89 protein-coding genes (1 of these 89 running past the window's edge) are annotated in these 115,343 nt (G+C 56.7%); 54 read left to right on the top strand and 35 right to left on the bottom strand.

Annotation, left to right across the window (positions count from 1 at the left end; translation table 11 throughout):
* Window positions 1–812 carry the 5' portion of a GH36-type glycosyl hydrolase domain-containing protein gene (locus tag EP166_RS05240; RefSeq protein WP_127555723.1) on the bottom strand. Its footprint begins 1,543 nt before the window's first position, so 812 of the gene's 2,355 nt are visible here — the first part of the coding sequence; the start codon lies at window positions 810–812; its stop codon lies off the left edge, out of view.
* 125 nt (window positions 813–937) lie between these two features.
* On the opposite strand from EP166_RS05240, the gene EP166_RS05235 reads away from it, so the two are divergent.
* The 3 genes from EP166_RS05235 to EP166_RS05225 all read left to right on the top strand — a co-directional run bounded on the left by EP166_RS05235 (window position 938) and on the right by EP166_RS05225 (window position 4,514).
* Window positions 938–1,792 carry an SMP-30/gluconolactonase/LRE family protein gene (locus EP166_RS05235; protein WP_127555722.1) on the top strand — a complete coding sequence of 285 codons (855 nt, stop codon included), beginning with the start codon at window positions 938–940 and terminating at the stop codon, window positions 1,790–1,792.
* A 303-nt stretch (window positions 1,793–2,095) separates the two neighbouring features.
* A complete protein-coding gene (cspE, locus tag EP166_RS05230; RefSeq protein ID WP_028671572.1) occupies window positions 2,096–2,302 on the top strand; it encodes a transcription antiterminator/RNA stability regulator CspE in 207 nt (68 codons plus the stop codon).
* Between the two features lie 391 nt (window positions 2,303–2,693).
* On the top strand, window positions 2,694–4,514 hold the full coding sequence (locus tag EP166_RS05225) for a sensor domain-containing phosphodiesterase (protein ID WP_164743825.1): 1,821 nt from the start codon (window positions 2,694–2,696) through the stop codon (window positions 4,512–4,514).
* Window positions 4,515–4,538: 24 nt separating this feature from the next.
* Here EP166_RS05225 and EP166_RS05220 read toward each other — a convergent pair whose 3' ends face one another.
* Window positions 4,539–5,441, bottom strand: coding sequence for a transglutaminase family protein (locus EP166_RS05220; protein ID WP_127555720.1), 903 nt, complete (start codon window positions 5,439–5,441; stop codon window positions 4,539–4,541).
* Window positions 5,438–8,053 carry a circularly permuted type 2 ATP-grasp protein gene (locus EP166_RS05215; RefSeq protein ID WP_164743824.1) on the bottom strand — a complete coding sequence of 872 codons (2,616 nt, stop codon included), beginning with the start codon at window positions 8,051–8,053 and terminating at the stop codon, window positions 5,438–5,440. The genes EP166_RS05220 and EP166_RS05215 overlap by 4 nt, the downstream gene beginning before the upstream one ends.
* Before the next feature lie 138 nt (window positions 8,054–8,191).
* On the opposite strand from EP166_RS05215, the gene EP166_RS05210 reads away from it, so the two are divergent.
* The 6 genes from EP166_RS05210 to EP166_RS05185 all read left to right on the top strand — a co-directional run bounded on the left by EP166_RS05210 (window position 8,192) and on the right by EP166_RS05185 (window position 18,185).
* On the top strand, window positions 8,192–9,295 hold the full coding sequence (locus EP166_RS05210) for a zinc-binding metallopeptidase family protein (protein WP_127555718.1): 1,104 nt from the start codon (window positions 8,192–8,194) through the stop codon (window positions 9,293–9,295).
* Between the two features lie 59 nt (window positions 9,296–9,354).
* Window positions 9,355–12,723, top strand: a complete 3,369-nt coding sequence (locus tag EP166_RS05205) for a transglutaminase family protein (protein WP_127555717.1) — start codon at window positions 9,355–9,357, stop codon at window positions 12,721–12,723.
* 25 nt (window positions 12,724–12,748) lie between these two features.
* Entirely contained in the window at window positions 12,749–14,200 is a 1,452-nt protein-coding gene (locus tag EP166_RS05200; RefSeq protein ID WP_127555716.1) for a circularly permuted type 2 ATP-grasp protein, read from the top strand.
* 33 nt (window positions 14,201–14,233) lie between these two features.
* On the top strand, window positions 14,234–15,205 hold the full coding sequence (locus EP166_RS05195; RefSeq protein WP_127555715.1) for an alpha-E domain-containing protein: 972 nt from the start codon (window positions 14,234–14,236) through the stop codon (window positions 15,203–15,205).
* 230 nt (window positions 15,206–15,435) lie between these two features.
* The gene (locus EP166_RS05190) at window positions 15,436–16,446 is read left to right on the top strand and encodes an adenosine deaminase (RefSeq protein ID WP_127555714.1); all 1,011 of its coding nucleotides are present in this window, start codon (window positions 15,436–15,438) and stop codon (window positions 16,444–16,446) included.
* 77 nt (window positions 16,447–16,523) lie between these two features.
* Complete coding sequence (locus EP166_RS05185) at window positions 16,524–18,185, top strand: GMC family oxidoreductase (protein WP_127555713.1); 1,662 nt, start codon at window positions 16,524–16,526, stop codon at window positions 18,183–18,185.
* Window positions 18,186–18,190: 5 nt separating this feature from the next.
* Here EP166_RS05185 and EP166_RS05180 read toward each other — a convergent pair whose 3' ends face one another.
* The gene (locus EP166_RS05180; protein WP_127555712.1) at window positions 18,191–20,731 is read right to left on the bottom strand and encodes a mechanosensitive ion channel domain-containing protein; all 2,541 of its coding nucleotides are present in this window, start codon (window positions 20,729–20,731) and stop codon (window positions 18,191–18,193) included.
* Window positions 20,732–20,878: 147 nt separating this feature from the next.
* Between EP166_RS05180 and EP166_RS05175 the strand changes: the two genes are divergently transcribed.
* Window positions 20,879–21,385: a GNAT family N-acetyltransferase gene (locus tag EP166_RS05175; protein ID WP_127555711.1), complete on the top strand. Its 507-nt coding sequence runs from the start codon at window positions 20,879–20,881 to the stop codon at window positions 21,383–21,385.
* Between the two features lie 105 nt (window positions 21,386–21,490).
* Window positions 21,491–21,913 (top strand): GFA family protein, encoded by a 423-nt coding sequence (locus EP166_RS05170; protein ID WP_127555710.1) that lies wholly within the window; start codon window positions 21,491–21,493, stop codon window positions 21,911–21,913.
* Window positions 21,914–22,114: 201 nt separating this feature from the next.
* On the opposite strand, the gene EP166_RS05165 is transcribed toward EP166_RS05170, so the two are convergent.
* Together EP166_RS05165 and EP166_RS05160 are read right to left on the bottom strand one after the other, a co-directional pair.
* Window positions 22,115–24,043: an alpha-amylase family glycosyl hydrolase gene (locus EP166_RS05165; protein WP_127555709.1), complete on the bottom strand. Its 1,929-nt coding sequence runs from the start codon at window positions 24,041–24,043 to the stop codon at window positions 22,115–22,117.
* 103 nt (window positions 24,044–24,146) lie between these two features.
* On the bottom strand, window positions 24,147–25,160 hold the full coding sequence (locus EP166_RS05160) for a LacI family DNA-binding transcriptional regulator (protein ID WP_127555708.1): 1,014 nt from the start codon (window positions 25,158–25,160) through the stop codon (window positions 24,147–24,149).
* A gap of 301 nt (window positions 25,161–25,461) precedes the next feature.
* On the opposite strand from EP166_RS05160, the gene EP166_RS05155 reads away from it, so the two are divergent.
* The 5 genes from EP166_RS05155 (at window position 25,462) to EP166_RS05135 (ending at window position 31,283) form a co-directional block, all read left to right on the top strand.
* The gene (locus EP166_RS05155) at window positions 25,462–26,514 is read left to right on the top strand and encodes a sugar phosphate isomerase/epimerase family protein (protein WP_127555707.1); all 1,053 of its coding nucleotides are present in this window, start codon (window positions 25,462–25,464) and stop codon (window positions 26,512–26,514) included.
* A gap of 28 nt (window positions 26,515–26,542) precedes the next feature.
* Window positions 26,543–27,688, top strand: a complete 1,146-nt coding sequence (locus EP166_RS05150) for a Gfo/Idh/MocA family protein (RefSeq protein WP_127555706.1) — start codon at window positions 26,543–26,545, stop codon at window positions 27,686–27,688.
* On the top strand, window positions 27,685–29,208 hold the full coding sequence (locus EP166_RS05145) for a sugar ABC transporter ATP-binding protein (protein ID WP_127555705.1): 1,524 nt from the start codon (window positions 27,685–27,687) through the stop codon (window positions 29,206–29,208). The genes EP166_RS05150 and EP166_RS05145 overlap by 4 nt, the downstream gene beginning before the upstream one ends.
* Window positions 29,205–30,191 carry an ABC transporter permease gene (locus EP166_RS05140; RefSeq protein WP_127555704.1) on the top strand — a complete coding sequence of 329 codons (987 nt, stop codon included), beginning with the start codon at window positions 29,205–29,207 and terminating at the stop codon, window positions 30,189–30,191. Before EP166_RS05145 ends, EP166_RS05140 begins: the two co-directional genes overlap by 4 nt.
* Window positions 30,192–30,311: 120 nt before the next feature.
* Window positions 30,312–31,283 carry a substrate-binding domain-containing protein gene (locus EP166_RS05135; RefSeq protein ID WP_127555703.1) on the top strand — a complete coding sequence of 324 codons (972 nt, stop codon included), beginning with the start codon at window positions 30,312–30,314 and terminating at the stop codon, window positions 31,281–31,283.
* A gap of 66 nt (window positions 31,284–31,349) precedes the next feature.
* Here the strand turns inward: EP166_RS05135 and EP166_RS05130 are convergent, their stop codons facing one another.
* From EP166_RS05130 to EP166_RS05120, 3 genes are read right to left on the bottom strand one after another with little or no spacing between them, the layout of a single operon-like run.
* On the bottom strand, window positions 31,350–32,390 hold the full coding sequence (locus EP166_RS05130; protein ID WP_127555702.1) for a M20/M25/M40 family metallo-hydrolase: 1,041 nt from the start codon (window positions 32,388–32,390) through the stop codon (window positions 31,350–31,352).
* On the bottom strand, window positions 32,387–33,610 hold the full coding sequence (locus EP166_RS05125) for a M20 family metallo-hydrolase (protein ID WP_127555701.1): 1,224 nt from the start codon (window positions 33,608–33,610) through the stop codon (window positions 32,387–32,389). The genes EP166_RS05130 and EP166_RS05125 overlap by 4 nt, the downstream gene beginning before the upstream one ends.
* A complete protein-coding gene (locus EP166_RS05120; protein WP_127555700.1) occupies window positions 33,610–34,299 on the bottom strand; it encodes a DUF1028 domain-containing protein in 690 nt (229 codons plus the stop codon). The genes EP166_RS05125 and EP166_RS05120 overlap by 1 nt, the downstream gene beginning before the upstream one ends.
* 455 nt (window positions 34,300–34,754) lie before the next feature.
* Between EP166_RS05120 and EP166_RS05115 the strand changes: the two genes are divergently transcribed.
* From EP166_RS05115 to EP166_RS05095, 5 genes are all read left to right on the top strand, one after another.
* The gene (locus EP166_RS05115; RefSeq protein ID WP_127555699.1) at window positions 34,755–36,311 is read left to right on the top strand and encodes an ABC transporter substrate-binding protein; all 1,557 of its coding nucleotides are present in this window, start codon (window positions 34,755–34,757) and stop codon (window positions 36,309–36,311) included.
* Window positions 36,312–36,582: 271 nt separating this feature from the next.
* The gene (locus EP166_RS05110; protein WP_281276750.1) at window positions 36,583–37,542 is read left to right on the top strand and encodes an ABC transporter permease; all 960 of its coding nucleotides are present in this window, start codon (window positions 36,583–36,585) and stop codon (window positions 37,540–37,542) included.
* Complete coding sequence (locus EP166_RS05105; protein ID WP_127555698.1) at window positions 37,539–39,461, top strand: dipeptide/oligopeptide/nickel ABC transporter permease/ATP-binding protein; 1,923 nt, start codon at window positions 37,539–37,541, stop codon at window positions 39,459–39,461. The genes EP166_RS05110 and EP166_RS05105 overlap by 4 nt, the downstream gene beginning before the upstream one ends.
* On the top strand, window positions 39,458–40,456 hold the full coding sequence (locus EP166_RS05100; protein WP_127555697.1) for an ABC transporter ATP-binding protein: 999 nt from the start codon (window positions 39,458–39,460) through the stop codon (window positions 40,454–40,456). The genes EP166_RS05105 and EP166_RS05100 overlap by 4 nt, the downstream gene beginning before the upstream one ends.
* The gene (locus EP166_RS05095; protein WP_220432480.1) at window positions 40,449–41,189 is read left to right on the top strand and encodes a FadR/GntR family transcriptional regulator; all 741 of its coding nucleotides are present in this window, start codon (window positions 40,449–40,451) and stop codon (window positions 41,187–41,189) included. The genes EP166_RS05100 and EP166_RS05095 overlap by 8 nt, the downstream gene beginning before the upstream one ends.
* A gap of 7 nt (window positions 41,190–41,196) precedes the next feature.
* On the opposite strand, the gene EP166_RS05090 is transcribed toward EP166_RS05095, so the two are convergent.
* Window positions 41,197–43,026: a putative bifunctional diguanylate cyclase/phosphodiesterase gene (locus tag EP166_RS05090; RefSeq protein ID WP_127555695.1), complete on the bottom strand. Its 1,830-nt coding sequence runs from the start codon at window positions 43,024–43,026 to the stop codon at window positions 41,197–41,199.
* A gap of 148 nt (window positions 43,027–43,174) precedes the next feature.
* Window positions 43,175–44,530: an ABC1 kinase family protein gene (locus EP166_RS05085; RefSeq protein ID WP_127555694.1), complete on the bottom strand. Its 1,356-nt coding sequence runs from the start codon at window positions 44,528–44,530 to the stop codon at window positions 43,175–43,177.
* 141 nt (window positions 44,531–44,671) lie between these two features.
* On the opposite strand from EP166_RS05085, the gene EP166_RS05080 reads away from it, so the two are divergent.
* Both EP166_RS05080 and EP166_RS05075 read left to right on the top strand, forming a co-directional pair.
* Window positions 44,672–45,652: a nucleoid-associated protein gene (locus tag EP166_RS05080; RefSeq protein WP_164743823.1), complete on the top strand. Its 981-nt coding sequence runs from the start codon at window positions 44,672–44,674 to the stop codon at window positions 45,650–45,652.
* A 113-nt stretch (window positions 45,653–45,765) separates the two neighbouring features.
* On the top strand, window positions 45,766–46,086 hold the full coding sequence (locus EP166_RS05075; protein WP_127555692.1) for a hypothetical protein: 321 nt from the start codon (window positions 45,766–45,768) through the stop codon (window positions 46,084–46,086).
* Window positions 46,087–46,122: 36 nt separating this feature from the next.
* Here EP166_RS05075 and EP166_RS05070 read toward each other — a convergent pair whose 3' ends face one another.
* Window positions 46,123–47,742 carry a GMC family oxidoreductase gene (locus EP166_RS05070; RefSeq protein ID WP_127555691.1) on the bottom strand — a complete coding sequence of 540 codons (1,620 nt, stop codon included), beginning with the start codon at window positions 47,740–47,742 and terminating at the stop codon, window positions 46,123–46,125.
* A gap of 480 nt (window positions 47,743–48,222) precedes the next feature.
* On the opposite strand from EP166_RS05070, the gene EP166_RS05065 reads away from it, so the two are divergent.
* The 5 genes from EP166_RS05065 to EP166_RS05045 all read left to right on the top strand — a co-directional run bounded on the left by EP166_RS05065 (window position 48,223) and on the right by EP166_RS05045 (window position 53,859).
* A complete protein-coding gene (locus EP166_RS05065) occupies window positions 48,223–48,429 on the top strand; it encodes a cold-shock protein (protein WP_028672005.1) in 207 nt (68 codons plus the stop codon).
* Window positions 48,430–49,124: 695 nt separating this feature from the next.
* A complete protein-coding gene (locus tag EP166_RS05060; RefSeq protein ID WP_127555690.1) occupies window positions 49,125–50,225 on the top strand; it encodes an ABC transporter ATP-binding protein in 1,101 nt (366 codons plus the stop codon).
* A 126-nt stretch (window positions 50,226–50,351) separates the two neighbouring features.
* The gene (locus tag EP166_RS05055; protein ID WP_127555689.1) at window positions 50,352–51,461 is read left to right on the top strand and encodes an ABC transporter substrate-binding protein; all 1,110 of its coding nucleotides are present in this window, start codon (window positions 50,352–50,354) and stop codon (window positions 51,459–51,461) included.
* Between the two features lie 243 nt (window positions 51,462–51,704).
* Window positions 51,705–52,994, top strand: coding sequence for an ABC transporter permease (locus EP166_RS05050; RefSeq protein ID WP_246026217.1), 1,290 nt, complete (start codon window positions 51,705–51,707; stop codon window positions 52,992–52,994).
* Between the two features lie 13 nt (window positions 52,995–53,007).
* Window positions 53,008–53,859 (top strand): ABC transporter permease, encoded by an 852-nt coding sequence (locus EP166_RS05045; protein ID WP_127555688.1) that lies wholly within the window; start codon window positions 53,008–53,010, stop codon window positions 53,857–53,859.
* A 90-nt stretch (window positions 53,860–53,949) separates the two neighbouring features.
* Here EP166_RS05045 and EP166_RS05040 read toward each other — a convergent pair whose 3' ends face one another.
* The 6 genes from EP166_RS05040 to ispE form a co-directional block, all read right to left on the bottom strand.
* Window positions 53,950–55,500 carry a methyl-accepting chemotaxis protein gene (locus EP166_RS05040; RefSeq protein WP_127555687.1) on the bottom strand — a complete coding sequence of 517 codons (1,551 nt, stop codon included), beginning with the start codon at window positions 55,498–55,500 and terminating at the stop codon, window positions 53,950–53,952.
* Window positions 55,501–55,780: 280 nt separating this feature from the next.
* Window positions 55,781–56,872: a redox-regulated ATPase YchF gene (gene ychF, locus EP166_RS05035; RefSeq protein ID WP_127555686.1), complete on the bottom strand. Its 1,092-nt coding sequence runs from the start codon at window positions 56,870–56,872 to the stop codon at window positions 55,781–55,783.
* A 26-nt stretch (window positions 56,873–56,898) separates the two neighbouring features.
* Window positions 56,899–57,489: an aminoacyl-tRNA hydrolase gene (pth, locus tag EP166_RS05030; protein ID WP_127555685.1), complete on the bottom strand. Its 591-nt coding sequence runs from the start codon at window positions 57,487–57,489 to the stop codon at window positions 56,899–56,901.
* 116 nt (window positions 57,490–57,605) lie between these two features.
* Window positions 57,606–58,241, bottom strand: a complete 636-nt coding sequence (locus EP166_RS05025; RefSeq protein WP_127555684.1) for a 50S ribosomal protein L25/general stress protein Ctc — start codon at window positions 58,239–58,241, stop codon at window positions 57,606–57,608.
* Between the two features lie 120 nt (window positions 58,242–58,361).
* On the bottom strand, window positions 58,362–59,288 hold the full coding sequence (locus EP166_RS05020) for a ribose-phosphate pyrophosphokinase (protein WP_425470010.1): 927 nt from the start codon (window positions 59,286–59,288) through the stop codon (window positions 58,362–58,364).
* Window positions 59,289–59,381: 93 nt separating this feature from the next.
* On the bottom strand, window positions 59,382–60,245 hold the full coding sequence (gene ispE, locus EP166_RS05015) for a 4-(cytidine 5'-diphospho)-2-C-methyl-D-erythritol kinase (RefSeq protein ID WP_127555682.1): 864 nt from the start codon (window positions 60,243–60,245) through the stop codon (window positions 59,382–59,384).
* Window positions 60,246–60,648: 403 nt separating this feature from the next.
* On the opposite strand from ispE, the gene EP166_RS05010 reads away from it, so the two are divergent.
* The 4 genes from EP166_RS05010 (at window position 60,649) to EP166_RS04995 (ending at window position 67,317) form a co-directional block, all read left to right on the top strand.
* Window positions 60,649–61,629, top strand: coding sequence for a TAXI family TRAP transporter solute-binding subunit (locus EP166_RS05010; protein ID WP_181952702.1), 981 nt, complete (start codon window positions 60,649–60,651; stop codon window positions 61,627–61,629).
* 86 nt (window positions 61,630–61,715) lie between these two features.
* A complete protein-coding gene (locus EP166_RS05005; protein WP_127555681.1) occupies window positions 61,716–63,902 on the top strand; it encodes a TRAP transporter permease in 2,187 nt (728 codons plus the stop codon).
* Window positions 63,903–64,126: 224 nt separating this feature from the next.
* Window positions 64,127–65,950 carry a sensor histidine kinase gene (locus EP166_RS05000; protein WP_127555680.1) on the top strand — a complete coding sequence of 608 codons (1,824 nt, stop codon included), beginning with the start codon at window positions 64,127–64,129 and terminating at the stop codon, window positions 65,948–65,950.
* The gene (locus tag EP166_RS04995; RefSeq protein ID WP_127555679.1) at window positions 65,947–67,317 is read left to right on the top strand and encodes a sigma-54-dependent transcriptional regulator; all 1,371 of its coding nucleotides are present in this window, start codon (window positions 65,947–65,949) and stop codon (window positions 67,315–67,317) included. Before EP166_RS05000 ends, EP166_RS04995 begins: the two co-directional genes overlap by 4 nt.
* A gap of 474 nt (window positions 67,318–67,791) precedes the next feature.
* Here the strand turns inward: EP166_RS04995 and EP166_RS04990 are convergent, their stop codons facing one another.
* Window positions 67,792–70,038: a CHASE2 domain-containing protein gene (locus EP166_RS04990; RefSeq protein WP_127555678.1), complete on the bottom strand. Its 2,247-nt coding sequence runs from the start codon at window positions 70,036–70,038 to the stop codon at window positions 67,792–67,794.
* Between the two features lie 159 nt (window positions 70,039–70,197).
* On the opposite strand from EP166_RS04990, the gene EP166_RS04985 reads away from it, so the two are divergent.
* The 9 genes from EP166_RS04985 to EP166_RS04945 all read left to right on the top strand — a co-directional run bounded on the left by EP166_RS04985 (window position 70,198) and on the right by EP166_RS04945 (window position 78,571).
* Window positions 70,198–70,545: a VanZ family protein gene (locus EP166_RS04985; RefSeq protein ID WP_127555677.1), complete on the top strand. Its 348-nt coding sequence runs from the start codon at window positions 70,198–70,200 to the stop codon at window positions 70,543–70,545.
* 9 nt (window positions 70,546–70,554) lie between these two features.
* The gene (locus EP166_RS04980) at window positions 70,555–71,004 is read left to right on the top strand and encodes a methylglyoxal synthase (protein ID WP_127555676.1); all 450 of its coding nucleotides are present in this window, start codon (window positions 70,555–70,557) and stop codon (window positions 71,002–71,004) included.
* Window positions 71,005–71,043: 39 nt separating this feature from the next.
* Window positions 71,044–71,646, top strand: a complete 603-nt coding sequence (locus tag EP166_RS04975) for a YitT family protein (protein ID WP_127555675.1) — start codon at window positions 71,044–71,046, stop codon at window positions 71,644–71,646.
* 65 nt (window positions 71,647–71,711) lie between these two features.
* Complete coding sequence (locus EP166_RS04970; protein WP_127555674.1) at window positions 71,712–72,734, top strand: LacI family DNA-binding transcriptional regulator; 1,023 nt, start codon at window positions 71,712–71,714, stop codon at window positions 72,732–72,734.
* A gap of 267 nt (window positions 72,735–73,001) precedes the next feature.
* A complete protein-coding gene (locus tag EP166_RS04965; RefSeq protein ID WP_127555673.1) occupies window positions 73,002–74,213 on the top strand; it encodes an extracellular solute-binding protein in 1,212 nt (403 codons plus the stop codon).
* Window positions 74,214–74,295: 82 nt separating this feature from the next.
* Window positions 74,296–75,300 (top strand): carbohydrate ABC transporter permease, encoded by a 1,005-nt coding sequence (locus tag EP166_RS04960; protein ID WP_164743822.1) that lies wholly within the window; start codon window positions 74,296–74,298, stop codon window positions 75,298–75,300.
* Complete coding sequence (locus tag EP166_RS04955; RefSeq protein WP_127555672.1) at window positions 75,300–76,166, top strand: carbohydrate ABC transporter permease; 867 nt, start codon at window positions 75,300–75,302, stop codon at window positions 76,164–76,166. The genes EP166_RS04960 and EP166_RS04955 overlap by 1 nt, the downstream gene beginning before the upstream one ends.
* Window positions 76,167–76,213: 47 nt before the next feature.
* Window positions 76,214–77,548: a GH1 family beta-glucosidase gene (locus EP166_RS04950; RefSeq protein WP_127555671.1), complete on the top strand. Its 1,335-nt coding sequence runs from the start codon at window positions 76,214–76,216 to the stop codon at window positions 77,546–77,548.
* A gap of 177 nt (window positions 77,549–77,725) precedes the next feature.
* Window positions 77,726–78,571: a substrate-binding periplasmic protein gene (locus EP166_RS04945; RefSeq protein WP_127555670.1), complete on the top strand. Its 846-nt coding sequence runs from the start codon at window positions 77,726–77,728 to the stop codon at window positions 78,569–78,571.
* Window positions 78,572–78,577: 6 nt separating this feature from the next.
* Here EP166_RS04945 and EP166_RS04940 read toward each other — a convergent pair whose 3' ends face one another.
* On the bottom strand, window positions 78,578–79,642 hold the full coding sequence (locus EP166_RS04940; RefSeq protein WP_127555669.1) for a Gfo/Idh/MocA family protein: 1,065 nt from the start codon (window positions 79,640–79,642) through the stop codon (window positions 78,578–78,580).
* Window positions 79,643–79,972: 330 nt separating this feature from the next.
* Here EP166_RS04940 and EP166_RS04935 point away from each other — a divergent pair, with 330 nt between their 5' ends.
* The 6 genes from EP166_RS04935 to EP166_RS04915 all read left to right on the top strand — a co-directional run bounded on the left by EP166_RS04935 (window position 79,973) and on the right by EP166_RS04915 (window position 87,088).
* Complete coding sequence (locus tag EP166_RS04935) at window positions 79,973–82,198, top strand: DUF1631 family protein (RefSeq protein ID WP_164743821.1); 2,226 nt, start codon at window positions 79,973–79,975, stop codon at window positions 82,196–82,198.
* Between the two features lie 259 nt (window positions 82,199–82,457).
* Entirely contained in the window at window positions 82,458–82,625 is a 168-nt protein-coding gene (locus tag EP166_RS21105) for a hypothetical protein (RefSeq protein ID WP_164743820.1), read from the top strand.
* A gap of 346 nt (window positions 82,626–82,971) precedes the next feature.
* Window positions 82,972–83,439 carry an Mpo1 family 2-hydroxy fatty acid dioxygenase gene (locus EP166_RS04930; RefSeq protein WP_127555667.1) on the top strand — a complete coding sequence of 156 codons (468 nt, stop codon included), beginning with the start codon at window positions 82,972–82,974 and terminating at the stop codon, window positions 83,437–83,439.
* Between the two features lie 61 nt (window positions 83,440–83,500).
* Window positions 83,501–84,133, top strand: a complete 633-nt coding sequence (locus tag EP166_RS04925) for a class I SAM-dependent methyltransferase (protein ID WP_127555666.1) — start codon at window positions 83,501–83,503, stop codon at window positions 84,131–84,133.
* Between the two features lie 137 nt (window positions 84,134–84,270).
* Window positions 84,271–85,998 carry a hypothetical protein gene (locus tag EP166_RS04920; protein WP_127555665.1) on the top strand — a complete coding sequence of 576 codons (1,728 nt, stop codon included), beginning with the start codon at window positions 84,271–84,273 and terminating at the stop codon, window positions 85,996–85,998.
* 313 nt (window positions 85,999–86,311) lie between these two features.
* On the top strand, window positions 86,312–87,088 hold the full coding sequence (locus tag EP166_RS04915; protein WP_127555664.1) for a TSUP family transporter: 777 nt from the start codon (window positions 86,312–86,314) through the stop codon (window positions 87,086–87,088).
* Here EP166_RS04915 and EP166_RS04910 read toward each other — a convergent pair.
* Window positions 87,072–87,872 (bottom strand): substrate-binding periplasmic protein, encoded by an 801-nt coding sequence (locus EP166_RS04910; RefSeq protein ID WP_127555663.1) that lies wholly within the window; start codon window positions 87,870–87,872, stop codon window positions 87,072–87,074. The genes EP166_RS04915 and EP166_RS04910 overlap by 17 nt on opposite strands.
* Before the next feature lie 530 nt (window positions 87,873–88,402).
* Here EP166_RS04910 and doeB2 point away from each other — a divergent pair.
* From doeB2 to EP166_RS04885, 5 genes are all read left to right on the top strand, one after another.
* The gene (doeB2, locus tag EP166_RS04905; RefSeq protein ID WP_246026216.1) at window positions 88,403–89,590 is read left to right on the top strand and encodes a N(2)-acetyl-L-2,4-diaminobutanoate deacetylase DoeB2; all 1,188 of its coding nucleotides are present in this window, start codon (window positions 88,403–88,405) and stop codon (window positions 89,588–89,590) included.
* 155 nt (window positions 89,591–89,745) lie between these two features.
* Window positions 89,746–91,023: an aspartate aminotransferase family protein gene (locus tag EP166_RS04900; protein ID WP_127555662.1), complete on the top strand. Its 1,278-nt coding sequence runs from the start codon at window positions 89,746–89,748 to the stop codon at window positions 91,021–91,023.
* Complete coding sequence (gene doeA / locus EP166_RS04895; RefSeq protein WP_127555661.1) at window positions 91,020–92,375, top strand: ectoine hydrolase; 1,356 nt, start codon at window positions 91,020–91,022, stop codon at window positions 92,373–92,375. Before EP166_RS04900 ends, doeA begins: the two co-directional genes overlap by 4 nt.
* Window positions 92,376–92,405: 30 nt before the next feature.
* Window positions 92,406–93,779, top strand: a complete 1,374-nt coding sequence (locus EP166_RS04890) for an NAD-dependent succinate-semialdehyde dehydrogenase (protein WP_127555660.1) — start codon at window positions 92,406–92,408, stop codon at window positions 93,777–93,779.
* A gap of 202 nt (window positions 93,780–93,981) precedes the next feature.
* Window positions 93,982–95,115, top strand: a complete 1,134-nt coding sequence (locus EP166_RS04885; protein ID WP_127555659.1) for a hypothetical protein — start codon at window positions 93,982–93,984, stop codon at window positions 95,113–95,115.
* Between the two features lie 2 nt (window positions 95,116–95,117).
* Here the strand turns inward: EP166_RS04885 and EP166_RS04880 are convergent, their stop codons facing one another.
* The 14 genes from EP166_RS04880 to EP166_RS04820 form a co-directional block, all read right to left on the bottom strand.
* The gene (locus EP166_RS04880) at window positions 95,118–97,775 is read right to left on the bottom strand and encodes a nitrate reductase (RefSeq protein WP_127555658.1); all 2,658 of its coding nucleotides are present in this window, start codon (window positions 97,773–97,775) and stop codon (window positions 95,118–95,120) included.
* Window positions 97,772–98,164: a nitrite reductase small subunit NirD gene (gene nirD / locus EP166_RS04875; protein ID WP_127555657.1), complete on the bottom strand. Its 393-nt coding sequence runs from the start codon at window positions 98,162–98,164 to the stop codon at window positions 97,772–97,774. The genes EP166_RS04880 and nirD overlap by 4 nt, the downstream gene beginning before the upstream one ends.
* A 9-nt stretch (window positions 98,165–98,173) precedes the next feature.
* A complete protein-coding gene (gene nirB, locus EP166_RS04870) occupies window positions 98,174–100,732 on the bottom strand; it encodes a nitrite reductase large subunit NirB (RefSeq protein WP_127555656.1) in 2,559 nt (852 codons plus the stop codon).
* Window positions 100,733–100,741: 9 nt separating this feature from the next.
* The gene (locus EP166_RS04865) at window positions 100,742–101,932 is read right to left on the bottom strand and encodes an NAD(P)/FAD-dependent oxidoreductase (protein WP_164743819.1); all 1,191 of its coding nucleotides are present in this window, start codon (window positions 101,930–101,932) and stop codon (window positions 100,742–100,744) included.
* A gap of 301 nt (window positions 101,933–102,233) precedes the next feature.
* Entirely contained in the window at window positions 102,234–102,425 is a 192-nt protein-coding gene (locus tag EP166_RS04860) for a zinc ribbon domain-containing protein (RefSeq protein ID WP_127555654.1), read from the bottom strand.
* A gap of 355 nt (window positions 102,426–102,780) precedes the next feature.
* Window positions 102,781–103,053 carry a DUF1289 domain-containing protein gene (locus EP166_RS04855; RefSeq protein ID WP_127555653.1) on the bottom strand — a complete coding sequence of 91 codons (273 nt, stop codon included), beginning with the start codon at window positions 103,051–103,053 and terminating at the stop codon, window positions 102,781–102,783.
* Between the two features lie 216 nt (window positions 103,054–103,269).
* Window positions 103,270–104,220: a PDC sensor domain-containing protein gene (locus tag EP166_RS04850; protein ID WP_127555652.1), complete on the bottom strand. Its 951-nt coding sequence runs from the start codon at window positions 104,218–104,220 to the stop codon at window positions 103,270–103,272.
* A gap of 290 nt (window positions 104,221–104,510) precedes the next feature.
* Window positions 104,511–105,359, bottom strand: coding sequence for an ABC transporter ATP-binding protein (locus EP166_RS04845; protein WP_127555651.1), 849 nt, complete (start codon window positions 105,357–105,359; stop codon window positions 104,511–104,513).
* A gap of 41 nt (window positions 105,360–105,400) precedes the next feature.
* Entirely contained in the window at window positions 105,401–106,402 is a 1,002-nt protein-coding gene (locus EP166_RS04840; protein WP_127555650.1) for an ABC transporter permease, read from the bottom strand.
* A gap of 68 nt (window positions 106,403–106,470) precedes the next feature.
* Window positions 106,471–107,853: a CmpA/NrtA family ABC transporter substrate-binding protein gene (locus EP166_RS04835; protein WP_127555649.1), complete on the bottom strand. Its 1,383-nt coding sequence runs from the start codon at window positions 107,851–107,853 to the stop codon at window positions 106,471–106,473.
* 461 nt (window positions 107,854–108,314) lie between these two features.
* Entirely contained in the window at window positions 108,315–108,611 is a 297-nt protein-coding gene (locus tag EP166_RS04830; protein WP_127555648.1) for a hypothetical protein, read from the bottom strand.
* A gap of 41 nt (window positions 108,612–108,652) precedes the next feature.
* The gene (locus EP166_RS21100; RefSeq protein ID WP_164743818.1) at window positions 108,653–108,793 is read right to left on the bottom strand and encodes a hypothetical protein; all 141 of its coding nucleotides are present in this window, start codon (window positions 108,791–108,793) and stop codon (window positions 108,653–108,655) included.
* A gap of 146 nt (window positions 108,794–108,939) precedes the next feature.
* Complete coding sequence (locus EP166_RS04825) at window positions 108,940–110,049, bottom strand: CmpA/NrtA family ABC transporter substrate-binding protein (protein WP_127555647.1); 1,110 nt, start codon at window positions 110,047–110,049, stop codon at window positions 108,940–108,942.
* An 81-nt stretch (window positions 110,050–110,130) separates the two neighbouring features.
* On the bottom strand, window positions 110,131–110,697 hold the full coding sequence (locus tag EP166_RS04820) for an ANTAR domain-containing response regulator (RefSeq protein ID WP_127555646.1): 567 nt from the start codon (window positions 110,695–110,697) through the stop codon (window positions 110,131–110,133).
* A gap of 331 nt (window positions 110,698–111,028) precedes the next feature.
* Here EP166_RS04820 and EP166_RS04815 point away from each other — a divergent pair, with 331 nt between their 5' ends.
* Together EP166_RS04815 and putA are read left to right on the top strand one after the other, a co-directional pair.
* Window positions 111,029–111,781, top strand: a complete 753-nt coding sequence (locus tag EP166_RS04815; protein WP_164743817.1) for a helix-turn-helix domain-containing protein — start codon at window positions 111,029–111,031, stop codon at window positions 111,779–111,781.
* Window positions 111,782–111,975: 194 nt separating this feature from the next.
* Window positions 111,976–115,161 (top strand): bifunctional proline dehydrogenase/L-glutamate gamma-semialdehyde dehydrogenase PutA, encoded by a 3,186-nt coding sequence (gene putA, locus EP166_RS04810; protein ID WP_127555644.1) that lies wholly within the window; start codon window positions 111,976–111,978, stop codon window positions 115,159–115,161.
* Window positions 115,162–115,343 lie beyond the last annotated feature (182 nt).

The raw sequence follows: 115,343 nt of genomic DNA, 5'->3' as shown, positions 1-115,343 counted from the left end.
AGAAAACGATACTCCTGCTGGTCTCCCGGTTCGAGCTCAAGCCGGTATTGCAGGGCTGCAACCGGTGATTCATACAGCGCGTCTCCTTTTGACAGCATTGCCTGCTGCACGCCATCCGGCCGGTGCAGCCCACCTTCGCCCTCAAACTGTTCACGCTGGGTCTCAAAGCTCAATGGCGGCTGGTCGTGCAGAAAATAGGTGAGCTCCTGAAAGTCTTTTTGTTTGAAATAATCATCTACTTTCTGATAGGGCGTGACGTACCGCGCAACGATGCCGCCCAGATCTTCGCGGTAGCTGGCTGACTGATTCATCCAGCTCATATAGCCAAAGGGGGTGTAAGGGTAAAAGCTGAGCGTTCGCGTCCGCTCGGATTCGTTGATCAGCTTTACCTGCCACAATTCGACCACGTCGTCTTCGGTCAGGCTTAGGGTCAGTTCAATGGTGATGCCGGAATAGAGAATGCGCCAGCGAATGTCACTCTGACCCACCGAAAACACAAAGCGGTCCGGTGTGGCCCGAACCGGCTCATAGGGCGCGGAAAAGAGGTCGCCACTGTGTTCATCCTTAATGTAGAAGAACCGGCCCGGGTGATGAGCGTAGTAAGGTTGCTCGGGCTGCATGAAGGTTTTGGCTTCTAGGTTCGGCGCATAGATGTACTTGGCCGGTTCCGGCTGCATGAACTGCGCAGTGGCAAAACCCCGGCAGTTCATCTGTATCATCATTTTCGGGTTCCAGAGGAAACCCGCAGCGCGTGGCATGGCGGTGGGGCTGTTTAACTCAAAACGCTGGCCAGCCTCGGTGGCTTTTATCATTGTTATGGCTCCTGGTGCCTGTTCGGTAAGAGCAAGGTAAAGGGTCTGGCTTGTAATGTTACCGGTAACTATTTAAAGTTTACTGAATTGAAACCGGTTACACAAGCCAGAGGAATTCAAGCGATATGTCTGCACCGAGTGTTTTTGACAACCGTTGTTGTCAGTTGGGGGAGGGGCCCTTGTGGCACCCTCGTCGACAACAGCTGTTCTGGTTCGACATCCTGGAAAACCAGCTGCATAGCCGTCAGCGGGGTGAGGCGATAAGCTGGTCGTTTGACGAGGCGGTCTCAGCGGCAGGCTGGGTCAGTGAAACCGAGCTGCTGATTGCCAGCGAGACCTCGCTGTTCAGGTTTGATTTGGATACCGCAGAGCAGGTTCCCGTGTACTCGCTGGAAGCCAATAACCCTGCAACCCGCAGTAATGATGGGCGCGCCGACCCCTGGGGCGGGTTCTGGATCAGTACCATGGGCTGGCACGGGGAAGCAGGGGCAGGCAGCCTCTATCGGTATTACCAGGGTGTACTGAAAAAACTGGTGTCTGATCTGAGCATCCCCAATGCCATCTGTTTCGCGCCAGATGCCTCCTGTGCCTACTGGACCGACACCGCCGAGGGGCAATTATGGCGTCAGCCACTCGACCCGGTTCATGGCTGGCCCTCAGGCGACAAGCAGCGAGTGATCGATTTTGCTGCCCAGGGGCTTAACCCGGACGGCGCCATTGTGGATGCCCGGGGCGATATCTGGAGTGCCCAATGGGGCGCTGGCCGTGTGGTTCGTTACAGCCCGGAGGGCAGAGAACAGCAGGTGGTAACGCTGCCGACCCCACAAACGACCTGTCCAGCTTTGGGCGGGAAAGCGCTGGATACACTCTATGTAACGACGGCTGCCCAAGGGCTGGAGGCGGCAGATGGTTTGGGCGGGCGGGTGTTTCAGTACCCTGTGGGTATTCGTGGGCAGGCTGAGCACCAGGTAAAGCTGTGAGACGGGTAAATTTCACCACGGGATAACGCCAGCAACATTTTTTTGAACGCCCAAAGGTAATCAAATCAAGCAGTTAGAACCAGCGTTCGAAATATTTGCGTTTGGGTGCTGAGAAACCTTTGACATCATCGGTGGAATCTATATCCTTGGTCACAGCTTAAAAAGAAAGACGCAAGATAGTTTAATTGCTCCATGCCGGTTTAGTTTTATTCCTGCCTTGAAGTTCTTAAGTACGTCAGCTCCAATTTTTATGCTAAAAGAGCTCAATTTCGGGCACAATTGTTAATTGATAGGAATACGACTATGTCTACAGTAACTGGCACCGTTAAGTGGTTTAACGAAGCAAAAGGTTTTGGTTTCATCGAGCAGGAAGGCGGCAAAGACGTCTTCGCACACTTCAGTGCTATCACTGGCTCTGGCTTCAAAACCCTGACCGAAGGCCAAAAAGTTGAGTTCACCGTAACTCAAGGCCAGAAAGGTCCTCAGGCTGAGAACATCACCCCTCTGTAAGGGCTGATTGATTCTACGAAAGGCTCTGCTTAGGCAGGGCCTTTTTTGTATGTGTCCGATTTGTTAAGCCGTAGTTCAGGCGGTTTCCCTTACAAACCAAGACTTTACAGTACCTCTGTTTTTAGTGTAAAACCTCGACAAAAGTTCTACACAGCCCATTCCCGCTGCGCTTTGATTTTGACTGGAAGTCTCGTACACTGTTTCAATCATTCGTTTTTAAATCCCCGGTCGGATGAATGTCGGCCGTGAGTCGCCAAAGCCGACCCATTGAGCTAATGTAAGATCACTGTGAAGGCCTGTGTACAGTTGTGACACCCCTTTAACCGTTTTGTAAGAGGTCACCAGTTCGATGCGACGAGAGTCTGACCTATCCTGGAAAACTTTTCTGGAGATGATTTCCAGTCTGTCTGCGCAGTTTGTTGCGACGCCTCATCACAAAGTCGACAAGGTTATTCAGCAGGCGTTGGATCGGGTTGGGCGCTATTTCAATGCTGACAGAAGCTACATCTTTCTGTTTTCAGACGATGCCCGGCTGTGCAGCAATACCCATGAATGGTGTGCCGACGGGGTGACTGAGCAGATCGAGGGTTTGCAGAATCTCGAAGCGGACATCTTTCCGAACTGGCTGCATTCGTTCAACGACGCCAAACCGGTTCATATCCCTCAGGTAAACGACATCCCCTCCGATAGCGTTGAGTACGGTATTCTGGCCCACCAGAGTGTTCAGTCAGCCCTGATGGTACCCATGAACACCAAAGACGGTCTGTTTGGCATGTTTGGGCTCGATCTGGTGCGCACTCACAAATCCTGGAGCGATGACGAAATAGCGGCCATTCGGCTGTTGGCAGGCAATATATGCAGTCTGCTTCAACGCCAGCGTGCCGAGCAAAAAATTGATCGTCTGGCATTTTTCGATACGCTAACCGGGCTAGCCAACCGGTCACTGATTCGCGAACGCATTCGCCAGAGCCTGCGATCCAGCCAGCGCTCATCGCTTTACAATGCGCTGATCATTATTGATCTCGATCGCTTCAAATCGTTGAACGAAGAATACGGACATCATTGCGGTGACGAACTGCTCAGCCAGATGGCGGAGCGATTGCGACGCTTTATTCCGGAAAGCGATTCACTTGCCCGGCTCGGTGATGACGAGTTTGCGGTTCTGGTTGACAGTGTTTCTTCAGAACTGACCGATACACTGAGTCGGGTTAAAAAGCTGTGTGAAACATTGAATGAGGTCTGTACGGAGCCTTATGAGCTTGACGATCAGCGGGTTCATGTCAGCATCAGTTTTGGTATCAGCATTTTCGACGGCGATATTACCGACGTCGAAGTTCCGTTGCGACAATCCGACATAGCCATTCGCCGTGCGAAGGCATCTGGTGGCAATACCATCCGTTTTTATGACAATCACCTCGAAGTTCTGTCCGTCCAGCGGACCAGTCTGCTGCACGATATGAGACAGGCCTTGCTGAATGATCAGTTCGAACTGCATTATCAGGTATTGGTTGACGCCAACCAGAAGCCAGTTGCGTGCGAAGCGCTAGTGCGCTGGAATCACCCGGAGCGGGGGCTGTTGTTGCCCGGCGTTTTCATTCCGTTCGCTGAAGAGAGTGGTCTGATCGTCCGACTTGGTCGCAAGATTCTCAGCCTGGCGTGTGAGCAGTTGCAGATTTGGCAGGATGACCCCGTGCTTGGCCAGCTGCCAATGTCGGTCAACATCAGCATGAAACAATTCAGAGACCCGGGTTTTGCCAGCTTTGTTGCCAGCCTGGTCGACTTTCAACCCCAACTTTGCCGGCAGTTGAAACTCGAAATAACCGAGTCTTTGTTGGCCGTAAACCTCGACGATGTCATCACCACCATGGATAAGCTGGTGGCTCTGGGGCTGACCTTCTCGCTCGACGATTTTGGCACCGGCTATTCTTCGCTATCTTACCTGCGCAGCTTGCCGCTTTCGCAGTTGAAGATTGACCGCAGTTTTGTGCGCGAAGTCGCCGACCAGGCGCAATCAAGAGCCATTGCTCAAACCATTTTGACTCTGGGTACCAACCTCGGTCTTGATGTTGTGGCAGAAGGTGTTGAGACGCCGGAGCAACGCGAAGAACTGGTGTCGATGGGTTGCCGGATCTTTCAGGGCTATCTGTTTGCCAAATCGTTGCCGGCGGCCGAGTTTGAGGCGCTGGTGCGCTCTGATAATATTACCGGGTAAATCGTTCCGCTTAATCACGACCTTTCACCTCTCCAGTGGCAGCACATCCACCTCAACCGTCAGTTCGTGCGCACCGCCGCCATTCATCACACCGCGCAGGGGCGTGACATCGCCGTAGTCCCGGCCCCAGGCCAGAGTAAGGTAACGTTCGCCGGGCAGGCTGCCGTTGGTCGGGTCGATATCGAGCCAGCCCCAGTTTGGAATGAAGACGCTTAACCAGGCGTGACTCGCATCAGCGCCGACCAGCTTTTCCTGCCCCGGCGGGGGAAAGGTTTCCAAATAACCACTGACGTACCGCGCTGCCAGGCCAATTGAGCGCAGGGCGCCAATTGCCAGATGGGCGAAATCCTGACAAACACCTTTGCGGTCTTTCAATACATCGTCCAGGGGCGTGGCCAGCGTGCTGTACTCAGAGTCGTAGCTGAATTCCTGGTTAATTCGTTGGTTCAGGGCCAGCACCGAGTCACACAGGGAACGTTGCGGCGTGAAGCAGTCGAGTGCGAACTGTCTCAGTGAGTCGCTGCGGTGAATAAACGGAGAGTTCAGGGTGAACAGACGTGCCTCCTGGCTATCCAGGTCTATTGCCGTGGCAATGCCACCGCGGCCCTGTGCCAGTTGTTCAACCACGGCTTCCCAGGCGGTGTGAACCTCATCGCCAGCCGGGGTTGGCCGGGGTTGCGTAGTGACTTGGCTGCGTATCGTAACCTCCAGGCTGTCGTGGATGTCTTGAATGGCGAAGTAGACGATGCGGTTGCCAAAGAAATCGAGCCGCTCATGTTGGCGCAGCGGCGTGGGCGATATCGACAGCCGGGTATTCTTGCAGTGCTGGTAGTCGAGGTCTCTGGGCAGCAGGCGCGCCTCGTTGTGGCTGAGCGTCACCGGACTGCTGTAGTCGTAATGCGTAGTGTGGCGCAGCTGGTATTTCATGTATCGGATCCTTGCAGGGTGACCAGTTGTTTTGGTGTCTCGGCATGGCTGAAGTGGCTGTGGGAAACAGCATCCGACAGGGCACACAGCGGTGTGAGTAACTGGTCGAGCAGGGTTTCCAGTGCAGCCTGGGCTTTGGTTGAGTTCTCCAGATCAGTCAGCGTGTCCAGATCGACGAGGTGCAGGTAGCTGGTGGCCTGAATGATCAGACGCGTTTCCTGGCTGCGAAAGGGGGTGGTTTCCGGATGGGGCAGATGTTCGATCTGGGTTTCCAGGCGTTTCAGCATGTAACCCACCGAGCGGGGGTTGGTTTCATCAAACAGCAACAGATCGAGAATGGCAGCCGGGTACAGTTGCGACCGGTAGCGGCGCCGATAAACCGTTAAGTTATCGGTGGTGGCCAATACCGTTTCCCACAGATCGGTACCCGGTTTGCTGGCGCTGATCATCGCCAGTTTCAACAATTCCAGACTGGCAATGCAGCGTTCGGTAATGCGGCCAATGTCCATAAAACGCCAGCCGAAGTGGTGCGGCATGGTCTCGTTGCAGAGCCCGAAGAAGGCCGCCAGCAGAGTGATAATGTCTTCCAGTTTACGCTGGCCGGCGTTGGCGCCCTGGGTATTCGGTAGATCACTGAACGTCTGGTGTAGGGTATTAATGGTGCGCCAGGCATCGTCACCGAGGTGGTCGCGAACGGCACGGCTGTTGCGCAACATGGCGTTAAACATTCTGGGCAAGCCTTCGTCGTCGGCATTCTGAAACAGCCCCAGCAGGCTCTTACGCAATATCATGAATTGCTCGACTGCCGGTGGGTGCTCGCCCCGTGGATCGGTCGCCGGGTCGTGTTCCGGGTCCAGAGCGTCCGGCAGATCCAGTTTCAGCGCGGTATACAAATCGGGCAACAGAGTGTCGGCCAGACGCAACTGACCTTCCTCGACCAGGCTGGTGAGCGATTCCCGCATCAGGCGCGAGCGGTTGTCGAGGCGTTCGCCGTAGCGGCCGATCCAGAACAGGCTCTCGGCTACCCGGCTGGGTAGATCCATACCGTCACGCGTCACTAGAATGGGCCCTTTGGCGCGTTGCAGTAAGCTGACATGAGGTTGGGCGACCGGTGACAATACCCAAATATCCTTGACGATGGTGCTTTCCATCACCGGCGTTCCCGGCTCAGCCACCCAGGCCAGGCCGCCGGGCATGATGCGATGCTGACGGCTTTCCGGGTCGGATGTGCCGTCACCCGGGTCTGCCAGTGCAAAAAACCGCAGACAGACGGGTTGTGGCGTTACCTTGTTGTCTTTCAGGTTATAACTTGGCGATGAGGCGGGTTTTAACGGTTGCTCGGCCACATAGAGATGAGGCGCCTGCCGGATCGACTGGTGCAGGCTTGCCAGGGCGTCGGGCGTCAGTTCAGCGGGTTTGATGGTTTGGGTGACGTCGTTCACGGCCCGTATCCGCCAGACGCTCAGGTCGTTCAGCACGGTACTGAGGTAAGTCGGTTCACCGCACCAGAGCACGTCGCGGCCGGCCAGTTGCAGGGGTTCACCGAGCAGGTACTGACACAAACCCGGTAAAAAGGCGGCCAGTGCGGGGTGTTCCAGAACACCAACCCCCAGACTGTTGGCGATGGCGACTTCTCCACGGCGGGCGGCTTGCATTAAACCGGGCACGCCGAGCAAGGAATCGCCGCGCAGTTCCAGCGGGTCACACCAGGGGTCGGTCACTTGCCGGACGATGACATCGACAGCCTTCAGGCCACCCAGGGTGCGCATCGACACCTGACCGTCGCGCACCACCAAATCACCGCCTTCCACCAGTGAGAAATTCATGTAGTTGGCGAGCCAGGCGTGTTCAAAGTAGCCCGAACTGCCTGGTCCAGGGGTGAACAATACAATATTGGGGTTCTCGCGGCGGTGCGGCGCCAGTTCCGACAAGCAGCGATGGTAAGCCTGCAGAAAGCCAGCCAGGCGGCTCAGGGGCGCATCCCGGTACAGTCGCGACAGGGCGCGCGAGAGAATAATGCGGTTTTCCAGAGAATAGCCGACGCCGGAGGCGGCTTGCGTCCAGTCGCCCAGCACGCGCCATTCGCCGTGCTCGTTGCGCATCACATCCATGCCCTGAAAAATCACCCTGGGGCGCTCATACAGGTTGCCACTGTCTGCGGCCGGGAACAGCCAGCCCGGGTGGGTATAGATCAGTTCGGAGGGGATAATGCCGTCTTTCAGCACTCGCCGCTCGCCGTACAGATCGGCCACCAGGCATTCCAGTAGCCGGGCCCGTTGCTTAAGGCCTTGTTCCAGCATGGTCCAGCTTTGCGGGCTGATCACGTAAGGGATCGGGTCCAGTTGCCAGGAGCGCAGCTTGCGTACCTCATCTTCGTAAACGTTGAAGGTGACGCCGTTTTCATAGAGGAGGTTCTGGGCTTCGAGGGTCCGTTGTTGCAGGCCATCCAACCCCAGTTCATCCAGTTCTTCAACCAGCGGCTGCCAGCGGGCCCTGAACTGGCCTTCGCGGGTGACCAGGTCATCGTACTGAAGCGTCCCCTGCGGTCGTTCGGCCTGGTAATCCGCTAGTAGGTGTTGCAGCAGGGGGCTGTGCGGGACTGAATTGCGCATGATCGGTCTGTGTCCGCTGGACGATGGGTAAGTGGCCGTGACGGGTTTTCGGGCTGTTGCTCCGAAACCGCTTGAGTCTGGCTGGTAAAGGTTATATCTATGGATGATAAACCAACAGCACCCGACTGAGTACATTATATGCAATTGTTCCGGTGCGAATCCTGTGGTCATCGGGTGTACTTCGAAAACACCCAGTGTACCCAGTGTGGCGCCGCTCTGGGGTTCGACCCGGACCGCTTCGACATGGCGGCGATCAGGCCGTTGGGCAATGGTCGCTGGCAGTCGGTGGCGACCGGCACTCAGGGCAGTGGCGTCTATCGTCAGTGCAGTAATTATGCAGTGCAGGGAGTGTGCAACTGGCTGCTGCCGGATGGGTCACCGGAGGATTTTTGCGTCGCCTGTCGTCTTAACCAGACCATCCCAGACCTAAGTATAAGTGCCAATAAAGTGCTCTGGGCCAGGCTGGAAACCGAAAAACGCCGTCTGGTATACAGCCTGCTGAAACTGAACTTGCCATTGACGCCAAAAACCGATGAACAACAGGGGCTGGCGTTTCAGTTTTTGGCCGATACAGCGCCCCGGTTCAATGAAAGTGGCCGGGTGATGACCGGCCATGAAGATGGTGTGATCACCCTGAACATTGCCGAGGCCGATCCGGTTGCGCGCGAAGCCATGCGCAGCCAAATGGCGGAGCCCTATCGCACCATTCTGGGGCATTTTAGGCACGAATCCGGGCATTATTACTGGGACCGATTAGTCTGGAATACGCCCTGGCTCGAGTCGTTCCGACAGTGTTTCGGCGATGAACGACAGGATTACAGCCAGGCACTCGATACCGTGTACAGCCAGGGCGCAATTGCAAACTGGCAGGAGCATCACGTTAGCGCCTATGCCAGTGCCCACCCCTGGGAAGACTGGGCGGAAACCTGGGCCCATTACCTGCACATGGTCGATACCCTGGAAACCGCCTACCAGTTCGGGTTGAGCCTGCAACCCAGGGTGACCGAAAACGCCGAAACGAGTGCGGAACAGGACTTTAATCCCTATTTCGATACGCACATAGATCGTCTGCTGGAGCACTGGTTACCGTTAACCTATGCTCTAAATAGCTTGAACCGAAGCATGGGACATGGCGATTTGTACCCTTTTGTGCTTTCACCCGGTGCAGTGCGCAAGCTCAGCCTGGTGCACGACATCATTCACCGGGCGACGCCACCGCTCACCGCCGATTCAGTGGTTTAGCCAGAGTTAACTGGCGTAGCAATTGCTACGTCAAACTCATACTCTCAAGGATTGGAATCATGACCCTTCGCGTTGCGCTCAAGCACTCCACCCGCTACGCCTTCGACCGGTCCGTCGCGCTCAGCCCGCACCTGATCCGTTTGAAACCAGCGCCGCACTGCCGGACACCCATTGATGCCTATTCGTTAAACGTCAGCGGTGGCCCGCATTTTATTAACTGGCAACAGGACCCGTTCGGCAATCATCTGGCCCGCGTAGTGTTCCCCGACAAAGTCCGATTTCTGCAAGTGGATGTGGAACTGATCGCACCGATGACGGTGATCAACCCCTTCGACTTTTTTCTGGAAGACTACGCCGAAGCGTTTCCGTTTAACTACCCGGCCGCCTTGAAAAAAGAGCTGACCCCTTACCTTGAAGTCACTGAAGACGGCCCTTTGCTGAAACAGTGGCTGAGCAGCGTCAGTCTCGATAAGCGACCGACCGCCGATTTTCTCGTCAGCATCAACCAGCGCCTGCAACAGGACATCGAGTATCTGGTGCGCATGGAACCCGGTGTGCAAGACTCCGATGTAACGCTCGACATCAAACGCGGCTCCTGCCGGGATTCCGCCTGGCTGCTGGTGCAAATCTTCCGGCATCTGGGCCTGGCGGCGCGTTTTGTCTCCGGTTATCTGATCCAGTTGAAAGCCGATCAGCAAGCGCTCGATGGCCCGTCGGGAACCGAGGTCGACTTCACCGACCTGCACGCCTGGACCGAGGTGTTCATTCCCGGTGCCGGCTGGATCGGGCTGGATCCCACCTCGGGGCTGTTTGCCGGCGAAGGGCACATTCCCCTGGCAGCCACCCCGGAACCGACCAGCGCCGCGCCCATCACCGGTGCCAGTGATAAAAGCGAGGTCGAGTTCAACTTTTCAATGAGCGTGACCCGCATTCACGAAGACCCCCGGGTAACGCGGCCCTACAGCGAAGACCAATGGCAGGGCATTCTCGCGCTGGGCGACAAGGTAGATGATCAACTGAACCAGCAGGATTTGCGGCTCACCATGGGCGGCGAACCGACCTTCGTTTCCATCGATGACATGGACGCCCCTGAGTGGACCATTGCTGCTTTGGGCGACGACAAACGCCGCCTGTCGGAAACCCTGCTGCACAAACTGCGTGCTGAATTTGCGCCGGGCAGTCTCGTGCATTACCAGCAGGGCAAATGGTACCCCGGCGAACCCTTACCGCGCTGGGCGCTGGCCTGTTACTGGCGCAAGGATGGCAAAGCTCTCTGGCAAAATGAACAATGGCTGGCGACCTTTAACGAATCAACTGCAACCGAGGGTAAAACCAAGGCCGCACCGGTCAGCATTGCTACGGCCAGAACCTTCGCTGCCCTGGTCGCCAATCGGCTTGGCGTACGTGACCGTTTTCTGGTTCCCGGTTATGAAGACGCCTACCACTATTTGCTGCAGGAAGCGCAGCAACCGACCGATGTGGATTTAAGCAGGGAAGACCTGAAAGACAGAGGCAATCGGCGTCGCCTGGCGGCCTTGCTGCAACGCGGTTTGGATGAAATTACCGGTTTTGTGTTACCCCTTGGGCGTGATGTGCGTCGCGATCGCTGGCAATCCAGCGAGTGGCCACTGCGCCGCGAGGCCCTCTATCTGATTCCGGGCGACTCGCCCATGGGGTTGCGTTTGCCGCTGGACAGCCTGCCCGAAGCCAACCGGGCTGAAGAGCATCAGCCACCCAGTGCCTTTGAATTACGCCAGCCACTGGCTGACATTCATGGCGAAGTGGCGGCGCGTTATACCGCCTGGCAGAAAGACACTGGCACCCCACATCCGGTGAGTGAACAACACCTTGATCAGCCCGCGTTAACGGATGAGGCCGAGGGCATCATTCACACCGCACTCTGTGTGGAACCGAGAGATGGTCAGCTTTTTGTCTTTATGCCACCCGTTGCCCGACTCGAAGACTACATTGACCTGCTGGCCAGCGTTGAACAGACCGCCGCGGAATTGAAGCTGCCGGTCGGCATTGAGGGCTATCCGCCGCCTTCAGACCCGCGCCTGGAAAAATTCATGATTACCCCCGACCCGGGCGTGATTGAAGTCAACATTATGCCGGCCAGCAACTGGCCCGATGTGGTTCGGGTGACCGAAACCATTTATGAAGCCGCCCGGCAGACCCGGTTGGGTGCCGATAAATTCATGCTCGACGGCCGCCACACCGGAACCGGTGGGGGTAATCACGTCACACTTGGCGGCGCCACGCCAACGGATTCGCCGTTCCTGCGCCGGCCCGACTTGCTGGCCAGTATGGTCACTTACTGGCAGCACCACCCGGCACTGTCGTATCTGTTTACCGGCATGTTCATGGGCCCGACCAGTCAGGCGCCGCGCATCGACGAAGCGCGCCATGAAGCGCTGTATGAACTGGAAATTGCTTTTCAGCAAATGCCACCGGGCGAGGTACCGCAGCCCTGGCTGGTGGATCGGCTGTTGCGCAACTTGCTGACCGATATTACCGGCAATACCCACCGCGCTGAGTTCTGCATCGATAAACTCTACTCGCCGGACAGTGCCACCGGACGCCTGGGTCTGGTCGAATTGCGCGGCTTTGAAATGCCGCCGCATGCACGCATGAGTGTGATGCAGCAGTTGCTGATCCGGGCGCTGGTCGCCCGGTTCGCCGCCGACCCTTACCGCAAACCGCTGGTGCGCTGGGGGACAGCGCTGCACGACCGGTGGCTGTTGCCGCATTATTTGTGGGCCGACATGCTCGATATTCTCACCGACTTGCGCGACCACGGGTTCGATTTCGACCCCGACTGGCTCGCGCCCTTCCTGGAATTTCGGTTCCCGCTTTATGGCCAGGTGCAATACGACCAGATCTCACTGGAACTGCGGCAGGCGATCGAACCCTGGCATGTGCTGGGCGAGGAAGTCAGTGGCGGTGGTACTGCACGTTATGTCGACTCGTCCGTTGAACGGTTACAGGTGAAGGTCAGTGGCCTGACACCGGAGCGCCATGTGCTGACCTGCAACGGTCGCCCGGTTCCGCTGCATGCCACCGACACCAAGGGTGAAGCCGTGGCCGGGGTACGTTTTCGGGCCTGGCAGCCTCCGTCAGCTCTGCATCCAATGATTCCGGTGCATGCGCCGCTGGTGTTCGACATCGTTGATACCTGGAATGACCGCTCACTGGGCGGTTGTACCTATCACGTGTCACACCCGGCAGGTCGGAATTACGAGCACTTTCCGGTTAACGCCAACGAAGCCGAGGCGCGCAGACTGGCCCGGTTCTGGTCGCACGGCCATACCCAGGGTCCATTACCGGTAACTGCATCGGTACCGCGCGGGGAATACCCTCACACCCTGGATATGCGCTTCGATCACCTACGCGAAGCGGCACTCAAATCGGGCCGTACAGGCCAATGAACGGGCGCGTAAAGGAGAACCATCGATGAGTAAAATAAATTGGTCGGAATACGCCTGTAAGGGGTTTTACGATGAGCTGCTGGCTCAACCCGGCGTGCCGCATCCGGCTGCAAAAATGCTGTGTGATTATCTGGCCGAGCTCGGTGGCCGTGAACTGGCCGAACTGAAAAACGCCTCGGAAGTGGCGATTCAGGTGATGGGGATTACCTTCACCGTCTATTCCGAAGGCAACATGATCGACCGCGCCTGGCCGTTCGATATTGTACCGCGAATCATACCGCTCGATGAGTGGCAGCGCACCGAAGCCGGCCTCAAGCAACGGGTCCAAGCCCTGAACCTGTTCATCAACGATCTGTATCACGATCAGAAGATCATTCGCGACAAGGTGTTTCCGGCTGAAGTGCTGGCGCAGTCGGCGAACTTCCGCAAACAGTGCGTGGGCATCAACCCGCCCAATAATATCTGGGCGCATATTTGCGGGTCGGACCTGGTGCGTGACAAAGACGGTACCCTCTATGTGCTGGAAGACAACTTGCGGGTGCCTTCCGGTGTGTCGTACATGCTTGAAAACCGCAACGTCACCAAGCGCATTCTGCCCGAGTTGTTTGCCACCGGGAAAATTCAGCCAGTGGACGATTACACCGGTCAGCTTTACGACATGCTGGCCTCCATGTCGCCACGGCCAGGCGATGATCCGCAAATCGTGGTGATGACACCGGGTATCTATAATTCAGCCTATTTCGAACACTCCTATCTCGCCCAGCAAATGGGGGTCGAGCTGGTCGAGGGCTCCGACCTGGTGGTCGATGATGACGATGTCGTTCACATGCTGACCGTCAATGGGCTCAAAAGGGTGGATGTGATTTATCGCCGGGTAGACGATCTGTTTCTGGATCCGGAGGTCTTTCATCCGGACTCGGCACTGGGGGTGCCCGGCCTGATGCGCGCCTGGCGCAGTGGCAAGGTAGCACTGGTCAATGCGCCGGGTGCTGGTGTCGCCGATGACAAGGTAGTCTATGCCTTTGTGCCCGAGATCATTCGCTACTACCTCGATCAGGAACCGCTGCTGGCCAACGTGCCCAGCTACCTGTGCATGCGCGACGACGACCGCCGTTATGTGCTCGATCATCTGCATGAGCTGGTGGTGAAGCCCGCTAACGAGTCGGGTGGTTACGGCATGCTGGTTGGCCCGCATTCTACTAAAAAGGAACGGGAAAAGTTCGCTGAACTGATCAAGGCCGACCCGCGCAATTACATGGCGCAGCCGACGCTTAAATTATCGACAACCCCCACGCTGATCGACGATCAGCTGGAACCCCGCCACGTGGATTTGCGCCCCTTTATTTTGTCTGGCAAGGGCAGTACCTATGTGACCACAGGTGGTTTGACTCGGGTGGCGCTGACCAAGGGGTCGCTGGTGGTGAACTCGTCTCAGGGTGGCGGCAGTAAAGACACCTGGATTGTGGATTTGAACTGATGCGGTCCACACTGGACCAAACCGAGGTGATTTATGCTTTCTCGTGTTGCTGAAAATATATACTGGCTGGCACGCTACCTGGAGCGTGCGGAAGACACCGCCCGACTGATCAACGTCACCAGTAATTTGTTGCTCGATTTTCCAAAAACCACCCGGCTGGACTGGGACTCGCTGGTGACCATTACCGGGGCGGAAGATGTATTCGACGAGCATTATGAAACGCGCAGTGCGGATAATGTTCTGAATTTTCTCTGTGTTGATCTGCATTATTCAGGGTCAATCATTTCGTCGCTGGAGTCAGCGCGCGAAAACCTGCGCACCACGCGCGATATAATGCCACGCGAAGTCTGGGAGGAGTTGAATACGCTCTACCTGGATACGCTGAAACAGGTGGAAGCGGGCATTACCTCGCGCAAGCGGGATGCGTTCATGAAGCGCGTTATTCGCAGTTGCCAGGCGATCAATGGCCTGATCGAAGGTTCGCTGAGCCACACGCAGGTGCACACCTTTCTGATGCTTGGCCGTAACCTGGAGCGTGCCGATATGACGACGCGCATCATCGATGTGCGCTCGGCCAACCTGCTGCCTCGCAGCCCGGATGATCTGACACCCTTCGAGAATCTACAGTGGATGAGCGTGCTGAAATCGCTGACCGGCTACCAGATGTACCGCCAACAAGTGCGGTTGCGCGTGCGCGGCCCGGATGTGCTGCGTTTTCTGTTGCAGGATGCACTCTTCCCCCGTGCGGTAGCCAGTTGCCTTGGCCAGCTATCCTTCGAACTGGAAGACTTGCCACGGCACGAGGAGGTACAGGCCCTGGTGGATGATTTGCTACCGCGCCTGGTCAATGCCAACATGGAAAAGATGGCACACACGCCCGATCTGCTGCACGATTTTATTGATACACTGCAAATCTCGTTCAACGAATTGCACCAGGCCATCGCTGATCACTATTTCAGCGGCGAGTATCGGGGGCAGTCTCAGAGCCAGTCCGACGTTGCCTGAGGTTTGTTGGTTGCCAGGGGTTCGTGCCTGGCACCGGGTATGCTCATTGCCGGGAGTTCGTGCCAGGCACCGGGTATGCCTAACCGGGGTCGGCGTGAATCCGTCCGTGGAGCCTAGGCCGCAACATCCCTGTTGCGGACTACCCCAGTTAGGCATACCCGGTACCCGGCACTTGGCGTTGTGGGAAAGCCAGGATTTGAAACACTGATTACCGGAAATCGGATGGTATTATGACTTCAGCATTGATCGACCTTGCTATTAAAGCCCCCAAAGTCGAACTGCACTTGCACATTGAAGGTAGCCTGGAACCAGAGCTAATGTTTGCATTAGCCGAGCGCAACGGCATTACCTTGCCCTATGCCGACATTGAGGCAGTGCGTGAAGCTTATCAGTTTGGCAATCTGCAGGAATTTCTCGATCTGTATTACCAGGGTATGTCGGTGTTGCAAACTGAAGCCGATTTTTATGACCTTACCTGGGCCTATCTGAAACGAATTCATGCCGACAACGTCGTTCATACCGAAGTCATGTTTGACCCCCAGGCACATCTGGAGCGGGGCATTGCGTTTGACACTGTGCTTAATGGCATCGAACGAGCGCTGCAGCAGGGTGAGCGGGAGCTGGGTATCAGCTATCGGTTGATCCTGTCGTTTCTGCGGCATCTATCCGAAGACAGCGCTTTTGAGACCCTGGCCATTGCTGAGCCGTATCTGGATCGAATTCATGCTGTAGGGCTGGATTCTGGTGAGAAGGGCCACCCGCCGGCGAAGTTTGAGCGTGTGTTTGCGCGCTGTCGGGAATTGGGGTTGATCATCACCGTCCATGCCGGTGAAGAGGGGCCGCCGGAGTATGTCTGGCAGGCGATTGATCAGCTTGAAGTAGACCGGATCGACCATGGAAACCGTGCGATGGAAGACCCGGCGCTGGTGCAGGCGCTGGTAGATCGTGGTTATACGCTGACGGTTTGCCCGCTATCGAATCACAAGCTGCAGGTTATTGATGATCTTAAGCAGCACCCGATAACTACCATGCTGGCCGCCGGTTTGAAAGCCACCATCAATTCCGACGATCCGGCCTATTTTGGTGGTTATGTGAACGATAATTACTGTGTGCTGATTGACCACGGCCTGATCAACCGAGACCAATTGCTCACGCTCCTGGAAAATGGGTTTGACGGTGCCTGGATTGACGACACCACCCGGGCAGCGCACAAGGCCAGGCTGGCTCAGGTATTTGCCTGACAGTCCTACTATTGTTCGATGGTAGTAGAGTCTGTGAGGGGTAAGCTGGGCGCTAACAAAGCGCCCGGAGAGCGTTCATGTCACAGTCTTTATCGGCCGATCCATTCGATTACATCGTTGTTGGCGCCGGCACCGCCGGGTGCCTGCTGGCCAATCGGCTCAGTGCGAACCCCGAAAACCGGGTGTTGCTGATTGAAGCCGGTGGTCGGGACAATTATCACTGGATACACATTCCCGTCGGTTACCTCTATTGCATCAATAACCCCCGCACAGACTGGCTTTATCGTACCGAGCCGGACCAGGGGCTGAATGGCCGCGCACTGATCTACCCGCGCGGCAAAACACTGGGCGGATGCTCCAGCATCAACGGCATGATTTACATGCGCGGGCAAGCCCGGGATTACGATGGCTGGGCCCGGGTGGTTGGCGATGAGGCCTGGCGCTGGGATAATTGCCTGCCGGATTTTATGCGCCACGAAAATCACTACCGACTGGATCCCGGTGCCGATGCAGATGAAAGTCACCGGGACTTTCACGGCCATGGCGGTGAGTGGCGTATTGAAAAACAGCGGCTTAACTGGCCGGTGCTGGATGATTTTGCGGCCGCTATGGTACAGGCCGGTATTCCCTACACCCGCGATTTCAATCGTGGCGACAATGAAGGGGTCGACTATTTCGAGGTTAACCAGCGAAAGGGGTGGCGTTGGAACACGGCCAAGGCGTTTTTGCGCGATATTCGACACCGGTCCAATTTGAGTGTCTGGGATTCGGCGCAGGTGTTGAAGTTGAATGTCGAGCCCGGCATTGACGGTCAGCCACACTGCGTAGGAGTGATGCTCGAACGGAACCGGCAGACCCGTTCAGTACAGGCCCGACGCGAAGTGGTATTGTCGGCCGGGGCGATCGGGTCGCCACAGTTGTTGCAGGTGTCGGGTATTGGCCCGGCCACTCTGTGTCAGTCTCACGGAATCGAGGTGGTAAAAGATCTGCCCGGTGTCGGCGAAAACCTTCAGGATCATCTGCAAATTCGTTCGGTCTACCGGGTCAGCGGCGCCAAAACATTGAACACCATGGCCAGTTCCTGGCCGGGCAAGGCGCGCATTGGGCTGGAGTACCTGTTTACCCGCTCCGGTCCGATGAGTATGGCGCCCTCGCAACTGGGAGCTTTTACCCGCAGTTCGCCTGACTATCAGCACCCCAATCTCGAATACCATGTTCAGCCGCTGAGTCTCGATGCCTTTGGTCAGCCGCTGCACCCTTACCCGGCGATCACCGCGAGCGTCTGCAACCTGAACCCGACCAGCCGTGGCCGGGTTCAGATTCGCAGCAGTGATGCGCGCATGGCGCCCGGCATCGCTCCCAATTACCTGAGTTCAGAGGAAGACCGCAAAGTGGCCGCCGATTCTCTGCGGGTAACCCGTCGCATTGCCTCCCAGCCAGCCTTTGCCAAATACAAGCCGCAGGAAATTAAGCCCGGCCTTGAATATCAGACTGACGACGAACTGGTGAAGTTGGCCGGTGACATCGGTACTACGATTTTCCACCCGGTGGGTACCACTAAAATGGGCGCTGTCGATGACCCGTTGGCGGTGGTTGACGCCCACTTGAAGGTGTGGGGTGTAGGTGGTTTGCGCGTGGTGGATGCGGGCATCATGCCCAGCATTGTCAGCGGTAACACCAACTCACCGACACTGATGATCGCAGAAAAAGCCGCCTCCTGGATTCTGGCCGGTGAGTAGGGAACTTACTGGTCTGTCTGGGGCGGCTGCCGGCTGACCAGTTTGTCAATGCCTTCGCTGTTGCGAAGATGGATGTCGATCTGTTGAAAGGCAATCTCGATACCCGCCAGTTTGAATTCCCGGTCGATGTAGCGGTTAATTTCGTCGATCACGGGGTTTCTGTCCTGCAGTTCCTTCACATGAATGCGCAATTCATGGTCCAGTGTGCTGGCCCCGAAATTGAGAAACAGAACCTGGGGTTCCGGATCATCCAGCACGCGGTGGTTTTCCCTGGCGGCACTGAGCAGTAGCGCTCGTGTTTTATCGAGGTCTGATCCATAGGCAACGCCGACCCGGACGATAACCCGGGTGACGGTATCGGTAAGCGACCAGTTAATGAGCTGATCGGTCACAAAGGTTTTGTTGGGGACGATGATGTCTTTGCGATCAAAGTCGGTAATGGTGGTGGCCCGAATGCGAATCTGGCGGACCACGCCTGATAAATCACCCAGGGTTACGATATCGCCAATGCGTATAGGCCGTTCAAACAGTAGGATCAGCCCGGAGACGAAGTTGGCAAAAATCTCCTGCAACCCAAAGCCAAGCCCGACACTGAGGGCGGCCACCAGCCACTGCAGTTTATCCCAGCTTACTCCCAAGCTGGACAACGCCAGCACCAGGCCAATACCGGTAATGATGTAGTTGAGCAGGGTGGTCATGGCATAGGCGCTGCCTTGCCGCAAACTGAGCCGGGATAGCACCAGCATCTCCAGCAGGCCGGGCAGGTTGGCGGCAAGAAACAGTGACAGCGAGACGATGAAGAAGAAAGAAGCCAGATCCAGCAGGCTCATGCTGCCCGGGCTTTCAGCGCTGCCGTACTGCCAGATGACCAGTGAGTCGAGATAGCCAAATACTCCGACCAGATCAGCCCATACCCAATACAGCAAACCACCAAAACCGGTGAGCAGCAGAAAGCGAACCAGTCGCTGGGTTTGTTGCCGCACTTGCAGCAGTTCGGCCGTGGTGTCGGGCAACGGCTCCTGAATTTTGTCCGGGTCTTTGGCGCGTTGCGCTTCGCGCTGTTCCCTTAGCACCTGGTTTTCGGCTTCCCGCTGCAGGCGCAGGCGGTTGCTGGAGACGTCAATGGCCCGGCGTGCGCTGGCCTCCGCAATGACCCAGCCGCTGAGAACATAAAAGGTGGCCAGAAAGCGCCCGGTCAGTTGAAGGCTGGTGTAGTAATACCCCGACAACGTCAGCACCACCAGGCTCAGTGGTAGCAGCACCAGAACCAGATTGAGTACCCAGCGCACTCCGGCCGGGGCGAAACCGGGTGGTAGCTGTTTTAGCAGTACGCGGAAGTAATAGGCGACCAAAGCACCCGCCACAATCAGGATGACAGGCCCCAGCACGTCATTGCTCAACGTCGCACCCTGTTGAACGGCCAGCGTTAATACCGCACTGGTCGGTAGCAGCACCCAGGCAAAGCGTCGAACAAAGGTGCGCAGCGTTTTTCGGGCGTGGTCCGGCCACTGAAAGTCGACCTCGGCGATCTGTCCGGGCGCCAGGATGCTGCGCAAAAATTGCACGACGAACAAGCTCAGCGCAATGGCGGTCAGGGCCGGGCCCAACACCAGAGTGTCGGTTTCCTGAGTGCCTGAGAGCAGGTTCCCGATGGCCAGCAAAGCCAGGCTGGCGGGTGCTGTAATCGCCGCAGTCAATGCCAGCGCCACCAGTGTGGACCAGGGGCTGGAGTTCGTCGTTTCTGCGTCCGATGTTGGCTCTGCCCGGGGTGAAGTTGGGTAGAAGGCGGCAGTACCCGTTTTTAACGTTGTTGCCAGTGCCGTTTTCAAACGAGGTTGCAGCCAGTACAAGGCGATAGCCGGCAGAAACAGCAGCGTGCCCAGCCATTGCCAGAGCGACAGGTCACCCGGCGTCAGGCTGACGGAGAACTGGGCAGGCAGGCGGGTAAGTTGATCCACCAAAGCACCGGGGGCGGTGGTGAACCAACCGAGGCCGATGGCCGGGTTGCTCGGTATCCAGAACAGCTGTTCAATAATGCTGGAGCGAACCCGGTCAGCCGTCGCTGTAAGCTCTTGCTGGGCCTGTTGCAGGCTGACCGCAGTCACTACCAACTCCTGCAAGTGGTCCTGCAATTCAGACAGTCGCAAGTCGGCCGGGTAGTCACTTGGGTTGTCCTGTATCTCCCGTTGTTGCTGGCTCACCGTAAACTGTCTCAGTCGCGCATCGGCGATCAGATCAGAAAGCCCGGGGTCGAAATCGAAATTGGGCAGGTTGGTGTTTTGTTCCTGCAGTACGCGGAACACCTGGCCACTGCCTCTCAGGGCAACGATATGCTCATTCAATGCGGCTTCATTGGTCAGCAATCGGGCATGTTGTCGTTGAACGGAACTCAGCCGCTGGTTCAACTGGTTGGTCTGCGTGCCTAGCGAGTCCAGCGTTTCCTGGATGCTGGCATTGGTCGTGTACTCTGCCAATACCGACGGGCTGAGCAGTAAACTCAGGGTGAGTAGCCAAAGCCCTGTGTTGCATCTTAATTGCTTGAGCATTTCCCGGTCCGAGCCATAGGAGTTGCGGATCAGTCTATCGTGGTTTCGATGAAGTTGTCTGCTTTACCGATGGTTTCAAACCGGATTGCACAGCCACGGTCAGCGCGCAATAATCCTACTAATGAGACCATGACAGCGAGCCAGACAATGACCGTCAGTAAACCACAGACTAAACCAGACTTCCTGATTCGGATCGATGACCTGACCGGACCCGAAATAGCTCAGCTACTGGAAGAGCATCTGGCGGACATGAATGCCACCTCTCCCCCGGAAAGCAAGCATGCCCTGGATCTGGATGGCCTCAAGCAACCGGATGTCACTTTCTGGACGCTTTGGGCAGCCGACAATGAAGGGCAGGGCGAACAGCTCGCCGGGTGCTGTGCACTGAAGCGACTGACGGCGGAACAGGGTGAAATCAAATCGATGCGCACAGCAACGGCTTTTCGGCGCCAGGGCGTCGCCCAGCGTTTACTGCAGCATTTGCTGGAACAGGCAAAAGTTCAGCAGCTGACTCGCCTAAGCCTGGAAACCGGCTCCATGGACTATTTCGCAGCGGCCCGGGCACTCTATAGCCGCTTCGGCTTCGAAGCGTGCCCGCCGTTTGGCGACTATGTTGAAGACCCAAACAGTGTGTTTATGACGCGGCTTGTTTAGTTCGGTGGTTAGGTTGACTGTATAGCCGTTCGTTCGTGCCCGGTGGCCAGCACTTGATCCTGCGATTGCACTAAGTTCGAAACATACAAAAACAAGAGGTTCAAAATGACTAATGCATTAAATGCCGTCTCTGGTGGTTGTCTTTGCGGTGCAGTTCGTTTTGCTGTCAACGGGCCGGTGTCGGCTTTTCACCTGTGTCATTGCGACCGATGCCGGCATTCAACCGGGTCGGCTTTTGCCGCTAATTTGTTTACCGTGCCGGAAGCCATTAGCTGGGAGCAGGGTGAGGATCAGATCAAACGGTTTGAATTGCCGACAGCCAAACACTGGACGCGGCAGTTCTGTGCGACCTGCGGGTCTGCGCTGCCCTATGTGAACCGCAGTGGTAAGTTTCTGGTGGTACCCGCCGGTAGCCTGGATGGGGACCCGGCGGTGACGCCGGACGATCGCATTTTCTGGTCGGAGCGTCCGCATTGGGTCGACGCTATCGGGGAGTCACCGGTTTTTGATCGGTACCCTACTCGCTGAACTCCGCGAGCGAGATTGGTCAAGCTCCGGAGATCTCAATAGGCTAGCGACGGGTGGTAGGGGTGCTCATGCGGGGGTATCTGAGGCATGGATGCCGAAGTTAAGCCTACATGGAGGTATTTACGGCGCCCCCGCAGGAGCGGCCCTGCCATCCGTCGCGGGTTCAAGGCTATAAAGCCAGTTTTAGCTCCAAGGCGTGAGTCACTGCTGCACAATCAGCCAGCGTACCTGATGGGGTTGAAGCGTTTTCAGGTCAGAGCTCGGTTTTATTTCCAGCAGGTCGGTGGGGTTTCCGCCGGTCAGTAGTGAGTCGATCAGTGACTGATCGAGGCTTTGTTCGAAGTCGGCGAAATTCGCCAGCACCAACAGGGTTTCTGCATCCCGTGTTCGGGTAAAGCCGAACACATGGGGGTTGCCCGTTTCGATGATATGGGTGTGGGCTTCACCGAGTAAGGGGGTCGCCTTTCGAATGGCGACTAGCCGTTGCAGGCCGGCGTAAACCTGGCCATTGGGCGTGTCGGGTTGGTGTCGCAGCTCCAGATCGGCGTCTTTTACGGCCACCCGGTTCACCCAGCGGCTGTCGTTCAGTTTGTTGACGTCTTGTTGATAGCTGTAGTCGTTGAGCAGCCCAAGCTCATCCCCCAGATACAACAACGGCACACCGCCAATGCTGAGAATCAAGGCGTGCATCAGCATGATGCGGTTGATCGAACGCCGTACTTCCTCGGCATCCTGATCGTTCAGAGCCTGTTCAAGGCCGGCGAGTGACGCCAGTTGCCCGGCCACGCGGCAATCGCCGGTGGTTTTGTTTTCCTGAAAGGGAACGCCCCGGGCGAAACTGCCGGGGAACTGGCCAGTGTAGAACTGGTTCAGGAAACGGCGGTGGTGATCCGGGTCGGTGCCCAGACTCCAGGCGATGGTGTCGTCGAAGGTCCAGCCGATGTCATCGTGGCCGCGAATGTAGTTGACCCAGGCGGTGTCGGGCGGGATCGGGAAGCGCGCCTGCAGGCTGCGCGTCATCAGGGTGACGTCGCGCGTGGCCAGGGTGTTCCAGAGCATGGCCATGGTCAGGGGGTTGTAGGAGAGCTGACATTCATCGGTGTTGATGTAGCGCACCACGTCATCCGGGTGGACGATGGCTTCGGATTTGAACAGCAACCCCGGAGCGGCAATGCGGGCCGCGGCATTGAACGCCTGAATCAGTGAGTGAGCCTGGGGCAGATTTTCGCAGGTCGTGCCGGCTTCCTTCCAGACGAAGGCGAGGGCATCGAAGCGCAGTACGTCGGCGCCAGCGTTCGCCAGAAACAGCAACTCGCCGAGCATGGCATTGAACACGGCCGGGTTTCGGTAGTTGAGGTCCCACTGAAAGCTGTTGAAAGTGGTCCAGATCCAGCGTTGCATGTCGTCGCGCCAGGTGAAGCAGCCCTGGCGAATCTCCGGGAAAATCTCGCGCAGGTAGGGCTCGTAAGGGGCCATCTGGCTGCGGTGGTCGAAGCAGAAATAGTAATCGAGGTATTCTTGCTCGCCGTGCTGGGCTCTGACGGCCCAGTCGTGCTCATCGGAGGTATGGTTGAACACGAAATCGAGCACCATGACGATGCCTTCCTTGCGCAGGGCCGCGGCCAGGCGTTTCAGGTCGTTCATGGTGCCCAGCGCTGGGTTTACCTGGCGATAGTCGGACACCGCATAGCCGCCATCGCTATTGGCCTCAGGCGCTTTGAACAGCGGCATCAGGTGCAGGTAGGTGAGGCCCAGTTCTTTCAGGTAGGGAATCTGTTCGCGCAGGGCTTTAAGGTCACCGGCGAACAGGTCGACGTAGCAGGCTGCGCCGAGCATAGTCTCGCGCTTGAACCAGAGCGGATCGGCCTGGCGTTTTTTGTCCTGATTGCGCAATACAGAGGGTCGTTCCTGGTAGGCAATCAGCAGCGTTTCCAGGGTGTTTTCCAGATGATAGTAAAAGTCGTACTGGTCTCCGTATAAGGAGCGCAGTAGGGCGAATAAGCGGGGAAACTGAGTGTTCAGGTTCGCTTCAAAGGCCGCCCATTCCTTATCGCTGCTGGCTTTGGGTTTCAACCGGGGGAGCAGGCGTTCAAGGGTGATGCGGACGTCGTAATCGAGCGAGTGATCCATGGGGCGGCCTTCCAGCAAAAATGCAAAGTGAACGGGTGGCTATTCACTCAGTCTAACCAGCTTGGCGCTTAATGTTAACTTAATCGGTTAAGTTAGGGTGTTGTCAGGGTTTGGGGGCCTGCGCGGTGCTGGCCCGCACAATCAGTTGAGTGCTCAGCACTTGCTGATGAGGCACCTGTTTCTTGCGCAGTACATCGAGTAATAGCCGCATGGCACAGCGGCCAATCTCGTCTCTGGGCTGGCTGACGGTTGTCAGTTCCGGCTGGCAGTATTCGCTGAGGCCAATGTTATCGAAGCCGATGACCGAAAGGTCTTCTGGCACCCGAACCGAGGCGTCTCGTGCGGCTTTCATCAGGCCAATGGCCATTTCGTCACTGTGGCAGAAAATCGCGCTGGGTCGTGCTTCGGGTGGCAGGGCCAGCAACAGCTGACCTTGCTGATAACCGGAAAGGAATCCGAAATCGCCCTCGACGATCCAGCCCGGGTTAACGGCCAGCTGCTGGCGCGCCATTTCCGACTGGTAGCCTTTCACTCGATCGATGCAGATAGGGTTCTGCATCGGGCCGGTTATGGTGGCAATGCGCCGGTGCCCGAGCGATGAAAGATACTCGACGGCCCGGGCGGCGGCCAGGGGGTTATCGATGCGCACCGTGGGCAGGGCGAGGTGATCAAAGTATTCACAGGCCATGACTAAGGGTATCTGGCTGCCACGGGCCTGCTGGGTAACCAACGACAGCGGAATTTCAGCGGTCAGCAGAATAATGCCATCGGCCTGATTGGTGGGCAGTAAATCGAAGTAGGCCTTGGCTCGGCCAGTATCGTGTTCGCAGTCGCCAAGCAACACCCGGTAACCTTCACGGTGGGCCACGTCTTCGAGGCCCGCAATAATCTCCGAAAAAAACGGGTTGGCGATATCGGGCAGTAACACCACGATGGTGCGCGATTCACTGCGGCGCAGATTGCGCGCGGCGAGATTCGGAGAATAACCCACTTTCGCGATGGCGCTGGCCACTCGCTTACGCGTGGCCTCGGTCACTTTTTCCGGGTTGGCAAGCGCCCGCGATACAGTGGCGGTAGAGCAGCCGGCGGCCAGGGCAACGTCTTTAATGGTGGGCATGGTACGCATCTGCAACGTGAACAAGGGCGATGTTACCACACCGATACCAAGCAGGATAAACCGTCCCGGATTTGAGCGTTTGCTGTTCAGGATTCTGAGAAGAGATGTAATGCATTACATCCAGTAACAGATTTTTCTGCATAAAGTGATAGCCCGCCATGGCGCATTTCCTGCCGAATATAAGCCACTTTGCATGGTTTCTCAAAATAAACTGAAGGTGAAGGTGTTGACCTCGCCAAATCTCTCTGCTTGAATGTAATGGATTACATTACACAAAAACAAAAATGCAAGGTGTCTGTATATGAAGACGATCAAAGGGCCTGCGCTCTTTCTGGCGCAATACGCCAGTGACCAAGCTCCGTTCAACAGCCTCGACAGCATTGCCCGCTGGGCCTCCGGTTTGGGGTTCAAGGGAGTGCAAATCCCCAGTGGCGACAAACGCCTCTTCGATCTGGAGCGTGCCGCCGAAGACCTCGATTACTGCCGTGAAGTAACCGCCTTGCTGGCCGGTTATGGCCTGGAAATCACAGAGCTCTCGACCCACCTGCAGGGCCAACTGGTCGCCGTGCATCCGGTGTACGATGACCTGTTTGATGGTTTTGCACCGGAGTCTCTGCGCAAGAACCCGGAAGCCAGGCAAGCCTGGGCTGTCGATCAACTGCTGCTTGCCGCCAAGGCCAGTAAAAACCTCGGGCTGACTGCTCACGCCACCTTTTCGGGCGCGCTGTTGTGGCCTTTCCTATACCCCTGGCCCCAGCGTCCGCCCGGCCTGGTGGAAACCGGCTTTGAAGAACTGGCCCGTCGCTGGAAGCCGATTCTCGATGCATTCGACGACGCCGGGGTCGACCTATGCTATGAAATTCACCCCGGTGAAGATCTGCACGATGGCGCCACCTTCGAGCGCTTCTTAATGGCCGTTGATCATCACCCTCGTTGCTGCATTCTGTTTGACCCGTCGCATTTCGTGTTGCAGCAGCTCGACTACCTGGCCTTTCTCGATCACTTCCGTGATCGGGTCAAAATGTTTCATGTTAAGGACGCGGAATTTAACCCGACGGCGTTGCAGGGCACTTACGGCGGTTATGAAGGCTGGGTCGACCGGGCCGGTCGCTTCCGCTCTCTGGGCGATGGTCAAGTCGATTTCAACGGCATTTTCTCGCGCCTGGCACAGTATGATTTTGAAGGCTGGGCCGTTATCGAATGGGAATGTGCGCTCAAACATCCGGAGCAGGGTGCCGAAGAAGGCGCTCGCTTTGTGGAAGACCACATTATTCGGGTGACCGACAAGGCGTTCGATGATTTCGCCGCCGCCGGTACCGATGAAGCCACTAACCGGGCGTTGCTCGGTCTCTGAGCCGCCTAGCCGATAAAGGATGTGTGTGATGACCCAATCAACTCCCCTGCGCCTGGCGATGATCGGCGGTGGCCCGGGTTCCATGATCGGTGCGGTGCACCGGTTTGCCGCCCGAATGGATAACCGGTTTGAGCTGGTCGCCGGCGTTTTCAGTACTCGGCCCGAGAGCAACCGGGAAACCGCCTCTCAACTGAGGCTGGACGCGAAGCGCTGCTACGACAGCTACGAGGCGTTAATTGCCGCTGAAACAGAACGGGACGATGGAGCCCGTGTAGTGGCGATTACCACACCGAATTATTTGCATTACCCAATTGCGCTGGCTTGCATTGAGGCGGGACTGGATGTGATTTGTGAAAAGCCGATGACGGTGACACTGGCCGAAGCTGAGCATTTGGCCGAACGCGTGGCTGCGCGTCAGGTACGCTTTGTGCTGATGCACAATTATTGCGGATACCCGCTGGTGCAGCATGCACGCGAGTGTGTTCAACGCGGTGAGCTGGGGCGCATTCGCAGCCTTCAGGTTGAGTATTTGCAGGAATGGCTGAGCGAGATCCCATCAGCCGATAACAAACAGGCTGACTGGCGCCTCGACCCGAAACGAGCCGGATCTGCTGGAGCTCTGGGGGATATCGGCACGCATGCCTTCCAACTGGCGTGCTTCATATCGGGATTAACGCCCGAGGCCGTCAGTGCCGAATTAACCTGTCAGGTGCCGGGGCGCGTCCTGGATGACAACGTTCAGGCATTGTTGCGCTTTGAAGGCGGGGCTACCGGTATGTTGTGGGCCAGTCAGACGGCACCGGGGTTTGAAAATGCCTTGCGCATTCGTGTGGTTGGTGAAAAGGCGTCACTGGAATGGGCGCAGGAGAATCCAAACGAACTCTGGTTCTCGCCCCTGAATCAGCCACGGCAACGTATAACACGCCGGGGTGACTGGTTCAGCGACACTACCGGAGCGAGTGTACGCGTACCACCAGGACACCCGGAAGGGTATCTCGAGGGCTTTGCCAATCTGTATCAGGCCCTGGCGGCTGATGTAGCCACCGCCTCGCAAGGTGGCTGGTTACCCGATGTCTCCACCGGTGTTGATGGCCTGAAATTCATCGCGGCCACGTTGCGTTCTGATCAGAGTAATGGTGTCTGGACACCGCTTAACGGTGGGCCCACCTCATGACGGAGCCGGTTATTCGATTGCATGGTTTGGGCAAATCCTTTGGCCCCAATGTGGTGTTGCAGGACATTAATCTGGATATTCATCCGGGTGAGATTATCGGCATTCTGGGTGAAAACGGTGCGGGTAAATCGACCCTGCTGAAATTGATCAGTGGTGTTTATCAACCCAGTACCGGCTCGCTGGAAATGGGTGGCAAACAGTATCAAGAACTCGACCCCGTGACCTCGCGCCGGCTCGGCATCGCGATGATTCCGCAAGAATTTAATCTGGTGCCCACCCTGCGCGTTTACGAAAACGTTTTTCTCGGCCAGGAGGTGCGCAAACGCGGTTTTCTCGATCGCGCCACCATGCGCCAGAAGACCCGCGAGGTTATGGCCACTTTGCAATCAACGCTCGACCCGGAAGCGCCGATCAGCAGTCTCAGTGTGGCTGAAAAGCAAATGGTTGAAGTGGCGCGAGTGTTGGTCGATGACGCCCGCGTGGTGATTCTGGATGAACCGACCACGGTTTTGACCGACCCGGAAGTGAAGGTGTTGTTTGATGTCGTGCGCCGTTTGCAGGCTACCGGCGTTGCGGTGCTGTTTATTTCGCACAAGCTGAAAGAAGTGAAGGATCTGTGTCATACGGTGCTGATCCTGCGTGACGGGCAGGTGGTTGAACAATGCGCCACCAACGACCTGGATGAGGAAAGCATGGCCCGCAAAATGGTCGGCCGGGAATTGTCACAGGTGTTTCCTGAAAAACAGGGGCAGCAGGGCGAGGTTGCACTGGAGGTTCGCCAGCTCTCGCTTGACTCTGTGTTAAGCGATGTGAATTTCACGCTGCACCGCGGGCAGATTCTCGGCTTGTCCGGGCTGGTGGGGTCTGGGCGAACGGAGATTGCAGAAACCATTATGGGCCTGCGCCAGAAAACCTCGGGGCAGATTTTAATCAACGGAGAACCCTGCACGATTCAGTCACCGGAAGATGCGCATCGTCGCAACCTGGCCTATTTGTCGGAAGACCGGCAGGGCAAAGGCCTGGTGATGAGTTTTAATCTGATAGAAAACATCACGCTGCTGAGCCTGAAGCGTTACATCAAGGGGCTGATTCGACATCGGGCCGAGCGTCGCCAGGCAGAGCATTACCAGCAGGCGTTAAGCATTCGCACTGCCAGCCTGACAACCGAAGTTGGGCTGCTCAGTGGCGGCAATCAGCAAAAGGTCTATCTGGCCAAATTGCTGGATATTGAACCCGAGATACTGATTCTCGATGAACCCACACGCGGCATTGATGTGGGTACCAAACACGAATTTTACCGGCTGATCCGAGGGCTTGCCAGCGAAGGCAAGGCGATTCTGGTGATCTCGTCGGAGCTGGAAGAAATCATTGGCTTGTGTGATCAGGTGTTGGTGGTGCGCGAAGGGCGTATTGTCGCCGACCTGCACGATGAACAGATAACTGAGGAAGACATCATGTTGTATGCAGCGGGCGCCCGGAGCGCGTCGGACGTTACTGAGGCAGGAGTGGCGTTGTCATGAACCAGGCAAGAACCCTGACCGATCGTTTCTCCAGCAGCGTCAACCGCCTCGGGCTGGATCTGACGATTCTCGCCCCGTTGATCGCACTGGTTGTGTTGCTGATTGCATCGTCACTGGCCAGTGAATATTTCCTCAATACTCGAAACCTGACCAATGTGATGCGTCAGGTTTCCTACACCGGCATCATCGCCATTGGGGTCACCTTTGTGATCATCGGCGGTGGCATTGATTTGTCCGTCGGGTCGATGGTGGCATTGGTGGGGGTGTTGTTGCTCTATGCGTTGAATGCAGTCACCGATCCGGTGATGGCGATTGTGGTTGGCATTCTGGTGGCACTCGGCAGCGGTGCGCTGTTCGGGGTGTTTAACGGTTTGCTGGTAACGCGGGGCAAAATCACAGCCTTTATTGCAACGCTGGCCACCATGTCCATTTTTCGCTCCGTAGCCTTGTATCTGACCGATGCCGGTGAAGTGGTGTCCCGCAATCCTCTCTTCCCGAATCTGGGTGGTGGCTATTGGCTGGGTGTGCCAATTCCGGTCTGGGCGTTTCTGATACTGGCTGTTGCGGCCCATATTCTCCTGTTCTACACCCGCTTTGGTCGTCACCTTTGTGCGGTTGGTGCCAATGCTCAGGTCGCTCGTTATTCGGGCATTCGGGTCAGAACCGTCATCCTCGGCAGTTTCACCATTGCCGGTGCCTGCGTGGGTTTGTCAGCGATCATGTTGTCGTCGCGTTTGAATTCAATCAGCCCGAGCGATGCCGGGGTGCTTTATGAACTGGATGCGATTGCCGCAGTGGTGATCGGCGGTACGGCGTTGTCGGGTGGCAAGGGCTCTATTTGGGGCACGGTCATTGGTGCGCTGATTCTGGGCATCATCAACAACATGCTGAACTTGCTGGGGGTATCACCCTATTTGCAAGGGCTGGTGAAGGGTTCGGTAATCCTGATTGCCGTGCTGGTGCAGTACAAACGTCAGCAGTAGGTCGGGGTTTAATGAAAACCATGGCCGGTTCGTCATCGGCCTTGTTCGGCGCAAGCCAGGTAGGCATCTCCCTGCAACAGAGGGGATGGAATAATAACAACCAGAGATGGGACGGAAATCATGACATTGAAAAAACTGTTAAAAACAGCGGCGGTCGCCACTGCATTATCGGTAACGCCTTTTGTTGCCTTCGGCGAAGACAGCTATCACATTGGGGTCAGCGTACCGTCGGCGGATCATGGCTGGACTGCCGGTCTGCTGTGGTGGGCGCGTCAGGCATCGGAAGATCTGTCGGCGAAATACCCGGACATTGAGTTCACCATTCTGGCGGCAAACTCGGGTACGGCTCAGGTGGGTGATGTGGAAGACTTGCGCGTGCGTCAGATCGATGCGCTGGTCATTCTGCCGCACAACCCGGCCACGCTGCAGCAGGTGATTGCCGAAACCTATCAGGATGGTATTTACACCGTTGTGGTTGACCGTGAACTGGAAACACCGACGCAGGATGTGTTCCTGGCCGGTGACAACCCGGGCATGGGTGAGCAGGCGGCAAAGTACATGGCTGAGGCGATGGACGGCGAAGGCAATGTGGTTGTGATCGAAGGGCCTTCTATTCCTATCAACAGTCAGCGCGTTAACGCCTTTAATGCAGAAATGGAGCGTCATCCGGGCATCACGATTCTGGATTCGCAGTCTGGTGAGTGGAACCCGCAAACGTCTTTGAACGTAATGGAAGATATGCTGGCGCGTCACCCGCACATTGATGCAGTCTGGGCCGGTGATGACGATGCGCTCAAGGGTGTGCTGACGGCGATTGAAGAATCCGGTCGTGATGACATCAAGATTCTGGTCGGCGGTGGTGGTTCCAAGGATGTCATCGGTATGATCCGTGACAACCACCCGATTGTGAAAGCAACGGTAACCTATCCGCCCAATATGATTGCATCCGGTATTGCACTGGCCGTACATGGCGTGCGCGGTGAGAAGATGGGTGACATGTACCACGGTGTACCATCACGCATGGTACTGGCAGCCGATCCAATCACGGCCGACAATGCGGATGAATTCTACGAGCCTGATGCGGCTTATTGATCAATCGTAGTTACGGAAAAAACCCGGCTAGTGATAGCCGGGTTTTTTTGTTTTCGGGGGCATAAGTTAGCTGCTCAGCACATATCCGGTTAGTAACTGAGTAACAGCGATCAAACTTTTCTGATGAGTTCGTTCGTAACCGTGGGTACTGTCTGTGCCAAAGCCAATCAGAGCAGTGGATGCATCGTAGCCTGCGGTTAATGTGGAGGAGCAGTCGCTGTGGTAGTGGCGGAAAACGTCTCGTACAAAATCAACCTGGTGTTCTGTGGCTATGTGGTCGAGTCGGTCGAGCAGTGAGCGGCTGTGGGGTCCGAGGGCGTCTTTGTACCCGAGAGTGGCGCAGTCTTCCCGGCTGGCCTGGTTGCTGGCTACCGGGGCGATGTCGACGCTGATTAATTCTTTGATGGAACGGGGCAGGGCGGTGCCTGCGCCCAGGCCAATTTCTTCAGCGTTGGTGAAGGCCAGTAACACCGGTTGTGCCGGCGTCAGGTTGTTTTCCTGCAGCATATGCAGCATTTCCAGAACACAGGCGATGCCGGCTTTGTTGTCGAGAAACCGGCTGATGAGGTAGCCGGAGTCGTCGAATTCCGGGGCCGGGTCAATGCTGACGATGTCGCCGGGTTGAACGCCGAGCGCGAGGGTTTCTTCCCGACTCGTGGTGGGCCGGTCGAGTCGGGCGCTCAGTTGTGACCAGGCTATGGGTTGGGTATCGACGGCTTCGTTCCAGGCATGGCCGGATGACAGTAGGGGTAACAGACTGGCACGGATCGGGCCCTGGCGGGTTTTTACGGTGACCCGGGCACCTTCTGCGAAACGGGCGGACCAGGTACCCAGCGGTGTGACTTCAAGCCGACCATCGTCGCGAATGAATTGCACCATGGCGCCCAGGGTGTCGAGGTGGGCGGCGATTGCGCGCTTGGGGTTGTCGCCCGATTGCGCCAGTACATTACCCCGGTGCGTTTGGCTGACTTGCCAGTCAAGGGGAGCCAGGCGCTCGCACATGGCTTGTTCCATAGCAGCTGTGTCGCCGGTGGGGCTGTCGATGCCTAGCAGTTGATCGAGGGTGGTCAACAGTCGTTTGATATTGACCGGGGGAAGGGTGCTCATGCCGGGGTCTCCCAGTTCAGCAGGGCGTGTTTGATAACCTGGGCTGCGGCGTCGGCGTCGGCGTCGGTGATTGCTTCGTCCGGGTGGTGGCTGAGGCCGTCGGTGCAGCGCACGAAGAGCATGCCAATGGGCATGCTGCGGGCCATGGCCAGGCCGTCGTGACCGGCGCCACTGAACAGGGTGTGAGGTTGCCAGCCGCAGGCGGTGATGGCGCTGTGCAATTGCTGTTGAATCACCGGGGAGCAGTCGACTTCCTGTTGCTCATAAACGAGCTGATGTGTCCACTGGCAAGCATGACTGTCGATGCGGTCATTCAATTGGGCAAGCAGTTGCTGGCGGGCGGTTTCACGAATTCGAGTGACTGGTGAACGCAGTTCAATGGTCAGATCAACACCGCTGGGGATGACATTGACAGCATTAGGCGTCACGTTCAGTTCGCCGACGACGCCGACCAGGTCTTCGGTGTTTTGGCACAGGTCGTTGACGGCGCGTACCACGTCGGTGGCTGCAAGCAGCGCATCCTGCCGCAGATGCATGGGAGTGGTGCCAGCGTGTCCGGCCTTTCCGGTGATGTGCACCTTGTGGCGTTCAATGCCGGTGATGGCCGAGACCACACCCACGGGCAGATCGAGCGATTCCAGAATCGGCCCCTGCTCGATGTGAACTTCAAGAAAACCGGCCAGTCCAGTTGGATCCCGTTTCAGGGTCGGTATCTGATCCGTATTGGCACCCAAACTGCGAAGCGCACTTTCCAGTGTCGTGCCGTCACGGTCAGTCGCATTGAGGATATCAGGGTTGAAGGTGCCGGCCAGCGCTGAGCTGCCAACCAGAGTGGATGAAAACCGGGCGCCTTCTTCGTCGCTGAAGGCGATCAGTTCAATGTTGACTGGCAGGGTTTCATTCTGATCATGAATGTCTTGCAACACGGCCAGCGGCAGCAGTATGCCGAGCATGCCGTCGTAGGCGCCGCCCTGGCGCACGGTGTCCTGGTGGGAGCCGATGATCAGGGTTTTGCGGCCTGGTTTGGGTTCGGTGCGGCCGACCAGATTGCCGGCGCCATCGAGCTCAGTGGTCAGACCGGCCTGCTTCATCCAGCCTTCAAGATCCGCCAGCAGCGCCTTGTGTTCCGGTGAACCCAGCAGCCGGGTGACGCCCGGCCCTGGTTCGGAATGGCGTGCCGCCTGATCAGACCAGGCCATGATGCGGTTGCCCAGAGACATTAACGAACCTCCTTGCGATTGACGTGCCCGGTTTTGGTGGGGTGAGCCAGGGTAGGTACCCCTGCCAGAAACTCCTGGAAGGGCTCGCTTTGGGTTTTGTGGTATAGGACCTTTAATTGCTCAATGCAGTCGCGTTCGGCCCAGTCAACGCGCAGATCGACCGGTGGTTTGTCGGGGTAATGAACTTTCAAGGCTGCGCTGTGTGTACCGCGAAAGTCACCGCCAATGCGTTCGCCTTCCATCATCGCCGCCAGCAGGCGATCGTGCAGTGGCGCGGCCGATAATTGCTGAAAGGCGCGTTTCATCGCCAGTACGATGTCGGTGCTGTTAAGCATGTTACCGGCGACGGCAAAATTCGGTTCGCACAGGTGCAACTTGGCATCGAGATTGTTTGAACCGGTGTGGCCGGCGGTGTTGCCCCAGCGATCGCAGACAATGAGTTGCCGCTGTGCCTGACCTTCATCGGCCTCTATCAGTTGGTCCCGGACCTGATCGGCCTTCAACCCCTCTTTCAGTAATGCCAGGCCCTGATCGCCATAAAGCCAGTTGGTGAAGGCTCCCTGGGTAGCGATGGCGCCCTGACCACAACGCACATGCGGCACAAAGCCGCCCACCGCGACACTGCCGGTGGCCGTGGCAACGCCGACCGCGCCGCTCGCTGGGTCTGTGGCGATGATGGAGTAGGTCATGCAGGTATCCGTTCAGGCTGTCGGCTTAATTTATCATCATAAAATTTATTGCGTCCACTAATTTATAGTGATAAATGTAATAGGACAGTCTGATTGACCCTGACCTTCCTGACTTGTGCAGGATGAGAAAAAGGGGCGCTGGCTGCACGCAATCACAATAAAAACAGAGGAGGCCCTGAACAATTCACGCGAGGCTCTGCGGGAGCCAAAACGTTCTGGCACAAGGCGCACTTCGCAGCGCAATGGCCGTAGCCCTTGTCAAGAAGTGCAACGCCGGGGCAGGGCGTTTTGGCCCCGCCCTTCGGGGCTTTCCGAGGAACCTTGCCACTTCGTTGGACTCATTTGAAAGGTCTGGACCTTCCGGCATGAGTCCGCCTCGCGGCAAGGTCCCTCGGATAAGCCAGAGCCCCGCGTGAATTATTCAGGGACTCCTCACAAACAGAGAGGCACTCAAGGTGAAACGCGTCGTCCAATCCCTGCTTTTCGGACTGGTTGTACTGACCAGCAGTCCACTATGGGCCGAAACGCCCCCCAACGTCCTGATTGTCGGTCAGATTGCCGAGCCACAATCTCTGGACCCTCACGCGGTTACCGCGGTTAACGATTTCCGCATTCTGGTGAATGTCTATGACGGGCTGGTGCGCTATGCCGACGGCACCCTGAACGTAGAGCCTTCGCTGGCGACAGATTGGACCATCAGTGACGATGGTCTGGAATACACCTTTAATCTGCGCGACGACGTGTCATTTCACGATGGCTCGCCCTTCAATGCAGAAGCCGTGGTGTTCAATTTCGAACGCATGCTGAACGAAGACCACCCCTACTACGACACCGGCCCCTTCCCGCTGGCGTTCTATTTCGGTCAGGTGGATACCGTTGAAGCAGTCAGTGAATATCAGGTTACATTTACGCTGACCGAGCCATTTGCTCCTTTTCTGTCGAACCTGGCGTACCCCACCGGTCTGATCATTTCTCCGCAAGCGGTGCGTGAACATGGCGAGGAAGTCGGGCGTAACCCGTCCGGTACCGGGGCTTTTCAGTTTGAAGAGTGGCAGGCCAATCAGCGCGTGGTGGTCACCCGCAATCCGGATTACTGGGACGGCGCGCCGTCACTGGAAGCCGTGGTCTTCCGGCCCATTACCGATGCCAATACCCGGGTGGCGGAAATGCTCTCCGGTGGTATCGATCTGATGGTTGAAGTGCCGCCCGATAACGTATCGACCTTTGTCGATGACGGCTCATTTGAGCTGTACGAACAGGCTGGTCCGCACCTGTGGTTTCTGATTCTCAACATGAAGGAAGCGCCTTTTAATAATAAGGCGATGCGCCAGGCCGTGAACTACGCCATCGACAAGGAATCGCTGGTGAACGATATTCTGCAGGGTACGGCCACGGTCGCCACCGGCCCAACACCGCCGGCTTTTGGCTGGGCGTACAACGATGATCTGGAGCCGTACCCCTACGATCCGGACCGCGCTCGCGAACTGATCGCCGAAGCCGGTGGTGAGGGCGCTGAAATAACCTTCTATGTCACCGAGGGCGGCTCGGGCATGCTCGACCCCATTTCCATGGGCACCGCCATTCAGGCCGATCTGGCTGCCGTAGGCCTGAATGTCAGCATCGAAACCTATGAGTGGAATACCTTCCTCGGCGAAGTAAACCCGGGGCTGGAAGGCAAGGCCGACATGGCCGAAATGGCCTGGATGACCAACGACCCGGACACTCTGCCGTTCCTGGCATTGCGCACCGAAGCCTTCCCGGAAAATGGGGGGTTCAACTCCGGCTACTACAGCAACCCTGAAGTGGACGAGCTGCTGAACCAGGCCCGTACCAGTACCGATCAGGATGAACGTGCGCGGCTGTACCGGGAAATGCAGGCCATTGTTTATGACGATGCACCCTGGGCCTTTATCGCCAACTGGCAGCAAAACGCCGTGGCGACCGACGCGGTCGAGAACTTTAAGTTACAACCCTCCTTCCTGTTGCAATTGCAGGATGTGAGCAAGCCGTAATTGAGCTGAGGTCGGCCTGTGTGCCGACCGAACCCTGTCGGCCGGTGCCATGAAGTGAAGCACTGGCCGGGGGTTTCTACTACCAACTCAATTTTCAGAGTTCGCACGATGCGAGCGTCGGATGCCGGTTGTGCCTCTGCAGGGTAGTCCGCAGCATGGATGCTGCGGCCTAGGCTCCATGGATGGATTCACGCCGACCCTGCAGAGGCACAACCGGTAGCCGACGCGGACCATAGCAACGAAACTTGAGTTACAGCAGGCAGGGTGTTTTATGCGCAGTCCTATCTGGCCATATATTGGTAAACGACTGGTAATGACCTTACCGGTTTTACTGGGCCTGACCCTCATCGTCTTTTTTATCATGGCGCTGATTCCGGGTGACCCCGCGACCGCTATTCTGGGGTCCTACGCCACGCCCGAAAACGTGGCCCGACTCAATGCCCAATTGGGTTTGGATAAGCCCCTGGTCAGTCAGTATGTCACCTGGCTGGGCAATCTGTTGCAGGGCGATCTCGGGCGTTCCTTTAACCAGAACCGTGAGGTACTGGACATTGTGAACGAACGGTTTGGGGCCACGTTGATTCTAGCCGGTACGGCCCTGGTGTTGTGTTCGATCATGGGGTTGCTGGTCGGCATTATTTCAGCTGTTAAACAGTACGGTTTCGCCGATAAAGTGCTGACGCTGATAGTACTGATCGGCATTTCCACGCCCGCCTTCTGGCTGGGTCTGCTGATGATCATGTTGTTCGCGGTTGAATGGCGGCTGTTGCCCGCCAGCGGCATGTACGCCGTTTATGGCGGAGGTGACTTGCCCGATCTGATCCGGCATCTGATTTTACCGGCCGGTACGCTGGCATTTATTGCCACCGGTGTGATTGCGCGACTGACTCGCGCCAGCATGCTGGAAGTACTGCGGCAGGATTACATTCGCACCGCCCGGGCTAAAGGTCTGGCTGAGCGACGGGTAATTTATCGACATGCCTTCAAGGCAGCCCTGGTCAGCATAGTGCCTGTCATCGGTATACAGGCGGGCTTTGTGCTGGGTGGTGCGGTTTACATCGAAACGGTTTTTCAATGGCCGGGCATCGGCAGCATGCTGGTGACGGCCATCTCCACACGCGATCTGTTGCTGGTGCAGGGCGGGGTGCTCGTTGTGGCGGCTGCCTATGTGTTTTTTAATCTGCTTGCTGACGTGGTGCAGGTACTGCTGGATCCGAGAGTGACCTCATGACAGTTGCCAATGTTTCCGGGTCTGGCGTGACCCGAAAATCGGGCCGGGCTGGGCCTTTTAAACTGCTGATGCGCAATCAGTTGGCGGGTTTTGGGTTGGTGGTACTCGCCGTTGTCTTGGTGTTGGTTGCGGTAACACCCTGGTTACCGCTGGCCGACCCGAATATTACCGACCCGGCACAACGGTTATTGCCGCCTTTTACACCGGGTAATTGGCTGGGTACCGATCAGCTCGGTCGCGATATGTTGTCGCGCCTGCTCTGGGGTACCCGGGTCTCCCTGGCGGTGGGCATTGTCGCGACGCTGGTGGCAGCAACGCTCGGTTCAACCATTGGGATACTGGCCGGGTATTTTGGCGGCCGGGTTGATGGCACGCTGATGCGCGGCATCGACATGCTAATGGCCTTTCCCTACATCCTGCTGGCACTGGCTATCGTTGCGGTGCTCGGGCCCGGCTTGTTGAATGCGCTGTACGCCATTGCCATCGTTAATATTCCCTTTTTCGCCAGAAACGTTCGGGGTGTGGTGGTGACATTGCGCAACCGGGAATTCGTAGATGCGGCCCGCTTATCGGGCAAGGGCGATGCGTTGATTGTGCTGACCGAAGTCTTGCCTAATGTGCTGCCGGTGATTGTGATCACCATGTCGACCACCGTTGGCTGGATGATTCTGGAAACTGCGGGCCTTTCGTTTCTGGGGTTGGGTGCTCAACCACCCACCGCCGATCTGGGCTCCATTCTTGGTGAAGGTCGGCGGCTGATTATCAATGCCCCCCATGTAGCAACCTTGCCCGGTCTGGTGATCTTTATTCTGGTGATGAGCATTAACCTGCTCGGTGACGGCGTGCGCGATGCGCTCGACCCGCGCTTGAAAGCCGGCGCCCTGATGCGCCCGGCAGCCAGAACCCGGGTTGCCAGTGCGGCCAGAAAAGCACCGGCTCAGGCGCAACAGGGGCTACTGGACGTGGTTGAATTGCGTACCGAGTTTCACATTGGTTCCGAAGTGCACCGGGCGGTTAACGGGCCCAGTTTTTCCATCGCGCCCGGCGAATGCCTGGGTATCATCGGTGAATCGGGTTCCGGCAAGTCGGTCACGGCGATGTCGTTGCTGGGACTGGTGGCATCGCCGCCGGGCACCATTATGGATGGCCAGGTGAATTATCGGGATGAAAATCTGCTGGCGGTTGACGATAACCGGTTGCGCACCCTGCGCGGCGGTGAATTGGCCTATATCTTTCAGGACCCGCTGTCGACCCTGCACCCGCTGTTTTCAATTGGTGATCAGTTGGTGGAAGCACTGAGAGCGCACCAGCCGTTGAGCCATCAGGCTGCCTGGCAAAAAGCTGTGGCCCTGCTTGAACAGGTGCGCATACCCAATGCGAAGGCAAGGGCGAAGGTCTACCCGCATCAGCTGTCGGGCGGTATGCGCCAGCGGGTCAGCATTGCCATGGCACTGGCTAACGAACCGCAACTGATCATTGCCGACGAGCCGACCACCGCACTGGATGTCACCGTTCAAGCGCAGGTGCTGAAATTGTTGAATCAGCTTCGTCACGAACAAAACTCGAGCCTGATGTTCATTACTCATGACTTTGGCGTCGTGGCGGAACTGTGCGACCGGGTTGCGGTGATGTATGCCGGCGAACTGGTTGAGGTGGGCCCGGTCGCCGAGGTATTGGCCCGGCCAGTTCATCCCTATACCCGGCGACTGATCGCCTGCGTTCCGGATGTGAACCGGGTTGCAGACCGGCTGACTGAAATACCCGGTTTGCCACCCAAGGTGAACGACTTGCCGGTCGGCTGTAAGTTTGCCGATCGCTGCGACCAGGTAACCGACGCCTGCCGGGCCGCCCCGGTTGAACTGGAGACATTGACCGACAGTCGGCAGGCACGCTGCATCTTTGCGCGGGAGGTTTTATGACAACGCAGACAAAGCTGGACGTCAGTGATCTGGTCAAACACTTTGGTGGCGGGCTGACGCTGTTGCGCAAGCGCCGGCCATCCGTGCAGGCGGTGCGGGGTATTTCGCTGAAGGTGGTGGCCGGTGAAATATTGGGTGTGGTTGGCGAATCCGGGTGTGGCAAGTCCACACTGGCCAAAATGCTGGTCGGGCTCGACCAGCCCAGCGAAGGCACTATTCAACTGGATGGCAAAGACCTGGTGGGCGCCAACGGCAAGGTGAACCTCAAGCAACACGCGCGTCGGGTTCAGTACATTTTTCAGGATCCTATTTCCTCCTTGAACCCGCGTAAAACCATTCGCGAGATCCTGTCGGCACCGCTGATCTATTTGCAGGGTTTGTCGGCAGAGGAACGCCAGAAACGCCTGGATGAACTGATGACGCAAGTGAATTTGCGTCCGGAATTTCTGGAACGCTACCCCCATGAGTTTTCCGGCGGTCAGGCTCAGCGCATTGGCGTGGCACGGGCACTGGCGGCTGAGGCGGACGTGCTGATACTGGATGAGCCGGTCTCTGCTCTGGATGTCTCGGTTCAGGCGCAAGTGCTGAACCTGTTCAAGGACTTGCGCGAATCGCTGCATCTGACCTATGTGTTTATCAGTCACGATCTCGGCGTGGTGCGAAATTTCTGCGACCGGGTCGCGGTCATGTACCTGGGGAGAGTGGTCGAAGAGGGACCGGTCGAGGCTATATTCAGTCAGCCACGCCACCCCTATACTCAGCGGTTGCTCGACAGTGTTCCCGGTCAGTCGGTGCGCAAGTTGCCAGCAGAGGACGATGCGGTTGAATTACCCGACCCGATGCATCCGCCGGCGGGATGCGCCTTCGCCGCGCGCTGCCCGGTGGCGACGGCCGAATGCCGGCAGTCTGATCCCGAGCTGGAGGCACTGGCGACTGGTCACCGGGTGGCGTGTTATCATCCGTTGTCTCCACCGGATGCGACGACTAATGACTAAACGTTCCGACCAGGTTGCCGATGCGTTAAAAGGGCTGATCGCAGAGCACCGGTTGAAGCCGGGCGACCGGCTGCCGCAGGAAAAAGACCTGATGGTGCAATTTGCCGCCAGTAAAGGCACCGTGCGCGAAGCGCTGAAGGCTCTCGATACTCAAGGGCTGATCGTCACCCGAACCGGCCCTGGCGGTGGCGCCTTCGTTGCCGACGTACCGCCAGACCGCGCGATGTCGCTGCTTGCCAACTACTTTTATTTTAAAGACATCACCATTCACGATATCTACCAACTGCGTGTTCATCTGGAACCGGAGCTTGCCGCTTCAGTTTGTGGTCGGTTGTCGAACGACGATTTTCAGCGTTTGCAGAACACCATGACCATCTACGATGCACCGCCTAAAAACCAGCAGGAAGAACACTCGCAGCGCTTGGCTGAACTGAGTTTTCATGAAGTGCTGGTCGATTTGTGCCCCAACCCCATTCTGAGTTTTACCTGTCATTTTTTACTGGGCTTGTTGAAAAACCTCCGACTTTGCCATGACATATATGACCTACCCAACCCGGAGCTCTGGGAAACCGGCCGGCATTTTCAGATGCAGCTGTTGGGTGCCCTTAAGCGCAAAGATGAGGAAGAGGTTCGTCGCGTTATGCGCGCGCATATGATTCGGGCGGAAAGCCTGATGCAAGCTCAGGAAACCATCGTCCTGGATGAGTTTTTGCCATCAAAACGACTGATTTGACAGGGCGTTAGCTGCCTCTCAACAACGCAGCCAACTGGTCGAACGGCATCGGGCGGTGCAGCAGGTAGCCTTGTAGGTAGGCGCAGCCCTGTGCCTGCAACCAGTCTGCCTGGGTTACTGTCTCAACGCCTTCGGCGACCACCGACATTCCCAACCCCCGCGCCAAACCAAGGATCGACAAGGTGATGGCTTTATCGTCCTGTTTGTCGGGCAGGCCCGAAACAAAAGAACGATCAATCTTCAGATGGGTAAACGGCAGGTGTTTGAGTCGAGACAGGGAAGAATAGCCGGTTCCGAAATCGTCAATCGACAGGCTGGCACCCATGTCGACCAGGGTAGTTAGATTGTCGAGAAGAGACTTGGTATCACTCTCAATGGCGTCTTCGGTAACTTCGAAATCCAGTGTCGAGGCCGGAAGCTGGGCGCGTTGTAACTGGTTGCGCACGGAACCGGCGAACTCAGGGTCGAGCAATTGCTCGGCTGATAAATTCAAACTGATGCCGGGAATCGATACACCCTGGTCACGCAGTGTCATTACGTCTTCCAGTACGGTTTCCAACATAGCCTGGCCCAGTTCTTTCATCAGGTTGGCGGAGCGCACGAGGTTCAGAAAACCATCGGGGCTGATCAGTCCCCGTTCCGGGTGTTGCCAGCGTACCAGAGCTTCAACACTGACGATCTTCTGACTAAACGCATCGACGATCGGCTGGTAATGGGCCACCAGTTCGCGCGAGGCGATGGCGTGGCGCATTTCAGCTTCGGCCTGGAATTGCTGGCGGGCTTGAATGGACAGATCGGCATTGAAAAACCGGGCCTGACCGCGCCCGCATTCCTTGGCCTGATACATAGCCGCTTCGGCTTGTTTGAGCAGACTCTGAGGGTCTTTGCTGTCGGCCGGGTAGAGGCTGATGCCTATGGATACGGTAGTCGCGACGTCGACTTCCGTCATCGACAGGGGTTGTGACAACAACGCCTGAATCTGGTCGGCTACCTGACGCAGCGCCTCCGGTTCTGTTGTGTGGCGCAGCAACAGTAGAAATTCATCGCCACCACTGCGGGCCACCTTTTCCTTGCCACGGATGCGCAAAGACTGAAGCCGACTGGCTGTTTCTTGAATCAGATGGTTGCCAATGGTCTCTCCCATACCGTCATTGATGCTTTTGATTCGGTCGATGTCGATCCAGAATACGGCCATTGACGGTGTGGTCTTTTCAGTTTTGCACAGATACTCCAGGTGCTTGCGAAAGGCGCGCAGATTAGGCAGGCCCGTCAGTTCATCGTAGTGGCTGATAAAATCGAGGGCTTGCTGGGAGGCATGCCAGGCTTCGTAGGAGTTGATAAGGCTAATGGTGTCGGCTACCACCGTAACGATTGAAATTTCGGGCAGTGTCCAGGCGCGATGACTGGTCGCTTCCAGACAAATAACACCGCTGAGATTGCTGCCATCGAACACCGGCGCATCCAGAATGGACTTAATGCCCAGCGGCTGCAGGTAGGAATGGTTGAATTGCCGGGTTCGGGGGTCGGTGGGGGCATGGCGGGCGTCGATGACTTCCGCCGTCAGCATGGCCTCGAAATAGCGCGGGTTTTGTTCGCGGCTCAGGGTGGTGGTGTCGGTAAAGATGCCGTCGCTGAGTGTATTCAGGCACTCGAGATTAATGGCGTCGCCGCTGTCGGTCAGTTTCCACACGCTGACGCGTTCTACGCGCAGCAGACGGCCGCACAGATCCAGCAAAGCCGACATCTTTTCAATACGGGAACTCTGGATGAAAGCCGAGTCATGGCTGAGTGACATCAGAGCTCGGTGGTATTCAATGAACTCTTCATTTTGATTCATTACGGAGACTGTACTGCCCGGGTCCGTTGTGCAAGGGGGTATCATCCGGATACGCCCCGGTCACGGGGTTAGAACCAACAGTGGTACAACCGGTACCGCTGCTTACAGGAGGCTGGCGAACAAGCGCCCTATGTTACAATTAAGCCGGTTAAGGATGGCAGCCTGCCGGGTGTTTGTCTAGCAACTGCTCGTTCCCACCCAACCGTTGTTCAAGCAACGCGCGAACCGGCAGAGCGACGCCAAGCCGCTGCGCCAGCAGGTAAAGCCCTGCGAGCTTTCTATGTAGAAACAGCGAAGCGACCGGAGGGCTGTGCCAGTAACCTTGCTTCATGCTTAGCTCAAGGCCCTGTTCGCGGAGTCGGGTTGCGATATCACTGCTGCCAAAGTCGTACTGGGTGACGCGAAGCGGTTCCGTGGCGATGATGAACAGATCCAGTACCGCTGCGGCCTGGGCGTCATCAATGCTCTCACTGAAGTAGCCGATTCGACGGGCAGCCTCGAACAGCGCCGTGCGGTCTGAATGCATGGCCCCCATAAAAAGCGCCTTGTAGCCGTCGATCATCTCAGGCTCATAGTCACGTACGGCGCCAAAGTCGAGCAGGGTAATAACCTGGCGTGCGTCATCGTATAAATAGTTGGCGTAGTTGGGGTCGGTTTGAACGCTGCCAAAATGGAACAGTTCCTCGAAGAAAAGCTCGAACAGGCGGCTCACCCAGCGTTTCCGGGTGGCGTGGTCAGCCTGTTCCAACCGCTCCAGTGGCTCACCTTGTGCGTAGCTCATGGCCAGCACCGTCGGGCCACTCAAGTCGGTATGTACCTCCGGCACAGCCCACTCAGTGCGGCCTGTCAGGCGGTCGCTGAACCGTTGCATCGAGCGGGCCTCCAGCTGATAGTCCGTTTCTGCATGAAGCTGGGCTTTGGCATCGGTCAGCAAGGGAGCCAGATCCAGTGAATCAGGCAGCAAGCGGGACCAGCGCAGCAGGGTGGCCACGTTGTCGATGTCGCTGTCGATGCTGCGGCGGACGCCGGGGTACTGCACCTTGATGGCCAGCGTTTCACCCGTGCGTAATACGGCTTTATGCACCTGGCCGATGGATGCTGCGGCGATAGGCTGGTAGCTGAATTGACTGAACTGGTTGATCCAGTCGTTACCCCAGGCGTCGGCCAGCACCGGTTCGAGCTGCGACAGTGGCAGGGCATCGGCGTCCGATCGCAGTCGGTTCAGCAGAGCAGACAGCTCTGCTGGCATTAAATGCCCGGCATCCATGGACACCAGCTGGCCGACCTTCATCGCAGCGCCTCGCATTTGCGACAGCCGGTCGGAGACCCGTTCCAGATTAGCGGGCGTCAATGCCAGCTCCCGGGCGCTGAACCCTTCACCGTTCGACCAGCGTTTCACCCCCTCACTGAGCATGCCACCGGCAACACCGCCGGCCAAACGGCCCAATTGGCTGAACCGGCCCAGTCGGCTTTGGTGTAAACGACGATTTTTCGGTTGGCTCATGGAGAAGGCCCAATAACAGCGTGTATCAGGGTGTACGAAAGGATACCGGTTTTGGAGCAGTACAAACACTAACCCCGACAATCGGGTGATAAACCCGTATACTGTGCCGCTGTGTCATTTTCAGCATTCGGGGTTAAACCATTGTCACTGAACCATCTGATTGTCCACCAACTGACCCGCCTTGACGCCAAAACCGACCTTCATCTTCAGGATGAAGCGCTGACGGTTGATGATGCCGCCCTGACGCTGGTCGCGGAAGTCAAAAGCAGTTTTGCCGGGAGAGCCAGCAAGCGCTATGGCGGTTTCTCCGAGCAAGCAGGGCACTTCAAGGCACTGACCGGTCAGTGGTTGCGCGATGGCATCACCTTCAAAACCTGGAGCCAGCAATTGATGGAGCGACTGGCGCTGGCGCTGGAAAATGAAGGCGTGGAATCAGACGGGTACTGGCTGTTTGCCGATGAACAACTGGAATCCGGCCGTCAGGTCTGGTTTTTTCAACTGCGCCACAAGCATGGCTTGTCGGTCACTCACGACTTGAACCTGAGCGACAGCCGCCTGATCGACTATGGTCGTCTGGGTTTTGGCGCCTGCCTGAATGTGACAGAGTGGGAACAGGAGGCGCCCGGCCAATATCTGACGGTCAGTTTTGGGTTTGGCGATAAGGCGTTGCAGGATGCGTTGCTAAATTTTGTGGATTTTGTCGCTACAGTCGATACCAGCGCTGATACCGAGGCCTTTATGGCAGTGGTTGATGCGTTTTCGGTGCAGTTACCGGCTGATAAAGGGCAGAACTATCGCAAAAAGGCAGCCGAGTTCTGCATTGAACAGGATAAGATGGGAGAGCCGGTCTCCTATCGGGTGCTGTCGGAAGAACTGCAAGCCGATGCCGATGCTTCCTTTTCGCAGTTTATTGAACAGGAGCAGCCGAGCCTCAAGGAAAGCTTTATCCCGGACCGGAAAAGCCTGAAGAAATACATACGTTACTCGGGTCGCAGTAAGGATGTCTCCATCAGTTTCAGTAATATTAATTTGGGGAAAGATGTGCAATTTGATGCGGACAATGAACGCCTGATCATCCATGAAATACCGGCCAGTCTGCTGAAACAGTTGAAAGGCGAATGAGGTCTTCTGGAGGGTTCAAACGCCGGCACTTGCCCGAGGTTACCGCCGGTTCGGAAGCCGGCGTAAAATTTGCTAAACTTCGGGTGAGCGGGTCCAGTCAGCCGAGGCCAGTCGTGAAGCGTCCAGTTGATAAAAAAGACATTCGCAAAGATCTGGAATCTCAGGTTGATGCGTTCTTGCGCGAAGGCGGCAAGATAAAACCGATTGAGCGTGGTGAAACCGGGCTCGACCGTAACAAACCCTGGTCCAATCCGTTCCAGTCGGGTCAGAGCCACGAGCCGCCCAAAGAACGCACGCCTGTCCCGGAAGTGTTGGCCGCCATCGACTCGCGCAAGCAAAAGGAAAGCCGGAAAGTGAAGAACCGGGGTCCCAAAAAAGTCTGGATCTACGATGATTTTGGCGAACCGGTTCGCTGGGTCTGGAAAGAAGGCTAAGCGTTTTTACACAGCCGGAACACCCATTGGCCTGCGCTACTCCCCGTGGCGAATCCAGTCAGCAGCCCGTTCGGCCAGTACTTGAGTGGGCGCATTGGTATTACCGCTGATCAGCGTTGGCATGACGCTGGCGTCTACCACTCTTAACCCCGCAACCCCCTTCACCCGAAACCGGGCGTCAACCACTGCGCTGTCATCCACGCCCATGCGGCAAGTGCCCACGGGGTGGTAGATGGTATCGGCTCGCGTTTTGATGGATTCGATCAGAGCCGCATCAGAGGCGTTGTCGTCAATGTACAGGGGCTTGCCGCGCAGGGCTGACAGTTCCGGGCGCAGCGCGATCTTTCGGCTGAGCTTCACACCGGCAAGCAGCGTTGCCAGGTCCCGTTCATCGCTTAAGTAACGCGGGTTGATCAGTGGCGGTGTCAGCGGGTGCGGGTTAGCCAGCCGGATCTCTCCCCGGGAGTGCGGTTGCAGGGCGCAGGCATGCAGACTAAACCCCTGGCCGTAATGCAGCGTGCGATTGTGGTCATCGGCCAGAGCGACGAGAAAATGCAATTGAATGTCGGGTTGGGTCAGATCAGAGCTGGATTTTACAAAGCCACCCGATTCCGCAACGTTACTGGTGATGATCCCTCGGCGGCGAAACAGAAAGTTAGGCAGAGCAGCGGCTACCCGGGCGATACCGGTTAGCCCGTATCCGATCAGATGCGGCGACGGGCTGCGCCAGGCGCTGATGTAGTCGAGGTGATCCTGAAGGTTCTGGCCGACCCCGGGGGAATGAACCTGGGTTTCAATGCCCTGCGACTGCAAGTGATCACCCGGGCCGATGCCGGAGAGCATCAGCAGTTGAGGTGATTGGAAGGCGCCGGCACAGAGAATAACCTCGCGGCGGGCGCTGAACAGCCGCTGTGGTCCATTGCCGGTCTGAACCCAGGCACCGCTGGCCCGGCCACCGCTCAATGCCAGTCGGAATGCATGGCTGTTGGTGAGCACGCTCAGGTTGGGGCGTGAGAGGGCGGGAAACAGGTAAGCGCGGGCCGCACTGCAGCGTAAACCCTCTCTCTGGGTGACCTGATAGCGGCCAATCCCTTCCTGATCGCCCTGATTGAAATCGGAATTCAGCCGGTACCCCGCGCCGGCCGCTGCCTGATGAAAGACGTCGACAACGGGGTTGTGATAACGAATATCATCAACGCCTAGCGGACCGTCCCGGCCATGCGCGTCACTGGCACCGCGCTGGTTGCCCTCATTTTTAATGAACCAGGGCAGCATCTGCTCCCAACTGAAGTCGGTTAGCCCCAGGCTGGCCCAGTGATCGTAGTCCTGAGGGTGCCCGCGGGTATAGATCATCGCATTGATGGCACTGCTGCCGCCCAGACCTCGCCCTCTGGGTTGAAAAGTCTGACGATGCTTCAGGTGTGGTTGTGGTGTGGTTGAGAAGTTCCAGTTGTGGGCATAGCCCGGCACGGTTGCCGCGGTTCCCAGCGGTATCTGGATCAGGGGGCTGCGGCCACCTCCACCGGCTTCTATCAACAATACACGGCAGTCGGGATCTTCAGACAGACGTGCCGCCAGAACGCAGCCGGCTGAACCGCCACCTATGATCAGGTAATCGACGCAGTGTTCGGCCTGGAGAATGTTTTGCCGGGTCATCCGGGTGAGGCTCCGCTGGGTGTATCTGTCACGCTAGCCCGTTGGTTTGTGCTTGGCAAATAACGCGGCTGGCTCGTGATTTTCCGACAAAAATCACGCTTGGTCCGGTTCAACATCGCGCAGAACAGACCAGAATAAAAAACTTTTCAGGGCCGGTTCTGATGCAATAATTACATAGGATTCAAGGTGTTAGTTAACCCTTGAAACCCCTTTGGAAGCCCGCCATAGCGGGCTCGTCCCATTATTTATTGACAACATTAAGCAGTCGGTTACCATGATTACAGCTTGAAAGTACGTCTTACTATTTATGAATGTTAGCTCGATGTGAACGCTGTATGTTCGGTTGTCAGTTGAACTCGTCGGTTATCCATAAGTATTAGCAACACTGAAAAGCAAAAAGGTTCCCCCGGGATGGTTGGCCGCTAACGCAATCCACCGTTCGGGAACGACACATTACTTGTAAATTGATAGGTTATACTTATGTCTACGACTACCGGCACTGTTAAGTGGTTCAATGAAACCAAGGGTTTTGGCTTCATCGAGCAGGAAAATGGCCCAGACGTTTTTGCTCATTTCAGCGCCATCTCTGGTTCTGGATTCAAGACTCTGGTTGAAGGCCAGAAAGTGGAATTCACCATTACCCAGGGCCAGAAAGGTCCTCAGGCAGAGAACATCGTCGTTCTTTGATTCCGGCGCATGCCACCGCCCGGCGCTGTCTGTTCTGATGAGCCAGACGGCATTGGGCGAGTCGCTGTAGAGCGACATAGTAAAAAAGGTGCTGTCTTCGGGCAGCGCCTTTTTTTGTGTCTGTTTCCAGGTGATTCGTTGTTTGAACCAACTGTTTTGCACTCTTCGGGTGCCCGACAGCGAACGCGTTCAGCGTGTCTGTTGGTTTTTTCAAGTCGGTCGCTGGACATCTCTTTTCTGTCGTTTTCTGGCATGCTGAAAGCCGTGTCGTTCTTGCAAAATGCAGAAAACAATGTTTACTGTAATAAGAGAATGCTGGCCTGAGGTTGTGCTGGCCAGGGTTGTGTAGATGGGAGATATTTGGGCATTGCCCCAAAGTTGAACATCATGCACCATAAGCCTGCACTTTATTTGACCGCAACTGACTGCAACCTGTCCCATTCAGCGTTGTAACAACAAAAAACTGGTCAAAAAGCCTGCGGTTAAAAAAAAATCGACAAATCTAGACAGTCGGCAAAGCATTTGCATACGCTTAGAGCACGATTGATTGGTCGGGTTGTCCGGTTTCATGAACCTGTGTTGACTGACACCCTAACGGGGTGCGTTTCGCTCAGAGTGTCATCAGGGATTTCATCGACAGAACCTGCTGGGCAGGCGCATGTTAAAGCAGTCAAAACAATACAGGAGATGCCACGTTGGAGAACGAAAATCCCGGTGAAGTATTCGTAGCCTTTGATCGTGTTCAAAAGAGTTATGACGGGGAGGAGCTGGTTGTCAAGGACCTGAACCTTGCCATCAGCAAAGGCGAGTTTCTGACCATGCTGGGTCCCTCCGGCTCCGGCAAGACAACCTGCCTGATGATGCTGGCGGGGTTTGAAACAGCGACCTACGGTGACATTCTTCTCGATGGCCAGGCAATTAATAATATCCCCCCTCACAAACGCGGCATTGGCATGGTTTTTCAGAATTATGCCCTTTTCCCCCACATGACCATTGGCGAAAACCTGTCGTTCCCGCTCGAAGTTCGCGGTATGGACAAGAGTGAGCGCGAGGCGAAAGTGATGAACGCCTTGGCGATGGTGCAGATGGAAGCCTTTGCGGGTCGCCGCCCGGCACAGCTGTCTGGTGGCCAGCAGCAGCGGGTGGCCTTAGCGCGAGCGCTGGTGTTCGAACCTGAGCTGGTGCTGATGGATGAACCGCTCGGCGCGCTGGATAAAAACCTGCGTGAGCACATGCAATATGAGATCAAACACCTGCACGAGAAGCTGGGTATTACCGTGGTTTATGTAACGCACGACCAGACTGAAGCGCTCACAATGTCTGACCGCATTGCCGTCTTTGATGATGGTCGCATTCAGCAACTGGCGTCCCCGGCAGACCTCTATGAACGACCAGAGAATGCTTTTGTTGCTCAGTTTATTGGTGAAAATAATCGGATGCAGGGTGAGGTTGAAAGCATTGAGGGCGACTTCGCTCAGGTGCGTCTCGACGATGGTTCAATGGTGAAAGCCCTTAAGGTCTGTGTTAGCGAGGTTGGTGATAAAACGACTTTGTCGTTGCGTCCGGAACGCGCGTTAGTGGTTAAGGGTGATGCTCAGTACGCGAATATGTTTGACGCCACCGTCAAAGAGTTGATTTACCTGGGCGATCATATTCGCTCCAGAGTCAGTGTCTGTGGCCGTGACGATTTTATTATGAAAGTACCCAATTCTTCCGATCATCATTCCATGCGAGTAGGGCAGTCTGTTCGCATTGGCTGGTCGGAGCATGATTGCCGCGCACTTGATGCAACCTGAGTGCGAGGTGAATGATTCGCTGAACTCTGGGTCGGATGCTTCAGTTTCCGGCATCTGTCCAGTAGGTTTGGTGGCAAAAAGCGGCCAGGCAGTGTTGCCTGGTTTATATCCAAAGAGGAGTTACCCATGAAACAGCCGATGCTTAGAATGCTTGGAGTCAGCAGCGCGATCAGCCTGTTGGCTGTGACAGCGGTACACGCAGAAGACCCCGTTGACCTGACTATTGTCTCCTGGGGTGGTGCATACACGGAAAGTCAGGTTCGCGCCTACCACGACCCCTACACCGCCGTTAAAGATCACATTACGATTATTAACGATGATGGTTCAGCCAATGCCCTGGCAGGTTTGCGCTCTCAGAGCATGGCCGGAAACGTAACCTGGGATCTGGTTGACATGCTGCCGTCAGATGCGCAGCTTGCCTGTGACGAAGGCATCATTATGCCGATCGATGCAGATGAGATGCTCGCACCTGCACCCGATGGTACACCGGCCAGTGAAGACTTCCTCCCGGGAAGCCTGGGTGAGTGTTTCATTCCACAGATCGTTTATTCCACCGTTGTTACCTACAACACGGAAATGTTCCCCGCAAATAACCAGCCGGGAAGCATTGACGATTTCTTCAATACTGAAGACTTCCCGGGCCGTCGTGCCATTCAGGACAGACCTGCCGGTAACCTCGAATGGGCTCTGTTTGCCGATGGTGTAGCACCAGACGACATCTATGATGTGCTGGCAACACCCGAAGGTGTAGATCGTGCCTTTGCCAAGCTGGACACCATTAAAGACAACCTGGTGTTCTGGACCGAAGGTGCACAGTCTCCGCAGTTGCTGGCAGACCAGGAAGTCGCTTTCTCCACCGGTTATAACGGTCGTATCTTCAACGCAGCACAAGTTGAAGGCCAGCCGTTTGAAATCATCTGGGATGGTCAGATCGTCGAATGGGACGGTTGGGTAATTCCTTATGGCCCGAACCAGGAAGAAGTGCTTGAGTACGTTTACTGGGCGACGGATACACAGCGCCTGGCAGACCAGGCCAAATACATCTCCTACGGCCCGGCCCGTGCTTCTTCAGCGCCACTGGTGAGTGAGCACGCTGATTTAGGTATCGATATGCGTCCGCATATGCCGACCAACCCGCAAAACTACGAAACGCCCATCGTGCTGGATAACGATTTCTGGACCGATTATGGCGATGAGTTGCGTGAGCGGTTCTCCAACTGGATGTTGCGTGGTTAAACCACAGTGACTGACCGGCGAGCCGGATAACGCCGTGCGTTGTGCGGCTCGCCATTTCTACCATTTAACAACAGGCAAGAGTCATTCTGAACCAGGCTTTTTCGTAGTAGAGGTGTCTTATTTAACGCCCGTCGTTAAGAAACCTGCTTCAGAGCAACTCTAGTAAGCATTATCTGTACAGCCGTTTTAACAACAACGATAGCGGTGCAGTTAGAATCAGAACCAGGGTGAACAGGAGTGAGTATGACCCAGTCAGACGGTACCCATAGCGGATCCGACGCCGGCCATATGGTCAATGGACAGATGGTGACCGTTGACGGTACGCCGTTGAAAGCCAGCCTGAAACGAGCTGAGCGCAAGCGCACCCTCATCGCTTTTTTGCTGGTCGCGCCGCTTCTGACCTATTTGTTGATCTCCTTCATTTTCCCCATCGGGCAAATGATGTGGCGCAGTGTGGATAACCCTCAGGTTGTCACTACCTTGCCCAAAACTCTGGAAGCACTCGACGACTGGGACGGAGAAGGCTTGCCCGACGAGCCTGTGTTCGAGGCACTGGCAGAAGAGCTGGCCATTGCCAGTGCAAACCGGACAGTCGGACAACTGGCCGTTCGACTGAATTATGAAATCAGTGCGGCACGTGGCGCACTGATGAGGACGTCCCGGTCGGTGGAAGATTTCGAACCGCCTTACAAAGAGGACTTTCTCGATGCTCACCGGCTCTGGAACGACCCGGCGTTTTATCGAATCATAAAGCGGGAAGGCAATCCGCTGACGGCCTCCTATTACATTGCAGCGTTCGATGGCACCTACAACGAAGACGGTGAGGTGGTACTGCAAGATGAAAACCGCCGTATTTACATCGATTTGTTCATACGAACCTTCGCCATGAGTCTGGGCATTACGCTGATCACTCTGCTGCTGGGTTTTCCAATCTCATTTCTGATGGCCAGTTTGCCGATGCGGCATGCCAACCTGCTGATGATTTTCGTCTTATTGCCATTCTGGACGTCCTTGCTGGTACGTACCACGTCCTGGATCGTGCTGTTGCAGCAGCAAGGGGTTATCAATGAATTGCTGATCGCTTTGGGCTTCATTGGTGACGATGGCCGGTTGGGCATGATTTACAACATGACCGGAACCATTATCGCGATGACCCACATTTTGCTGCCCTTTATGGTGCTGCCACTTTACAGCGTGATGAAGACCATTCCGCCTTCCTACGTTCGCGCCGCGAAGAGTCTGGGAGCCACGCCCTGGACGGCGTTCTGGCGCGTCTACGTACCGCAGACGCTGCCGGGTATCGGAGCCGGGGCCGTACTGGTCTTTATTATTTCCATTGGTTACTACATTACGCCCGCGCTGGTGGGTGGCCAGTCTGGTCAGATGATTTCCAACCTGATTGCGCATCACATGCAGACGTCTCTGAACTGGGGGCTGGCGGCCGCACTGGGGTCGGTATTGCTGATCAGTGTGTTAATACTCTATTGGGTCTATAACCGCCTGGTCGGTGCAGATTCCCTGAAGCTGGGTTGAAGGAGCGTTTATCATGGCAGTACCAACGTATGCAGGCCCACTGGAAAGAATCTGGTATTACGCGTTTCGTGTATTGTGCGGGCTTATTTTCTTTTTTCTGATTGCACCCATTCTGATCATGGTGCCCCTGAGTTTTAACGTAGAGCCATATTTTACCTATACCCGGGAAATGCTGACATTCAACCCGGACGGTTTTTCACTGCGCTGGTATCAGGATTTGTTCTCCTCGGAATCCTGGATGACCTCGATCCAAAACTCTCTGATTATCGGTGTCGCCTCTACGTTGATTGCGACGTTCCTGGGTACTTTGGCGGCCCTGGGTCTGTCCCGTTCCGAGATGCCTTTTAAAGGCCTGGTCATGGGGTTGCTGATCTCGCCAATGATCGTGCCGCTGATTATTTCCGCCGCGGGTATGTTCTTTTTCTATTCGAGCGTCGGCCTTGCCAATACGCTTCCCGGTGTCATTCTTGCGCACGCAGCGCTGGGTACACCCTTTGTGGTAATCACCGTCACTGCAACCCTGGTTGGGTTTGATCACTCCCTCACTCGCGCTTCTGCGAGCCTGGGTGCCGGGGCAGGGCGGACGTTTTTCAAGATCCAGATGCCGCTGATTCTTCCGGGTGTGATTTCGGGTGGCTTGTTTGCCTTTATTACCTCATTCGATGAAATTGTCATTGTGCTGTTTCTGGCCGGGGTTGAGCAGAGAACCATACCGCGTGAAATGTGGTCGGGCATCCGAGAGCAGATCAGCCCGACGATCCTCGCCGTGGCCTCCATTCTGGTTGCCTTCTCGATATTGCTGCTGACGACGGTGGAGGTGCTAAGGCGCCGCTCTGAAAGGTTGCGGGGCATGTCACCGGGATGATCCGGTGACTTACCCGTGTATCTGTCCAGTCTACATTACCGGTTGTCGTAAAGGTTGACCTGACGACAACCGGCTTTCTCCAAGCTTCCTTCAGACTTCCGGTGCGTAACCGATTCGAAAGCCACCCCAGTGCTTGCCATTCACGTAGATGGGGGACGAAAGGTCGTGCATGACTTCACCGGTATCCCGCTTGTAGGTTTGCAGTAGAAAGCGCTCGGTATTGGAGCCGCAGCGGGCACCTGTGTAGTCGTTGAATAGTCGCTTGGTGCGGTTGGCCACCAGATCAGTCTCTGGGTTGCCGGTTAGTGGTTTCGAGAACTTGAGATTATGAGTCGGGAAATAGCCATTCACATCAACCGCACCCGCGTAGACGATATCGGAGTTGGCCTGAAGAATGGGCTCCTGAATGTCTGGTAGAATCTTGTCGGTAAAGGTGTCGAAACCGGTTTTGTACTTGGGTGGCTCGGTGTTCGGTATGCGTTGATAGTTAAAATCGAACAACGCCTCGCGGGTGATTTCCCCTTGTTCAATGGCCTGTTCGAACCGCTTGCCAATTCGCTCTGCGGTTGTCAGGCACAAGGCCTGAATCTTGTGGTTGCGATCGTCCAGCTCAAAGTCGTGCAGCTGTCGAAAAATGTCTTCGGTTTCGTGACTCAGTTGAATGGCCTTGGCCGAGGTTTCTTCCAGGTCCTTGTCGATTCTGGTGATGGATTCGTGCAAGGCCGTGACGTCGCTCGAGATGCCTCCCTTGGCTTCATCAAAGAGTGCCAGTGATTCACTGACCGACTCCATGGCCTGGCTGGCTTTGCGGGTGCTCTCGGCCGTGTTGTTGACATCTTCGCTGGCCTGGCTGATCTGGGCTGACATGGCGTTGGCGATGTCGGTCAGGGTCGACATGGCCGCAACGGAGCTTACACTGTCTGCGGACACTCTGGACAGCAGGGTTTCAATCCCTTTGGTGGCTTCGCTGGTCTTGTTGGCCAGGTTGCGGACTTCATCGGCCACAACCGAGAAACCACGACCGTATTCGCCGGCGCGGGCCGCCTCAATGGCTGCGTTGAGGGCAAGCAGATTGGTCTGGTCGGCCAGTTGATTGATGGTGTGTGTGATGTGGCTGATGGAGTCGGCCTTGTCTTTCAGCTCGGTTAGTACCGCGTTAGTGCTCTCCATTTGGGTCAGCAAGCTGTCGCGTTGTTTGGCGATATCCACCAGAGCACTGTCGATGCGGCTCATGTCCTGGGTGGCGATGGATACATGCTCATGTGACTGGCTGACATTGGACGACAGTTGTGCACCCGATGTTTCGAGCACGTCAATGCGGTCGGCGACCTGCTGGGCGTGTTTAACTTGCATTGCCAGTGCACGGGCCAGTTTATCGAGAAAATTCGAGAGTGTGGCGCCACCGATGGCGATACGCTGAGCGGCACCGGCAATGTGCGTTAGGGATTCCGAATCGGCTGATACCGGTTGCTCAGAGTGGTTGGTTTGATTTCGCGGGGCGCCTAGCCGACGGTGAGCTTCGTGACTGGCTACCACCAGCACTGCCAGCGCTACCGTAACTTGCCAGGCTGGCAGTGGGACGAGAAGCAGTAACCAGGCCGCCAGGCCCAGAATAATTCCGGAGAGGAGTGAGAGCAGCATCGATAGTGGTCTTCTGTTGAGACGTTACTCTTAAATTAGCATTCCAACAGAAAATGTCTATTCCACTAAGGTGGGGGGGCGGCGGCCCGGAGCAGGCCACCTGTGCGGGGTGATTAGCAGGTTGTTGAAAAAGGCCTCCTGTCTTTTTCAAAACATGAGAAGCAAACATGGCGATTCTTGCTTCTTTCGCAAAATCAATGACTTGGCAGTCATCGATTGTTGCCGGAACATCCGTGCTCCCCAATCAGTCCCGCGACATTCCGCGAATTTCAACAGCCTGCTAGACGTTGAAGCGAAAATGCATCACGTCGCCGTCTTTTACGATGTATTCCTTGCCTTCTAGCCGCCATTTACCCGCTTCCTTTGCTCCAGCTTCACCGTTGTAGGCGACAAAGTCGTCGTAGGAGATGGTTTCCGAACGAATGAAGCCTTTCTCGAAGTCAGTATGAATGACGCCAGCAGCCTGAGGTGCCGTTGCTCCCACCTTAACGGTCCAGGCGCGAACTTCTTTTACACCGGCTGTAAAGTAAGTTTGCAGGCCAAGCAGAGAATAAGCCGCCCGGATAACCCGATTCAGGCCGGGCTCTTCCATGCCCAGGTCAGCCAGGAACTCGGTTTTTTCATCGTCTTCCAGCTCCGCAATCTCCGATTCGAGCTTGTTGCAAATGGCCACGACCTCGGCGTTCTCGGCAGCGGCGATTTCCCGCACCCGGTCGAGCATGGGGTTGTTGTCGAAGCCATCTTCATCGACGTTGGCGATGTAGAGCGTAGGCTTGGTGGTCAGAAAGAAAAAGGGCTTCAGATCCGCTTTTTCATCGTCGGTCAGCGTTACGCTGCGAATTGGGCGTGCTTCGTTCAGAGCCGGGCGGATCTTCTCCAGAACGGCGACCTGGCGAATGGCGTCTTTGTCTTGCCCCTTGGCTTTCTTCTGCAGTTTCAGCAGTTGTTTTTCGAGCATGTCGAGGTCGGCCAGGGCCAACTCGGTATTGATGATTTCGATATCCGACGCCGGGTCGATCTTGTTGGCAACATGGATGACGTTGTCGTTCTCGAAGCAGCGCACAACGTGCGCAATGGCATCGGTTTCGCGAATGTTGGCCAGAAACTGATTACCGAGCCCTTCACCCTTGGATGCACCGGCGACCAGGCCGGCAATATCCACGAACTCCATCGTAGTAGGAATGGTACGTTCGGGTTTGACGATCTCGACCAGCTTGTCCTGACGCGGATCTGGTACCGGCACGACACCGGTGTTGGGCTCGATGGTACAGAACGGGAAGTTTTCCGCATCGATACCGGCCTGGGTCAGGGCGTTGAAGAGGGTGGATTTACCGACATTGGGTAGTCCGACGATGCCGCATTTAATGCCCATGCTGGGGAGTCTCCTGAAGGCAGAGGTCAGTCTGCTTTGAATTGGTGTAATTGGTTCATGGCTTTTTGCCAGTGTCCGGCAACGCACAGGGGTGTCTGCTCGACTGCGGCGTCCAGGGCTCTGGCTAGGCTGATCCGGTCGTCAGGGTGTGCTTTTGACAACACATAGCTAACCACCTGGCTCGCCGATCCCGGGTGGCCAATGCCCAGGCGCAACCGGTAAAAATCCCGATTGTTCGCCAGGCAGGCAATGATGTCGCGCAAACCATTGTGACCGCCATGGCCACCGCCTTTCTTCAGGCGGGCCACGCCGGCGGGCAAGTCCAGTTCGTCATGTGCTACCAGAATTCGTTCGGCCGGTATCTTATAGAACTGGGCCAGCGCAGCGACACTCTGGCCGCTGCGGTTCATAAAGGTCATGGGTTTTAGCAACCAGACGTCGGCGTTGCCAATGCGGACTTTTGCGGTCATTGCCTGGTATTTACTGTCGAGTTTCCACTGGCCACCGACGGCTTCAGCCAGTGCATCGACGTACTCGAAGCCCGCGTTGTGCCGGGTGTGGTCGTATTGGGTTCCGGGGTTACCCAGACCGACAATCATCTCAATAGGGTCATTCATGAGGGTGCCACTGTGCAACCTTGGTAATAAAAGCAGTTTGGGAAATGGGGGCATTTTCCAAAATGCCTGAGCAAAAAAAGGGCCCTGAGGCCCTTTTTGCGTTCAGATGGCGCTGCTTATTCTTCAGCAGCGTCTTCTTCGGCGTCGTCTGCGTCGTCAATAATGCCAGCTGGCTTAACGACAGAAACAACCGGCGCGTCGTGGTCTGCACCCTTGTTCAGTTCAACCAGCTCGACACCTTTTGGCAACACCAGGTCACTCAGGTGCAGCACGGTACCCAGTTCAATCTTGGCCATGTCGACTTCGATGAACTCGGGCAGGTCACTGACTTTACAGGTGATGTCAACGTCGGTGGCGCTGTGCTGAATCTTGCCGCCTTGCAGTTTCACCGCTTTGCACTGGTCTTCATTAACGAAGTGCAATGGCACTTTCTTGTGGACTACGCTGGATTTGGTGACACGTTCAAAGTCAGCGTGCAGCGGGTGACCCTTGGCAGGGTGGCGCTGAAGGTCCATCAGAATGGCCTGCTCTTCCTTGCCATCAATGTTGATGGTCAGGACGTGAGAAAAGAAGGCTTCGTTGTTCAGTGCCTTGACCAGTTCGCGCGCTTCCAGAGTCAGGCTGGTTGGCTTGCGGTTCTTGGCGCCACCGTAAATGATGGCAGGTACTTTGCCTTCTTTACGCAGGCGGCGGCTCGCACCCTTTCCTGCAAGCTCACGCACTTCGGCGTTTAATGCAAAAGAATCGGACATGGTGTTTCTCCAAATATAGGTACCACAGACCGCGACCAGTCTGGGCGGTACCGTTTTTAAAAGTATCGGGTGACTCCCGATAAGCGAATTTAGCTGGGAAAAGTCGGTAAATGTACCGAATTAACGGAACATTGCACTGATTGATTCCTCATTGCTAACACGGCGCATGGACTCAGCAAGAATCCCTGCCATAGAAAGCTGGCGGATATTAGCACAGTTTTTTGCAGCATCCGAGAGGGGAATCGTGTCGGTGACCACCAATTCGAGGTTTGAGTTGGCAATGCGCTCAACGGCCGGCCCACTGAGTACCGGATGAACCGCATAGGCAACCACTTTGTGGGCACCGTGTTTGACCAGCGCCTCGGCTGCCTGGCACAGGGTGCCAGCGGTGTCGACCATATCATCGACAATAACGCAGGTTCGGTCTTTGACATCACCAATGATGTGCATGATTTCTGCCTGGTTGGCCTTGGGCCGGCGCTTGTCGATGATGGCCAGGTCGGCCCCCAGTTGCTTGGCGACGGCCCGTGCCCGAACCACGCCACCAACATCGGGCGAAACCACGATCAGGTCATTAAAGTCCTGCCGCTGTATGTCGTCGAGCAGTATGGGCGAACCATAGATGTTGTCGACCGGAATGCTGAAAAAGCCCTGTATCTGGTCGGCGTGCAAGTCGACCGTCAGAATGCGGTCGATCCCCACTACCGTCAGCATATCGGCAACTACCTTGGCTGAAATGGGAACGCGCGAACTGCGAGGGCGACGGTCCTGGCGGGCATAGCCAAAATAGGGCATGACGGCCGTAATACGGCCTGCAGAAGCGCGGCGCAGGGCGTCGGCCAGCAGTATGACTTCCATCAGGTTATCGTTCGTCGGAGCGCAGGTGGGCTGAATAATGAAGACGTCGGCGCCACGGACATTCTCATTGATGTCAATGGCGGTTTCACCATCGCTGAACTGGGTTATGGTGGCGTCCCCCATGGGAATGCAGAGACGCTCAACCACCTGGTTGGCGAGTTCGGGGTTGGCGTTCCCCGTGAATACCATCATTTTCGACACTTCGAACCACCCTTGTTGGCGTTTGCTTGAACATACGTCAGGTGGTTCTCGCAACCACCTGCCTGGAAACTGGTGTTGCGATTAGCCCTGTCTGGCCAGGGCCCGGTGCAGAGGCGACTGATTAACCCCCCTGGCGGCAAAAGCGCGATAGCCGGGGTGGTGATCGTGAATACTGCTCAGAATCTGTTGGGCTGCCATTTCGCTTCGCGTCTTAATGAACATACAGGACCCGCTCCCACTGAGTCTGGCCGTTTCGGCCCCGTCGCCGGCTAGGGCGTTGAGCGCCGCAAAGGCAAGATCAATATCGGGATAGAGTGCTCGGACCAGGGGTTCAAAATCGTTGTGTCCGGCCCCGGTCAGCGCGGAGGGTATTGTGCTGACTGGGGTATGACGTGTCAATTGAGGATGGCTGAACAATTCAGCCGTGCTGACGTGAACCCCGGGGTGAACCACAACAAACCAGTTCTGCGGCATGTCGACAGGCGTTAATTGCTCGCCGATGCCCTCAGCCCAGGCGGAGTGACCTCGTACAAAAACCGGAACGTCAGCGCCGAGCGACAAGCCAATGTCTGCCAGCTCGTCAACGGATAGGTTCAGAGACCAGAGCTGGTTCAACCCCAGTAACGCAGTCGCGCAGTCGGAACTGCCGCCACCTAGGCCGCCTCCGGCAGGCAGCTGTTTGTTCAGGTACAGCCGGGCGCCGGTGCGGTTTCCGGTAAGCGGTTGCAGGGCCTGGGCGGCGCGCATTACCAGGTTGTCGGCTGACGCCAGTTCAGGGTCTGAGCAAGACAGTTCAATATTGGGCTGCGCCAGGGGCTCGAGCGTCAGAGTGTCGCCAAAATCAAGGAGTTGAAACAGTGTTTGCAGGCGGTGATAGCCGTCTGGCCGGCGACCGACTATATGCAGCATTAGATTGATTTTGGCGGGCGCAGGGAGGGTCAGCACCGGTTTGAACTCCTGACGATGGGGTAAAGTGGGTTTGCAGGCGCCAGTTTACCGCATTGTGGCAGCACTGACTGCCCCGACTTGGGGTTTGGTGCAGCGTCGGCACCGCTGTGTCCTCATGGGTCTACAGAAAATGGGTGGGTTTACACCCACAGTTCGCTTGCCGGTGGGTAATAGCTGACCCAGTGTAAGCGGTTCTTCTTTCTGAAAGCCCCGATTTGCCTGCTTTCGGTGCATTGGCCCGCGCCTTGCAACCGTCTTGGTGCGCAGAGCCGGAGGCCGGTGGAAAGCCGGTCAACTGAACGCTCGAATAAGAACGAGAACGCACTACACTGGTAACCACCAGATGTTAACCCTAACGTTCATGTGTTAACCACAACGACAACAACAAACTGGAGTTTCAATGATGTCCAAACGTATGTTTGCCCTTGCGGCACTGTCTGCCTCTGTCATGACCGCCGGCGTTGCAATCGCCGAAGACCGGTCAGACTGGCCTACTAACTTTACCGTCGGAACGGCCAGCCAGGGCGGAACGTATTTTGCCTACGGCACAGGCTGGGCTAACTTTGTGGCAGAAAATCTGGGTGTAAGCGGTGGATCGGAAATTACCGGCGGGCCGATGCAGAATATGGCGCTTGTTCATACCGGCGAAGTGGCGTTTGGCCTGACCACGATGGGCCCTGCCCGTGAATCGATGGAAGGGAACAGCCCGCTTGCTCCAGGCCTGATGATGGATAACGTCTGCGCCATGTTCCCCATGTACCAGACTCCGTTTTCCGTGACGGCGCTGTCTGACTCGGGCATTCAAAGCATCAGCGACATTCCTGCCGGTGCCCGCATTGGTTTTGGCCCTGCAGGTTCGACCTCTGACACCTATTTCCCGGCTATGCTGGAGACGCTTGGTGTGGACTTCGAACGCCGCAATGGTGGCTGGAGCGACCTGGGTACTCAGCTGCAGGATGGCTTGCTGGATGTGATCGCCTTTGCTGCCGGTATCCCAATTCCTGCCGTGAGCCAGTTGGAAGTGCAAACTGATGTGAACATTATTGAGTTCACCGAAGACGAAATGAACACCGTCATGTCTGAATTCCCGGTTTCCGAGTTCAGAATTCCGGCCAGCACCTACACGACGCTGACCGAGGATGCCCGCGCGGTTTCTATGTGGAATTTTGCGATTGCAGACTGCTCGTTGCCAGAAAGCTTCGTGTATGAAGCGACCAAGCTGACAATGGAAAACAATGACGACATGGTGTCTATCCATAACTCAGCCAGAAGCTCAATCCCAGCGAACTACGACAAAAACACCTTTATCCCGTTCCACGCTGGAGCAGCACGCTGGTTCAACGAAAATGGTTACACCATTGACGCCAGCCTGATCAAGTAATCATTCGGGTTTTATAAAAGCCTTTGTTCCAGAAACAGGGTGGCCATTGGGCCACCCGTTTGCCTGTTTGGGTATGGGTCAGACTTATGACAACAGAAAAAAACACCCCGGAGTCGGCGGAAGTCGAGTCCATTGACGAAGTAGTTGTGGCGGCAGGGGTTGATGACGAACCGATTGAGCCTAATCGCCGACAGTTTGTCGGCCCGATGTTGTGGCTGGTCATGGCATTGTCGATACTCTATTCAGCCTTTCATCTATACACGCTGAACATTGCACCACTGGAAACCTGGGCGTTTCGTATTCTTCACGTCTGTGGTGCTTCCATTCTCGGTTTTATCCTGTTTTCCGGAGCTCGCTTTGTAGAGCGTGAGAAAGGTGAGCAGGGCGCATCATGGACGACCTGGGCGGGCGTTGCCTTGCTGGTGCCAGCCTTCTACATACTGGTGCAAACGGCCATCATGCAAAATATTTTGTCTGGCGGCACCTTGCGCTTGCCGGTTGAAATGGAAACCTGGCGATTCGGCTGGCCACTGCTGGCCGTGACGGGCCTGGGCATTGTGCTGAGCTGGTTGCATCGTCGTGACCGAAGCGTGTTCTCTGTGCCAGACCTGGTATTGGTGGTATGCGCCATGTCGGTGGCCAGTTATCTCGTGATCGTCTTTAATACCCCTATTCGTATGAGCACAGGTACGTCTTTCGCACCGGTTGGTATTTCATTCGCCGCCGTTGCCGGTACGGCGCTGATTTTTGAGCTGACGCGCCGGGTCGCGGGCTACGCGCTGGTGATTATTTCCCTGGTGTTCCTGGGCTATGTTTTCTTCGGTCCTTATCTGCCGGGCTTTCTCGGCTACCCCGGTCTAAGCGTGCAGCGCTTCTTCAGCCAGGTATATACCGATGCCGGTGTCCTGGGGCCAACCACGGCCGTATCTTCGACCTACATTATCCTGTTCATTATATTTGCTGCCTTCCTGCAAGCTTCGAAAGTGGGTGACTACTTTGTGAACTTTGCGTTTGCGATGGCCGGACGTGCGCGTGGCGGCCCTGCCAAAGTGGCCATTTTTGCATCCGGTTTGATGGGGATGATCAACGGCACCAGTGCCGGTAATGTGGTGTCCACCGGCTCGCTGACCATTCCGCTGATGAAAAAAGTGGGTTACAACAAGACGTCAGCCGGTGCGGTGGAAGCCGCGGCGTCTACCGGTGGCCAGATTATGCCACCGATCATGGGTGCTGGTGCCTTTATCATGGCTGAAATTACCGGTATTCCTTACACGGAAATCGCGATCGCCGCCATCATTCCGGCCATTCTGTACTTTGCCTCGGTCTATTTCATGGTCGATTTGGAAGCAGCCAGAACGGGCATGCGCGGCATGCGCGACGATGAACTGCCTTCGCTGCGGCGCATGGTGCGCCAGGTGTATCTGTTTATCCCCATTATCATCCTGATCGGGGCTCTGTTTATGGGGTATTCGGTCATTCGTGCCGGTACTCTGGCGACGGTGTCTGCGGCGGTTGTCAGCTGGATTTCGCCGAACAAGATGGGAATAAAGTCGATTCTGAAGGCGCTTGAGATAGCCGCCTACATGTCGATACAGATCATTGTCGTCTGTGCTTGTGCCGGTATTATCGTCGCCGTTATTTCGCTGACGGGTGTGGGCGCGCGCTTCAGTTCTCTGTTGCTGGGTGTGGCTGAAGCCAGTCAGTTGTTGGCCCTGTTCTTCGCCATGTGCATTTCCATTTTGCTGGGCATGGGTATGCCAACGACAGCGGCCTATGCCGTTGCGGCATCGGTGGTTGCGCCAGGCCTGGTGCAGATGGGTATCCCGGCACTGACGGCGCACTTCTTCGTGTTCTACTTCGCGGTAGTGTCTGCCATTACGCCACCGGTGGCGCTGGCTTCCTATGCGGCGGCGGCGATATCCGGGGCCAAGGCCATGGAGACGTCCGTTGCGTCATTTAAAATGGGTCTGGCTGCGTTCATTGTGCCCTTTATGTTCTTCTACAACAGTGCCTTGTTGATGGACGCAGAACCTTTGGCGATTATCCGTGCGCTGGTGACCGCGATTGTGGGTGTTTACTTGCTGTCGTCGGGTGTACAGGCTTGGTTCTTGCGGTATGCCGCGCCCTGGTACCTGCGAATCTTGTTGATCATCGCGGCGTTTTTGATGATCGAAGGCGGTATCTATACCGACCTGGCAGGCGTCGCGGCCGGTGCCATCGCTTTCTTTGTGCAGAAGGTGATCAACGGGCGCCTGGTTCAAACTCAGCCTTGATGACGCAATGCCAATGAAGGCGGGCTGATTCAGCCGCGCCGAAGCTGATATCAACCCGCAAGTCGACCCCGGCTTGCGGGTTGTTTTGTTTAGGGCGTCGGCGGTTGGTTCGGTGACTGGGCGGCTGGTTCAACCGGGTCACTGTCGGGCAGTAATTCGGGTAGAATTGGCGGATTGTTGAACGCGTTTGCTGACACCTTCAAGAACTGTAATGGGAACCGAGCATGAAATACCGTACCTGGGGTCTGTTGTTGTTTGTGCTGACCTGTCTGGTGTCCTGGGTGCTGGGCTCTTGGGTGGGGTATCGGCAGGTGGAGCGGGAAAGTCTGGATGAATCTTTCCGGTACTCCCAACTGGTCGCCAACGAACTGAACCGTTACCGGCCCATCCCGGAGCTAATGGCGCAGCACCCCGTGATGCTGGACGTGCTGCGCGATCCGGGCAATCCGGACCTGGTGCTGGCTGCCAATGAAGAAATGAAGCGCATGGCGACCATTGTCGCCAGCTCCGACGTCTATCTGATGAACACCGACGGGCTGACGATTGCCGCCAATAATTATGAGTTGCCGACCAGTTTTATCGGACGCAACTTTGCGTTTCGCCCCTACTTTTTTGAAGCCATGGAGCGCAATGGCGATGCGCTGTATTACGCTCTCGGCATTACCACCAATGAACGCGGGCTGTACTTTTCGCACACGGTAACCTCGGATCAGGAACCCAAGCGGCCTCTGGGTGTGATCGCAGTAAAAATTCAGGTCAACGAGCTTGAATCGCAGTGGCGCCGGCCAGAATCCTTTTCGGTAGCGGAGATGGTCGTGCTGGATCTGGACGGTGTCAGCTTTCTGGCCAGCCGCCCTAACTGGCTATATCGTGCGTTCGAACCCATCTCTGACCAGCGCCTGGCTGAGATTCGGGCGCAACGCCGGTATTTCGATGAACCACTGACACCCATTCCCAAGGCAGAGCGTGGCCGCCCCTGGGGAGTGGGAGAGCAGTCAGTTCGGGTGGCCATCAATACCGGTGACAATCAGCAGGAATACCTCAGCGTCGATACGCCCTTGCCGCAACTGGACTGGACGCTCAGGGTACTGATAGGTACCGATCAGGTCCTTTGGACTCAGGTGCAGTTTTTGATCGCCGGTACCCTGGTTTACCTGGGCTGCTTTCTGACCTGGCTGTACCTGCGTGAGCGGTACCGACGCGAAGCCGAACTGGCCGAGCGGGGGGTGCAACTTGAGCACCGGGTGGCCGAGCGCACCGCGGATCTCGAAGCCTCGAACCAGCAGCTCAAGGCTGAAATCCACGAACGGGAAAGGGCCGAGAAAGAACTTAAAGAAACCCAGCAGGAACTGATTCAGGCCGCCAAGCTGGCGGTGCTGGGCCAGATGTCTGCGGGGCTTAATCACGAAATGAACCAGCCATTAACCGCTATTCAGGCCTATGCGCGCAACAGCCAGCGGTTTCTGGAGCGGGGGGATTCGGAAACGGTGCAATCCAATCTGGGTGAAATTGTCGGGTTGTGTGACAAAATGGCCGAACTGACCCGCCAGTTCAAGGTCTTCGCGCGCAAATCGGAAGGCCCACCTTCAACGGTCGATTTGCGCTTGCCCATCGACGCTGCGCTGAAAATCATTCAGGCTCAGGGCCTGAGTGACCGTGTTCAGATCGACTGGCAACGGCCAGACTTTCCGGCGTTTGTGCATGGCGACCTGATTCGTATCGAACAGGTGCTGGTGAATCTTGTGGCCAATGCGTTACACGCGGTCGAGTCGAGCGAGTCACCGACGGTAACGGTGCAACTGGTTACAAAGCCAATGCACTGGGTGTGCCGGGTGCTGGATAACGGTCCGGGTTTGCCAGCCAATACCGAACAATTATTCGAGCCTTTTTTTACCACCAAATCCCTGAAGCAGGGGTTGGGTTTGGGGTTGTCCATATCGCGGCAGATTGTTGATGCGCTCGGTGGGCAATTGACCGGACGCAACCGGACCGATGCCCGGGGGGCTGAGTTTATTGTAGAGCTGAATCGAAGAGAGACGCCGGAATGACTGCCATTGATGTATTGTTTATTGATGATGAATCGGCGCTACGGCAGGTCATGTTACAGACGCTGGCGCTGGAAGACTTAACGGCACGGGGCTATGCGGACGGCGCCTCGGCCCTGGCCGAGCTCAAGCCGGATTTTCAGGGCGTGGTACTGTGCGATTATCACATGCCCGGACTCGATGGGCTGGGCGTGCTGAACCGGGTGCGGGCCATCGATGAATCCATTCCGGTCATCATGCTGACCGGCCAGGGCGACATCAGCACGGCGGTCACGGCGATGCAGCAGGGAGCCTATGATTTCATCGAAAAACCGTTCAATCACGATGAATTGATTGAACTGCTCAAGCGTGCGATCGAAAAGCGGCAACTGGCGCTCGAAAACCGCATGCTGAAGGCGCAGCTGCGGCAATTTGTACGCCCGGGCCCGCGTTTGTTGGGGGGCGAGTCGGCCAGTATGAAACGGGTGATGTCGATGCTCGACAGTCTGGCCGAAACCTCGGCCGATATGCTGTTGCATGGCGAGACCGGTGCCGGCAAGGATGCGATCGCCCGCTACATTCATGAGACCAGCCCACGCAGCCAGCACAACTTTGTGGCCATCAATTGCGGTGCCGTGCCTGAAAACCTGATTGAAAGTGAGCTCTTTGGCCACGAAGCAGGCGCTTTCACCGGTGCTGATAAAAAGCGTATTGGCAAATTCGAACATGCCCACAAAGGCACCATTTTTCTGGATGAGCTGGAAAGCATGCCGTTGCCGCTGCAGGTAAAACTTCTGCGGGTTCTGGAAGAGCGCAAGGTGGAGCGACTGGGCAGCAACACCAGCATCGATGTCGACGTGCGCATCATTGCGGCGACTAAAACCGATCTGAAAAAACTGAGCGAACAGGGTGATTTTCGGGAAGATCTCTATTACCGGCTGAACGTGATACAAATCGATATTCCCCCGCTGCGCGAACGCAAGGAAGACATTCCCATGCTGTTCCATCACTTCGCGCTGATCGCAGCCGCCCGCTATGACCGGGAAAGCATTCCGCTCAATACCCAGCAAGTTGGCCAGCTGTTACGTCACAGCTGGCCCGGCAATGTCCGTGAATTGCGCAACCGTGCCGAACGCTATGTGCTGATGGGCCCAAGCGCGCTGGAAGATTCTGAAAGCTCCTATTCAACCGAGGTGGCCGGTCGACAAACCCTTGCAGAGCTGGTCGATGCTTTCGAGCGCTCAGTGCTCGAGAATGCGTTGCAGGCATGCCAGGGCAGTATTAAAGACACCATGGTCCACCTGGGGCTGGCGCGCAAAACGCTCTACGACAAGATGAAAAAGCACGGCCTCGACAAGGCTCGTTTCAAAGATGACGGTGGCACTGATTAAGTTTCATTGCCAGCCTTTGTCCTTCCTTCGAGTTACGTTCAGAGTCAGGTCTAAATACGTCACTATGAACCTGCACCGGGAGGCAGGGATGCTTCTGCGGGGTCGCCGTGAATACCTCCATGTAGGCTTAGCTTCGGGATATGAATCCCATCCCTGGGATTCACCCTTCGGGCTCGCTTCGCTCATGCTAAAACGCTCCGGGCGTTTTAGTCCATGCCTCAGATATCCCCGCAGAAGCACCCCTGCCACCCGGCGCTAGCCTATAGGGAGCCTCACTATCTGAGTAACTCAAATTTTGGAGTTCGCTGAGGTAGCAAGCGGCGGCGACCTGGGTTACCCCTGTGGGGTAGTCCGCAGCATGGATGCTGCGGCCTAGGCTCCATGGATGGATCTACGCCGACCCCGCAGGGGTAACCCAGGTGGCTGGCGCGGACCAATGCCACATTGCTGCCCCGAACTCCGAAACTTGGGTGGCTACTTGCTGGTGTGTGTGTAGGTTCCGTCCCAGTCTGGTGGCACGCCTTCAGCTTCCAGGTCGGTTAGCCGATGCAGGTAGACCTGATACAACGCAGGGCTCTGGCTCTGGTTGATCAGTTCATATAGTTTCTCGCGGGTGTGTGCCCAGTTCTGGTTCAGATAGGTTTGGTAGGTGTCTGCCCAGAGGGTCAGTTCATGGTGCCACGCATCTGAGAGCGCCTCTCGCGGCGCGATTGGCTCGTAGACGGATACCGGCTCCAGCTTGCCCTTGACCCGAATACGGTCAATGGGGCGGAAGACCCAATCGTCAATGGCGGCGAAGGTATCCGGGCCGACCAGAATTTTTACGCCGTAGAATTTGGTCAGCCCTTCCAGTCGCGCACCGAGGTTGACCGCGTCGCCGAGCACGGTATAGGCACGGCGAAAATGAGAGCCCATGTCTCCGACGTTCATCGGGCCGGTGTTCAGACCGATGCCGACGTCGATCGTAGGGTAGCCCAACCGGTTCAGTTCGGGGTTGAGTGTTTGCAAAGTGTTGATCATATCGACCGCGGCTTCGAGTGCATGGCGGGCGTGATCCGGGTCTTTGAGTGGGGCGCCCCAGAACGCCATCACCATGTCCCCGACGTATTTGTCGATGGTGCCCTGGTGGTTGAAGATCGATTCGGTAATGGGGGTGAAGTACCGGTTCAGCAGATCCTTCAGTTCGGTTGCATCCAGCGATTCCGAGATGGTAGTGAAAGACCGAATGTCGGAAAACAGCACCGTCATGTCCCGGGTCTCACCGGCAAAGCCGAATTCGTTCGGGTGGGCGAGCATGTGGTCGATATGGGCCTGGGGCACATACTGGCCAAATACCGAGCTGATGTGCTGTTTGGTCCGCCGCTCGCCCAGAAAACCCTGCAGCAAATGCAGGGCGCTGAGGCCGATGGTCAGCAGCAGGCTGCTGGCCAGTGGCAGCGCCACTTTTTGCTGTTGCCAGAAATAGAAGTTCAGCCCGACCAGTACGGCCAGCAGGATCAGTGTGGCCGATACCAGGCCGAGTGGTCCAATACGACTGGAAATGACCGAATAGATGACGCCCAGAATCAGCAGGATCAGCGCTGTCAGAGTATGGGCGATATCCGGCGTGTAGGGGAAGTCTCCGGCGAGCAAGGCGTTGAGCAAGGTAGCGTGAATCTCGACGCCGGGGAACTGCGTGCCCACCGGTGTTGTACGCAAGTCGGCAAGTCCAACTGAAGACGTCCCGATCAAAACCAGGGCATTGTCCAGAACATCCGGTTCAATGCGCTGGTTGAGTACATCGGTTGCCGACAGGTAAGGGAACTGACCCTGCTCGCCCAGATAGGGAATCAGCACCCTCCCGGCCACGTCGGTACGGATGCGCTGGTCGGCAAATTGCAGCCAGTCGATTACGTCGAGCTGATCGTTGTATCGGGCGACCGACAGGTCGATACCCTCAATGAAGTAATAGGCCAGACCCGTAGCCAGCGAGAGTGACGGGTAGAGCGCGCCCTCATACTGCGTGACCAGTGGCGCGCTGCGCAGCACGCCATCGCCGTCGATAGCCGGGACGATAAAACCAGCACCAACCGCAGCATCCTGTAAAACGGGCAGTGCGCCCGTATAACCCTGGGCTTGCACTGCCAGCAGGCGCTCGGCCTGTTCCGGGCTGAGCGAGTAGACCGGCGCGGGCAGTTGCCCGGTGCGGGTTGTCGCCTGTTCATGAAACAGAAACGGCATGACGACATCGATACTGGCAAAGGTGTTTGCCAGTTGCTGGTCGTATTCCGTCCGTTCGACAAAGGGTGCCAGTGCGTCTGCCATGGCCTCATCGCCTTCCTGTCGGGCTTGTAACTGCAACCGCCGGGTCGGGTTTTCCTGAGGTTCGGACATCAGGATGTCGTAGGCGATGACGACGGCGCCAGCGTCCGTCAGGTTGCGGGTCAGGGTGGCCAGTTTGTCTCTGGGCCATGGCCAGCGGCCCTCGGCGTAGAGGCTGGCCTCATCAATGTCGACGATAACAATGTTGGCGTCGCTGCGGGCAAAATGCTCATCGCTGTTGAGCAGGTTGAAGCGCCAGTCGTACAAGAGGTAGTCGAGTCGTTTGATCAGAGAGGTTTGGTCGTACCGACCTTGCAGCAGATGGTAACCGGCCAGTGACAGCGTTATTAGAATGCCCAGCAGCAGGGCGCCCCAGCGCAACCCCCGGGGCGTAATAGTCGGTGACGTTGGCCATGCCATAACGCGTTACTACCTTGAGTGGCTTGTCGTTGTTCAGAGGCTCTTTGGTCCTCAGGATATGGTAAAGTATCGCCTGTGTCCTGCGTACTGGCCAGTAAGGCCGGTTAACGCTACTTGCCCGGGAGGGGTCTTTTTTTGACGATCAACTGGCGCCGGATAATGTCGCCCACCGTGATCCGGATCTTGTTCTGGATGCTGTTCCTGACCATCATAGTCTTGTCGCTCGCGCCGCTGGGGCACCCTGAGTTCTCCCCTAACGACAAGGTGAATCACCTGCTCGGCTGGGGTGCTCTGGGCATACTGGCATGCTTTGGCTGGTCAGCTCGTTGGCGCCTCATACTGTCGCTGTGGTGCGCCAGTTTTGCGCTTGAAGGAGCCCAGGGGCTAACCAGCTACCGGGTGTTCAGTCTGGCCGATGCCGTCGCCAATGGCGCAGGGCTATTGATAGGCCTGGCGCTTGTCTCCCTGTGGGACCGACTGAAGCTCCGTATTAACCCGACTCATTGAGGAATCACAATGGCCAAACCCAATCGAAACGTCGCCCTGGTGGCGCACGATAACAAGAAGAAAGAGCTGGTTGCCTGGGCGCAGGAGAACCAGGCGCTGTTTGAATCGCTGGGCATTTTTGCCACGGGTACAACGGGCAAGCTGATTGAGCAGGGGTTGAACCGGCCAGTGCAAAAATTGCTCAGTGGTCCTCTGGGTGGCGACCAGCAAATTGGCGCCAAAATTGCTGAAGGCGAAATCGATTTGCTGATCTTTTTCTGGGATCCGCTCGAACCACAACCGCATGATCCGGATATCAAAGCGCTGCTGCGCATCGCCGCCCTGTATAATATCCCGGTTGCCTGTAACCGGGCGAGCGCTGACTTCATGATTCAGTCACCGCTGTTGCACAGCGACTACACACCGGCGAAGCCTGATTTTTCCATTTATACCCAGCGCATTACACCGGCCGACCTGTAACAACTTGCCTCGCGTTGGCAATTGATCCGGAGATCTTTGTTGAAACAAAAAAGCACTCACTCTTTGTTGGAAGATTTGTTTGCGCTGACCGTCGGAGCGGCCTTCGTATCTTTTGGTTTGTTGATGTTTCAGTATCATGGCCTTCTCACCGGCGGAACGGCGGGGTTGGCGCTGGTGCTTGCCAGAGTAACCGGGGTTGAATTCGGCCTGTTGTTTTTCGCCATCAACTTGCCCTTCTACTGGCTGGCCATTCGGGGGTTGGGGTGGCGATTTGCCGTTAATACGTTTATTTCAGTGGCCTGCGTCTCGGTGATGGTAGAAGGATTGCCCTATGTCATCGGTCTGCAAAGCCTGAACCCGGTGTTTGCAGCACTGATGGGTGGCTTTCTGATCGGTACCGGTATGCTGATTCTGTTTCGTCATGTTGCCAGTCTTGGAGGCGTGGGTATTCTGGCGTATTACTTACAGCAGCGGTTCGGCATCAATGCCGGCAGAGTGCAGATGACCGTTGACGTGTGCATTGTGGGCATCGGGTTTTTTCTGGTGTCGTTGCCGATGCTGGCGATGTCTGTCGTTGGGGCTTTGGCGTTGAATATGGTGATTGCATTGAATCACAAACCGGGTCGTTACCAGATTACCTGACACCCGTTTTCATTTTATCGTGTGGGTTGTCTTGCGGGTAACTTACAATGAACAGGATCTGACCTATGGCCACAATTCGTGAGGTTTCCAAGCGAGCCGGTGTTTCCGTTGCAACCGTAAGCCGGGTTGTTAATGGCAATCAGAAGGTGGTGGAAGCGACTCGCCAGAAGGTCCTCGAAGCCATGTCGGAACTGGGTTATGAACCCAACTCTTTTGCTCGCAGTCTGGCGACTAACAAGTCGGAAACCATCGGTATGGTGGTGGGTGAGCTGGCTGGCCCGTTCTTCGGTGAAATGATGCAGTTTGCTGAGCGGGTCATTCGCGATGAAGGCAAGCACCTGATCATTACCAGCGGTCATGCCTCTCTGGCTGAAGAGCGGGATGCCATTGAGTTTTTGCTTAAACGCCGTTGCGATGCACTGATTCTTCACCTCGATCTGATGTCGGATGCCGAGATACTCAAACGGGTTGACGCTGAACAAACGCCCATCATCCTGGTGAATCGGCTGGTTCCGGAATTGATCGATCAGTGCATTTATCTCGATAATGAAGCCGGTGGTTATCTGGCGACACAGCATCTTATCGAGCGTGGTCACCGCCGTATCGCCTGCATTACCGGCCCCCTCTACAAATCCGATGCCCGCGACCGCCTGGCCGGCTATCGTAACGCCCTTAAACTGGCCGACATCCCCTACGACGATCAACTGGTGGTGGAAGGTGATTACCTGGAGCAGGGCGGGGAGGCTGCTCTGGAGCGCTTGTTCCGTCGAGATACCCGATTCAGCGGCCTGGTCGCCGGCAACGATTTGATGGCCATCGGGGTGATCAAGGCATTGCGCCGTAACGGCCTCAGCGTACCCGATGACTGCAGCGTCGTGGGTTACGACGATGTCGTTATGGCGGGCTATATTGAGCCTGGGCTGACCACGGTTCGCGTTCCCATTGAGCAGTTTGGCGCGGAGGCGGGTCGTTTGGCGCTGAACTTGGGAGAAGGGCACAACTTTACCGTACAGCATCGGTTTCAGCCGACGCTGGTTGAGCGAGCTTCGACAAGGGTTTGCCTGCCTGTGAAGCAAAAGCCCGGGTAACGGGCTGATTTTTTTGTTACCACTTGTAACCGGTTACACTTTTTGCTGTTGATCCATCTTGTCTAAAGGCCTAACGGCGCTTCATCCTGCCTTGTAAGTGCACCAATAGAGCAGTTGGCAGTTGACACCATAGTTTTCTCTCTTTATCGTTATGTAACCGGTTACATGACATTGCTTTCCGAAGCAGTCGCATCGGCCGCTGTGCTGTCACAGGGCGCAGTTGCACTACCAAACCACAAAAACAAGAAGTTGTCTGGAGAGAATATTATGAAGCATACACAAGGACTGGGCCTGGCACTGGCCTCACTGACGCTGGCTGGCGGCGCTATGGCGGCCGATCTGAGATTGGATGGTTTCCCCGACTATGACAGCCAACTCGAAGCGATTCTGGGCGGGTTCCCGGCGCACAATGTCGACATGCTGATGAACGAGCACGGCGGCCACCACGATAAGCTCAAGACCAACCTGGCGACCGGTAGCGGCGCGGGTGACGTGGTACTGATCGACCGGAACTTTGTGGGTTCCTTCGTGAACCAGGGCGGCTTCGTCGACCTGACTGACGAATTCGCCCCTTACCGAGACAACTTTGCCCCCTATGCGGTTACTCAGGGGCAGGGCAATGATGGCAATCAATATGCCGTACCGGTCGACCTGGGTCCCGGCGTCGTCTATTACCGCCGCGACTACATGGAAGACATGGGCTATGACCTCGACGAGGTAATGACCGACTGGGATTCCTACCTCGATTACGGTCGTTCATTGAAAGAGGATGGCATTCTGCTGATCGGCAACGCCAATGCCGTCGCGACCGCCTACTGGAATTTTAACGTTGAACCCGGCAATGGCCTCTATTTCGATTCAGAGGGCGAGCCTCTGGTCACTTCCGACCGCTTCAAGCGTGCCTTCGAACTGGCCAAAACCGTGCGCGATGAAGGCATGGATGGCAACATTTCAGAGTGGACAGAAGAGTGGTACGCCGGTTTCCGCGAAGGCCGATTTGCGACTCAAATGTCGGGTGCCTGGTTGCTGGGTCACCTGCAAAACTGGATGGCACCGGAAACCTCGGGCAACTGGGGTGTCAGCAATTTGCCGGACAACACCTACGGTACCTGGGGCGGTTCCTTCCTGGCCATTCCGCGTCAGTCAGAGCAGCCTGAAGCAGCCTGGGACCTGATCGAATACATGATCAGTGAAGACATACAGCTGGCTGGTTTCCAAAACATTGCGGCTTTCCCGGCGCACACGGCCACTTACGATGACCCCATGTTCAATGAGCCCATCGACTTCCTGCGCGGCCAGAGAGCACGTGTTCTGTTTGCCAATATCGCTGAAAATGTGACACCGGTCGAGCCGCATGAGGGTGATCAGATCGCCGAGTCACTGATCGGCACCGCGCTCGAACAAGTGCTGAACGATGGCATGGACATCGATACGGCACTGGCCAATGCCGAACGTCAGATCAAGCGTCGCGTACGCTAATTTGACGGGTTAGCGCCAGGGCGGCATCACCACTGATGCCGCCTTTTTATTTCCAATTCATTCAACTTCCCGGATTGCGGCCATGACGACCACCGAGATGACTGATCCGACGACCGCGCAGGAAAACGCCCAGCGCGATAAGTCGGACCGTCAGCGTACTTTCTGGCATAAAACCACCCCTTATTGGTTTATGTCTCCCTACATCATTATTTTCGGCACCTTCGGCATCTTCCCGGTGCTGTTTATGATCTATCTGTCGTTTCACACCTGGAATCCCGTCGCCGGGCTGGGCACCATGGAATACGTCGGCCTGGAAAACTATGCACTCAGCCTGACCGACCCGACCCTATGGCAGACATTGTGGAATACGTTCCTGATGGCACTGTATTCCGGCATCCCCCAGCACCTGGTTGCCTTACCGTTGGCTTACTTGCTGGTGCAACTGGGCAAACGCGCGCGTCACTGGCTGACCACGGCCTATTTCTTACCCTACGTGACCTCGACCATCGCCATTTCGATGATTTTCTTCGTCATGTTTTCCAAAGAGAGCGGCATTATTAACCAGGCGTTGACCGGTCTGGCCAATGGTAGCCTGACGGGCTGGGCCTTTGGCTGGCTGCACGATGTGATGCCTCTGGGCTGGGTACAGGAAAACAGCCTGATCCGTTACTCCGTCTCTTTTGTGGTGTTCTGGAAATACGTGGGATTCAACATCGTTATTTATACCGCCGGCCTGGCCACCATCTCCGATGAGCTCTACGAAGCCGCCATCATCGACGGTGCCAACAGCTGGCAACGCTTTACCCGCATTGCGCTGCCCTTACTGCGTCCGTTCATCTTTTTTGCGGTGACACTTACCATCATTGGCAATATGAATCTGTTCGACGAACCCTATGTACTGACGCGTGGCTTGCAACAGGCGTCCACCAACGGCATGACCATTTCCAACTATCTCTATCGAGTTGCCTGGGAATGGCTCGATATGGGCAGTGCCGCTGCCATCTCCTGGATTCTGTTTATGGTCATTGGCCTGTTTACCGGGCTGTATTTCTGGTTCTTTGGCCGTCGTGGTCTGGGGGGCGAATAATGAAAGCACTGACGCCAGTACAAAAAGAAAACCTGGACGGAATGTTTCGCATGCTGGGAAAGGCATTGTTGTGGACGGCCCTGCTAACCGCGGTGGTCTTCACGGTTTTCCCCTTCCTCTGGTCATTGCTGATGGCCACGCACGACCGTACTACCATGTTCAGTTCAGGTTTAAACCTGACACTGGGGGATCAGCTGGTTGCCAACTATCACCGCCTGCTGGATATCATGGATTTCTGGGTGGGGATGTTTAACAGTTTTTCCGTGGCGCTGCTGGGTACCCTAACCTCATTGCTGTTCTGCAGCATGTGTGGCTACGCACTGGCCGTATTCGAATTCCGAGGTCGTAAAGTACTGTTCGGCATGATGATTTGCTCTATGATGCTGCCGCCCATTCTGACGCTGATTCCTTACTACATGGTGATCAACGCCATCGGTCTGAGCAACACCCATCTGGCTGTCTGGTTGCCGTTCAGTATTAATCCTTTCGGTATCTTTCTGATTCGCCAGTACGTGGTTGCCTCGGTTCCCAAAGATCTGCTTGAAGCCGCCAAGCTCGACGGTGCCAGCGCCTTTCGCACCTACTGGAGTGTGGTTTTGCCCCTGTTGCGGCCTGGCCTGGCAACACTGGCGATCGTGCAATTCGTGTTTCTGTGGAACAACTTCCTGCAACCGCTGGTGGTGCTGACCAGCAGCGACAAGATGGTGATCACTCAGATGCTGCGTAGCGTCCAGGGGGTTCCGAATACGCCCTGGGGTGCGCTGATGCTGGGCACCTTTATTTCGATTCTGCCCCTCGTGTTGATTTACATGGCGGCCAGCAAGCAAATGATCAGCGGCCTCACCAGCGGTGCCGTAAAAAATTGATGAAGAATGCGGGGGTGGAGTCTGCCCCCGGTATTTAGGAGAATGGTATGAGTTTTAAATTACCCGAAGCGTCACCTTTGCAGCGTTCCGACTTCCTGTTTGGTGTTGCTACCGCGTCCTTTCAGGTGGAAGGGGCGACGACTGAAGATGGCCGGGGCGAGAGCATCTGGGACCGGTTTTGTGATACACCAGGGCGTGTGTTGGGTGGCGACAACGGTATGCCCGCCTGCGATCACTACCACCGCTGGGCTGACGACCTGGACATGATCCAATCACTGGGGTTTGATGCTTACCGCTTCTCGATTGCCTGGCCACGCATCGAACCGGAATCCGGCGTCTGGAACGACAAAGGGTTTGATTTCTACGACCGATTGGTTGATGGCATGCTTGAGCGCGGCATCAAGCCCTATGCAACGCTTTATCACTGGGATTTGCCCCAGTATTTGGGCGAACGCGGCGGGTGGGTCAATCGCGATACCGCCTACCGCTTTGCCGATTACGCCGATCGGGTTACCCGGGTGCTGGGCAACCGTGTGAGCAGCTACGCCACTCTAAACGAACCCTGGTGTTCGGCTTTTTTGAGCTATCGCCTGGGCATTCATGCCCCGGGTCTGAAAGATGATCGGATGGGGTTCCAGGCGGCTCACCACCTGCTACTGGCGCACGGCCTGGCGCTACCGCGCATGAGAGAGAATGCGCCGACCTCGGAGCATGGCATTGTATTGAACTTCACCCCGGCCTACCCGGTAACCGATTCGCAAGCCGATCGGGCCGCAGCCGCTTACAGTGATGAAGAAAACAGTCACTTCTACCTTGAGCCGTTGCTGACCGGTCACTACCCGGTTGCGGTTGCCGAACGCCACCCCGAGTGGATGCCTACGGTATACCCGGGGGATATGGACACCATTGCCGCGGACCTCGATTTTCTGGGCATCAATTTCTACACTCGTGCCGTGATTACCGCCAGTGGGGAAAACGATTACGATGGGGTGCCGCAGCAAGCCGCAAAAACAGACATTGGCTGGGAAATCTATCCACAAGCCCTGACTGACCTGTTAACCGGGTTCAAGGCGCGTTATGACAACTTGCCGCCGGTCTACATCACCGAGAACGGGGCGGCCGACAATACCCCGGTCACCAACGGCGAAGTGAACGACCAGTTGCGCGTCGGTTACTACGATGCGCATTTGAATGCGGTTGACCGCGCTATTCAGGCTGGCGTTGATGTACAGGGCTATTTTGCCTGGAGCCTGATGGACAACTTCGAATGGGCCGAAGGCTACAGCCAGCGCTTTGGTATTGTGCATGTAAATTATGACACTCAGGTGAGAACGCCCAAGGCCAGTGCGCTGGCGTTCAAAGCGTTTCTTGCCGCTCGCTGATGACGATGCTCGCCCGGACAGCTGTCCGGGTTTTTGTGATTTTTCATTTGCCCATCTATTATTGACGCTGAGGTTCCGGATCAGGGAGGAGCAGGGGCACAGGCGTTCAATCCGCACCTTCTGAGTGAGTACATGATCTTGACGGCTCTTTTGTCCGAATCGGGGCACGCATACATAATGATCAATAGAGTAACCGGTAGGTTTCAACGTCTGGTGATGGTGTGTTTGCTCGGCACCCTGGCCTCGGTTCAGGCCGAGCAAGCCCGGTCAGACGCATCAGCGGCGGTAGCATCAGAGCAAAGCTGCACGCGGCTGACCGCGACAGGCAACCCCGAATACCCTCCTTATCTGTGGCAGGAACCCGGCTCCCGACGCGGTCTGATTGGCGCCAACAAAGCCATCATGGAAGCGTTGAGTGAGCGATTGGGTATTCCGATTGAAGTGATCTACACGGGCCCATGGTCCCGGGCTCAGGAAGAAGTTCGGGTAGGCCGTATTGACCTGATTGCCGGTGCTTTTTTTACCCTGCCGCGACTGGCCTACATGGATTACATTGAACCGGCGTTTCTGACCACTCGCTCGGTCGTCTGGAAGCGGTCTCTGGTCGCCTTCGAGTACACAGAATGGGCGGATCTTAAGCCTTATGAAGGCGCCACGGTCATCAACAACAGTTTCGGACAGAGTTTCGATGAACTTGCCAGCGTCAATCTCAGCATTGATAACGTCACTAGCCTGCCCCAGGCGTTTCGCATGCTGGCACAGGGGCGGGTCGATTACGTACTGTATGAGGAATACCCCGGTCTGGCCTATGCGGCGGAATTGGATCTCGACTTTGTCATCGAGCAAATAGAACCACCGGTCAGCTCGGAAGGATTGTTCCTGACAATCTCCCGACGTTCACCCTGCAACACCGAAGCTTTTCGGGCCGAACTGACGCGCATCATGACGGAGCTGGTTGAAGACGGCACCGCACAGCGCGCTCTGAACGAAGGCTTGGAAACCTGGTCTCTGAACAGCCAGTAAAGCGGGTCAGGCGCCGGGGTAGTGCCAGTCGAGGCGTTTCCCCAGGGCAGAGGACTGTTCTGCCAGTTCCAGGGTATAGATCAGCGCGCAGGCATCTTCAGGGCTCACTGGCGGTGCCGTACCGTTTTGAATGGCATTGGCCAGAGTGCTGAAATAGGCTTGGTAGTGCCCTGCTGAACAGTCATCGGGCTGTCCGGTCTGGGCCCCGTCTTCAGTGGCGCAATACCGGTGCGCTGATTGTGGCTGTCCGGCACCGGGGTACTCCGGGAGCCAGGGCATCTGACCCGCGCGCAAGGCTTCCTCCTGCGGGTCGAGCCCCCAGCATTGCCAGCTGCCCCGTTCAAACCGGGCATTAAAGCGCTGCATGGGGCCAGCCTCAAACGGGGTTGAGCCCAGGGTTACCAGCAGGCCGGGATAATAGAGCATGACTTCAAACCAGTCGTGAGTCGTGCCTCCCGATCGCAGCGTCTTTAACGTAGCTTGCAGGGATTCTGGCGAGCCCAACAAGTGCAGTGCCTGATCCAGCAAATGCGGCCCCAGGTCCCAGAAAATGCCACTCGCCGGGCCGGGTTGCTCGCGCCAGCGATTCTGAGGCGTGGGTCTGAACCGGTCGAACCGGCTGGTCAGATGCCTGAGCTTACCCAGCTCTCCGGATACCATCATCGCCTTCAAATGCAGAAAGTCGCCATCGAATCGCCGGTTTTGATAGACCGTCAGTAGACGTCCGCGCTGGTCTGCCAGCCGCGTCAGCGATTCAATCTCCTGCAGAGAGGTGACCGAAGGTTTCTCCAGCAGCACATTTTTGCCAGCCTCAAGTGCGGCTTTGGCCAGTGGGAAATGCAGGGCGTTGGGCGCGGTGATGATGATTAGGTCGAGCTCTGGCGACGCGATCAGTTGCCCGGCATCCGCCACGACGTGAGTCTCCGGGTAGCGTTCCAGCACGGCATCCGGTTGCCGGCTGCATACGGCGCTCAATTCAAATTCGGGCAGGCCCTGAATAAAAGGCGCATGAAAAACCCGACCCGAGAGGCCATAGCCAATAATGCCGGTTTTAATAGCAGGGTGTGCCATGGGTGAAGTGCCTTTTTTATCGTTTGACCCGCATTTAACCCAGTCGGTCTGGTCCGTCACAAGTATCAAACTGTAACAGGCTGAGGCGGGTGAAAGATGTCATAAAATAGTGCGCCAAAAAAGTGTCGCTTACGGAGTGGCTGAAAAGGTGCGATGGCAATAGCCAATAGATTGACTGATTGAGCCGGGTGAAAAGAGTCGAAAGAGTGACACAGTCGACACTTCAGGGCTTTGCCCGGTTCGGTTCCGGAACAGAGTGAACTGGGTCCCAGAATTTGACGAATGAAACCGTACATTAGGCAGCCTAACGTTACTCCAAGTGGATCGACCATGAACACAGCCAAGGTTACAGACCTGCGCCAACACCTCAGCAAGGTACCGCACAAAGCCGATACAGCCAGGCTGGACGCGCTATCGCGACGCTTTGTCGCGCTGCTGCCGGCCTTGCTGGATGAGTTCTTTGTTGCGTCCGATGATTTCCTGTTTCGACTCGCCGAAAAAACCACCGATGGTTTCGAATCCGGCGCCTACTTCGACAGCTTGCGAGCCCTTCGGCTCGAAAAAAACAGTATCCGTGAAGCTATTATCAAAGGGGTAAAAAAATACACCGATGAAGTGGCAGAAGGTCAATTGGACGCTGAGTCGACCGATGCAGCCCCCAAGGCGACAGAATTGTCGCTGATGGAAGATGACACGCTGGAGCGTGGCCTGGCCATCGACAGCTTTACCAACCGGATTCTTGAGCGATCCGGTGACCAGTGGCTGGCGTTCCGGGAGCGCCTGGGTGTGCTGACCGGCCGCAAAGACCTTAACAATGAACAAACCCCTTACAACCCTGAAGTGCTTGGGCGCATTGCCATGGGTGCGCTGGAGGGGGGTAACTGGTCGCTGAAAACAACCCTCATGCTGTTCCGGTTGTTTGATCAGAAGGCCGTATCCAAGCTGCTGGTCTTTTACCAGTCGAATAACAGCTGGTTAATCGAGGAAGGCATTCTGCCCAATCTCAAGCTGTTGAATGCGTCAGCACCAAGCCGTCCGGATGTCACCAGTGCCGATACCTTCGAGCAACTGGGCCAAATGCTGAATCAGCGCTTGTATGGCGACAATCCGGGCGGGCAGGCCGTGCCAGGCGGCTATGCCGGCGGGGGTGGCTATGCAGGATCGGGCCCGGGTAGCTTGGGCGCTGGTATGGCCGGGCAGGGCGGGCCGGGTGTTATGGTCGGTGCCGATGCATTGCAGGCGCTGATGGCCAATCTGACCCGGGTGCAGGCTCAGGCCAGTGCCGCACCGGTATCGTTGGATCTCGGTGAAATGAAACTCTGGGCCCAGGCTCAGGCACAGCAAGTCACCGCCCAGGTTCAGGGAACCCAGGAAGCCGGTACGGTTTCATTGGTGGCCATGCTGTTTGAATACATTCTTGATGACCAGAAATTGTCGGCGCACATGAAGCAACTGATGGCGCGCATGCAGATTCCAATCATTAAGGTGGCCTTGCTCGATAAGGAGTTTTTTACCGAGTCGGAACATCCGGCCCGGCTGTTGTTAAACCGGATGGCGCGTGCGGCGACAGGCTGGCAGCCAGACGAGCAACTTGAAGACGATGTCCTGCTCGATGGCATGGAGCGCATCGTTACCCGACTCAATCACGAGTTCGAAACCGACCTGGCCATGTTCGACGCAGCCCTGAGTGAGTTTGATGATCTCAAAGCCGAGTACGATGCGCTTCAGGAAGCTCGCCTGACGCCCATGGTCGAAGCTGAGGAAACTCAGTTTGAGGCGCATCAGAATCAGGACCGGGCCCGGCTGTTTATGGATACCTTACTCGAAGGTGAGACGCTGCCAGAAGATGCCGAGCATTTGCTCAAGCGTCACTGGTACCGGCTGATGCGGGGTATTTACAACGCACACGGTGAAGGCAAGGCCTGGAAAACCAGTGCCCGTATTGCCCGCGAACTGGTCTGGAGTCTACAACCAAACATTCAGGTGACCGAGTCGGTGCGGTTCAGCAAATTGTTGCCCAATTTGAGGTCTGGTTTGCTGGATGGCCTGAAAGCCCTGGGTCTGAACGAAGGCGAGCGCGACCGCCTGGTGTCTGCCATCGATGAATGGCACCAGCCGCGCCATCAGCCGCTGACGGAGAGTGTTTGGGCCGATCAGGAACGACTGGACGCCTTTGCCGAGCGGTCAGCCCGTGCCGATGAACTGGTCGAACGGCCGCAACCGCTGCCGGTCGATGAACCCGTTGTTCAGCACAAGCCAGCCGACCTGACCTATTACATGGATATGGTGGCAACCTTTGAAACCGGAAGCTGGTTCGAGATTGAGAACCAGTCGGGCAAGATCGAACGGGGGTGCCTGACAGCTATCGTGGGCCTGGGCAGCAAGTATATTTTTACCGACCATCAGGGCAACAAGGTGGCAGAGCGCTCAGCGATTGGTTTGGCCATGGCGTTGCGCAACGACGCCTTCAAGGTGGTGGACGACGCCCCGCTGTTTGATCGCGTTATCGACACCCTGGTATCAGAGCTTGGCGAGTCGGGTAAAACCCGGCATTGATCTGTCCACGATGGTTGCTGCAGAACCCGCTTCGTTAGGCGGGTTTTTTTATGGGCCCGGAAGCCGTTGGTTATGCCGCGAAGACGGTAGGCAAAGGACCATTGACGACGCTAAGTTATAAATGTTTGTCTATTTCATGTGCAGAAATTAACCAGTAGTCAGAGTAGAGTATTCCTGTACCCAATCTCAATCTGACACGCACAATCTGACGGTAAAACGGGGTACTAAACCTCAGAATTCTGAGTTCAAGGTGAACACAATGGAGAAGAAAGCAACCGCCAAGCAGTCGTTCCTCGCCTTTTTGGGTGTGGTCAGCAAGTCCAAGTCGCGTCGTCGTGGTAACCACACAACGCTGGACCGGCTATCACGTCCTGAAGTGCGCGACGAGCTGTCCCTAAAGGGTGTAGCGGTTCTTAGCGACAACTGATCGTCGCCGCCCGGTGAATGAAAGGCCGGGCAATGGCAGGATGCCAACCACAGCGATACCCGAAAGGGTATCGTCAGGGTGCTTTTGTCTTTACTCGGTTGTTGAAATAGGCCTCCTGTTTTTTCAGCACACGAGAATCAAGAATCACGATTTTACTTCTCTCCCAAAATCAATGACTTAACGGTCATCGATTTGCCTGAACAGCCGTGTTCCGATAGCAGCCCGCCGACATCCAGCGAATGCCAACAACCTGCTGTAAATCGCCCCTGCTGTTCTACCGGCCGCTGACCCGCTATGCTGTTGTGTCTGATTCACAGACGGGACTGGTACCCAGCGGGAGGCGATCATGGCCAACAACTCTCTCGAGACCTGGTTAAGCGAATACGGCGAGAGCCATCAAAACCCAACCAACAAAAAGATTCACTGGGTGTGTGTGCCGCTCATCTTCTGGTGCGTACTGGCGTTGTTGTGGCAAATTCCGCTTGGTCCGAACCCGGTCATGAATGCGGCGGTCGTGCTGATTGCCGTCTGCATACTGTATTATTCGCGTTTGTCATGGACTCTGACCATCGGTATGGGCATTCTGGTCGCGGTGTCGGTGGCACTGATTCTCGGTTACGAATCGCTGGGGCTATCCCTGCCACTGTGGATCTTTGCGCTGATTCTGTTTGTATTGGCCTGGCTAGGTCAGTTCTGGGGGCACCGTATCGAAGGCAAGAAGCCCAGCTTTTTCAAGGATATCCAATTCCTGTTAATTGGCCCGGCTTGGCTGCTCAGTTTTGTTTACCAGCGCCTGGGAATTCCATTGAAGTAACAGGGTTTGCTCCCCCTGACCCATTTGCGATTAACCCGTTTTAAGTAACCGGAGAAATTCCTTGTCTAACAATTCCCTGTCCAGGCATCAAATGTCTGCCCACGGTCTGACCTTTTTAAAAGCCAGTCATCCGGTAATCAAAACCCTGAAATACAGTGTTGGCGATGCCAACCTGCACGGTAATAAAGTCTGGGATTCCAGCTTTGTATTAATGGATTACCTGTTGATCGACCCGATTCCCAAAGAGCGGGTGGTGTTTGATATTGGCTGTGGCTGGGGACCAACCAGTTTGTTTTTGATGAGCCAGTTCAAGTCCAGAGTCATGTCCATTGACGCGGACGATTCTGTCGAGCCCTACTTGCAGCTGCATGGAGAACTGAATGAGTTAAAACCCGTCTTCTGGCAGCGTAAAATCAAGCAGTTGAAAACGGCTGATCTGTCGATGGCAGACACGGTGGTCGGGGGCGATATCTGCTTCTGGGATAGCCTGGGTGACGAATGGAAAACGCTGATTAAACGGGCCAAAAAAGCCGGTGTGCGCCAGATTCTGATCGCAGACCCCGGGCGCCAGCCCTTTTACGACCTGGCTGACTGGGCGGTGAAGAAGCACAACGCTGAGCTTTGGGAACACGACATCACCAAGCCGGTGAAAGCCACCAGCTATGTGCTGGATATTCCATTGAACGCGGAATGACACACCCTGCTGTGTCGTGCAAATGGTAATCCTGGCTCAACTTTTGGGGGCAGCGGGCGATAACACTGACAGTGTCATTTGCCGGATCCTCCAGATATGAAACAAGCCCCTGCCACAACCCCTATGAGACCCCGCCCATGAGCCTCGCCAGCGCACTGCGACCGCTGCTGCTGGGCTGGGCTGTTTTGCTGCCATTGTCGGCACCGGCAATGGAGTTCAGTCTGGATCTTGGCCTGGCCAGTGGCGAAAATGCAGTCGGCTGGGGTGTGGCCAGCCATGCCCAGTTCATGCAAAGCACCCGCTGGGGGCTGGATCTGGGTTATCGCTATCACAGCGAGCTGGAATACCCGACGGACAACGGTACCCTGAGCCACGATTTCAGCCAGTATGAAATGGGTCTTATCTGGCAGCAGGGCCATATTGGCGCCCGCTTTCAGGGCGTCGCAGGGATTATTCTGGCCGGTGGCGATGTGGTCGGCAACGCCGGAGAGGCGGTGTTGAATGCCGGAACACTCGGTTATCACCTCGATGCAGACATCAGCGCGCCTGTGGTAGAGGGTTTGCGGGTGTTTGTCAATGCGGGTTATCAGAGTTATTACCGTGGTGATATGCCCGCCCAATGGCGCTGGCGTTATGGTCTGCGCTATGTGTTTGGCGAGCGCATCTCGGCAGCAGAACGGGATGCCCGGGCTCGCGCAGAGGCCGCCCAGGCTCAGCCAGAGGTTACTGGCGAGGGTGCACCGACCGCTCAACCAGAGCGACGGGTGCAACCGATTCCAACCTATTTGTCCCAGTCTTTACCCCCCATTATAGAGCGCTCTGAACTGTGCAAGTGCTTCCCGGCCGGGCCCTACACCCTGCAACTGGGTCAGTTCCCCAATATGGAACGAGCGGTTCGTGCCATGGAATATCGGGGCTTGCGTCAGTTTTTTACCACGGTCGCTTACGATCGGGATCCGCAACCGGTCTTCCTGGCTCAGGCCGACCCCGATGGCCCTGTCGGCCTGTTTCTGGGCGAATATGAACAGTTGGCCGACAGTGAAATCTGGCGACGCCGGTTGCGGCTCAGTGGTATTGAGGGACGCATTCGCCAGGTCGTGGGCAGTGACGGACGCATTGAAAACCGCACGGTCGATGCGAGCGCCCAGGCAAGAGCGCCGCAGTACACAGCTGAAGAAATACGCCGGATGAATTCGGTGCAACCAGACGCCGGTGACACTGCAGAACGGGATCGTCAGGCCATGAATCAGGCCTCGGCAACCAGCGTGACAATGGCCAGTGCCGCGACAACCTTAACCGACGAATCGGACTACGTGGCAGGAACTCTGGTGCTGGGGCCCGTCAGCGCAGCGACGCTGACCGACTGGATGTCGGAACCACCCATGCGGGACGCACTGCTGACCGACACCAACCGCCGCTTGCCCGGTCGTCACAGGCTGATTTGGGATGCAGCGCGCAACCAGGCCTGGGTCTATCTGGACCAGTTTGCCTCCACCCGACAAATTGATGAATGGCAAGCCTGGCTGGAGCGCAATGGTCAGCAGGCAAGCTTGCAACAGAGGCCTCGGCTGCCCGTCGGTGATATCTATGTGTATCACCTGGGCAAGGCGTTACAAGGTTACAGCCTAGAGCTATACCAGCAAGCCGATGCCGGCGATATGTTGCAGCGGCTGGTGTCTGCGGAAGTGCTCTGGTTTCAGGCCTACCAGTCCATCAACGATGAGCCACCGACTCTGGTGGTGCAATGGCAGGCCTCAGATCAGCGTTACCATTTGATCGCCACCGGCTTTGCCCGCGATAATGACGCCCGACGGGCCTGGCAAAACCTGAGCAGCGTTGGCCTGATGCCGGTGCTTCAAGAGTAGCACTGTCTACTCGAGTGTTAACGACGCCGACGGCGTTTGCACAATGCGAGCGTCGAGTGCCGGTGGCCTCTGCGGGGAAGTCCGCAGCAGGGACTAAAACGCCAGGAGCGTTCAAGCATGAGCGAAGCGAACCCGAAGGGTGAATCCCATGGAGGGGATTCATATCGTGCGGTCCAGGCTCCAGGGAAGGATTTACGCCGAGCGAGTGTCGCACCACCCGAAAGTCACCACCGGTGGCCGTCGCGGACCATGCCACTGTAAAGTGCCGACCCATCGTCTTTTTATAGATTTCCCCCCCAAGGAGATTGAATCCATGGAGTGGTCTTTCACCATTCTCTTTATCTTGTTTGCGGTCGCCATGCTGGCTGGCTGGGTCGATACCCTGGCCGGGGGCGGTGGCCTGATTTCGTTGCCGGCCATGTTGTTGCTGGGCGTGCCACCGGTAAGTGCGCTGGCGACGAACAAGGCCCAGGGCGTCGTGGGAACACTGACTGCGTCGGTGACGTTACTGTTGAAAGGCCATTTGCGCGGGCAAGCCTTGCTCTGGCGCCTGGTTGCTGCGGGTTTGGGCGCTGCTCTGGGCAGTTGGCTGGTGCAAGGCGTGGATACCGGCTGGCTTGAATGGCTGGTGCCGGTGTTGTTGATCAGCGTCGCCGCGTATTTCTGGTTTACTCCGAATCTGGGCAGCATCGAGACCAAGGCACATCAGTCTGAACGGCAATGGACAGTGACCTGGGCGCCGGCAATTGGTTTTTACGATGGCTTTTTCGGGCCGGGGGCCGGCTCGTTTTACGCGGCTACCGGGGTGGCATTTCGGGGGCAGACATTGCTGGCCGCGACGATCTCGGCCAAGCCCCTGAATTTCATGTCGAATGTTGTGTCGCTGGCGGTGTTTTCAGCGGGCGGACAGGTGGTATGGATCATTGGGTTTGCGATGATGCTGGGGCAGGTACTGGGGGCCTTTGTTGGCAGTCATACCATGCTCAGCGGTGGTGCGCGCCTGATTCGTCCAATCGTAATCACTATGTGTGTGCTGATGTCGGTCAGTCAGGTGGCGCAATCGATGGGCTGGATCAGTCTGGCGGGCTAACGGGCTCTGTCCTGGACTCGGCAGTATCGAGTTCATAAGCACCGGCTTCAAACGCATCGAAGTAGGATTGATAACGCCCGGTGTCTTTGAACGCTTGCAACTGGGCGTTGAACTCACCAAGCAGGACGGTACTGTCTGGTGCGGAGCGCGGCAGCAGCAAATAGCTTTTATTAATCAGCAACGCCTTGGGGTGGTGGGTAATGCGCGCTGCTTCGTCGGGGCGCACGGTTCTCGAAATATTGAAGTAGCCGACGTTGATTTCTTGCGGGTAGGCGTCAATGCGCCCAGCCAGCAGCATATTCACCGTGGATGCCTCGCTGGCAACCCACTCTATGTCCAGAACCCCGGCTTCCACCGCGGCATCGAAGGCTGTGCCGTAGCTGTAACCCAACACGCCCGCCAGTTTGAGGCCCGACAAATCAGAAAACTCTTGCCACTCGAACGCCTGGTCGGCCCGGTGAAAAAAAACAAAGCGTTCATCCAGTATCGGGTCGCTGTAAAGCATGTCGTTGTGGCGGTCGGGTGCATCCATCCACACCGCCGTTGCATCGTATTCGCCGGATACGGTGCCTAAATAGGCCCGGCGCCAGGGCACCAGTCGATACTCAACCTCAATGCCGGATTCGGCAAATACATCGCTGATCAGATGAGCAATAAAGCCGAAATGCTTTTGCTCCGGTGTCAGGAACGGTGGCCAGCCCCCTGTACTGATCACAACCTGAGCCTGTGCCGGGCCGATAAGCAGCGACGCTGCCAGCAGGATGATTTTGAATCGGGACCGCATTAGTCATTCCAGTGTTCATCTTGTTGAAACAGTATAGCCAACTCCGCCTTGAAAGGCTGATTTGATTGGGCGCTGACAGGTGCGCATGCTCTGGGTTAAACGCTTTATGCCCCTTACTATTAGGGGCCTAATGGTTATTCCCCTCAAGAAACGTAAAACCGGAAATGCCGTGAAAATTGTGCGTCAACAAGTGAGAATTCAAGCGCTGCTTTCACGGCGGTATGACCCCGTTTTCGCGTCAGTTGAGAACCCGGGAAATACGTCGTAATTACTTGATATAAAAAGAAAAAATACTGCTCCACAGTCTGCTTGAATACGGCCGGTCTAACACCGGTAAATCCACTGGAGTTAACCGGGTTACCCACAGGCCGGAAAAAAACCTTGCAAGGCTTCCGCTTATGAAACTAGGGTGGGTTAGAGGCTCGATGACAGGTCTGTGGGGATCAAAACATTTTACCGGCAGATCTAGGATGTTCAGCAATAACGACTAGATTGATAGAGACAAACCAACAGACAGAGGTAACTCGAAGGTGTCAGCACGTACTCCATCGTCAAACGATTCAAACTGGGCACTGGCCATTGAAGATGCCATCGCGTTGCGTCGTGATTTGCATCGCCAGCCCGAGTTGAGTTGGTCTGAGCAACGCACGGCGGCAACGCTGCGTCAGAAGCTCACGGCGCTGGGGATCGACTGGCGGGTCTGTGCCGATACCGGCACGGTGGCGACTCTGGCCCCCCGGGCCCCGGGCCGACACATAGCGCTGCGCGCCGATATTGATGCCTTGCCCATCGAAGAGAACAGCGGCGTAGCCTGGGCATCCCACAACCAGGGCTGCATGCACGCTTGCGGGCATGATGGGCATGCAGCCACGCTGTTTGCCGCCACCCAATGGCTGAAGTCTCAGGAAGACGTTTTGCCCGGCCCGGTGACGCTGTTGTTTCAGCCGGCCGAAGAGGGCGGGCACGGCGCCAAACGAATGATCGAGGACGGTGCCCTGAACGGCGTTGATGCCGTCTTTGGCTGGCACAACTGGCCGGCGATTCCCTTTGGCCAGGCGGTGTGTCCGGATGGCGCTGTCATGGCCGGGAACGGCACCTTCAAGCTGGTGGTCAAAGGCCAGGGTGGCCACGCCAGTCAGCCTGAATTGTGTCGGGATCCGGTTCTGGCCGGGTCCGCCATTGTTGTGGCCCTGCAGCAAGCTGTGAGCCGTCGGTTACCGGCACAGAATGCGACTGTGTTGAGCGTTACCTCCTTTGATGCACGCAGTGGCGTTACGGTGATTCCCGATCAGGCCGTGCTTGAGGGCAGCTTTCGGCTGGCTGATCCTGCCATGCGCGAACCGCTGACCCGGATGATTGAGGAGATTGCCACCGCCACGGCGCAGGCTTATGGCGTTACCTGTCAGGTAGAGGTATTTCCGCGATATTCGGCTACGGTTAACCATGCGGCTGAAGCAGCGGAATACCGGGCAGCACTGGTAGCACAGCTGGGTGAGGGCGCATTGAGCGACACCACCCGGTTGCCGATTATGGCCTCCGAAGACTTCAGTTATTACTTGCAGGCGTGCCCGGGTGCCTTTGCGCTGGTCGGTTCCGGAGACGGTGAAACGGCGCATGAAGTGCCCTGTCACAGTCCGCATTACGATTTTAACGATGCGCTTATTGACCCGGTGGCACGCATTTATGCCCGCCTTGCCGGCGTCCCGATTCCGGAATAACCGGATTATCTGGCCAGACACTGATGGGTCTGGCCTGGCACCGTTTCATGGAAACGGTGCCACCCAACACACCCGATGTCACGGTGCCGTGAATTAGAACCGAACAGACCGGGTTATAAAAATGATTTTATCAACACACAACTGGAGGGGTTGAAATGGACGTATTTGAAAAGTGGGAATCTGATATCCGTGGCTACTGCCGGTTGTATCCGACAGTGTTCAAGTCGGCGTCGAATGCACGCCAGGTCGATGAAGCGGGCAAATCCTATGTGGATTTTTTTGCCGGTGCCGGTGTACTGAACTTCGGTCACAACAATGAGCGCATGAAAAAGGCGCTGATCGAGTTTATTCAGAACGATGGTGTGGCACACAGCCTCGATATGTACACCACGGTCAAACGCGATTTCATTCAGGAATTTGCACAGACCATTCTTGAACCGCGCAAGATGAATTACAAAATGCAGTTCATGGGCCCGACTGGCACCAACGCGGTTGAAGCGGCAATGAAACTAGCGCGTAAGGTTACCGGCCGGCAAACCATTGTGGCCTACAGCCATGGCTTCCATGGCATGACGCTGGGGGCACTGGCCGCCACCGCAAACAGCTATTTCCGCAACGCCGCTGGCGTGCCACTGAACCATGTGCTGCGTCAGCCTTTTGGCTGCGAAACTCAGTGCAAAGGCTGTACGCTCGGCTGTGGTGTTGATTCAGTCGATCGCCTGCGTGCCTTGTACGCCGACCCGAGCAGTGGCCTGGAGCCGCCTGCTGCCTTTTTGGTTGAAGCCATTCAGGCTGAAGGCGGTGTGCACGTTGCCTCCAAAGAATGGTTGCAGGCGGTGCAAAAGTTGGCGCACGACCTGGGCGCCCTGTTCATCATCGACGACATTCAAGCCGGGTGTGGTCGTACCGGCAAGTACTTCAGCTTCGACGACATGGGCCTCGACCCGGACATCGTAACGCTGGCCAAAGGTATTGGCGGCTTTGGTACACCGCTGGCGATGAACCTGGTGCGTCCGGAGCACGACAAGCACTGGGGCCCGGGTGAACACACCGGTACCTTCCGCGGCCAGGGCTTTTCATTTGTTGCCGGCGTTCAGGCGCTGAGCTACTTCAAAGACGATAGCCTGATGACCGAAGTGGTCACCAAAGGCAAGGAAATGAAAGAACATCTCGATGGCATCTGCGCCGAGCACAGCAGCAAGGCCTTTCAGGTGCGTGGTAAAGGCATGATGCAAGCCATTGATCTGGGCGACGGAGCCCTGGCGAAAGACGTGGCACGGCGGTGTTTTGAAGCAGGCTTGCTGATTGGTGCCTGCGGTATCGGCGGGCGGGTGCTCAAACTGATTCCACCACTGACGATTCCCAACGCCGACTTGCACGAAGGCCTGGCAACCTTGTCGAAAGCCATCTCAGAGGCACTGGAGGCGGCATGAAGCAACGCGAGGACATGACGTTTCCATTCGATGAGTACGTGCGTCGACTGGACGGACTGCGCGAGCGTATGGCCAGCCGGTTGCTGGATGCAGTGGTGATCACCGACCCGGAAAACCTGATGTATCTGACCGATTATCAGACCACCGGGTACTCTTTCTTTCAGGCACTTGTTGTGCCGCTGGAGGACGAGCCGTTCATGATCACCCGGGCGCTGGAAGAGTCGAATGTTCACGCCCGAACCTGGGTGGAGCGTACCCGGCCCTACCCGGACACGGGTGATGCCATTCAGATGTTGGTCGAGGCGTTGCGCGAGTTTGGCCTGAACGGGAAGAGCATTGGCTACGAACGTAACAGCTATTTTTTCCCGGCCTATCATCAGGACAGCATTCACACCACCTTTCTGGACGGTTCCCTGAACGATTGTTTTGGCATTGTCGAGGAAGGGCGCATCTGCAAGTCACCGGCCGAGCTGGATGTGATGCGCAAGGCCGCCCGGGCCACCGAGGCCGGTATGAAAGCCGGTTTCGAAGCCACGGTGGCCGGAGCCACCGAGAACGACATCGGTGCGGCCATTTCGGCCGCCATGTTTCGTGCCGGTGGTGAGCCGCCGGCGGTGATGCCGTACGTGACCTCCGGTCCCCGGTCGATGATCGGCCATGCCACCTGGGAAGGGCGCACAGTGCAACCGGGTGAACACGTATTTCTGGAAGTGGGCGGCTGTTACCGGCGCTATCACACCGCCATGATGCGCACCATTGTGCTGGGGGATTTGTCGGCGTCGATGCACCACGCCCAAGAGCGTATGAAGCATGCGCTGCGTGAAGTGAAGAAACTGATTCGACCCGGGCTGACGGTGTCGGACGTTGATAATCTGGTGCGCAACATCATCACCGACAACGACGTCGGGGCGCGGCTGGTCACTCGTTCCGGGTATTCGATCGGCATCGCCTTTCCGCCAAGCTGGGACGAGGGTTACATCATCAGTCTCAAGCAAGGTGACTCTCAGGTGCTGCGCGAGGGCATGACGTTTCACATCATTCCCTGGATGTGGGGTGTCGATGGCAACAAGACCGTTGGGATATCAGACACCATTTATGTGACCGATCGAGGCTGCCAGTCCTTTTTCGATCTGGATGAAGACTTCGTCGTCAAACCGGAATTTGCAGCGCGTGAGCTCAATGCGAATACGCCAGCCCGGTTAACCGATGTGTCGGGCAAGCCACTCAGCGCAGAATCGCAACTCAAGGCAGATGAGAATACGGCCAAGCGAAAGGGAACGTCTCGCGATTCGTCCAAAAACGTCAGCAGCAAGAACAGCGAAAAAGCCAGCAGTGAAGTGGCTGGCTCTTAAGCCATAGCGATAAACCGAGGAGAACGAGACATGTTGACCGCCACCGATCCGTCCACAGGCAAGCTTCTGCATGAAGTGCCTGCGGCCACCTCCGCACAGGTTGAGGATATCCTGTCGCGTGCCGAAACGGCTTTCAAGAGCTGGCGGACCCGCTCCTTCAACGAGCGCGCCGAGGTATTGCTGAAAGTCGCCAGGCTGATGCGTGAGGATGTCGACCGTCTGGCCATTCTGATGACTGAAGAAATGGGCAAGCCGATCAAGGAAGCCCGTGCTGAAGTCATCAAATCGGCCTGGTGCGCTGAGCACTATGCGGAAAACGCCGAGGCCTATTTGCAGCCGCAGACTCTGGGTTCCGATGCAACGCTGAGTTACGTGCAGCATTTGCCGCTGGGCGTTATTCTTGGCATCTTGCCCTGGAACGCGCCGTTTTGGCTGGCGTTCCGATATGCCGCGCCGACGCTGATGGCGGGCAATACCTGCGTCATGAAACACGATCCGCACGTGCCTGCCTGTGCTCAGGCGATTGCCGATCTGTTTGTTCAGGTGGGTGCACCGGCCGATATTTTTCAGAACCTGCCGCTGGAAACGCCAGCGGTTGAAGCGGTGATTCGCGACAAGCGCATTCAAGCGGTATCGTTTACCGGCTCTGAAAAAGGCGGCGGTGCGGTGGCGTCCATTGCCGCTTCTGAAATCAAACATTCGGTACTGGAACTGGGTGGCTCAGACCCCTGCATTGTATTGGCGGACGCCAATCTCGATGAAGCGGCCGACATCATTACGTTGTCGCGCATCATCAATGCCGGTCAGAGCTGCATTGCCGCCAAACGCATCATTGTTGAAGCATCGGTCTATGACAGCCTGGTCGAAAAAGTGCATGAACGGCTGGCCCGGTTGAAAATGGGCGATCCACGCGAGGAAAGCACCGACATCGGCCCGATTGCCCGGTCTGATTTGCGCGATAACCTGCATCGTCAGGTGACTGCATCGGTCGACGCTGGAGCGCGCTGTTTGCTCGGCGGTGAAATGCCCGCCGGTCCCGGTTACTTTTATCCGGTTACCTTACTGGTTGATGTAACCGAGTCGATGGTAGCCAGCTGTGAAGAAACCTTTGGTCCGGTTGCCGTGATTATGAAGGCCGAGAATGAAGAGCAGGCCATCGCCATTGCCAATAACAGTGACTACGGTCTGGCTGCAGCGGTGTGGACCCGTGCTGATCGCGGCGAAGCCATTGCGCGCCGGCTTGAAGTTGGCCAGGTTGCGGTGAACGGGATTGTCAAAACCGACCCGTGTTTGCCCAGTGGTGGCATCAAACGATCCGGCATTGGCCGGGAATTGGGGCCCCACGGCATTCGCGAATTTGTTAACGCCCAGCAAGTCTGGATAGGCCCCAAACAGGGCAGTTAACGCGCTACAACCGTGCCTCCGCCCGGAGGCACGGTGTTTTCGGAAAACCGGACTACACTCTGCTTATTGCTTCATGGGATGAGTGGGTCTGATGCGTTCGGCCAGTTTGAAGGTGTATGTATCATTGCTGATCAGCTTGGGTCTGGGCAGCGTCTCGTTTGCTACCAGGGCCGAGACGATTCTCCGTTTGGGGACAGACATCATGCCACCGTATTTGTTTGAATCTCCCGATCAATCGTTACGGGGCGATGCGAAGCATACCCTGGACTGTGTCTTTGAGCAGTTGCCCGGTTACCACTTTCAGACGGCCATTGCACCCTGGCCCAGAGTGGTGCGTCTGGCTCACCGGGGTGATATTGATGGCTGGTTTCTCTATGTGCAAAACGCGAGCAGCGATGATTTTGCGGTATTGTCCGATCCGTTGTTGCTGGAATCCTGGTACTGGTACAGCCTGGATGATGTGTCGGATGCCACCCTGGAAGACCTCAGGGATGAAACCGTTCTGGTCATGAACGGCACCTATCAGGCCATCTGGCTGCAAAGTCAGGGGTTTAGCGAATTCTTCAGCGTAGGGTCGACTGATAGCCTGATCCGTGCCTTTTTGGCGGGCCGCGCGCGGCATTTACTGGTGAGTGAAACCGTTTTTAACGAGGCCGTGGCTCGTTTGAATGGGGAACTGTCTGCCATCAATCAGCGCTTTGTTGGGTTTATTCCGCTTGGTTTGTACATTACCAAGGCGTTCTCCCGCGAACACCCCGGGTTTATCGGTGATTTCAACACCGCCGCTACCGGATGCCGTATTGAACAGGTTGGGTTAACCGCTGAGAATGAGCAGTCGCTGGCCAATCTGGTTGAGCCCCTGTCGCGCTGGCTGGCGTCGGACTGGGTGCGCGAGCCGGTTCTGCTGGCCAATGCGCGCAACCAGCATTTACCCCCTGATGAAATCAGCCGGATTGACCGGCAATGGGTCGACGAAGTTCGAACCGGTGATTTCGACCTGATCGCTGAGGTGCTCAGCCGTGACCTCTCGACCCGCTTGGCACTGATTCGTCGCCAGTCTCAGGGGGTGTTCAGTGAACTGTTCATCACCGATATTCACGGCATCACCCTGGGCACCAGTAACATCACGTCCGACTGGTTTCAGGGCGATGAGGGGCCATTCGACGCCATAGTTACCCGGCGCGAGCCGGTTCAGATCGACGCCATTGCCTACGATGAATCCACCCGTCAGTTTTTGTCCCAGATCGCCTTGCCGATCCGCGATACCAACGGTGACCTGATTGGCATGCTGGTGGCTGGCGTGAACGTTGAAAATGCCCTCCGGGGATTGCAATAGCTTCAGGCGGTTCCGACCTGTACGGGTGTTACTTTGCACGTCTGCACAAGGGCACCGACTTCCTCCAGGCAACTGCCGCATTGCGTGCTGCATTTTAAGGCGCGTTGAAGCTCGGCCAATCCGGCCTCCGGATGTCGGGTCAGGTAAGTCTTTATGTCCCGTTCGTACACGGAATAACAGGTGCAGATCAGATTGCCACGCGGGTCCGCTTCACCCGGTTTGCCTGCCAACCAGTCCTCCAGAGGCACGTCATCATTCTGCCAGTGTTGCTGCAGCCAGTCGGTATCCGGCACCGGCCGTTGCCGGTCACTCAGGCCGAGCCAGTAAGCGGGTGTCTGGCCCGGGGGGCTGGCCTGTTGAAACCAGTGCTGCTCTGAATCCGTCAGGGTAATGCCAGTGTCGGACACACCGTTTTGCCAGTGTTCAGATACCTCACGTAGAGTTCGATCGGTATAGAACAGGGTCCACAGCCACAGCGCGCCCAGCGAGCGTTTAAACCAGACGGCTCCTCGAGAGAGGGCGTCGGGCAGGTGCTCGCCAATGTAGACACCCGAACACCTGAGTGACATCGGCTCCACTGACACCAGAGCATGTTTGCTTTCCGGCTGACCCGATTGCGGATCGACAATGGGTGGAATCACCCGGGCGACACCGCCCGCTGCGGCAAAGGTATCGTTCCAGTGCATGGGTGCAAAAGCATCTCCGCGGCGCTGGGTGCTGTCCAGAGCAAGAACGGCGGCAAACTGGCCAATCACATTGGTTATTGTGACCGGCTGGCCCTCGATCAGACCACGTTCGGCTGCATCGGCCGGGTGCAAGGTGAGGCAAAAATCCGGTCGGTGTTGGCCAAGGCGACTGACCAGACCCGTGCGGGTCATGGTGTGCCACTGATCGCGCAGACGACCAGTGTTCAGCCTCAACTGTCCATCTGCCGTGTCGGGCTCGGCGGGCGCGACGGGTATAAACTGCGCACGGCCATTCGGCGTTGCAAAGCGGCCATCACCAAACAACCTGGCACGGGATTGGCCCTCGGCGTCATAAGGCCACTGGCTGGGTGCCAGGTTGTCATATTCACGCGGCGTCAGCTTGGTTAACGGGTGTAAGCCAAATTGCCGGTTGGGTGCCGGTTCAAAGACGCTCAGAGCAGCGTGTTCGGCAAAGATGTCAGCTGGGCCACTGAAGTTAAAGGCCGCTTTATAACCAAGCCGTTTTCCGACCTCAGCCAGGGACCACCAGTCGGGTTTCGCCTCACCCGGTGGTAACAGAAAGCCACGCTGTCTCGACAGGCAGCGTTCGGAGTTGGTGACGGTACCGTCTTTCTCGCCCCAGGCGAGAGCCGGCAAGATGACATCGGCGTAGGCCAGAGTGTCGTTGTCAGTGACCACATCCGAGACAATGACGGTCTCGACCCGGGCCAGGGCTTCGCGCACCCGGTTGGCGTCGGGCAGGCTGGCCAGCGGATTTGTGGCCATGATCCACAGAACCTTTATGTCTCCTCTGGCAGCTGCTTCGAATAAATCAACCGCTTTCAAACCGGGTTTACGGGCGATGTCGTGTGCATTCCAGAATCGGGCTACAGCATCGCAATCCGTTTCGGTAAAACCCCGGTGGCTGGCCAGTTGATTGGCCAGGCCACCGACTTCCCGGCCGCCCATGGCGTTGGGTTGGCCTGTGATGGAAAACGGCGAGGCGCCCACTTTGCCAATGCGGCCTGTGGCCAGGTGCACATTAATAATCGCCTGGCTTTTGGCTACACCGGAGCGGCTCTGGTTAATGCCCATCGACCAGGCGGTGACGGTTTTGGGTGTCGTGGTTAACCAGTCAAAGAATTGCTGCAGGTCACCCAGTGCCAGTCCACAATCGTCAGCTAGGGCCGCCCAATTCGCGCCGGCATGGTGACGGGCGGCGACCAGGGTGTCTTCAAATTGCTCGGTATGGTGATCAATAAAATCGGCGTCCAGCGCGTTGTGTTCCGCAAGCCAGGCCAGTGCGCCGTTGAACAGCCGGCCATCAGTGCCGGGTTTGAGTGGCAGGTGCAAGTCGGCCGCCCGACTGGTATCGGTAGCGCGCGGGTCAATAACCACAAGCCGCATGTGTGGCCGGGCTTTACGTGCTGCCTGCAACCGCTGAAACAACACCGGGTGGGCCCAGGCCAGGTTGGAGCCCACCAGTATCACCAGATCGGCCTGTTCCAGGTCGTCATAACAACCGGGTACGGCATCTTCCCCCAGCGATTGCTGATAGGCGGCAACGGCCGACGACATGCACAGTCGTGAATTGGTATCCAGGTTCGCAGTGCCAAGAAAGCCTTTGGCGAGTTTGTTGGCGACGTAATAATCTTCAGTTAGAAGTTGCCCGGAGAGATAAAGACCAAGGCTGTCGGGTCCCGTTTCAGTGCGGGCTCTGTCGATTTTCTGGCTGATAAAGTCGAGTGCGGTGTCCCAGCTGACGGTCTCCCCCGCCAGCCTGGGTCGCAACAGGCGTTGTTGCAGCGGCAGTACCTCACCCAAATGCGTACCCTTCACACAGAGTCGCCCCTGGTTGGCCGGGTGATCGGCCAGGCCCCGCACCTGAATATCACGGTCGCCGCTGCGCGGAATTTCCACGCCGCAGCCAACGCCGCAATAGGCGCAGGTGGTGTGCAGACGGCGATCGGTCATACCCACTCGATCTCGACCTGGCCATCGACAATACGTGCCGGCCACACCGGTACTTGCCAGCTGTCGTCTTCTAGGCAACGGCCGGTTTCCAGCGAAAAGTGGTGCTTGTACAGCGGAGCCGCGACAACGCGTTCGCCGTTGATGTCGCCGAGCAGACCACGGGCCATGACGTTGGCGCCGCTGGCCGGATCCTGATTGGCCAGGGCGTAGACTCGTTGCGACTGAGTCAGCTGTCCGTCACCCGGTAAAAAGAACAGGGCAATCTGCTGCCCGAGCACCAGCGCAGCCACGCCGGACCCGGGTACCAGATCATCGACGGAACAGACCTGAACCCAGGGGCTGGTTCCGGACCGGTGTGTTTGAGTGAGCGATTTAGCATTGGCAGTCATGTCGGTCTCCTAGGCGGTAGCGATCAGTCGGGCTTTTTCTTCATCGCGCGCGGGGCGAATCTGCTCGCGCTCTTTAACGAACACCACATTGCTGTCGGCACTGTCGCTGTTGACGAAGGTGCGGAAACGTTTCAGTTTTTCCGGGTCGTCCAGCACGGCTTTCCATTCGCACTGGTAAGTGTCGACGATGCGCGCCATTTGTTGTTCCAGCTCAGTGTTCAACTGCAGGGAGTCGTTGAGGATGACCTCTTTGAGATAATCGAGACCGCCTTCCAGATTTTCCATCCAGCGGGCGGTGCGTTGCAGCCGGTCGGCGGTTTTGATGTAGAACATCAGCAGCCGGTCGATGGTTTTGATCAGGGTGACGTCGTCGAGGTCGGTTGCAAACAAATCGGCATGACGCGGTTTCATGCCGCCGTTGCCGCATACGTAGAGGTTCCAGCCGTGTTCGGTGGCGATGACGCCAATGTCTTTGCTCTGCGCTTCAGCGCATTCGCGGGTACAGCCTGAGACGGCGAACTTCAGTTTGTGCGGTGCGCGCAACCCCTTGTAGCGGTTTTCCAGCAAGATCGCCATGCCTACGCTGTCTTGCTGACCATAGCGGCACCAGGTGCTGCCGACACAGGATTTCACGGTGCGCACCGATTTGCCATAGGCCTGGCCGGTTTCGAATCCGGCGTCGATCAGCCGTTTCCAGATTTCAGGCAACTGATGCAGCTGGGCACCGAACAGGTCGACGCGCTGGCCACCGGTAATTTTGGTGTAGAGGTCGTATTCTTTGGCCACTTCGCCAATCACAATCAATTTGTCGGCCGTAATTTCGCCACCGGCAATGCGCGGCACCACCGAATAGGTGCCGTCTTTTTGCATGTTGGCCAGGAAGGTGTCGTTGGTGTCTTGCAGCTTGACGTGCGCCGGTTCCAGTACACTCTCGTTCCAGCAACTGGCGAGAATGGAGGCAACCGTGGGTTTGCAAATGTCGCAGCCGAGGCCCTTGCCGTGTTCGCGAATCAGCGCATCGAAGGTTTTGATCTGGCCGACCTGCACCAGATGAAACAATTCCTGGCGGGTGTAGCTGAAGTGCTCGCACAATGAATGGTCAACTTCAACGCCGCGCGCTTCCAGGGTTGCATCGACCACTTGCTTGAGCATGGCGGCGCACCCGCCGCAGCCGCTGCTGGCCCGGGTTTCGGCTTTCACTTCTCCGAGGGCGCAACAGCCTGAATCGATGGCGCTAACGACATCGCCCTTGGTGACGTTGAGACAGGAACACAGCGTAGCGGTGTCGGGCAATGCGTCGACGCCCAATTGAGGCACGCCTTCGCTGCTCGGCAGAATCAAACTGTCAGGCTCTTTGGGCAGTGTAATGTCGTTCAGGTAATACTGCAGCAGGGTGTCGTACAGGCTGTTGTCGCCCACTAAAATGGCACCCAGCAGTCGGCTGCCATCGGCACTGGTCACCAGCTTGCGATAAACCCCCGTGCGTTCATTGCTGTATCGGTAGGACACTGCGCCGGCGCTGCGAGCATGGGCATCGCCAATGGCACCCACATCGACCCCCAGAAGTTTCAGCTTGGTGCTCATGTCGGCTCCGGTGAAGGAGGCATCACCCCCGGTAAGGTGTGCAGCGGCCGTTTCGGCCATGCGATAACCGGGGGCGACCAGACCAAAAATGGCGTCGTTCCAGAGTGCCACTTCACCCACGGCGTAGATCGCCGGATCGGAGGTCTGGCACCGGTTGTTAATGGCGATACCGCCGCGTTCACCCAACGTCAGACCAGCGTCACGGGCCAGGGCATCTTGTGGGCGAATACCCGCAGAGAAGACGACGACATCGGTGACCAATGGTTCCGCATCGGCGAAGGTAAGCACGGTGCGCCCCTGTTCGTCGGTGGTGATCGACTGAGTGGCGGTATTCACATGAACCTGAACCCCGAGTGCCTGAATTTTATCGCGCAGCAAGGTGCCGGCATCGGCGTCCAGTTGCACCGGCATCAGTCGGGGGGCGAACTCGATGACATGAGTATCGAGCCCCAGTGACTTAAGCGCATTGGCCGCCTCAAGGCCGAGCAAACCACCACCGATAACAACACCGACACTGCCATCGCTCGCGGCGTTACGAATCGCATCGAGGTCATCGAGCGTTCGGTAAACCAGGCAGGAGGGCAGGTCGTGCCCGGGTATTGGCGGTACAAAAGGGTAAGAGCCTGTCGCCAGAATCAGGGCGTCGTAGGGCAGCGCTGTGTCGTCTGCCAGCACGACTTTCTTGGCATCGCGATCGATCTGGCGTGCGGCTACGCCCAGGTGGGTGTGGATGCCGCGTTCGTTGTAGTGTTCGAGTGTGCCCAATGCCAGATCAGCGTGCGTTTTGCCCTGGAAGTACTCGGAGAGATGCACCCGGTCGTAGGCGCTGTAAGTCTCTTCGCCAATAATGTTGATGGCCCAGTCTGTTGCTTCACCACAAGCCTCCGAAAAGCTCATGGCCGCGTGGTGACCGACCATGCCGTTGCCGATAATGACCAGTTGGCGTTGATTCCGGGTGTCTGTGAGTATCGGTTGCGCTGTCATGTGCTTCTCCTAGGCCGCCTTGACGCTGCCCAGCATCACGGCGCGGGCATCGTTTATGGGGGTCTGTTGTTCAATCAGGTGTTGGTAGAGCTCAAGGTGGGTGCGAATGCCGACCATCTCGGCACCGATCAGCCGGTCGTTCAGAAAATGCAGTCGCCGGCACTGGTTGAGGCCGGGCGCGTCCAGGGTCAGGTGCCGGGCATCGGGGTGGTCGATGCAGCCATGAGAGACGACGTCGAGCCCGGAAATTTTTAAACGGGTGGTGCATTGCTCGGGAGACCAGTGCGCCGGTTCGGCACAGAGCACCGAGGCCAACACCTCAGCTTGCTGATAGGCCGGTGCCACCAGGCCAAAGGTCTGGCCATTGAATTCGGCGCATTCACCCAAGGCAAACAGCTGTGGGTGGCTGGTGCGCATCTGGTCATCAATCAACACGCCGCGATTGACGCGCAGCCCGGCTTGGCGAGCGAGGTGTTCGTTGGGCTGAATGCCAGCGGCGGCGATCAGCACATCGGCAGCCAGAGTATCGCCAGTGCTTAATTCAACCGAGGAAAGTTCCGGCTCGGCCTGGACGTGGTTCAGTTCACAGCCAAGGTGCAAGTTGATGCCAGCTTGCACTGCTGCGCGTGCCAGATAGGCCGCCGTTGGTGCCGACAGTTGCCGGTTCATCAGGTGGGTGTTGCGATGAACCAGGCTGACGCGGTGCCCGCGGGCTCGTAGGCCCCAGGCGGCCTCCAGGCCCAGCAGGCCACCGCCGACCACGACCGCTGAGCGGTTCGCGGGCAGTGCTTTTAACCAGTGGCCGTCGGCTTTGCTGCGAAAGGCTCGAATCGCAGGCTGCGTGGGAAAGGGCAGGTCGGGAAATCGGGGCAGGGCGCCGGTTGCCAGCACCGCCTGATCAAACTCGAGGGTGCGGCCGGAGTTGAGCCTTACCTGGCCTGCCGGGTTCAGAGCGACGACCGCATCGCCGTTTACCCGGTAGATCCGGTGCTGGCGATACCAGGCGTCGTCGACCAGGTCGAGACTCGCTTCGCTGACGTCACCGGCGAGCCAGGGCGTCAGCTGAATGCGGTTGTAACCAATACCGCCTTCCTCGCTGACCACGGTGATGGACCCCGGATACCCGCGCTCGACCAGCTTTTGCAGCAACCGGGTCGCCGCCATGCCATGTCCGATGATCAGTAACCGCTTCTGGTTCATAGGCCCCTCGCCAGTGTCTGACCTTTTCGGCCAGACAAAAAAAAGACGCTCTTGGGTTTCCCCAAGAGCGCCAATGCTCGATACGCAAATCACAGTGTAAGGCCATCTCATCTCAGAGAACCGGCAAGCCAGACTCTGATTTGTGATGACTGGTTTCTATATAGCGAAGGGCGTGCCAACTTTTAAAAGCGCGTAAATTCAGGCGATTAGCGGTTTTTCGAAGGAGGGAGTGTGGATTTTTGCACCAAGACCGGCCAGGAAGACCGCTGACGTGTTCGGTGTTGGGGCATAGGTACCTTTGTTATTCGTCTTCCCGCGCCAGGCGCACAATCTGATCACCCTCGGTCACCACGACCATGGGCTGGCAGCAGACTTCACAGTCTTCCGTATATTCCTGGCTGTCTTCGGTGGGGTCGACAATCAGATGAATACTGGCGTCACAATACGGGCAACGCAAATCCACCAGTTCAGTGGACAGATGATCGAGGGACATAGTGGCCTCCGCAAGGTCAGCATGACGATACGACTGAAGGTAGTTCAAGGCTCTTCTATCTGCACGGCTTTACTTGGAGGTCGAATTCCGGAGTTCGAGGCTGCTATGTTGCCAGGAGTGCGTATCAGCCACCGGTCATGCCTCTCTGTGGTCGGCGTGAACCCGTCCATGGGGCCTAGATCGCAGGATATGAATCCCCTCCATGGGATTCACCCTTCGGGCTCGCTACGCTCATGCTAAAACGCTCCTGGCGTTTTAGTCCATGCTGCGAACTACCCCAGAGAGGCATAACCGGTACCTGATACTAAACCTTCGGCGAACTCCTCAAGTTCCGTAATTACCTAAAAAACCAAAGCTAGGAATTACTGCCAACTTCTTCGTCGAGATCAGGAAAGAGCGTGTCCTGCGGGGGAGAGGGTTCGGATGACTGGCTGGCTTGGGTTCGCTCGAAACGAAGTTTACGAACCTGGCAGGCACGAATGATAAGACGCTTGGCTTCATCGTCGGCCTGAAACCAGTACTGGCGCTCGGCCCGGGAACGAAAACAACCGCGACAGTAACCTCTGGCACCGGATTCGCAAACACCGATGCAGGGGCTGGGTATGTCGAAAAATTCGAGCTGTTTCATGGCACCACGTCAGGTTGTTTAGTTTTCTGGTTTTGGAGTTCGCCACAAACGCGAGCGGCGATGACCGGGGTTGCTCCTGTGGGGTAGTCCGCAGCAGGGATGCTGCGGTCTAGGCTCCATGGACGGATTTACGCCGACCCCACAGGAGCAACCCCGGTTATCGGTGCGGACCATCGCCACAGAGTAAACCCGAACTCCAAGACCAGGGTCAGCCAGTCAATTGCCAGTGCTGGCTTCAGGCCGACTGAGTTTCAGGTAAATACCGAGCCCGATCAATAGTGCCACGGCGGATAACATCATATAGACCGCCTGGATCAGTTGGTCGCTCTCACCCAGCAGTGACTTGAACATCAGCAGTAATGCCTCGATCGAAATCGCTATCAGGATAGCAGACATGAAGCGGGTAATGGTTCTTTCCGTTGATCCGTGGTGGTGAATGTCTTTATGAACGAAGACTTCTTCCTCGATGATGGTTTTGCCGAGGTCAAAAATGGCCAGGCTCAGTGTGATCAGAATCACGACGCCGAATGAGTCGGTAGCGATGTGGCTGGGTGTCAGCAGGGTACCCAGCAGTGATTGCAGCGAGGCCCAGAGCAACAGGCCGGAGACTGCTATCAACACCGATCCGATCAGGGCGTAGACGGTTCGAAAAACTGGGTGAAACCGATAGCGCAATTGATCGTTGTTCAGGTAAGCAATCAGTGCCTGCAGGTTTAAATTAAGGACCAGATAGCCGGGCGTTTCAGCATCTGACTCATCGCTGTCGTTGCGGTTGAATCGCAGCACTGCCGAAATGGCCAGGCGGTGCGTAGCGCTCGACAGGTAAGGCTCAGAGACGGTGATGGCCCCCGGGTTGTGGTGCGCGGCCTGAAAGTAGGGCCGGTGACTGCGATCGCTGTGCTGCCCCAGGGTGCGACGTGCTGGCTCGGTGACACCCTGGCCATAGGCGGAGGGCAGCAGTTGTTTGCCTCGGTCGTCCAGACTGTAGAGCATTTCGATGAACGGATAAGCCTTGCTGAGGTGGGCCACTTCCTCCTGCTGTGCGTTGGGGTCGGTGAGCAAACTGATGCGGTCGAGGCTGGAGACGATTGATTCGATCAGGCCATTGATCGCAACGCGATCTTGCTGGTAGCTCGATACCAGGTGCAAATAACTGTGGTACGCCATGGGGCGTTCAAGTCCTTCGGGAGTGAGTGAAGGCCTTTACGCTATCACCCCTCGGTATGCTTCTCCAATGGCGACGCTGGCACCCGGGCCTGCCCGACAGGTCAGCTTTGTTGCTCAGTAACAGCCTGATGACCGATGCGTGCTGTGGTGGGCAATACTGCCTGTTAAACCGTAAGGAAATAACAGAAGCAGGTGGAATGATGGGGTATTTGTTCTGGCAAGTCGGAGGTGTTGTTAAAAAATAGATCAATAAAGAGGGTGTGTTTTGCACCCTCTTTATTAAAAAGCGATCAGGCCACTTCGGTATTCTTTTTTGCCTGAGTGGTCGCCGTTGCCCGTGATGAAATCGGTTCGATCTTGCGTTGTTTTTCGTACAGAAATGTCAGCACTTCAGAGCGTAAATGGTTGTAGTGACCATCGTCGGCCAGTGCCAGGCGGTTGCGTGGGCGCTCAAGATCCACGTCCAGAATCTGACCGACCGTTGCCGAGGGACCATTGGTCATCATCACGATGCGGTCTGACAGCAGCACGGCTTCGTCGACATCGTGAGTGATCATAATCACCGTTGTGCCCAGCTGTGCCTGAATGTCCATCAGCGAATCTTGGAGGTGGGCGCGGGTCAGGGCGTCGAGCGCGCCAAAGGGTTCGTCAAGCAACAGCACGCTGGGCTGCATCGCCAGTGCCCTCGCAATGCCGACCCGCTGCTTCATGCCGCCGGAGATTTCACCGGGGCGCTTGTGCATGGCGTGGCCCATGTGTACCAGCTCCAGGTTATGGGCAATCCAGTCTTTCAGTTCGGCCCGGCTTTTGGTTTTGCCGAACACGCGTTTAACCGCCAGCTCCACGTTTTCCCAGGCAGTGAGCCAGGGCAGCAGACTGTGGTTTTGAAAAACCACAGCACGTTCCGGGCCGGGCTCATTGACTTCCTTGCCGTTGAGTAACACGCCACCACGGGTTGCCTGGTGCAAGCCGGCGACAATGTTGAGTACGGTACTCTTGCCGCAACCGGAGTGCCCGATCAGTGAAACAAATTCACCGTCGCGCACTTTCAAATTGACGTTGCTGAGGGCTGTGAAAGGCCCCTTTGGGGTCGGGAAGTCGATTCCGACGCCACTCAATTCGAGATGTGTCTGGGTCATGTTTAATCTCCTGACGCGTAAAAAATTCGGGTTGTTTGGGTTCAGCGTTGCTCGCTGGTCTTGTCCCAGCTGACGGCCTGTTGCAGCATCAGCATGATGCGGTCGAGGGCATAGCCGATCAGGCCAATGGCCAGCACCGCGACCATGATGCGACCGAGTGAATCGGAACTGCCGTTCTGGAATTCATCCCAGACGAATTTGCCCAGGCCCGGGTTCTGCGCCAGCATTTCAGCGGCAATCAGCACCATCCAGGCGATGCCCAGCGACACACGCAAACCGGTAAACATCATCGGAATCGCCGAGGGGATGACGATTTTGCGAATGTGGGTGAAGGTCGGTAGCCGCAGAACTTTACTGACGTTCAATAAATCACGATCGATATTGGCTACACCCACGGCGGTGTTGATCAAGGTAGGCCAGAGCGAACAAAGGGTAACGGTGAACAGCGAAGTGATGAAGGATTTCTCGAACATCGGGTCGTCAGATACATACACCGCACTGACCACCATGGTCACCAGTGGCAGCCAGGCCAGGGGCGATACGGGCTTGAAAATCTGGATGATCGGATTGACGGCCTGATAGGTCGAACGAGACAGACCGATGATGATCCCACAGGGAATGGCGATCACACTCGACACCAGAAAGCCGGCGAGTACCGTGACCAGGCTGGTAACAATCTGATCGATGAAGGTCGCCTTGCCCGGGTAACTGTGGATGGTTGGGCTGTAGCTTGGGTCATCGGCCATGCGCGCGGCGTTGCGGTCTTCCTGGCGCTGGTAGAAGGCGGTTTCTTTTTCCCGTTCGGCCACATGGCCCTGCCACAGTGACTGGCTCTGTTCCACCACATCGACCGGGCCCGGAAAGGTGCCCAGCGACGTATTGATTTGGCTGGCACCAACGTGCCACAGCATCAGAAAGACAACAATGCCGGTCACGGGTAACAGCAGTGATGTCAGCCATTGCACCGGGTTGATGTCGGCCAGGCGATGGCTCAGGTTGAGCTTGAGTTTCCGCCACGGGTGGCTGGATGTCTGCGCTGTCATGGTTTTCTCCTGTACCGTACTGGAGTGCACTGCGCGCGAATTACCCACGAGCAGTGCACGATCGACGATTACTCGTTGCTGCCTTGCAGGCCGATGGGAAACCGGCTCAGGTACGCATTGGGTTCACGGCCGTTGTAGGGAATGCCGTCGATAAATTCAGATTGCTCGGGTTTAAAGCCGGTTTCGCTGGCAAAGGCCGGGAACTGGTCGGGGCTGAAGGTGCCTTCTTCAATCAGGCTTTCAGCCGCAGCCTGGTAAAGGTCTGGCCGGTAGACCTGTGCCGCCATGTTGAAATACCAGTCGTCGGGTTTTTGCTCGCCGATCTGGCCCCAGCGGCGCATCTGGGTCAGGTACCAGATGGCATCGGAGTAATAGGGGTAGGTTGCGTTGTAACGGAAAAAGACATTGAAGTCGGGGACGGATCGTACATCGCCACGTTCGTATTCAAAGGTACCGGTCATGGAATTGGCAATGACTTCTTCATCAGCGCCTACGTACTTGGGTTGCGACAAAATACGTACGGCTTCTTCCCGGTTGGCGTTGTCGTCAGCATCCAGCCAATGGGCAGCCCGAATCAGTGCGCGCACCACCCTTACGGTGGTATTCGGATAAGCCTCGGCGAATTCTTCGGTAATGCCAAAGACTTTTTCCGGGTTGTTTTTCCAGATCTCGTAGTCGGTAATTACGGGCACGCCGATGCCTTTGAACACGGCCTGCTGGTTCCAGGGTTCACCTACGCTGTAGCCTTTGATGGTGCCGGCTTCGAGTGTCGAGGGCATTTGCGGGGGTGGGGTAACGCTCAGCTCCACTTCCGCATCGATCAGCCCGGAGGTATCACCGTTGGCCGGGTCGTAATACCCCGGGTGCAAGCCACCCGCAGCAAGCCAGTAGCGAATTTCGTAATTGTGGGTCGAGACCGGGAACACCATGCCCATCCGAAACGCCTCGCCCCGGTCACGGTATTCGGTGACGACCGGTTGCAGTGCCTCGGCACTGATTGGATGCACCGGGTTGCCGTTTTCGTGGGGAATGTGTTCTTTCATGCTTGCCCAGACATCGTTGGAGACGGTAATGCCGTTGCCGTTCAGGTCCATCGAAAAAGGCGTGATAATGTTGGCCTGAGTGCCGTAGCCAAGCGTCGCAGCCAGTGGCTGACCGGCGAGCATATGGGCACCGTCGAGTTCGCCGGTAATCACGCCATCGAGCAGAACTTTCCAGTTGGCCTGAGCTTCGAGCGTGACGTAGAGCCCCTCGTCTTCGAAATAGCCTTTTTCGTAGGCGATGGCCAGCGGGGCCATGTCGGTCAGTTTGATAAACCCAAAGGTCAGGGCTTCTTTTTCCGGCCAGCCGAGGTCGGCCTGGGCAACGCTGACGGTGGCGCACAGTGCGGTGCCCACCAGGGTTCGGGTGAGCCGTTTAGGCACGGAAGTCGAAGCGTGGTTTAAGGTCATGGTGTCTGTCTCCCCAAGGTTTAGCGTTGCACTCAGCGTGCCGGAATGTGGTCTGGCTGCTGACGAGCGCCCAAAAAAAAACGGCACCGAGTTCGCGTTTGCGAACAGGGCACCGTTGCCAAGTAGACTGTGTTGTTATTGCTCTGTGCGCAGCGATTACGCATCTGCTGCGGAGCAATGGATCTAATCTGAACAAAGCGATAACCGTGCCAGAACCGAACATCACCTCTGAAACACGGCAGTGGAGCGGCTTGGAGGGTTAGCTGAGGCAACTGTGCCCGTGGATTGCGTGCGGCGTTAATGCGCTATTTATGGGCTGAATGAGGGCAGTCGCACCATTGCGGGACAATTTTGCGGCAGAGAAGTGGGTGAGTTTGAGGCGGTAGCTGTCGTGTAAGTAATGGGTGTGACGCAGAAAGCCGGCGCTGGTGACCACCCAGCGCCGGTTTACTAAATGACGGTTAGACCAGCTCTGCTTCGTCCATCAGTGAGGCGTGCAAATGCCCTTGGGATCCAATCAGCAGGCTGCCCTGGCTGTCTTCAACCAGAAATTCGAGTGCGTCTTCATCGTCGACTGAAATGGAGCCGTGAAAAGCATCCAGGGCGGCATCGGCCCAGTGTTCCTTGCCCAGCTTTGCCGAGACATCAACCGAGTACGAGCCGACCACTTCCTGATCCCACTCAGACAGGTCCTCAAACACGCCCCGCGGGCTGACGTGAATGAGAACTCGAATGGTATCGACTGTGAAACGGATCATGATATGGCTCCCGGTATCGCTTTGGACACGTTGGGTTGATGTTATGCCCAGTCTGGGCGGTGCTTTTGGTACCCGCGTTTGGCCGACTTTTTCCGGTCGGTAAAGGCCTGGCCTCGGTGCGGATTGAACCGGGCAACCGGGTTGTGCCGTGAGGGCCCCGGTGCCGACGCTGCTTTGCTCATACAGGTCTCCCGTCAGCGCCCTGGCACTCTGATACCAGGGGCTCAGTGGTCAGCGGGTCGCGCATAATACAGAGGAGAAGGGGGGCTGAAAAGAGGGTTTTTAAAGAAAAATTGGGGTGATTGACGCCGTTTTTTTCAACGGCTTTCTAAGTCTCTGAATCGGTTGGAGTTTCAGCTTTCGGTACCGTCGTCATCTTTTTGAAAACTTTTTTCCAGATCTCTGGCTGGTACGCCCGGTCTATCACCTCGGTGTCAGAAACCCGTTTTTCGGGCAATTGCCGGGCGGCCAGCATCTGGGTCAGCATCCAGCGGGCGTGATCCGGGTCGGGGTAGGTAGCCCGGTTGCGGAAGAACACCTTGTGCCAGCGCGGCAGGCCATCGTGCCAGGGGGCTTGCATGGCCTCCAGCAACAGGTCGGAATCGCAATTGAGGTAGTCGGGTTTCGCCAGCCAGTGCGCGACCGAGGCGAGGCTGTTGGGGCCATCCAGCCACTGGCAGGCGCGTAACAGGGCACCAATCAGGGCCTGATGGGTGTCGGGCTGTTGCTCGGCAAAGTCGGCATGAACGGCCAGCACCTTTTCCGGTGCATCGGGCCAGATATCGTAGCCCAGTAAGGCCAGGTTGCCCTGGCAGGCTCGAACTGCATCGGTGTTCCAGGGCTCACCGACGCAGAATCCGTCAACATCGCCCTGAGTCAGGGCCTCGACCATTTGCTGCGGCGGTACCACACGGATCCCGATGTCCTGGTTGGGGTCGATGTTGGCCTGTTCAAAAAAGGTGCGTAATAAATAGGTGTGCATCGACATTGGAAACACCGTACCAAACACCAGCTTGGGCAGGCCGCGCTCGTGCCGGTCGTCGATCACCGCTTTCAGCGCTGGCCCCAGTTCGGCCTGCGTGGCGGGCAGGGCGCAATTGAGTGCCGTTGAGAGTGCATTAGAGAAGGTAATGGCATTGCCATTGAGCCCCAGTGACAGCGATGTGGTGAGACGATTTCTAACAGCGGTGCTGGCCAGCGAGGTCTGGCTGGCGACCACCAACGGCGCCAGTAAATGGGCGGCGTCTATCAGTTTCAGCGACAGCTTGTCCCTCAGGCTGGCCCAGTTGCCCTCCCGGTGCAGGTGCACCTGTAAGCCGGCGTCGGCAAAAAAACCGGCTTCCTGGGCAACGATCAGCGGCGCCGCATCGAGCAGTGGCAGAAAGCCGAGGTTCAGCTCGGTGCAGTCGGTGCCTTGGGGTATGAACGGGTTACTCATGGCAGTGTTCTCTCGTCATCAGTCGCAGGTTGGCATACTGGGGCCGCCCTGGCGTGAAGGCGTTTGAGGGGGTAAGACGGCTTATTCATCGAATAGCACCAGTATGTCCTGGGCGATCTCGACCAGGCGCACCTTCTTGTTCATGGCCATTTTGCGCATCGCGCCAAATGCCGCGGCCTCGTCGCACTGGCGATGTTTCATCAGCAGGCCTTTGGCCTGGTCGATGACCTTGCGATCAGCCAGTTCATCGCGGGTTTTGCGCAATTCGCCCCGCAGCGCCTGAAAGGCCTCGAAACGGGAAATGGCCACCTTGATAATGGTGTTTACTCGGCTGGCCTGAAGACCATCGACAATATAGGCACTGACGCCGGCGTTAATCGCATCGCGGATGACGGTGTCGTCATCATCTTCGGCAAAGAAGATGATCGGACGCGGCGTTCGGTCGGAAGTCAGCGCTACATCTTCGAGCATATCCCGGTCGGGTGACTGGGCATCGACGATGACAACGTCAGGCTGAAAGGACTCAACCAACTGATAGATGCGGTGTTCGTCCGGCGATCGAATCACCACGGCATAGCCGAGCGCGGTGAGCGCGGTTTCCAGAATTTGGGCGCGTTCGAGTTGTTGGTCAATGACAAGAATGTTCATACGCGCACGGTGGGGTCCTGCATTTATCGGGCTGAGACGGGGCTTGGCTTGTCACTGCAAGGCCTGTGCCTATAAAATCGCCGTGATTGGGCGATTCAGAGACTCAAAGCGCTGCACTCTGGTGCGGCTGCGCGTCTTTGGGGCGGCTTTTTGCACCGATTCGGAGCGCCGTAACGCGTCCGTACAGACTTTAATACCCCGGATGACTTGGCGACAGCGTTGGCGGGGCGTATGGTATGAGACTAAAGTCGATGCAGGTGTGTCACCGGTATTGGTTCATCACCTCTGGGAGCGTGCTATGTGGTTGGGAGGATTGAGTCGTTTGGAGCCCATGCCCCAAACGGGTGGTCGCCATCATCACAGTCATCACCAGGTTGTTCTCGGGTTCGAGGGCAATGCCGCCTTTGAGCTTGAGGGTGAGGGCGGTGACCGGTTGTGTCTGGGAAATGGGTGTCTGGTTCCCACCCAGAGTGATCACGCCTTTCAGGGTCTGGGCGATAACCGCATGGTGGTGCTCGATTTCTCGGTAGAAGCCTCCATCGACAGCAGCATTGACCATGAAATGCTGTGCCGTTTGTTCGATCGCCCCCATTATTTCCAGCTCGACGCGCAATTCGGCAGCCTGCTGACGGCCATGGCGCGTGAGATTGATCAGTTCGGTCACGATCCGCACATGCAACAGCATGTCAGTGCGCTCTTGTTGCACAGCCTGTACCAGCGCCTGACTGGGCGGGCGGTACCCGGCCAGGAGTCTCTCGGCCGGTTCGATTTGTCGAGAATCGACCAGATGATTCGTCACCGCCTGCAGGAAAAAGTCTCGGTGACCGAAATGGCTAACCTCTGTCACATGAGCATCAGCCAGTTTCATCTCCGGTTTCGCCAGGTAACCGGCATGACGCCCTACCAGTATGTCATGAAACTGCGGCTCGACCAGGCCATCTGGCTGCTGCGCTGTTCTTCTCACTCCATTGCAGACATTGCACTCGAAACGGGCTTTAGTAACCAGAGTGCACTGACTCACGCTGTTAAAAATCGCACCGGCCACTCGCCGGGTCAGATTCGCAAGCAAGCCAGCGCCCATTAGCAAAGGGAGGTAGGGCACGGTAACCAGGCCCGCTTCCCACATCACCTGCGCATTAATAGCCCTCGCTCGAACCTGTTCACTCCCGACACTTTCGGATTATTTAACAAAAAAAGCCCCGTTTTTGACAATCGCTAACCTGAGGGGCTCGGCTACTGTGTCTGCATAACTCCAACTAGATTGCAGGCAGGATGGTTATGACGCAGTTTGACGCCACTCGGGCGGTATCGGGAGACTACCGGGATCTGACACCACAACAGTGGTTTCAGTTTATTGTGGACCAGTACGCCGTTGATGAAGACGAATACATGGCGCAACTGGTTGAGGTTGCAGAACCTGGTGACGACAGTGCCCAAGCCATTGAGGCCACTGCCCGTCGCATTGTGGACCGGGTTCGCAGCCAGGGTGATGTGGCCCATGCCGTCGACAAGTTGTTGCAGCAGTACAGTCTGGATAACGAAGAAGGCGTGATTCTGATGTGCCTGGCCGAAGCGCTGATGCGTGTGCCCGACCCGGATACCGCCGACGACCTGATTCGCGACAAACTGTCCGTTGCCGACTGGAAAGAGCACATGGGCAAGTCGGATTCACTGCTGGTCAACGCGTCGACCTGGGGGTTGATGCTGACCGGGCGGGTAACCTCGCTCGACAGTCGTGAAACCTCGCCTGCCAACCTGTTGTCGAAGCTGATCAATCGTGCCGGTGAGCCGGTCATTCGTGCTGCGATGAACCAGGCCATGCGCATTATGGGCAAGCAATTCGTACTCGGGCGCACCATTAAGGAAGCCATCAAGAACGGCAAGTCCTACCGCAAAAAAGGGTACACCTACTCGTTCGACATGCTCGGCGAAGCCGCCTTTACCGACCCGGATGCCGAGCGATATTTCAAATCCTATCGTGATGCGGTGCAAACATTGGGCGCGCGTATGGACGAATGGGGCAGTGACGCACCGAAGCCGACCATTTCCATCAAATTGTCGGCATTGCACCCGCGCTATGAAGAATCCCATCAGGAATGGGTGATGACCGAGCTTGCCCAACGCGTCACCGACCTGGTCAGCGAAGCACGGGCACTGGGCGTCGGCATAACCATCGATGCCGAAGAAGCAGACCGCCTGGAACTGTCGCTGCGCCTGTTTGAACAGGTTTACCAGAGCGACGCCGCCAAAGGCTGGGGCAATTTCGGCCTGGTTATTCAGGCTTATTCAAAACGTGCCCTGGCGGTGCTGGGGTACCTGACGTCGCTGGCCAAAGTGCAGGGAGATCTGATTCCGGTGCGCCTGGTAAAAGGGGCCTACTGGGATACAGAAATCAAACACGCCCAGGTACTCGGCCTGGCTGATTACCCGGTATTCACCCGCAAGGAAAACACCGACGTTTCCTACATTACCTGCGCGCGATTTCTGATGAGCGCTGAAGCCGATGGCGCCATTTACCCGCAGTTTGCCACCCATAACGCCCACACGGTCGCGGTGATTGCCGAGTTCTCACGGCAGCGTCCGGAACGGGATTTTGAGTACCAGCGCCTGCATGGCATGGGCGACGCCCTGTACGACACCCTGCTCAGTGAAGACAAACACCGTGTGCGCATCTATGCCCCGGTCGGTGCCCACAAGGATTTGCTGCCCTATCTGGTGCGGCGCCTGCTGGAAAATGGCGCTAACTCATCCTTTGTTCATCGGCTGGTCGATGCTGAAACGCCGGTGGGTGACCTGGTGTCATCGCCGGTTGAGCTGGCGAAAAGCCGGGCCGTTTTCCGCAACCCTAAAATCGTACGTCCCTCTGAGATCTACGGTGACAGCCGCCGCAATTCTCAGGGGTATAACCTTGCCGTAGCCTTTGAACGAGACCCCTTAATGCACACCATTGATGCCTGGAACGACACCCAATGGGTACAGAAACCGCTACTGGCGGGTAAAGCACAGTCAACCTCTGAAGTGATTGACGTTAAAAGCCCGTACGACACCCGGCAGTCCGTGGGGCAGGTGCACTTCGCCGATGCCGAGATGGCGCAACAGGCGCTGGCAACCGCCGATTCAGCCTGGTTTGGCTGGAACCGGACACCGGCGATCAAGCGTGCCGCCTGCCTCGACAAACTGGCCGATTTGCTGGAAGCCAACACGGCCGAACTGATGGCGCTCTGTGCCCGTGAAGCCGGTAAGTCGTTGCAGGACAGCATCGATGAAGTACGTGAAGCCGTCGACTTCTGCCGTTACTACGCGGTGCAGGCGCGCGCCAACATGAACGAGCCAACGCTGCTGCCCGGGCCGACCGGCGAGAGTAATGAACATTACTACGAAGGCCGGGGCGTTTTTCTGTGCATCAGCCCCTGGAACTTTCCGCTGGCCATTTTTACCGGCCAGATCTGCGCTGCGCTGGTAGCGGGTAATACCGTGCTCGCCAAACCGGCAGAAAGCACGTCGCTGATTGCCGGTCGCACGGTTGAACTGTTTCACCAGGCGGGTGTGCCAGGTGACGTGCTGCAATATTTGCCGGGTGCGGGCCCGGTTATTGGCAATGCCGTGCTCAGTGATGAGCGCCTGGTCGGTATTGCGTTTACCGGCTCAACCGAAACGGCACAGCTGATTAACCGCACTCTGGCAGCGCGGACTGGCGCCATGCCCACCTTCATCGCCGAAACCGGCGGTCAGAATGCCATGATCGTTGATTCAACGGCCTTGCCGGAACAGGTGGTTGCCGATGTGATGGGCTCGGCTTTCGCCAGTGCCGGTCAGCGCTGTTCAGCCCTGCGAGTGCTCTGCGTTCAAGACGATGTGGCCGACCGCATCATTGAACTGATCGGCGGAGCTTTAAGCCGCATTGAAATGGGGAATCCGCAGCTATACCAGACCGACTGTGGCCCGGTGATCGACCAGAAAGCCCTGACCGGATTGACCGACTATGTAGACGGTTGGCGCAAGAAAGACCGGGTACTGGCGGAAGCCAAGTTGAGTGAACACACCCGGCATGGCTATTTCATCCCACCGGTCGCCATTCGTATTGAAAGCCTGAGTGAACTGGGACGCGAACAGTTTGGCCCGGTACTGCACATCTATCGCTACAAGGCGCGCGAACTCGATCAGGTAATTGCCGACATCAATAAAACCGGTTATGGCCTGACACTCGGCATTCACAGTCGCAATGAAGCAACGGCGGCCTACATCGAAGCCCGGGTCCGGGTCGGAAACTGCTACGTCAATCGCAACCAGATTGGTGCGGTGGTCGGTGTTCAGCCGTTCGGTGGTCGTGGGTTGTCGGGCACCGGCCCGAAAGCCGGTGGCCCGAATTACATCAAACGCTTTGCAACCGAACGGGTCCGTACCATCAACACCACGGCGGTCGGCGGTAACGCCAGCTTGCTGTCACTGGAAAGTGACGATTGAAGACTTTGCTGTGCCGGTAACTGCCGGCCTGGCGATTGAATCGTTCCACCGGCCTACCGGCCGGAGAATGACACCGGAGCCAGAGCGTTGAAACCCAGCCTCCGATCCCGGTGAACAGTGGCTGCCTGAACAGCCACGAATAACTGCCCCGACTGGATCCGGCATGTGGAGTTGTTAGGAGT

This window comes from Saccharospirillum alexandrii, from assembly GCF_004000275.1.
Taxonomy (GTDB): Bacteria; Pseudomonadota; Gammaproteobacteria; order Pseudomonadales; family Natronospirillaceae; genus Saccharospirillum; species Saccharospirillum alexandrii.
The sequence above is the reverse complement of the archived record's forward strand: the minus strand, read 5'-3'. Positions and strand labels throughout refer to the sequence as shown.

Bases quoted from the DNA above. Each gene is read 5' to 3' on its own strand.
- EP166_RS05000 (WP_127555680.1), top strand. From the start codon at position 64,127: ATGAAATACCGTACCTGGGGTCTGTTGTTGTTTGTGCTGACCTGTCTG.
- EP166_RS04995 (WP_127555679.1), top strand. From the start codon at position 65,947: ATGACTGCCATTGATGTATTGTTTATTGATGATGAATCGGCGCTACGG.
- EP166_RS05055 (WP_127555689.1), top strand. From the start codon at position 50,352: ATGAAACAGCCGATGCTTAGAATGCTTGGAGTCAGCAGCGCGATCAGC.
- EP166_RS04950 (WP_127555671.1), top strand. From the start codon at position 76,214: ATGAGTTTTAAATTACCCGAAGCGTCACCTTTGCAGCGTTCCGACTTC.
- EP166_RS05025 (WP_127555684.1), bottom strand. From the start codon at position 58,241: ATGTCCGATTCTTTTGCATTAAACGCCGAAGTGCGTGAGCTTGCAGGA.
- EP166_RS05175 (WP_127555711.1), top strand. From the start codon at position 20,879: ATGACCGTCAGTAAACCACAGACTAAACCAGACTTCCTGATTCGGATC.
- EP166_RS21105 (WP_164743820.1), top strand. From the start codon at position 82,458: ATGGAGAAGAAAGCAACCGCCAAGCAGTCGTTCCTCGCCTTTTTGGGT.
- EP166_RS05215 (WP_164743824.1), bottom strand. From the start codon at position 8,053: ATGCGCAATTCAGTCCCGCACAGCCCCCTGCTGCAACACCTACTAGCG.
- doeA (WP_127555661.1), top strand. From the start codon at position 91,020: ATGAAGCAACGCGAGGACATGACGTTTCCATTCGATGAGTACGTGCGT.
- EP166_RS04825 (WP_127555647.1), bottom strand. From the start codon at position 110,049: ATGAGTAACCCGTTCATACCCCAAGGCACCGACTGCACCGAGCTGAAC.
- EP166_RS04915 (WP_127555664.1), top strand. From the start codon at position 86,312: ATGGAGTGGTCTTTCACCATTCTCTTTATCTTGTTTGCGGTCGCCATG.
- EP166_RS05155 (WP_127555707.1), top strand. From the start codon at position 25,462: ATGAAGACGATCAAAGGGCCTGCGCTCTTTCTGGCGCAATACGCCAGT.
- EP166_RS04890 (WP_127555660.1), top strand. From the start codon at position 92,406: ATGTTGACCGCCACCGATCCGTCCACAGGCAAGCTTCTGCATGAAGTG.
- EP166_RS05160 (WP_127555708.1), bottom strand. From the start codon at position 25,160: ATGCCCACCATTAAAGACGTTGCCCTGGCCGCCGGCTGCTCTACCGCC.
- pth (WP_127555685.1), bottom strand. From the start codon at position 57,489: ATGAATGACCCTATTGAGATGATTGTCGGTCTGGGTAACCCCGGAACC.
- EP166_RS05010 (WP_181952702.1), top strand. From the start codon at position 60,649: ATGATGTCCAAACGTATGTTTGCCCTTGCGGCACTGTCTGCCTCTGTC.
- EP166_RS04920 (WP_127555665.1), top strand. From the start codon at position 84,271: ATGAGCCTCGCCAGCGCACTGCGACCGCTGCTGCTGGGCTGGGCTGTT.
- EP166_RS05200 (WP_127555716.1), top strand. From the start codon at position 12,749: ATGAGTAAAATAAATTGGTCGGAATACGCCTGTAAGGGGTTTTACGAT.
- EP166_RS04930 (WP_127555667.1), top strand. From the start codon at position 82,972: ATGGCCAACAACTCTCTCGAGACCTGGTTAAGCGAATACGGCGAGAGC.
- EP166_RS04940 (WP_127555669.1), bottom strand. From the start codon at position 79,642: ATGGCACACCCTGCTATTAAAACCGGCATTATTGGCTATGGCCTCTCG.
- EP166_RS04885 (WP_127555659.1), top strand. From the start codon at position 93,982: ATGCCACCGTATTTGTTTGAATCTCCCGATCAATCGTTACGGGGCGAT.
- EP166_RS05180 (WP_127555712.1), bottom strand. From the start codon at position 20,731: ATGCTCAAGCAATTAAGATGCAACACAGGGCTTTGGCTACTCACCCTG.
- EP166_RS04865 (WP_164743819.1), bottom strand. From the start codon at position 101,932: ATGAACCAGAAGCGGTTACTGATCATCGGACATGGCATGGCGGCGACC.
- EP166_RS05020 (WP_425470010.1), bottom strand. From the start codon at position 59,288: ATGGTATTCACGGGGAACGCCAACCCCGAACTCGCCAACCAGGTGGTT.
- EP166_RS05210 (WP_127555718.1), top strand. From the start codon at position 8,192: ATGCAATTGTTCCGGTGCGAATCCTGTGGTCATCGGGTGTACTTCGAA.
- cspE (WP_028671572.1), top strand. From the start codon at position 2,096: ATGTCTACAGTAACTGGCACCGTTAAGTGGTTTAACGAAGCAAAAGGT.
- EP166_RS05070 (WP_127555691.1), bottom strand. From the start codon at position 47,742: ATGACCCGGCAAAACATTCTCCAGGCCGAACACTGCGTCGATTACCTG.
- EP166_RS04955 (WP_127555672.1), top strand. From the start codon at position 75,300: ATGAAAGCACTGACGCCAGTACAAAAAGAAAACCTGGACGGAATGTTT.
- EP166_RS05095 (WP_220432480.1), top strand. From the start codon at position 40,449: ATGACTAAACGTTCCGACCAGGTTGCCGATGCGTTAAAAGGGCTGATC.
- EP166_RS04960 (WP_164743822.1), top strand. From the start codon at position 74,296: ATGACGACCACCGAGATGACTGATCCGACGACCGCGCAGGAAAACGCC.
- EP166_RS04970 (WP_127555674.1), top strand. From the start codon at position 71,712: ATGGCCACAATTCGTGAGGTTTCCAAGCGAGCCGGTGTTTCCGTTGCA.
- EP166_RS05125 (WP_127555701.1), bottom strand. From the start codon at position 33,610: ATGTCTCTGGGCAACCGCATCATGGCCTGGTCTGATCAGGCGGCACGC.
- EP166_RS05050 (WP_246026217.1), top strand. From the start codon at position 51,705: ATGACCCAGTCAGACGGTACCCATAGCGGATCCGACGCCGGCCATATG.
- EP166_RS05135 (WP_127555703.1), top strand. From the start codon at position 30,312: ATGACATTGAAAAAACTGTTAAAAACAGCGGCGGTCGCCACTGCATTA.
- EP166_RS04840 (WP_127555650.1), bottom strand. From the start codon at position 106,402: ATGACAGCGCAGACATCCAGCCACCCGTGGCGGAAACTCAAGCTCAAC.
- EP166_RS05105 (WP_127555698.1), top strand. From the start codon at position 37,539: ATGACAGTTGCCAATGTTTCCGGGTCTGGCGTGACCCGAAAATCGGGC.
- EP166_RS05085 (WP_127555694.1), bottom strand. From the start codon at position 44,530: ATGAGCCAACCGAAAAATCGTCGTTTACACCAAAGCCGACTGGGCCGG.
- EP166_RS05190 (WP_127555714.1), top strand. From the start codon at position 15,436: ATGACTTCAGCATTGATCGACCTTGCTATTAAAGCCCCCAAAGTCGAA.
- EP166_RS05045 (WP_127555688.1), top strand. From the start codon at position 53,008: ATGGCAGTACCAACGTATGCAGGCCCACTGGAAAGAATCTGGTATTAC.
- nirD (WP_127555657.1), bottom strand. From the start codon at position 98,164: ATGACTGCCAATGCTAAATCGCTCACTCAAACACACCGGTCCGGAACC.
- EP166_RS04900 (WP_127555662.1), top strand. From the start codon at position 89,746: ATGGACGTATTTGAAAAGTGGGAATCTGATATCCGTGGCTACTGCCGG.
- ychF (WP_127555686.1), bottom strand. From the start codon at position 56,872: ATGGGCATTAAATGCGGCATCGTCGGACTACCCAATGTCGGTAAATCC.
- EP166_RS05140 (WP_127555704.1), top strand. From the start codon at position 29,205: ATGAACCAGGCAAGAACCCTGACCGATCGTTTCTCCAGCAGCGTCAAC.
- EP166_RS05130 (WP_127555702.1), bottom strand. From the start codon at position 32,390: ATGAGCACCCTTCCCCCGGTCAATATCAAACGACTGTTGACCACCCTC.
- EP166_RS04980 (WP_127555676.1), top strand. From the start codon at position 70,555: ATGGCCAAACCCAATCGAAACGTCGCCCTGGTGGCGCACGATAACAAG.
- EP166_RS04965 (WP_127555673.1), top strand. From the start codon at position 73,002: ATGAAGCATACACAAGGACTGGGCCTGGCACTGGCCTCACTGACGCTG.
- EP166_RS05185 (WP_127555713.1), top strand. From the start codon at position 16,524: ATGTCACAGTCTTTATCGGCCGATCCATTCGATTACATCGTTGTTGGC.
- EP166_RS05165 (WP_127555709.1), bottom strand. From the start codon at position 24,043: ATGGATCACTCGCTCGATTACGACGTCCGCATCACCCTTGAACGCCTG.
- EP166_RS04850 (WP_127555652.1), bottom strand. From the start codon at position 104,220: ATGGCGTACCACAGTTATTTGCACCTGGTATCGAGCTACCAGCAAGAT.
- EP166_RS05225 (WP_164743825.1), top strand. From the start codon at position 2,694: ATGATTTCCAGTCTGTCTGCGCAGTTTGTTGCGACGCCTCATCACAAA.
- EP166_RS05090 (WP_127555695.1), bottom strand. From the start codon at position 43,026: ATGAATCAAAATGAAGAGTTCATTGAATACCACCGAGCTCTGATGTCA.
- EP166_RS04910 (WP_127555663.1), bottom strand. From the start codon at position 87,872: ATGCGGTCCCGATTCAAAATCATCCTGCTGGCAGCGTCGCTGCTTATC.
- EP166_RS05145 (WP_127555705.1), top strand. From the start codon at position 27,685: ATGACGGAGCCGGTTATTCGATTGCATGGTTTGGGCAAATCCTTTGGC.
- EP166_RS04835 (WP_127555649.1), bottom strand. From the start codon at position 107,853: ATGACCTTAAACCACGCTTCGACTTCCGTGCCTAAACGGCTCACCCGA.
- EP166_RS21100 (WP_164743818.1), bottom strand. From the start codon at position 108,793: ATGAGCAAAGCAGCGTCGGCACCGGGGCCCTCACGGCACAACCCGGTT.
- EP166_RS05100 (WP_127555697.1), top strand. From the start codon at position 39,458: ATGACAACGCAGACAAAGCTGGACGTCAGTGATCTGGTCAAACACTTT.
- EP166_RS05120 (WP_127555700.1), bottom strand. From the start codon at position 34,299: ATGACCTACTCCATCATCGCCACAGACCCAGCGAGCGGCGCGGTCGGC.
- EP166_RS05220 (WP_127555720.1), bottom strand. From the start codon at position 5,441: ATGAAATACCAGCTGCGCCACACTACGCATTACGACTACAGCAGTCCG.
- EP166_RS05065 (WP_028672005.1), top strand. From the start codon at position 48,223: ATGTCTACGACTACCGGCACTGTTAAGTGGTTCAATGAAACCAAGGGT.
- EP166_RS04830 (WP_127555648.1), bottom strand. From the start codon at position 108,611: ATGATCCGTTTCACAGTCGATACCATTCGAGTTCTCATTCACGTCAGC.
- EP166_RS04880 (WP_127555658.1), bottom strand. From the start codon at position 97,775: ATGACCGATCGCCGTCTGCACACCACCTGCGCCTATTGCGGCGTTGGC.
- EP166_RS04945 (WP_127555670.1), top strand. From the start codon at position 77,726: ATGATCAATAGAGTAACCGGTAGGTTTCAACGTCTGGTGATGGTGTGT.
- EP166_RS04935 (WP_164743821.1), top strand. From the start codon at position 79,973: ATGAACACAGCCAAGGTTACAGACCTGCGCCAACACCTCAGCAAGGTA.
- EP166_RS04820 (WP_127555646.1), bottom strand. From the start codon at position 110,697: ATGAACATTCTTGTCATTGACCAACAACTCGAACGCGCCCAAATTCTG.
- EP166_RS04815 (WP_164743817.1), top strand. From the start codon at position 111,029: ATGCCCCAAACGGGTGGTCGCCATCATCACAGTCATCACCAGGTTGTT.
- EP166_RS05040 (WP_127555687.1), bottom strand. From the start codon at position 55,500: ATGCTGCTCTCACTCCTCTCCGGAATTATTCTGGGCCTGGCGGCCTGG.
- EP166_RS04855 (WP_127555653.1), bottom strand. From the start codon at position 103,053: ATGAAACAGCTCGAATTTTTCGACATACCCAGCCCCTGCATCGGTGTT.
- EP166_RS04845 (WP_127555651.1), bottom strand. From the start codon at position 105,359: ATGACCCAGACACATCTCGAATTGAGTGGCGTCGGAATCGACTTCCCG.
- EP166_RS05170 (WP_127555710.1), top strand. From the start codon at position 21,491: ATGACTAATGCATTAAATGCCGTCTCTGGTGGTTGTCTTTGCGGTGCA.
- EP166_RS04990 (WP_127555678.1), bottom strand. From the start codon at position 70,038: ATGGCATGGCCAACGTCACCGACTATTACGCCCCGGGGGTTGCGCTGG.
- EP166_RS05150 (WP_127555706.1), top strand. From the start codon at position 26,543: ATGACCCAATCAACTCCCCTGCGCCTGGCGATGATCGGCGGTGGCCCG.
- putA (WP_127555644.1), top strand. From the start codon at position 111,976: ATGACGCAGTTTGACGCCACTCGGGCGGTATCGGGAGACTACCGGGAT.
- EP166_RS05110 (WP_281276750.1), top strand. From the start codon at position 36,583: ATGCGCAGTCCTATCTGGCCATATATTGGTAAACGACTGGTAATGACC.
- EP166_RS04860 (WP_127555654.1), bottom strand. From the start codon at position 102,425: ATGTCCCTCGATCATCTGTCCACTGAACTGGTGGATTTGCGTTGCCCG.
- nirB (WP_127555656.1), bottom strand. From the start codon at position 100,732: ATGACAGCGCAACCGATACTCACAGACACCCGGAATCAACGCCAACTG.
- EP166_RS05235 (WP_127555722.1), top strand. From the start codon at position 938: ATGTCTGCACCGAGTGTTTTTGACAACCGTTGTTGTCAGTTGGGGGAG.
- EP166_RS05005 (WP_127555681.1), top strand. From the start codon at position 61,716: ATGACAACAGAAAAAAACACCCCGGAGTCGGCGGAAGTCGAGTCCATT.
- EP166_RS05205 (WP_127555717.1), top strand. From the start codon at position 9,355: ATGACCCTTCGCGTTGCGCTCAAGCACTCCACCCGCTACGCCTTCGAC.
- EP166_RS04985 (WP_127555677.1), top strand. From the start codon at position 70,198: ATGTCGCCCACCGTGATCCGGATCTTGTTCTGGATGCTGTTCCTGACC.
- EP166_RS05195 (WP_127555715.1), top strand. From the start codon at position 14,234: ATGCTTTCTCGTGTTGCTGAAAATATATACTGGCTGGCACGCTACCTG.